This is a genomic window from Nocardia kruczakiae NBRC 101016 (assembly GCF_001612965.1).
Lineage (GTDB): Bacteria > Actinomycetota > Actinomycetes > Mycobacteriales > Mycobacteriaceae > Nocardia > Nocardia kruczakiae.
The window spans coordinates 1-111,770 of sequence record NZ_BDBL01000015.1; the positions used below are offsets into that span (position 1 = coordinate 1).

The following is a 111,770-nucleotide window of genomic DNA, read 5'->3' on the forward strand; positions in this document are numbered from 1 at the left end:
AAACCGCACCTGAAAACACAGGTGAAAGAACGCTGACGGAAGCGGCTGTGGGATCATCGAGTTCCCTTGCCAGAGCAGGGCATCGGGGGTAATTCTTCGAGGGTGACAGTCGATCGGGCGCAGACCTCCTCGCGCCGGCGCAACTGGGAACAACTGCCCTCGGCGACCCGGGCAGCGGTCGAAGCGGTGACGGGCCGGGTCGCGCGGGCCGATTCGGTGATCGCCGGTTTCAGCAGTCAACTCGCGACGGTGATCGAGACGGCCGATGGCCGGACCTTCATCAAGGGTGTGCCGCAACGAGATCCGGAGGTGTGGACCCAGCACCGCGAGGCCGCGCTGGCCCGTCACGTGACCCCGGTGGGCCCGCGGTTACGGTGGCAGATCGCGGCGGGCGGATGGGATCTGCTCGGATTCGAGTTCATCGCAGGACATTTCGCGGACTATCGCGTCGACTCCGACCTCGCCGCCACCGCGGCCGCGATGTCCGCGCTGAGCCGGCTGCACCCGCCCGCCGAGGTGGAACTCAAGGATGCCGAGGTCCGCTGGGGCGCCTATCTCGACGACGACGCCGACATCGCCGTGTTCGGCGGTGACGCCCTGCTGCACACGGACTGGAACTACAGCAACGTCATCATCGATCACGACGAGGCCCGGCTGGTGGACTGGCCGTGGGCGACCCGGGGTGCGGCGTGGATCGACCCCGGATGCTGGATCGTGTGGCTCATCTTCGCCGGCCACGATCCGGCCGCCGCCGAGTCGTGGGCGGCCCAGGTCCCGGCCTGGCATGCCGCATCGGGGCGCGACCTGCGCATCTTCTCCACCGCACTGGCCGCGGAATGGACCGCCACGGCCAACCGCAGCCCCAATGTGTGGACTCACGGCCTGCGCGACGCCGCCCGCCGGTGGGCCGCCCACCGCCTCGGGTGAGCGGCGCGGGCAGCCGGACTAGCGGCGGGCGCCGTTGGCCGAGGCGATCACGCCGTCGAGGTGACTCGCGGTGATCTGGCGCGCGGCGTTGGAGACCGCGGTGATCATCGCGCTGCCGAAGGGGCCGTGCCGATCGAACAGGGTCGCGGTGCCGGCGGCGATTCCGTTGCGGCTCAAGTGATTATCGGCCTCGAGTCCGATGTCGGCCCCCTCGGGCATCCGCACCAGGGCCAGCGTCAGATCGGTGTTGATGAAACCCACTCCCGCACTGGACCAGTTGGTCACCATACTGGTCTGCTCGGCGGCCATCGCGGCCACGACGAACGGCGAGGGCCGCTCCCCGTCGACCACGTTCACCGGATGCTGCCAGCTGCGTTTGCGACTGCCGTTCTCGTGTTCCGAGGGCACCCGCGACCAGTGTGCGGAATCGTCGCTGTGCCACAGCGGCGCGGTCGGCAGATCGGAGGGCGGCGCCACCTCGAGCGACGGCGGCATCGGCTGCTGGTCGCGGGTCCAGATTTCGCCCGGCGGTTGCTCGGACGGCTGCAGGAAGACCACCGAGGCGCGTGCCGCGGGTTCGCCGTCCTGGGTGACGACCGCGTCGGCGAGCCGGATGCGCTTGCCGTTGCGCACGCGGGTCGTCGAGACCGACAGCTCGTGCATGCGCGCCGGTTTGAACAGGTCCACGGTGAGCCGCACCGGCACGAACCCGTCGGTGGCGTGCTCGTTGTCGAGCGCGCGCGCCAGCAGCCCGCACAGCGCCGGCCCGACCACCTGATCGGCCGACCACTGACTGGCCGCCATCCGGTTCGGGGTGAAGCCCCGGCCGTCCACCGCGAAATATCCGTGCGAGCTGTCCACTGCGCGTGCCTGTCTCCTCGGGTCACCGCCCGCGAGTACCGCACCGGCCGCCGTCGGCGACAGCGCGCGTTCGCCGTCGGCGACTGATCTTGCTGGTCCAGGCAGATATAGCACGGCGACGAGAACCGGTTCCACGTCGGGGCCGCTGCGCGGGACACATGCGACACGCTCGGCAGCGTGTTCGATCATGGTCGGCGTGTCGATTTCCGGCGGCACTGCCACATTTTTTCGGCGACAGAACCAGCCGTCCGGTCCGTGTGGAAACAGTGCAGCAAGCCACCCGCCCGCCCGGGCCGCCGTACCGGTCGGGTTATCTCCCCCGCTATCGGAATCGGCGTCGGATTCCCGCCCGGACGGAGGTCGCCGGCGATGGTTCACAGCAACCCGTCAGCAGCCGAAAACCGCGCTCTGACCGGGGATTCGATGTTGCAGATGTGCTTGCATATGATCTCGCGGCCACCCTAGACTCGAGCTGCAAGGCAATGCAGGGGACTACCCGTGAGCCGCAGGGTGAACCGGAAGCCAATTTTCGCCGAAGGAAATCATGCGGCCTGGCGTCAGGGGCGTTCGTATGAACCAGCCAATGGGTCTCGGTCGGCTCGGAGTGATGGACAGGAACCGGACCGGGCATCACATCTATTCGCGGGAAACCGCAACATCTTTCGTCATCAGTGCGGTCGAGTCCACCGGCGCGGCCACACGCGATGATTTCGATATCGATCGCATCGTCACCACCGCGCACGCGTTGGTGAACGATTGGGATTTCGACGCGATGCAACCGGAAGCTTTCTGGCGCATCGCATCCAGCTTCATCAAACAATAGATCGGGACGGAAGTAGTAGCCGCCGACCTTCGGGTCGGCGGCTACTGCTGTCTTGGGCTACTACTGTCTTGACGGACCCGAATCACCCGGGCGAAGGCCTAGGCCGGGTCGGGCAGGTCGGCCGCGGCCTTCTTCATCATCTCCCGCGACCGCTCCGGCGGCTCGGCCTGCACACTGAGCCGATCCATGACCTGGCGGTAGAGCTCCAGATCCTGCTGACGATCCAGATACAGTGCGCTGGTGAGCTGTTCGAGATACACGATGTCGGGCAGTTCGGGTTCGGCGAAGCGCAGCATGGTGAACGAGCTGCCCGCCGCCGCGTGACCACCGGCCGCGTACGGCAGCACCTGGATGGTCACGTTCGGTTTCATCGAGACCGCGACCAGATGATCGAGCTGTGCGCGCAGCACCTGCTCACCGCCGATCGGCCGGTGCAGCACCGCTTCGTCGAGGACGGCCCACAGCGTCGGCGCTCCGGGCCGGTCCAGGATTTCCTGGCGCTTCTTGCGCAGTTCCACTCGGCGAGCGGCCTCGGCGTTCTCGTGTCCGAGCGCCACCACCGAGCGGGTGTACTCCTCGGTCTGCAGCAGACCGGGAACGAGCTGACCTTCGAAGGTACGAATCGACTTCGACGCGTGTTCCAGACCCAGATAGGTCTCGAACCATTGGGGCAGCAGATCGTTGTAGCTGTGCCACCATCCCGGCTGGTTCGCGCGGCTCACCAGATCCAGGAACATCTCACGCTCTTCGGCGTTCTCGACGCCGTAGAGCGTCAGCAGATCGCGAACGTCGCGTTCCTTGAAACCGGTGCGGCCCAATTCGAGTCGGCTGATCTTCGCGTGTGAACCACGGATGTGCTCGCCGGCCGCCTCACGCGTGATGCCGGCGCCTTCCCGCAGTTTGCGGAGCTGTCCGCCGACCGCGATCCGAAGCGCTGTCGGACCGCGTTCGGCGACAAGCGAATCCACACGGCCGATCCGGACGGGCTCTGCCATCATGAGGTCTACTCCGATGCTCGACGATCACCGGCAATGAGGGTACAACCATCGAGAGCAGCTGGTCGAACATCAGGAATCTCTGCCTCGTCGCGTACCGACACCGCGCCGACTGCAATGCTACCGCCGATCAGGCCAGATCGTCGAACTCTCCACTCTTCGCGCCGCGCAGGAACGCGTCGATCTCGGGGCGGGTGTAGACGAGCACCGCACCCTCGGGGTCACGCGAGTTGCGCACGGCAACCAGGCCATTGGACAAATCGGCCAATTCGACACAGTTCCCGCTCGGATTGCTGAACGTGCTCTTGCGCCACGCGGCGTCGGACAGGCGGCCGGCTGTGGTGGCAGTGGAATCGGTCATGACTGTCTCCAGGGTTCGTGGTGGCCGAGCTCGGCAGCAGAGGCCCACACTCGGCGATCCGGATTGAACGAGCTGATGCCTATCTTCAGCTCTTGCATATGTTCGAGCAAATGTACTTGCATCTGAAACCGACGCTTTGAACGATAGCACGGGGGTTGGCCCGGATCGAGCCCTGCGAAAAATCGCAAAAAACCAAGGGCGACAAGGCCTTTTCCATTGACTCGTCATCTTTCGAATCACCCTCCGGACGCCCGAGAACGGTGTCCGACCGGTCGGTTTCCGGCCCCGACCGGGGCGGATGGCACATTCCGCGCGGATCGGCCCACCGGATACGAACGTTTCGGTTACCGTCTCGCCCACCCGCCATCGGCAACCGCCGTACGGGACTCGAGCGTCGGAACCGGGAGCAGGAGGGAATCGGTGCCGCCAAAACAGCAGCAGCCGAGCCGGGAGCGTGAGATTCGGACCGATATTCCGCATACGGCGCGGATCTGGAACTACTGGATGGGGGGACAGCAGAATTACGAGGTCGACCGCCGGGTAGGCCGCGCGGCAACGGAACTCGATCCCGGTATCACCGCCCTGGCGGCCGAGAGCCGCCGCTTTCTCCGGCGCGCGGTCGGCCATCTGGCCGGCGACCTCGGGGTCAGGCAATTTCTCGACATCGGCGCGGGACTGCCCGCCACGGACAACACCCATGAGGTCGCGTGCGGGCGCAATCCGGCGGCGCGGGTCGTCTATGTGGACAACGATCCCCTGGTGCTGACCCACGGCCGGACACTGCTGACCGATCCACGGGCCGTCTATCTGGACGCGGATCTACGCGAACCGGATCTTTTGTTCGACCGTGTCGCAGACATTCTCGATCTCGACGAACCGGTGGCGGTCATGTTCATGGGCGTGCTGGGTCACTGCGAGCGCATCGGCGAACTCCGCGGCGTCGTCGCGGATTCGATGGCGCGGGTCTGCCGGGGCAGCTACCTCGCCTACTGGGACGGCACCACCGACAGCGCCGATTACGTCCGGATGTGCGCGAAGTACGAAAACGTCACGGACGTACCGTATTTCCCGCGCGACCACTGTGAGCTCCGCTCGATCTTCGCGGGGCTGGAGTTGCTCGCACCCGGTTTCGTCCCCCTGACCCGATGGCGCCGGCCGGTCCGCGAGCCCGTGCCGACCGTCCCGGTGTCGGCCTACGGCGCGGTGGCGCGCAAACCGTGATCACCCGTTGCGGCACAACGCTTCCGATCACCGACGAGTGTGCAGATGTACTTGCATTTGCTCCTTGCAGCGCCTTAAACTCGACCGCACGACATGGCCGGACCACGCCGGAGCAGGCAGGCCGGAAGCAGCGGGAGGCCGTGCCGAAACGTTCGCCTCCGCAATCTTTCGCCAACGGTCGAGGGCATCCCATGAACCAACTGCTCCAGCATTCCGGTACATGCGATCACGGCCTATCCGAGCACCGCACGCCCGGTGCCGATCAGGCCGGTGACTGCGCCACCGAACCCCGAGAACTCACCTATCGCCGCGCTCGCGCGATTCTCCACGCACACGATCGGCATCTGTCGTGCCGGCAGTGGATCGCCGCCGCGGCGTATCTGTCCGCCGGACTCGACGACGAGTAGTTCGTTCCACGCTCGGCGGGGACTCCGTCAAGGCGGCTGAACGCCTCGAAACCGGTCCCCGACACCGCGATTCCGCATCCCGGCTCGCATTCGCTTGTCATCAGGATGAATACGCGCCCTACGATGGTGGTACCCGCACCACACCATCTTGTGGAACGAGGGCATCATGATCCTTCTCGCGATGCACGACGTCATAGTGGCCCAGGTCGGCAATCCGACGCCCGAGACACCTCCGGCGGCGGACAAACTCCTGAAACTGGTGCGCTACTTCACCTGGTTCATGCTGCTGTCCGGGACCAGCGCGATCATCTTCGCGGGCGGCCGGTTCGCCTGGGAGAAGTGGAACGGCGGCCCGCTGCAGTCGCCGAAAATGGTGGCCGGTGCCCTCGTCGGTGGTCTGGTCGCGACCAGCGCCGGAACTCTGATGAATTCGATTCTGACGCAGTAGTTCCCGACATTTCGGACGATTCACCCGGAAACGACACACTCCGGACCGCCTCCGCGCACCGTCCCAGTAGGGTGAACGCGGACCACCGGCGGATCCGGTGCCGTCCCTCGGTCGAGAAAGGGAGGGCCCGTGGCCGGCAGGCGGACCGACACCCGGGACCGCATCCGGTCGGTCGCGATGGAACTGTTCTCCGCGCACGGCTACGAACACACCTCGATCCGGGAGATCGCCGATCGGCTCGCCATCACCAAAGCCGCGGTCTACTACCACTTCCGATCCAAGGAAGACATCGTCGTCAGCCTCGCCGACGATCTGCGCACGGGCATCGACGACCTCCTGGCCTGGGCCGAGGGCCAGCCGCCCGGACCGGAGACCGGCCGCGAAATCCTGCGCCGCTACGGCGCCGTGCTGCACCACACCGGTCGAGAGATGACGCGGTTCATGTACGAGAACCAGCCCGCGTTCCGCCGGCTCGGCGTGGGATCGGTACTGCGCTACCAGTTCCGCGCGGTCGCCGACGCGATGACCGCGCCCGGCCACGATCCCCTGGCGGTCTTCCATGCCCGCCAAGCTCTGCTGGCCATCTCGTGGAGCATCGGGATGATGGGCGACCTCGACCTGACCGATGAGCAATGTCGCCGGGCCGCAGAGGGTATCGCGCTGGCCATCTACGAACGGGCACAATGAGAGCCTGATGAAGGTCGGCCCGAGGACATCATGAATACACGCGTAACCCTGCTGGCGGCTGCGACACTCGCGGCGCCGCTGCTGATATGTGGGTGCTCCCACCAGAATTCGTCGCCGGTGAGCCAGGCCGCACATCCGGTTTCCATCGCCCATCAGGGCGCACCCGCGGTCGGTCCCGGTCCCTCCGGTACCTACACCGTCGCCGCGCAACCGGCACCGGGCACCTGCCATGTCGGCAAATCCGCTGACGGACAGCCACTTCCGGATCCGCACTGCACGCCGGGCGCGATCAATCCGAAGGTCACGCCGGAGACCGTCAAGTCGACGATCTGCGTGGGCGGATACACCCAGTCCATCCGTCCGCCGGCCGCCGTCACCGACCGGGAGAAGAAGGCCAACGCCGAATCCTACGGCTACACCGGCAATCTGCACGATGCCGAATACGACCACCTGATCTCACTGGAACTCGGCGGCGACCCGAACGATCCGCGCAATCTCTGGGTCGAACCGCCCTCGCCCAACCACAAGGCCGGGTCCGGGCCGAACAACCCCAAGGATTCGGTGGAGAACAAACTGCACTCGCTGATCTGCTCGGGCGCGGTCGGCCTGACGGACGCGCAGAACGCCATCGCGGGCGACTGGACCACCGCGCTGGCCGCGGTCGGCCACCCGGACGGAAAGTAGGTCAGCTCGCCGCGGCGGCCCGGCGGCGCGCCAGCCGGTTCACCACCGGGTATCCGGCGCACACCAGGACCGCCCACACCAGGCCGACCACGAGCGCGGTGCGGCCGCTGTCGGTCCAGAACAGCAACACCACGACCAGCCCGAGGAAGGCCAGCGCCAGCACCGAGCTGACGGGCGCCCCGGGCAGGCGGTAGTCGCTGGCCGGCAGCTCGCCGCGCCGCACGCGGACACGGTAGATCAGGTGGCAGACCAGGATCATGCCCCAGACGAAGATGATGCCGATGGTCGACACCGACGTGATGTAGTTGAACGCCTTGTCCGGTGAGACGAGGTTGACGATCACACCGATCACCATCATCGCCGCCGAGAGCACGATGCCCGCGAACGGCACCCGGCGGTTGCTCAGACCACCGAGCGCGGCCGGAGCCTCGCCGCGCAGCGAGAGACTGCGCACCATGCGCCCGGTGGAGTAGATACCGGAGTTGCACGACGACAGCGCCGCGGTCAGCAGCACGAAGTTGATGATCCCCGCGGCCCCCGGAATGCCGATCTGCTCGAACACCTCCACGAACGGGCTGCGCCCGGAGTGGAAGACCCGCCAGCTCGACACCGACATGATCACGATCAGCGCGCCGACGTAGAACAGCCCGATCCGCAGCGGCAGCGAGTTGATCGCCCGGCGCAGGGTGCGGCGCGGATCGGCGGCCTCGCCCGCGGTCACGCCGACGAGTTCGACGCCCACATAGGCGAAGAGCACGATCTGCAACGCCAGCAGCGCTTGACCGAATCCGTTCGGGAAGACACCGCCGTCGGCCCACAGGTTGGTCACCGTCGGATCGGGCGCGTGACCGAAACCGAAGATCAGCACGCCGATACCGATGACGATCATCGCGACGATCGCGGTCACCTTGATGGTGGAGAACCAGAATTCTCCCTCGCCGAACAGCTTCACCGAGATCAGGTTCGCGGCGAACAGCACGCCGAGCACGACGAGCGCGGTCACCCATTCCGGGATCGCGAACCAGTACTTGATGTATTTGCCGGCGACGGTGATCTCGGCCATGCAGGTCGCCACCCAGACCGCCCAGTAGGTCCAGCCGGTGACGAAGCCGGCGAAGCGACCGAGAAATTCGTGCGCGTATTCACCGAAGCTGCCCGACACCGGCCGGTAGGTGAGCAACTCCCCCAGCGCGCGCATGATCACGAAGATCGCCAGGCCGGCGGCGAGGTAGCACAGGATCAGCGCCGGGCCGGCCTGTTCGATGGCCCCACCGGATCCGTAGAACAGTCCCGTGCCGATGGCCCCGCCGATGGCGATCATCTGGATGGTTCGGGGGTTGAGGCCGCGCTGGTAGCCCTCTTCTTCACCCGCGGACGCGAGGGCGGGCGCGCCCGGCTCCTCGGGTTTCCGGTCGGTCGTCATATCGCAGCACCGTACCGGGTCGGGGCCGGTACGCGACCGGTGCAACCGTGCAGTGAACTAGTTCACAGTCCTTGTCACCGAATAGTTGTGAGCGCACAATCATTGTGTGCCTACAACTATTTCCGGGCTGACGCCACGCCACAAGACGATCGTGCTGGTCACCTGCTGTCTGAGCCTGCTGATCTCGTCGATGGACGCGACCATCGTCAATGTCGCGATTCCGACCATCCGCGGCGATATGAACGCGCCGCTGTCGCGGCTGCAGTGGATCGTCGACGTCTACACCCTCACCCTGGCGAGCCTGCTGATGCTGTCCGGCGCGACCGCCGACCGCTTCGGACGCAAGCGCATGTTCCGGATCGGGCTGAGCATCTTCGCCCTCGGCTCGCTGCTGTGCAGCCTCGCACCCGATATCGACATGCTGATCGGGGCACGTTTCATCCAGGCCATCGGCGGTTCGATGCTCAATCCGATCGCGATGTCGATCATCACCACGGTCTTCACCGGCCGCGTCGAACGGGCTCGTGCGGTGGGTGTCTGGGGCGCGGTCGTCGGTATCTCCACCGCGATCGGCCCGATGGTCGGCGGCGTGCTGATCGACGCGCTGGGCTGGCAGTCGGTGTTCTGGATCAATCTGCCGATCTGCGCCGTCGCGCTGGTGCTGACCACGATCTACGTCCCGGAATCGAAGTCGCGGACGGCACGCGGCATCGATCCGCTCGGCCAGGTGCTGGCGGTCGTGGTGATGTTCACGCTGGTTTTCGGGCTGATCGAACATCGCCCGGAGATCTTCGGCATCACGGCCGTGGCGCTGGCGGGATTCCTCTACGCCGAACGACGGCATCGCTCACCGTTCATCGATCTGCGGTTCTTCCGCAGCGTGCCGTTCGCGGCGGCCACCGTGACCGCGATCTGCGCGTTCGCCGGACTGGGTGCCTTCCTCTTCAGCGCTTCGCTGTATCTGCAAGGCGTACGGCATTATTCGGCTGTGCACACGGGACTTCTCTACCTGCCGATGGCGCTGGCGATGCTGATCTGCTCGCCGCTGTCGGGCCGGCTGGTCGGCCGCTTCGGCACCCGGCCCTCGCTGGTCACCGCCGGAATTCTGATGACGACGGCCGCCGCGCTGCTGACGACGCTGCGGCCCGATACCCCGATCTGGCAGTTGGTGGTGATGTTCGCGATCTTCGGCGCCGGTTTCGGCACGGTGAACCCGCCGATCACCACGGCGGCGGTCAGCGGGATGCCGATGGATCGGGCGGGCGCGGCCTCGGCGGTCGCCTCGACCAGTCGCCAGATCGGCGTCAGCGTCGGCGTCGCCCTGTGCGGGCTGCTGGCCGGCGCGGGATTGTGGTGGGTGGTGGCCGCCCTCGCGGCGGGCGTCGTGGTGCTCGGCATCGCCGCCAACACCGGATGGGCACTGCGCTCGCGCGACCGGATCGCTCCGCTGCTCGAACACAAGGAGCCCGTTCATGTCTGACGGCCCGCTCGCCCCGAGCCCGGACGAGGTCTGGCGCGTGCTGACCGACGTGGTCAAGGACACCCGCGACACCTGGAAGCGCGCGGTGGTGGATCGAACGGGTATGCCGTTCAGCAGGTTTCGAGTACTGCGACGGCTGGCGCCCGGCCCGCTGCCACTCAAGGAACTCGCCCGGGTGGCCACCATGGACGCGCCGGCCACTACCGTGGTGGTCAACGATCTCGAGGCCCGCGGTCTGGTTTCGCGCGACACCGCCGCGGACGATCGGCGGCGCAAGCTGGTGACGATCACCGATGCCGGGCGGGAGGTGCTCGCCCAGGCGATGGCCACTCCCGATCCGCCGCCGCCCGCCCTCACCGCGCTGTCGCCCGAGCAGTTGCGCACGCTGCACGATCTGTTGCGCCTGCTCTAGGCTCGGGTCGTGGCCGAAGAGACAACACCGGAGTGGGCGCCCGGCCTGTCGTCGGGTTTCGAACTGGGCACCGACGGCCCCCGGGTGATCATGGTCGGCATCGACGGATCGGATGCCTCCTGGCGCGCGACCGCCTATGCCGCGGGACTGGCCCGGCGCCAGAACTCCCTGCTGGCAATGGTTTACGTGCAGCCCTGGATGGCCATGGCCGGCGCCTACGGCGTCGACGTCCAGGGCGCGACCGCGGAGATGGCCGAGGATCTGGCCCGGGAGGTGCGCGAGCACGCGGAGAAGGTCAAGGACGTCTACCGCACCCGCTGGAAGTTCATCACCCGCCGCGGCGATCCGTTCACCGTGCTGGCCCAGGCCGCCGACGAATTGAAGGCCGACGGCGTCGTGGTCGGCGCGTCCGAGAAGGCCGGGCATCGAATTATCGGCTCGGTCGCGGTGCGTCTGGTGAAAGCGGGGCGCTGGCCGGTTACTGTCGTGCCCTGAGCTCCGTCGGCGTCCCGAGTGTGATTGGGACGCGGCATCGGGGGAACCCGCCGGAACGAGACCGTTGAGGAAAGGGTTTTCACTATGTTGATTCGCCGCCTTGCCCGGCCGCTACTGGCATCGGTGTTCGTCGTCGACGGAGTCGACACTCTGATGCATCCCGAGCCACGGGCGCAGGCCGCCACCACCCTGGTATCCCATGGGGAACAGCGTCTGCCGGATTCGGTATCGGCCAAACTGCCCTCCGATCCGGCGAAAATAGTGCGGATCAATGCCATCGTCCGAGTCGGCGCCGGAACCCTGCTGGCGCTGAACCGCGCGCCCCGGATCTCGTCGCTGGCGCTGGCGGTGACCGTCATCCCGGCCACCGTGACCGAGCAGGACTTCTGGAACGAATCGGATGCGCAGCAGCGCGCCGCCAAGCGTACGGCCTTCCTGAAGGACGTCGGCCTGCTCGGCGGCCTGCTCATCGCCGCCGCCGATACCGAGGGCAAGCCCTCGCTGGGCTGGCGGGGTCGCCGGGCCGCGCGCAAGGCCGCCGCCGCCCTCCCGTTCACCGCCACCACCGCCGACACGGTGCGCGATCGCCTGCAGCAGCAGGCCGTCCGGGGCCGGGAACTGGCCTCGGTGGCCGCCGACAAGGGCGCCGACCTGGCCTCGGTGGCGCAATCGCGGGGCGCAGAGCTGGCCTCGGTGGCCCAGTCTCGCGGCGGTGAACTCGCCGAGGCCGCTCGCGAGCACGGCACCGAATGGGCGGAACTGGCACGCAGCCGCGGCGCCGAATTGGCCGGCACCGCACTCGACCATCGCGGCGAATGGGCCGAGGTGGCCAAGCGGCGCGGCGCGGATCTGGCCGAAGCGGCACGCGAACACGGCGGTGAATGGGCCGGGCTGGCCAAGCGCAAGAGCGCCGAACTCGCCGACACCGCGGGTGATCACCGGGGCGAATGGGCCGAGCTCGCCAAGCACCGCGGCACCGAATGGGCCGAAGCCGCCCGCGAACACGGTGGCGAATGGGCCGAGGTGGCCAAGCAACGCGGGTCGATCTTCGCGCGCCAGGCCCGCAAGCGCGCCGAGAAGGCCGCCGAGGCCGCGCGCGAGCGTGCGGAGAAGGCCGCGGACACCGCCCGCGAACGTCTGGCCGAAGCCCGAAACGGCAAGTGACACCGGATTTCTCACCGGCGCCGGATCAGGCGCCGGTGAGAAACGCCGTCATTTCCGCGGCCACGGCCTCGGGTTGATCCAGCATCGACAGGACGTAGGCGTCCTCGATTTCCACCAGCCGGCCCGCGGGCAGGAGTTCGGCGAGGCGGCGCCCGTGGTCGCGTGGCATCGGCGCGGCCGCCGGGGACCACAGCACCAGGGCGCGGCCGGGAAAGTTCCGCAGGGCTTCGGTATCGGCGATCAGTTGCGCGGCCGGTGGCAGCACCCGGCCGTATTTGCGCACGTCGCGGCCGATGTCCGGATGACGCAGGGCGGGTTCGGTCCAGCCGCGCATCAGTTCGTCGGGTACCGGATAGCGCGCCATCTGCCCGTAGATCAGCGACGAGCGGCGCAACAGCCCGATCCGCAACTGGCGCAGGACGATCGGTAACGCACCCGGGACGCGCAGCGCGAGCACGGCCAGCTTTCCGGGCAGTCCGGGCGGGAAGTTGTCGAAGGCCTCACACGGGAGCACGATCAACTGCGCGACGCGTTTGTCCAGGCCGTAGGCGGTGAGGAACAGTCCGCCGCCCCAGTCCGAATGCACCAGGGTGACATCGCGAAGATCCAGCGCGTCGAGGAAGTCCGCGAGCACCACGTTCTGCCCGCGCATACTCAGGTCGGCGTCCGGCCGCATCGGTTCCGGATGTGCGCCGAGTGGCAGCACCGGCCGCACATAGCGAAAACCGCTGGGCAGCAACGGCATCACCCGATCCCACACCGTGTGGTCGATGAGCAGTCCATGCAGCAGCACGACCGGCGGCCCCTGCCCCTCCTCGACGTAGTGGATCGGCCCGGCGGGAACCTCGACGACCGGCATGCGCTGCCACCTCCGCATCGAAAACGTGCGGCCACGCCCGGAGAGACGTGTCCACCTGCTAGAACATTCGCTCTAGAGCGTGTGTTCTAGTATGGGAGCATGTCCGAGACCGTGTCAAGCCCGACCGCCGAGCGCATCGTCACCGCGACGGCGGAACTGATGCGCCGCCAGGGCTACGGCGCCACCAGCGTCAAACAGATCACCGCCGCCGCGCGGGCCCCGATCGGATCGCTGTATCACCATTTCCCGCAGGGCAAACAGCAGATCGCGGCCGCCGCGCTGCGCACCAGCGGCGCCGCCTACATCCAGCTGTTACCGCTGCTGATGGACCCGTATCCGGACCTGCGGGTGGCGGTGGTGGCCGCGTTCACCGCCGCCGCGGAACAGATCGAGCAGTCCGGCTGGATGAACATGTGCCCGGTCGGCACGGTCGCGGGCGAGATCGCCGACAGCGAACCGGCGTTGCGGGAGGTGACCGCCGAGGTGATGCAGTCGTGGATCGACCAGGGCAGCGCGTACTTCCGGACCCGCGGGCTGTCCGCGCCCGCGGCCCACACCTTCGTGATCGCGGTTTTGGGCGCCCTGGAGGGTGCGTTCATTCTCAGCCGCACCCTGCGCTCGACCGGCCCGATCGAATCGGCCGGGCTGGCGATGGCCGCCTATCTCGACACGCTCACCGAAACGCACTCCCCGGCAGCGATTTCCGAGGAATGAAGCAGGCGCTCAGCCCACGGTGAATTCGGCGGTGGTGCCGGTGAACGGGACGGTCGCCGCGCCGTCGCGGCGGTCGCCGCGGTATTCGATGCGATAGCGCCCCGGTTTCGCATCGGCGGGCACGGTCCAGTGGATGGCGACGCGCGAGGCCTCCGGCTGGCCGGGCGGGCGTGACCAGTGCAGTTCGGTGCACCAGTCGTTGTCGTCGAATACCGCGCGCCATTGCTCACCCTCGGCGCGCTGTACCTCGAAATAGCTTCCGCCGGTGTGGAAATCGTTGGCGGGGTGGGCGCCGCAGAACTCGGCCGTCACCGTATCGCCGTGTCCGTAGCCGGGTTTCGGCGCGGTGATCACCTCACCGAACGCACGTCCGGTCATCGGCGCATCGGCCGGTACCGGCGGCAGCAGATTCGGCTGTATGCCCGCCGTCCAGTCCAGCGGGGCCGGGCCGCGGCCGAGATCGACGCGCGCGGCCACGGCGCGGGCCAGACGATCGAATTCCTGCACATAGGCGGGCAGCGTCCAGCGACCGTACAGCGTTTCCCCGCCCTCGTACTGCTGAGAGGCGTACTCCTCCGGCGTGGTCACATAGCCGCAGTAGCCGTTCGAATAGCCTTGCAACAGAACGTTTTCCAGCGGCACGGACAGTGCGTGCGCCACCACCCGCCGGATGCGCAACCCCGAGACCACCGTGTATTCCGCCGGACCCGAGGCCAGCACCAGATCGCCGATGCGCAGAATCTGGATCGGCACCGTCAGCGGCACCCACGGGCGCGGCGGCAGCACACCCAGCGGCGCCACGATCAGTTTGGGCGCCTGCACATCTCGCATCCACTGCTCGATGGGGCCGTCCAGTCCGCCGAGCGCCGCGACGACCGGATCCGCATTGCCTTCCTGCAGGAACGACAGCTGGGTCTTCCAGTTGTCCTCCGAACTGGTCGCGGCGGCCGCGGCGCCCATCATGGGGGGCGCGGTGCGCGCCGGTTTGCCGTCGGGAGTGTAGGACCCGTCGATGGCGATGTCGGCCATGTTCAGATAGCGCAGTGCCGCATCGACTCCTCCGGTGCGCATCGGCCGCGCCGCATCGAAAGCCGCACGGCCCGCGCGGTATTGACGCTCGCCGATGAGAGAGCAGTTGAGCCGGTTGTCCTCGGTGGGCCCGGACGGATGCCACGGCGTGAGGCCGATGTTCGGCGTCATGTCGCCGGCGTTGGTCTGCGCGAACGCCGCCACGAAACCGGGCTTTCCGGCGCCCGGGCGCACACCCATCTCGTCGTGTTCCCAGCGATAGCTGGCATAGCCCTTGTTGTCGGCCGAGATCAGCGTATTGGCGTCGGTGAGCGAGGTTCCGTGCGTCGCGAACCAGGTGATCGCACCGATGTCGTTGCCGCCCTGCCGCAATCGCAGCACCGTCACCTGCGGATCGATCGCATTCGGGAAGGCGGCCTTGTCGTCCGGCGGGTTGAGGTCGAAGGCGACCCGGGAGCGGTTGGCCGAGGCGTCGTGCAGTTCGCCGTGGCCCAGCGACAGTGTGCCCGGGGCCAGATTCTCGTGCGCCGCGACCAGGGCCGCGACGATGCCGTCCACTTCGGCCTGATGGGAGTTGTTCTGAAAGCCGTATGCGGCAAGGGAGTACGCGTACTCGCGGGCGGTGCCGCCGCACGAATTGTGATTGTGGGTGGCGTTGAGGTTGACGTTGCGCTCGGTGTACAGCGCACCGAACCGCTGTGCCAGCCGCTGCATCACGGCCAGATGCACCGACTGGAACAGGCAGGCGATATCCGCGTTGACGAAGGCCACCCGCTCACCGCTGACCCGGTCGACCACGATGTAGGCGCGCGCCCAGGTGCGCATGAGCAGCCCGGTCGCGACCTGGTCGAGTTCGGAGTAGCCCATCATGCCCTGACCGGCGACCGCGCCCGTGACATCGGCGATGCCCGCGCCGACCAGATATCCCGCCTCGTCACCGGTGACCCGGATCGGTGCCGCCCCCGCGGAAGCGGTGGCCCCCATACCCGCGGCCACGGCCGCGGTCACGGTGCCGGCCAGCATCGATCGCCGGGTAAACGTCACTGATCGCTCCTTCGATTCCGGCCGCCACGCTGCGACCGCCTCGTCCAACCGTGCACCGGAGATTACTGGTCACTCGTCCAGTACGCTAGCCCCGATTTCGTGGCGTGCGGGTTACTCGATCGGGGCAGTCAGGGGAAGCGCGATCACCGAGGTGCCGACGTGCACGGTGAAGGCCCCGGGTTCGGTGTCCCAGCCCGCATCCGTCCAGTGCTGGAACGCCCGCTGCGGCAGCGGAATCCGCACGCGGCGCACCCCGCCCGGTTCGGCGGTCACGGTGGCGAAGGCCGCCAGCCACCGCACCGGCCGCTCGATCGCACTGTCCTCCCGCGACAGATAGACCTGCACGACCTGCTTCCCGATCCGCTCACCGATATTGGCCACGGTCACCTCGACATCGTGGCCGTCCACCGCGAGATCGCTCAGTTCCCATACGGTGTAGCCCAGTCCGTGGCCGAACGGGTACGCCGGCTGTACACCGGCACGCAGCCAGCCGCGGTAGCCGATGTGCACACCCTCGTCGTAGGTCAGGGTGCCGTCGGCGGCCGGGGTGGTGTCACGGACCGGCACGTCGGCGAGTTCCTTCGGCCAGGTGGTCGGCAGCCGGCCGCCGGGTTCGGCCGCGCCGGTCAGCACATCGGCCAGCGCGGCGCCGAATTCCTGACCGGGGAACCAGGACAGCAGCACCGCCGCCACCTCGTCACGCCACGGCATCTCCACGGGCGCACCGGAATTCACGACCACCACCGTGCGCGGGTTGACGGCGGCGACAGCGGCGACCAGGTCGTTCTGGCGGCCGGGCAGCGCCAGCGTGGTCCGGTCGCGGCCCTCGCTCTCCAGCTGTTCGGTGGTGCCGACGACCACCACGGCCACCTCGGCCCGGCGCGCGGCCTCGACCGCCGCGGCGAATTCCTCCTCGGGTGCGCGCTCCGGCCGCGCCACGACCAGGCCGACGCCGAGAATCATGCCCAGCCCCGCGGCCGCCGCCGCACCCGAACCGACCGTGATCCGGACGTCGACCTCCTGACCGGCGGCGAGTTCGCGCTCGACGAAGCGTTGCGGCGGATCCAGCAGTGCGGCAACGGGATCCGAGCCCTCGAAGGCGATCTCGGTGTCGATCGCGGGCGCGCCGTCGAGTTCCACCACGCAGTGACCGAGTGCCGCGACACCGAGCCGCCACTCACCCGCGACATCCGCGCGCAGCCGCGCGCGCAGTTCGATCGCCGACGCGGCGGCCGCGTGCGGATCACCGAACAGCACCAACCGGCCCGCCGTGCGGTGCTGGGTGTCGAGGACACGGTCGCCGTCGAGGTAGCGCAGGCACAGTCCCGGCGTCTCGGTGGCCGGGTCGGTGACCAGTTCCAGCGGAACGGGAATCAGGTCGTCGCCGGTGCGCACACCCGGTGTGTGGGTGACCGGCAGCACCGCCGACAGACCCTCGACCGGTGTGACGGTGTGGTCGGGGATCACGGTCGCACTGCCGCCGCCCATGTACCGCGGCTGCGCGGCGGCGGGCCCGAGCAGCGCCACCGAGGTCTGCGGTGGCAGCGGCAGCACACCGTCGTTGTGGACCAGCACCATCGCGGCCGCGGCGGCGCGGCGTACCAGATCGTGGGCCTGTTCGGCGGTGAAGTCCGGCACCGGCCGGGGTTCGTGCGGGGCCAACCCGCCGACGCGATCGGCCAAACGCAGGATGCGCCGGACCTTGTCGTCGATCGCGGACTTCGGCACGGTGCCGGCCGCGAGCGCGTCGGCGAGGGCCGAACCCCACAGCGGCGACGGGCCCGGCATGGCCAGGTCGGTGCCGCGCGCGGCGCCTTCGGTACTCCGCACGGCGGTCCAGTCCGAAACGACCACGCCGTCGAATCCCCAACTGCCCTTGAGAGGTTCGTCCAGCAGCGGTGATTCGGTCATGGTGGTGCCGTCGACGCTGTTGTAAGCGGCCATCACCATCCACGCGCCGGCCTGCACCGCGCGTTCGAACGGATACAGATACAGCTCGTGCAGGGCGCGCGCGGCGACGCGGACGTCGACGGTGAAGCGGTCGGTCTCGGAATCGTTGGCCACGAAGTGTTTCGGGCAGGCGGCGACGCCGTGTGCCTGCACCGCACGCACATACGCGGCCGCGATCTCCGCGGTGAGCATCGGATCTTCGGAGAAGCATTCGAAATGCCTTCCGCCGAGCGGTGATCGGTGCAGGTTCACGGTGGGCCCGAGGACGGCGTAGACGTTCTTCTGCCGGGCCTGCGCCGCGATCAGTGCCCCGATCTCGGCGAGCAGGTCGCGGTCCCAGGTGGCGGCCAGTGCGGTTCCGGACGGCAGGCTGATCGAGGGATCACGTTCGTCCCAGTTCTCGCCGCGCACACCCGACGGCCCGTCCGAGACCGGCATCTCCGCGAGGCCGATCGCGGAATCCCCCGCCATGCGGAACATTCCGGCGCCGGAGATGAGTCGTAGTTCGGCCGCCGGATCCAATTGTGTTGCCAGCTGCTCGATCCGGTCGTCCATCGGGTGCCCCGTTTCGTCTCGACTGCGCATCGGCCTCGACGCTACGGGATATCGGCGGGTCGGCGCCGTACCGGCCGCCGCGCGTCGGGGCTACCGCAGCCGCAACCGGACCATCGGTAGCGTGTCGACCGGCGCGCCGGTCGCTCGTTCGATCACGGCGCGCAGATTCTGCCAGGCCTTCGGATGCTCGCGCATGTAGTGCGCGAGCACCGCCGCCGATTCGGCCTCGGTCATCGCTGTCGCGGTCGCCGGCACCGCGCGGCGGGTCCCGACCCACAGGCGGACCTTCGATTCGGCCTGGATGTTGCGGTACCACTGGGCGCGGGTGCCGAAGCCGGACACGATGACGTACTCGCGCGGGTCCGGGCGGTCGACCACCTCCAGCACGACGTGCCGCTTCGCACCGCTCGTGCGGCCGATGTGTTCCATCATCAGCAGCCGTTGCCCGAAGACGAAGCCGAGACCCGCGCGGTACAGCCCGATGGGCGCGCGGACCAACGCCCGGGTGTGCAGCGCCCGCGCACCCAGCCCTGCGGCGAATTCGGTGAATGCCATGGTGGTCTCCTAGTCGAAGTTCGGTCGGGACCGCCCGTCATCGGGACCGGCCCGGACGCCCGCGATGCGCAGCAGCGGCGTCGCGAGGTCGAGCTCGCGCAGTCCCGGATCGATGAGCCGATGCAGCACCAGGCCGTCCAGCGCGGCCACCAGCACGACCGCGGTCGCCTCCGGATCGGAGACGGATCGGTCGGCGCGCAGCCGGGCGACGATCGTGGCGCGGAATTCGGCGAGGACGGCGGCCAGGCCGTCGCGCAGCCGTTCGTGCCGCGTGGCGGCGAGCAGCATCTCGCTGAACACGCGGGTGTCGGCGCCCGACTCGTCGTAACCGCCGATCAGCGACAGCAGGGCGGTGAGGCCGGCCGCGGGATCACCGAGTAGGTCCGCGGGGACGTCGCCGGCCAGCCGCCGCATCATTCGCAGCGCCGCGTCGATCAGCAGATCGTCCACCGAGCGGAAGTGATAGTGCACCAGCCCGGCCCGCACCCCGGCCCGTTCCGCGACGAGCCTGGTCGTCACCGCTCCCCAGCCGCGCTCGGCGATCAGCTCCGTCGCGGCGTCCATCAGCCGGGTCCGCGTCTCGCGGCCTTGTTCTTCCGCGGTGACCATCGCACCTCCTTGGACGTTCGCCTTGGGCGAATGACCAAACTGTAGCGCGGCATTGGCAGTGGTCACAAGAGGCCGTCGACTTGCCGGACGCCACGCTCGCGGAGTTGGTCCCGGGTAAGGACGGTGTGATAGGGAATTGTCGTGTCATGCACCCCTTCCGTTCATCCCGTCTACGCCGACGCGACGTCATGCCCGCGACGGTGACGGAGGCGGCCGTCGATCGCGCGCGAGCGGTCGACTACCGCCGGGACCTGGACGGATTGCGGGGACTGGCCATCGCGCTGGTGGTGGTGTTCCACATCTGGTTCGGCCGGGTGTCCGGTGGGGTGGACATCTTCCTGGTGCTGTCGGGCTATTTCTTCACCGGATCGCTGCTGCGCCGGGCCGGATCCGGGGAGGTCGGCATCGGCCTCACCCTGCGGCGTACCGCGCGCCGGCTGCTGCCCGCGCTCGTCACGGTGCTCGGTGCCGTCGTCGTGGCGACCGTCACGCTGCGGCCGTACACGCAGTGGGGTGATCTGGCCGGCCAGACCCTGGCCTCGCTGCTCTACTACCAGAACTGGCGGCTGGCGACGACCTGGTCGGACTATCTGGCCGCCGATCCCTCGGTGAGCCCGCTGCAACACCTGTGGTCGATGTCGGTGCAGGGGCAGTACTACATCGCGGCCCTGCTCGTGGTGGCCGCCACGGTATGGGTGTGCCGTCGGCTCGGGCGCGAGCGCGCGGTGCGGCCGACGCTGGCGGCGGTGATCGTCGTCGCCACACTCGCCTCGTTCCGCTACGCCGCGCAGGGGTCGGCGACCCATCAGGGCTGGAACTACTACGACAGCGCCGCCCGGGCGTGGGAACTGCTGGTCGGCGCCGGATTGGCACTGGCCGCCGCCTCGCTGCGCGTGCCGCGGGTCGTACGGGCGGTGCTGGCGGCCGCGGGCCTGCTGGTGGTCGCGGTGGGTGGCTGGATCACCGACGGTGCGAATCAGTTCCCGGGGCCGCCGGCGCTACTGCCGGTCGGTGCGGCCGTGGCGTTGATACTCGCCGGCGCCGGGGTCGGGCCCGAGCACCAGCCGCGGCTCACCCGGCTTCTGGCCTCGCCGCCGCTGGTCCGGCTCGGCGATCTGGCCTACTCGCTGTATCTGTGGCATTGGCCGTTGCTGATCTTCCTGCTCGCCGAACGCGGCGGCTCCCGCGCCGGGGTGACCGGCGGCGCGGCGGTGATCGCCGTCTCCCTGGTGCTGGCCTACCTCACCCATCGCTACATCGAGCAGCCGCTGCGCCTGCGTCCCCGGCAGGAGACGGACGCACCGATGTTCGGACCGCGATATCGCCGCACCGCCGGGGTCGCGCTGTCGGTGACCGCGGCGGTGGTCGCGTGTGCGGCGGTCACTTGGAGCGCGGTCGTGCAGACGCATCCGCCCCGTGCGGTGGGCGCCCTCGACCCGGTGCAGTATCCCGGCGCCGAGGCACTGGTCGGGGGCGCGTCGGTCCCGCAGGCGCGCATGCGGCCGACGCTGTACGAGGCGCCGGCCGAACTGCCCAGCCCGACCGTCGACGGATGTATCGCCGACTGGGATCACCGCGAGGTCGTCACCTGTACCTACGGGGCGGCCGACGCGCAGCACACGCTCGCGGTGGTCGGCAACTCCCATGCCGAGCACTGGATGCCGGCGCTGCAGCAGCTGGCGGCACAGCATAATTTCAAGATCGTGGTGCATCTGAAGATGGGCTGCCCGCTCACCCTCGATCAGAACGCGATGTACAAGGGCGAACCGAATCCCGATTGCCGCGACTGGTCGCACGAGGTGATCGATCTGCTGGGCAACGAGCGGCCCGAGTGGGTGTTCACCACCGGCACCCGTCCGGTCGACACGGGCGGCGACGAAACCCCGCCCGACTACCAGGATGTGTGGAAAGCTCTGTCCGACAAGGGCATCCGGGTGATCGCGGTTCGCGACACCCCGTGGCTGCGCCGCGACGGTGTGCGCTACCGCGCGATCGACTGCCTGGCCCGCCACGGCGATCGGATCAGCTGCGGCATGCACCGCGCCGATGCGCTCTCACCGGTCAACCCGGCCCTGGACGCCTCCGCCGCCTTCCCGAACGTCTTCCCGATCGACCTCACCGACGCGGTGTGCGAAGGCGATGTCTGCCCGGTGGAGGTCGGCAACATCCTCGTCTATCACGACGAACACCACTTCACCGCGAGCTACGCGCGTTCGCTGGCCCCCGAACTCGGCCGGCAGCTGAGCCCGCTGCTGGGTTGGTGGTGACCAGCGACGCCAGCGGCGGACGCTCGGCCGACGACACCGCAGTCGTCACCCGCCGCCACCCCGTCGCGCCGGGCCGGAACTGGGTCAGCCCCACCCCCGAATCGGCGATGTCGAGGCGCGCGAGCAGTGTCGCGATGATCTGGCGGCTCATCACGGCCAGTTCATGGGTCGGCCGATTGCGGTGGATGCGGACGCCCAGGTCGACCTCGCCGATCGCCGCGCGGCCGTAGCGGTGCAGGGTGTCGAGCACGATGCCGATCTCGACGCCGTAGCCGGGCGCGAACGGAATCTCGGTGAGCAGGGCGCGGGTGGCGGCGTATTCACCACCGAGCGGCTGCCGCACATCGGCCACCTCGGGGGCGAGCGCGGTCAGCAGCGGCCGGGCCACCAGCTGGGTCACCCGCCCGCCGCCGTCGGTGTCGCCGTGCGGATCGTCGCCCAGCGGGCGCCGGTAGAAGCCTTTCACCAGGTGAATGCCCGGATCCCGCAGCAACGGCGCCACCAGCGCGGGCACGAAGCCCGGGTCCGGATCGTGCAGGTCGGCATCGATGAACACGACGATGTCGCCGGTCGTCACCGCCAGCGACCGCCACAGCACCTCGCCCTTGCCCGTCCGCACCGGAACGCCGGGCAGCGCCTGCTCGCGGGTGTACACCGCGCTCGCACCGGCGGCGCGGGCGCGGGCGATGGTGTCGTCGGTCGAGCCGGAGTCGACGACGACCAGTTCGTCGACGAGTCCGCCGACCAGATCCCGGATCGAGCCGATCACGCCCGCGATGGTCTCGCGTTCGTTCAGGGCCGGGATCACGACCGAGACGGTCCGGTCGCCTTTGGCCCGGATCAGGTCGGTCGTGCCGACATCGTGTGCGGGACAGGCCGATTCGGCGGGCGCGGCATACGTCATCGCTATCTCCTCAGATACCCGGGTCCAGAATGTCGGTCGTCAGCTCGGGCCACAGCCGCGCCCACGTGTCGCGCGGCCCGGTGCACCGCCAGATGGTCACGTGGGCATCGATACCGGGGAACCCACGCGGATCGTCGAGCCGGACGAGAGGTTCGACGGTGGAAAACGTTCGGCGCAACCGTGTTTCGGCGGTGTCGGTGTCGACGTAGATGACCGTGGTGGTGCCGGGCGGCGGGCGGCCGAACTCGGCGAAACCGCGATCGGGACTGTAGACCGGCGGTAGTTCCCGCGGCCCGAAACGAGCCAGCGCCGCGGCCTGCCAATAGGTCCGGGTCAGTATCGCGGTAGGGGCGTGATCCGGACCGGCTCGCTCTGCGGCCAGCGACGCGCCCGCGACGAGAGCGTCCCAGCCGGTGGTGCCCGAACCCCGCATGCGCGTGGACAATTCGGCTCGCGTGGTCACCGCCCGTGGCGGGTCGCTCGATGGCCACAGCAGCACAACCGCGAGCGCGATGACGATCGACACCGTCGCGGCGGCGCAGGCCGTGACTCGAGACCATCGCGCGGGCAACCGCTCCACCAGGACGCAGGCACCCGCCGCGAACAGCACCGGCAGCAGCCCGGCAAGGTAGTAGGGACGCCCGCCCGTGAGGGCCACGAACACCACCATGACGCAGACGGCGACGGCCAGGAAGCGGTGATCGCGCAACCGGCGACCCGCGAATCCCCAAGCGGCACAGCCGATCAGCACCACACCCAGCACTCCCGCCATCGTCACCAGCTGCACCGGCAAGCCGGCCGTCCCGCCTGTCGCCGCCCGCTGTTCGTCGCGGATCACCGCGCCCATGGCCAGCTGCGGCCAGCCGTGGCGTTCCTGCCACAGCAGTGCCGGCGCCGCCGACACGGCCGCGATACCGGCGGCGGCCCACAGCGCGGGCCGGCGCACGATCTCCCGCGGCCCGCAGCAGGCGATGCCGACGGCGAATGCGCCCACGACCACCGGCAGCAGCAGTTTCACCTGTAGATCGATCGCCGCGACCACCCCCGCGATCAGCAGCAACCGGTCCGCGCGGGTGCGCACCCAGCGCGCCGACAGCCAGGCGAGAACGGCGACGGCCGTACTGTCGAGGGCGAAGGTCGACAGCGAGGCGGTCTGGGTGACCACATAGGGGCAGCAGGCATATCCGACCGCGGCCAGGGTCCACGCGGCGCGGCCGCCGCCGAACTCCCGCGCCAGCGCCGCGGTGACGACGATCGCCCCCACTCCGGCGAGGATGGCCGGCAGTCGCAGCACGGTCAGGGAGTCGGGCGCGACAGCCTGCGCGGCGCGCGCGAGCAGCGGAATCAGCGGTCCCTGATCGACGTATCCGGCGGCCGCGTGGTATCCGGCGGCGACGAAATACAACTCGTCGCCGAACCAGTCGTACCGCGCGGACCGGGCCACGAGCACCGCCGCCGCGAGGACCGCGACCACGCCGACCCACACCGCGCCGGAAGAGCTGTCGCGACGGGCGACGGCATCGGTGAAACCGTTTCCGGCCGAGGAGGTCTCGCTACGGCTCGGGGCGCGATCGGTCACAGTAATGCGGCATCGACCCGTTCGGTGCCGGTCAGCGCGATATCGCGGCACAGTTTCGTCAGCGTCGACAGATATTGCGCCACCGCCTCGTGCGCCCGCGGAGTATCCGGGAACACCATGCTCAGTTGGGTGATGTCGGGGAAGCGGTTGATCCACAGGTAGACCTCGCTGGAACTGGCCCGGTTGCCGTACAGCCCGCCGTTGATGCGGTCGAACATCTCCGCGCCCGCCATCCGCCGCACATCGACATAGGAGACCATCGGCGCCGAGAACCCGAGCCGGGTGCGGATGCGCGGATCGTCGGCGGCCAGTTCCAGCACCCGGTGCACGCACACCTGTGCCAGCTCCTTCGCCGCATCGGCCTGGGCCTGGGCGCGGCCCACCAGCGATGTGAACGTCTCGTCCGGGCGCACCGCCACCGCGACCGGCACCAGGCTGGTGTACCAGCCGATCGCGCCCTGCTCCCCCGGGGTCGCGCGGGTGTTGACCGGTGTGAACACGAAATATTTGTCCCTGCCGGTCAATTCGTGTTCGGTCAGCGCGATCGCGGCGAACACGCCACCGAGGAACTTCCCGCCGAAGTCCTGGCACACCTGCTCGAATCGCAGCGCCTCCGCCTCCTCGAACAGCGGCACGGTGATCTGTGCGCCGCGGGTGAATCCGCTCGCGCCCGGCGCCACGCCGAGGTCCATCGGGAACGACGGCACCGCGCCGTCGTGGCGGATCAGCAGCTCCAGCCAGCGCTGCACCGGCGCGGAGTCGGTGGTGAGCTTTTCGTTGTAGCTCAGTTCCCGTTCGCAGTAGGCGAGATGACCGTCGACCGGTTCGATGGGGACCTGGCCGCCGGACAGTTCGTTGCCGTAGAGCAGCAGCAGATCCACACACGACAGCGCTTGTCCCACACCGTCGGTGTGCAGGTGGTCCACGGCCGCGTAGACGGTGAAGGAGTCGCCGCGGTCGATGACGCCGAAACCGAAACAGTCCCAATCGAATACGTCGCGCGCACGGCGCTGCACATGGTCGCGGACGGCGTCGCTGTCGGTGATCTCGCCGTAGTCGCACGGCTCGAAATCGATATCGGCCGGGTCGGCGACGTGGCGCGCGATCCGCTCACCGGGTTCGCAGGAGAACCAGCTCCAGAACGTGTCGTGGCGGCGGGCGAACGCGGTGATCGTCCGGGTCATGGCGTCGCGGTCCAGGGGGCTGGGAAAGTCGAAGGCGATCATGCACAGCCGGGATGCGCGAGATCCGCTGTCGCGCTGGCGATATGCCGCGCGCAGATATTCGCGCTGCTGGTACGACGGGCCGACCGGATGTTCCGGGGCGGCCAGGACCGCCGCCCGCGACTGCGCAGTGGGTGCCCAGGCGATGAGTCTGCCGGGCTGCGGATGCCAATCGTCGAAGAAGCCGAAACCGACCATGGAAACCCTCGTTTCGTCCAGATGTGACGACCCGCCGGCGCCGGCCGCGCCGCCGAATCACGCGGACCGAGTCAACGGCACCCGCGCCCATCCGCCAACCGTCGCCGTGGAAGTTTGTGACCTTCCCCAGATCCGGTCGAGTCCGTTAGGCCGCCGGTCCCAACAGTCGGCGCAACACCTTGCGACCGTGACCTTCGCGGGCCTACCTTGACCGCCGTCCGGACCCGACGAAACGAGAGAGGTAGGCGGATGATTCGCCGCTCACTGCCCACCGCCCTGCTGGCGTCGGTGCTGACCGCGGCGCTGTGCGCGACACCCGCGGTGGCCGACGACCCGCCGCCCACCCCGGTGAGCGTCGCCGCGCTCACCGCCGCCGCCGAACCCGCCGCCGACGGCGCGCATTTGCTCGGTGTCGAACAGGAATCCGACGGCATGCTGGATCTGCGCGTGCACTCTGCGGCGATGAATCGCGAGATCGAGGTGAAAGTCCTTCGGGCGCCGGATGGTTCGGCCCCGGCGCCGGTGCTGTATCTGCTCAACGGCGCCAGCGGCGGTTCGGAGGCCAGCAGTTGGCCCGAACAGACCGATATCGTCGACTTCTTCCGTGGCAAACAGGTCACGGTGGTGACGCCGATGGGCGGCAACGGCAGCTATTTCGCCGATTGGCGCGCCGACGATCCCGTGCTCGGCCGGCAGAAGTGGTCGAGTTTCCTCACCGCGGAGCTGCCGCCGATCATCGATTCGGCCTTTCACGGCTCCGGCGCGAACGCGGTGGCCGGCATCTCCATGGCCGGCACCTCCGTGTTCCAGCTGGCCTTGGCCGCGCCCCAGCTGTACCGGGCGGTCGGCTCCTACAGCGGCTGCGCGCGCACCAGCGATCCGCTGGGGCAGGCGTTCGTCGACGGTGTGGTACTGCGGTGGCACGGTGATCCCCTGAATCTGTGGGGTGCGCCCGACGATCCGCTGTGGGCGGCCCATGATCCCTACGTCAACGCGGACCGGCTGCGTGGGCTGGCGATCTACGTCTCGACCGGCAACGGGATACCCGGTCCCTTCGACAATCCGGACGGGCCCGGAATCCACGGCAACACCCGCAAACTCATCGAACAGCTGGTCTACGGCGGCGTGCTCGAGGCCGCCACCCACAATTGCTCGATCGCGCTGCGGGACCGGCTGACGCAGTTGAACATTCCCGCCACCTTCGACCTGCGCGCGAACGGCACCCACTCCTGGGGCTACTGGCAGGAGGACCTGCACCGCTCCTGGCCGATGTTCGAACAGGCCCTGAACCGCTAACCCGCCGCGATTCTCCGTGCGGCGGAAACGGTTTCGCGCACGTACTCGGCGCGCTCGGCCGCGCCGACGGCAGCGCTGAGCGGGCCGATCTGGACCTCCATCGCCACCCGCTCACCGTCGAAGACCGGGACGGCGAGATAGCTGATCGGCAGGGCGCGATCGCTGTCGAGATCGGACCGGCTGTGCGCCGTGCCGCCGATCGTGGCCAGCAGCGCCAGGACCCGCTCCCGCAGCGCCTTGTCCGCGGGCCGGTCGGACAGATGATCGACCACCTCGGCGAGCACCCGCAGCGTCGGCAGACTGGCCGCGTCCAGGCCCCACGCGCAATATCCCAGGGCGCGAACGGTTTCCAGCACCTGCTCGAATTCTGCTCGACGCTCGGGCGGCGCCTGCTGCAACCACGCGCGCTGTGCCGGCAGCCCGGCGTGAGCCAGAACGGCCGCACCCGCCGGGGGGCGCAACGGTATCCGGGTGCCGGCCTCGATTCCGGCCGGGATCAGTCCGGGCCCGCCGGCCACCGCGACGAAGATCACCTCGCTGCCCGCGATGGAGGTGAGGGCGGCGCCGCAGCCCACCCGTTCGGCCAGCCGGCGCAGTTCGGCCTCCACCCGGTCGTGATCGCGCAGGCGATCCCGTAACCGTCCGCCCAGCACGAGCAACGCGGGACCGGGTTCGTAGCCGAGGTCGGGAAGCCGCCGCACCCAACCGGTTTCCTCCAGGGTGCCCAGGATCGCTCCCATGGTGGAGCGACTCAATCCCAGCGTGTCGGCGATTTCCGCCGAGGTCAGCGTGCCGTCGTGCGCGGCGAGCAGTTCCACCGCCGACACCACCCGCCGGGTCGGGGGCGAGCTTTCGGCCCGTCCGGTGTTGCCAGTCGGCACGGGGTCTCCTAACCTGTCGCGATACGAATAATTGAATCATTCGATACGAATAATCATATCGAGGAGTGCTTGTGCGACGTAAGGGCTTTACCGAGGGCGCGATCACCTCGATCGCTGCCGCCGCGGCGGCGATACTGACCATCGGCGCGGGAACCGCGAACGCCGCGTTCGGCCCACCCCCTCCGGTCGATCCGTATCTCGGGCCGGTCGGCACCGCCACCATGCACGGCGATGCGGAATCCTCCGACAGCACTCCGCTGCCGGGCGTCGGTACCGGCGCGGTGAACGCGCAGTTCCGCGAACTGGCCGCCGCGTGCCCGACCATTCTGCAGGGCGCCGACGGCATGCCGCAGGCGTTGTGCACCACCGTCACCGACCGTTCGCCCAAGATATTCCTGCTCGACCCGCACAGCGGTCAGCCGCTCACGTCGCTGTCACTGCCCAAGGGTGGTCTGCTCGGCGGGGTGTACGCCTATCTGGACAATGCCGATCGCATGGTCATGGTCGACGGTGACGACAATCTGGTGCGGGTCGCGCATACGAAGGAGGGCACCGGCTGGAAGCTGGCCATCGCCTCCTCGACTCCCCTCGCCGCCGCGGTGACCGGCCACTGCGGCGGGAACGTCTGCGACAGCGTCGCCTCGCTGATGCCCGATCGCGACGGCCGGGTGTGGTTTGCCACCGCCAACGGCGCGGTCGGTGCCGTCGATCCGAAAACCGGTGCCGCACAGTCGATCGCGCTGCCCGGGGAACACGTCGACAACAGCATCTCGACCGCACCGGAGGGCACCGCGGTCACCACCGATCACGCCACCTACCTGTTCACCGCGGACGCCTCGGGCGCTCCGCATCAGGTGTGGCGCCAGCCCTACGATCGCGGGCGGGCACGCAAACCGGGCCAGCTCAGCTGGGGCAGCGGGGCCAGCCCGACGTTCTTCGGCCCGCGCGACGGTACCGATTATCTGGCGATCACCGATAATGCGGTGCCGCAGGAGAATTTGCTCGTCTACGACACCCGCACCGGCCGAGCGGTCTGCTCGATGCCCGCGGTGGACGGCACCGAGAATTCCCCGATCGGCTCGGGTAACAGCGTCTTCGTGGCGAGCACCTACGGTTACCCGTATCCGGCGCTGCCGGACAACGCCGGTCCGAGTGAACCGGACAAAGCCGACTTTACCGGCGGAATGGTCCGCATCGATGTGAATGCGGACGGTAACGGCTGCACCCGGAAATGGACCAGCGATGTGAAATCCGCTGCGGTTCCCCGGCTTTCCTTGGCGGACGGCAAGATCTACACGGTCGCCCGTAAGAATCAGATCGCCGGCATCGATACCGGCAGCGCCGGAGCGGTGATCGACACCTATCACCTCGTCGCGATCGACGCGGAAACCGGCACGGAGAATTCCAGCCGATTGATCGGCACCAGCACCGTGCACGACACCCTGCAGATGGTCGGCACGATCGCGCCCGGCCGCGTGCAGTACCAGGGCACCACGACCGGGCTGTTCCGGATCACACCGAGCTGAACGACGTTTCGACTGCCACAGGGGCGAGACCGCTACCGGTCTCGCCCCTGTGATTTTTTCGGATCGCTCGAAGATTGCTACTGTCGCCGACGGATACGTACGATCTTCTACTAAATGCGTACGTACATAGTCGAATGGCCGCGACGATGTCCGGAAACCGCTCGGCCCATTCGGTTCTCACGTTAAATGCTTATTACGCAGCTGTATCCGCTTGGTTAGCAACATTTCTCAACCGTAAACGTTTTCGCGTCGTACCTTTACTCGGGTTCGGTACTCGTTAATCTCGGTTCGCGCGGTCCGGATAATCCGGATTTCGCACCGGCAGCGGATAATTCGGCAATTCTCCCCCTGGAATTCCCGATCGCTCGCCGCCTTATCCGATCGACCACGATGAGGATCCGATGAACAAGACCACCCGTTTGGTCTCCGGCGCGACCATAGCTCTGATGGTGACCGGTGCCGTAGCCACCACCGCCACCACTGCGAACGCCACCGGCACGCCCGCGGCCCCCGCCGCCGGCGCACCGATCGCCGCCGACCCGTTCACACTGACCACCGAAATCCTTCCGGGCGTGCGCTACACCAGCAATACGCAGGACGGCTCGGTGAACATTCAGACCGGACTGGGTTCGCTCACCACGGTGGGCACCCAGTTCCAGGTCAAGGACGGCAGCGGCGCCCTGGTCGCCGGTACCGCCCTGGCCACCTCGCCCAAGGCCGAACAGGCCGCCACCGCACCCGCCTCGCTGCCGGAGACCCAGCAGGCGGCCGCTCAGCAGCCGGCGCCCCAGCCGGCCGCCGTCGAACAACCGGTCACCTCCGCCCAGCCGATCTACACCCAGGACGAGTTCAACTCCGCCCTGAGCGTGGCCGCCACCCAATTCGGGCTGGCGACCGGTATCGGCAGCCTCGCCGGCGGCGCGGTGGGCGGCATCACCGGCTGCGTGCTCGGCGCGACGATCGGCTTCGCCCTGGTGCCGGAGTTCTTCCTCGGTAGCGGTGCGGCCGGCTGCCTGGTCGGCGCCGGACTCGGTGCCACCGTCGGACCGCTGATCGGCGCCGCCATCCTCGGCGTCCCGGTCGGTATCGCGAGCGCGGTGCAGATGTACAACACTCTCAACGCACCTGCTCCGGCCGCTTCCTGAAATCGGCTCTCCCACCCTGTGGCCCCGTCGTTGCGGCGGGGCCACAGCCGTTCCCGGGGGTTGGGAATGGGTACTATCCCGGTACGTAGTCGATGGTGGAGAGGTGCGATGGCACATCGTTTCGGGGATCTGGAGGCGGTGGTGATGGACCGCATCTGGTCCGCTCCCGACACCATCACCGTGCGGACCGTGTTCGAGGATCTGCTGCGCAGCCGGGAAATCGCCTACACCACGGTCATGACCACCATGGACAATCTGCACCGCAAGGGCTGGCTGGAACGCGAACGCGAGGGTAAGGCCTATCGCTACCGAGCGCGCCTGAGCCGCGAACAGTACAGCGCCCAGTTGATGCGCGAGGCGCTCGGCGGCGGCCGCTCCGATCTCGTGCTCGCCCACTTCGTCGAGCAGATCTCCGACGACGACACCGCCGCCCTGCGCAAGGTGTTGCGCCGCGCGAAATCCCGGAACGCCCACACCGAGCAGCCGGGCACCGAGGTCGCCGAGTGACCCTCGCGCTGTGCCTGCTGGGTTATTCGGCACTGGTCTGCGTTCTCGGCCCGCCGATCCTGACCCGGCTCACCGCGCACGGCCGCGTCCCCGCACTCGGGGTGCTGGCCTGGCTGACCGCGATCGCCGCCGTGCTCGGCGCGTGGGCGGCCGCGGCGATGGCGCTGGCCGTGCAGGTCGCCCACACCTGGGATCTGCCGATGGCCCACCTGTTCGACGATTGTGTGGTGGCCGTGCACGCGACCGCCGACGGCAGCCACGGTCCGGTCGCGCAGTTCGCGGCGTTGTTCTCGGCGCTCGCGCTGATCGGATTCGTCGCGGTGCGGGGGGTGCGGGTGATCGGTGCGGTGGTGCGCGCGGGACGCAGCAGCGCCCGGCACGCCCGCTCGGCATCACTCGTCGGACGGCGACTGGACGACGAGTCCGGTGCGGCCGCCGCGGTGGTCATCGATGCGCCGCAACGGGCGGCCTACTGTGTGGCGGGGCGACCCGGGACGGTCGTCGTGACCAGCGCCGCGGTGGCCGCGCTGGATCGGCCGCAGCTGGCGGCGGTACTCGCCCACGAGGACGCGCATCTGGCCGGGCGCCATCATCTGATCCGTGCTTCGACCCGGGCGCTGACCACCACCCTGCCGCGCATTCCGCTGTTCGCGGCCGCCGACGACCGCATCGCCCAACTGCTGGAAATGTGCGCCGACGACCGCGCCGCCGGGCGCCACAGCCGCACGGCCGTACTCACCGCGCTGCTCACGCTGTCCGGAGCGACCGGCGATGCCGAGATCCGCTCGCTGCTACCGGATACCGCGCTGGGCACCAGCACACTCGCCGTCGCCGACCGGGTGCACCGGCTGGTGCACGCCGACTCGCGTACGCGGCGGGCCCGCGGGATTCCGCTCGCGCTGTTCGCGGCTCTCGTCGCCGCGGTACCGGCGTCCGGATATCTGCTGGTGCACTTCGGGATGGCGGGCTGTCTGCCGTTCATCCATTGAGTCCCCGCTGAAACAGCGGCGGGACCGGTTCACTGCGAACCGGTCCCGCACGACTGTCATTCGCTCAGTTGTAGAAGGCGCCGAACGACGGGACGGAAATGGTGCCCAGCTGGTACTGGTACCCGTCCGGGTTGGCATCGGAAACGGGGACCGGCCACCGGTGCCACAGCGTCCCGTACACCGCGGCCACGACCATGCCCGCCCCCGGATCGAAGACCGGCGTGCGGATGGTGGTGTCCACCGGTACGTCGTTGTGTTCGAGCAGGGTTTGGGTGCCGCTGCGCCCGTTCGACAGGTTGTACCAGACGACCTGCAGATTCGCCCCGGCCTGATTCGGAGCGATGGTGCCCGGGCCGCCGAAGAAGCCGAGGCGGAAACCGTCGTAGTTCAACGCGATTCCGGACCCGTAGACGCCGGGGCCGGTGCCGCGCCCGATGTCGGATTGGGCGGGAATCTGGAACGGCTGGGCGGGCAGAGCCGCCTGTTGGACCGTCGGGCCCGCGGCGAGCAGCCGGTCGATTGCCTGTTCGGCCGCCGGATTCCCGGCCGCCGCCGCGCGCAGATGCGTGGTCGCCGCGGACCAGTCCACGGCAGCGGGTTCCGCCGCGACGGGACCGGCGAAGACCACGGACGCCGCCGCGGCTGCCGCCGCTGCCGCGCCGAGACGACGGGTGACACTCAGTCGACGCATAACCAGTTCTCCTCGAGTATTCCGGTACAGCTTGCTGAGAAATTGCGTTTATCCGGTCACCGTAGCTTTTTCGGCCCCGCATCCGCGGGTGCGGCGCGCTGCAAACGGGCGCCGAGTTCGCGGACATGGTCGGCGAGCTCGGGCGGGGAGTCGACGCGGAAGTCGTGGCCGAGCCGCAGCAGTCGCACGACGAGCCATTGCACGGTGTCGGCCTCGGTGCGCAGCCGGCAGGTGTGCTCGTCGACGTCCTCGATCCGGCCGAGCGCACCCGCGGTGGCGCGGACGGTGGCCGCCGGGGCGAACACGGTCACCTCCGCGCGGTACACCGGCGCCATCGAATACAACGAATCGCGAACGTAGGTGGCCGCGTCCTCGGCGGGCAATTCCCGTGCCTCGGTGCGCAAGCCGATCGGCTGCGGATTCTCGATGCGGTCGATCCGGAAGATCCGCCAATCGTCGCGCTCGCGGTCGAAGGCGACCAGATACCAGCGCTGCCCCGCGGCGACCAGGCGATGCGGGTCGACCAATCGCCGGGTCCGCGCACCGGAGTTCGAGACGTAACCGAAGCGCAGTTGTTCCCGCCCGCCGATCGCGGCCGCCAGCACCGTCAACACGGCGGTATCGACCGGCGAATCCGATTCGGCGGCAAGGGTTTCGGTGGCCGCGCTCACCGAACGCACGCGGGCCCGTAGCCGGGTCGGGAGTACCTGTTCGAGTTTGGCCAGCGCTCGCACCGCCGCCTCGTCCGCACCGGGTAATGCGTGTGCGGCGACGGTCCGCAGCCCGATCGCGGTCGACACCGCCTCGTGGTCGTCGAGCAGCAGCGGCGGCATCGCCGTCCCCGCGGCCAGCCGATAGCCGCCGTACACACCCATCGTCGCCTGCACCGGATAGTCGAGTTCGCGCAGCCGATCGATATCGCGGCGCACGGTCCGGGGACTGACGCCCAGCCGCTGCGAGAGCTCACTCCCCGACCATTCGCGCGGTGTCTGCAGCAGCGACAGGAGGGTGAGCAGGCGCTGCGTCGTATCGGTCACCGGCCCATTCTCGCGCAGAACTAGGACAGTTTCCGGCCGTTATACGCGTCGCACGCCGAGCGCGTGGTCGGCCACGTCGCCGATTCAGCGCTGGGGACAGCCGCCGGGCTGCGGCAGAATGCCTGGGGCGCAACCTGATCGGCAGGTCGCGGCACAGTGGAGGCTGGGAATGACCGAGGAAATCGTGGGCCGGCATGCCGAGGTCGAGGTGGACGGTTCACCGATGGCCGTCTATCTGGCGCGACCGGCGCGCGGCGGCCGGTTGCCGGTGGTGCTGGTCGGCGCCGAATTGTGGGGTCTGACAGCCGAAGTGCGGGAAGTGGTCGACCGGGTGGCCGCGCTGGGATATGTGGCGGTGGTCGCGAATCTGTATCACCGGTGCGGACCGGAGACCGCCGAGGGACTGGCCGAATCCGACGCGAACAGGGCGCGGGCCTTCGAATTGCTCGGCACGCTCACCCGCGAGGGCGTGGAGGCGGATCTGCGCGCGGCCGTGGCCTTCGCCCGTGAACAGGGTGAGGGCGGCGACACCACCGGCGCGCTCGGTTTCAGCCTCGGCGGGCACATCACCTACTTCGCCGCGACCAGGCTGGATCTGGACGCCGCGGCGATCTTCTACCCGGGTTGGCTGCCGGTCGCCGGTACCGCGTTGAGCATCCCGGATCCGCTGCTCGCCCACACCTCGTCGATCGCCGAACGCGGCACCCGGCTGCTGCTCCTGCTCGCCGAGCGCGACCATGTGATCGACGCCGAGCAGCGCGCGGCCATCGACGCCGCACTCGCGCAGGCGGGCGCGGATTACGAACTGGTCGTCTACCCCGGTGCGCAGCACGCCTATTTCTTCCCCGGACGTCCGGTGCACGACGCGGCGGCAGCGGCCGATTCCTGGCAGCGGGTGACCGAGCTGTTCGCCGCGACGCTGGGGTCGGTGACCGATGAATTTCCGGCGCCCGCCTCGTCCTAGGAGCATGCAGACAGAATCCCTCAGCACCCCCGAGGCCGATCTCACCTACGACGTCCGCGGTCCGCTGCCCACCGCCGACGGCCGGGCGCCGCTGCTCATGGTCGGCCAGCCGATGACGGCCGACGGTTTCGCCACTCTGGCCTCCTACTTCCCCGACCGCACCGTGATCACCTACGACCCGCGCGGGCTGGGGCGCAGCGTGCGCAAGGACGGGCGCACCGACAATTCGCCCGTGGTGCAGGCCGAGGATCTGCACGCGCTCATCGAGCACATCGGCGGCCCGGTGGAGATCTTCGCCAGCAGCGGCGGAGCCGTGACCGCCCTGGCCCTGGTGGCCGCCCACCCCGGCGATGTGACCACACTCGTCGCGCACGAACCGCCGATCCTGCCGGTGCTGCCCGATGCGGAAGCGGCCCGCCGCGCACAGATCGGCGTGCGGGATGTGTACGAGGCCAAGGGGTTCGGTGCCGGGATGGCGGCATTCATCGCGATGGCATCGTGGGAGGGCGAATTCACCGACGAGTTCTTCGCTCTGCCCACCCCCGACCCGTCGCAGTTCGGAATGCCCACCGAGGACGACGGCTCCCGCGACGATTCGCTGGTCTCGGACCGGTCCTGGGCGGTCAGCGGCTACCGGCCCGACGTCGCCGCACTGACGGCGGCCCCCACCCACATCCTCATCGCCGCCGGCGACGAGACGGGCAACGTACTGACCGGCCGCACCGCGGCAGCGACAGCCGCCCTCCTCGGCCAGCAGCCCACCGTATTCCCCAGCCATCACAGCGGTTTCGTCGGCGGCGACGCCGGCTACGCGGGGCAGCCGGAGGCATTCGCACAGCGATTGCGAGAGGTACTCGACGCCCACCGCTGATCCGGAAACCGTTCGCGGCGAGCGCTTTACGCCCCCGCGATCTCGCCGTGACGGTCCCCCGGCCACCGCCTGCAGTTCGAGCAATCGCCAACAGATGCGTGCTGATGTTGATTCGTGTTCCAGCAGTGTGCGCCGAGCGGCTGTCGTGAGCGCGGGGGCGCTGAGGGGGTCGAAGGGGCGGGTGACTTCGCATGAGACCGACATGGCCGCCGTATTCGACGGTAAGTCGCTACCGTGATCCGGGCCGTGGGTCAGCGAATCGCGCAATGTAACCGTGCGCGCGACGCCACGGGTCGTGCGCGAACTCGGTCCGGGTGCGGTGGTGGTGCCTGGCGCAGAACTCGTCGAGACCCATGAGGATAGGGCGCCGTTGATAGTCGGCGTGCGGCTCGACGGCGCGGGAGGCGAGCAGGAGTTCGCGCTCCGGTGTCCATCCGGAGTGATCGAAGGCCCACGCGCCATCCCAGGCGTACACATGGCTCGGGTTATCGGCGCCGCTGGGCCACAGTCCCATCGGGATCCACCCCCGGGTGTGGAGCTCCAGGAAGGCGTAGGCGAGAATGTGACACGCGCCGGCAGCGAAGAACGCCTGATCGTCGCGGTTCCACGACAGCTGCTGGTCGGCTCGCTCCAATGGGCTTCGCCGGAATACCGAGCACGGAACATACACGCCGCGAGCCTATTACGCTGCCACTGATTCTCGATGCTCCGGAAGAGTCGACTGTCGTCGAGCGCTGGTTCGACTACCATCGACACCGTGTTCCCCCTCGACGACATCGTCGCCGCCCACCACCCCCTGGAAGCGGGAAAACACATCAGCAAAATCGTGGTCACCATCTGACACCGACCGGGCCACCGCATCTCAACGCAACGGCGCCAGCCACGGAACGGCGTTGTGCGCAAAGCTCTGCTCGACCGGAATCAGCCCGGAATGATCGTCCAACGCCGTGATCGTGACGCCCACCAGACCTGCCTCATCGCCCTTGGACGCGACCGAGGAACCACACTTCGGACAGAACCCGCGGCAGATCCGCGGAAACGTCTCGAACCAGCTCGGCTCACCACCCGGACCGGTCCACGCGAATCCCTTCTCAGGGAAGGACACCCACGCCATCACCGGCGCCCCCGAGAGCCGCTGACAGTGCCCGCACGAGCACAGGTGCGGAAAGTCCGGGTCACCGGTCGCGGAGAACCGGATATTGCCGCACAGACAGCCGCCGTCCATATCGCTCCTTCACACGCCCGACACCATGCCGGTTCCGAAGAGAACATACGAGAGAGGTCCGACAGAACTGCCCTGGGCGCCAACGCGATCGGTCGACCGGGCGCCGCATCCGGACCGCACTGGTACGCCACTGCGCTGACATCGCCCAGCGGATAGGCGGAATGCTCGACAGGCTCGGGGAGTCAGGTCCACCCCACACCTAAACGAAGATATTCCTTGACACGAATATTCTTCACAGTGAATACTTAGCTCATGGAACAGATCTTCTCCGCCTTGGGCGACGGTTCGCGGTGGCGGATCGTCGAGCTGCTGGCCGAGCGGCCTCGCTCGGTGGGGGAGTTGGCGGAGGCGACCGGGTTGCGGCAGCCGCAGACGACCAAACATCTGCAGACATTGGCGCGGGCGGGGGTGGTGACGGTTTTTCCGCTGGGGCAGCGGCGGGTGTACGCCCTCGAGGCGGGGCCGTTGCGCGAGCTGGGGCGGCGGCTGTGCGAGGTGGCGAAGACGGCCGAGGCGCATGCCGGTGAGCGGGATATTGTTGCCCGGTACCGCGCGGCGATCGAGGCGGAAACCGCTGCGGCGCAACGGGATCGATGGGCCGACGGACGGACGTTCAACTTCGAGCGCAGACTGTCCGCGCCGCGTGACACCGTGTGGCGGCACTGGGTCGATCCGGATCTGCTGGCGGCCTGGTGGGCGCCGGCGCCGATGCGCATCACCGAATGCGTACTCGAACCCACACCCGGCGGGCGGGCCGTGCTGGACTATCGCGACCCCGAGGGGCAGCGGTATCGCTCGCAGGGGCGCGTGCTGGCAGCGGAGAAGAACGAGCACCTGATCTTCGAGCTGTCCGTCCTGGATGCCGCGGGCGCGGTGGCCTTCACCGGCCGCTACTCCCTCACCCTCACCGAGACCGCCGAGGGCACGAGGCTGCACTTGGCATCGACCATCACCGAAACCACCGTCGACGCGGTCGCCTTCATCGCCGGAATCGAAACCGGTTGGGCCGCAGTCCTCGACAACCTCGCCGACGCCGTCGGCGTATCCACGTCCACAGAATAAACGAAACAACGAAGGAGCCCCACGATGAGCGACACCCGCACAGTGACCGCCAACCTCAGCATCACCCTCGACGGCCGGTACCACGGCCCCGCCGGCCCGGGCGATATGGGCCCGATCGTGCGCTACGCGACCACCGAGGTCGCACGAGACCAGATGACCCGGATGCGGGAGAACGCCACGACGGCGGTGCTCGGCCGGCTCAACGCGCAGGGTTTCCTCGGCTTCTGGCCCTCGGTCGCTGCCGACGACTCCGCCGACCCCCGCGACCGCGGATATGCGAAGTGGCTGGTCGATGCGGAGAAGGTGGTGCTGTCCCGGACGCTGACCGACGCCCCTTGGGACCGCGCCCGCATCGTGAACGCCCCGGCCGCCGACGTGATCGCCGACCTGCGCAGCACCGGTACCGGCGACATCCTGGTCAACAGCAGCGCGAGCGTCATCAAGGATCTGCTCGCCGCCGATCTGCTCGACCGCCTCTACCTCATCGTCTGCCCCGAGATCGCCGGTGGCGGACCGCGTCTGTTCGACGACGGCCTGCCGGCGACGAAGTGGACGCTCTCCCATCAGGAAACGGGTGAGCTGGGCGAGATGGCCGTCGTCTACGACCGCGTGCGCTGACCGGGTCGCGCCCTCACGCACCGAGGGCGGCGGCGAACAGCGACCAGGAAGTGTGCAGGTCGTCCTGCCAGTAGCCCCAGGAATGGGTACCGGTCGGCCGGAAATCGAAGGTCGCGGGCACACCGAGTTGCTGCAGGCGGTCGTGCAACTGGTGGGTGCAGATATTCGTCACCCCCTCGAGGGCCGCCCCGAAGACCAGTTGATACGCGAGTTGTGTCGCGTCGCCGTGAGCGCCCTGGAAGGTGTCGAGCGGCCCCGGCAGCCCGGTGCCGGTGGAGACGTAGATCGCGGTGCCGCGCAAGCGATCCGCGTGCAGATAGGGGTCGTTGGCCGCCCACGCCGGATCCGTCGGCGGCCCCCACATGTTCACGGTGTTGCCCATCCGGTTTCCGACCACGGCGTCGACGATCAACTGGCCCTGCGGGTCGCTGGTGCGCACACATCCGGAGTACGAGCCGACCGCCTTGTACAAACCCGGTGCGGCCAGCGCCAGCTGAAAGACCGAGGTCCCCGCCATCGAAATTCCCGCGATCGCGTTCACCCCGGTGCCGCCGAAACCGGAGTCGATGATCGGCGGCAATTCCTTGGTCAGGAAGGTGCGCCACCGCTGCCGGCCCAGCACCGGGTCGTCGGCGCGCCAGTCGGTGAAGTAGCTACTGGCTCCACCGAACGGCACCACCACATTGACCTGCTTGTCGGCGAAGAATTCGGCGATATCGGTGCGATCGGACCAACTGCCGTCGCTGATGCCGCCGTTGGCGCCGTTGAGCAGATACAGCGTCGGCGCCGGCCGATCCGGGTCGGCGGCCCGAATCACTTGCACGCGAGTCACAGTGCGCATCGCCGCCGAATACACGCCGATATCGAGGATCCGGTCGTCGCGCCGACGGATATCGCTGATGTGCGACCCGTCCGGCGCGGTGACGGTCGCCGGATCGTCGGGATCGGCGCTCACGCGACCGTTCGTGGCGGTGATCGCCGCCGCCACGGTGATCACGGCCGCCAGCACGGCGACGGCACGGGCGATGCGCATTCTCGGCGGACGGCTGACCATCCTCGCACTCCGATCTCGACATGTGTTCGCGGCACGACTCCCCGACGGCCGACCACAGTCAACGACGCCGGCCCCCACCCCGGTAGCCGATACCGCGGAATTTGTGGCCACTACCAGACCGGACGCGCCCGCGCTGGCATACGGACCAAAACCGACGCGATGTGATTGTCGGGCAACACTGTACCGCCCTATCGTCGGCGTCAGCGGTTCCGTACCCAGGAAAGGCGGCGCGTGAATTCTGCTGGCTCACACGGCATCTGCCGCACCTCGGCTCGACTGGCCGCGGCGTTGTCGATGACGGCCGGGCTCGCCTGCGGATCAGCCGCCGCCCAGCCTCCTGCCGCCGCCCCGAATTCGCCTGCCACCGCCTCGGTTTCGGCCACACAGGCCATGACGAACGCCCGCCCCTCCCACGACGGTTCCGTCCTGACGACCGCGGCGCCCGGTTCGCCGCGAGCCCTCACGGTCACCGTCCACTCCGCGGCGATGAACAGTCCGATCCGCCTGGAGGTCCTTCCGGCGCCCGATCGCTCGCGCCCGGCCCCCACGGTGTACCTGCTGAACGGTATCGACGGCGGCGCCGACGGAAACTGGATCAACCGGACCGATATCGCGCAGTTCTTCGCCGACGAACAGGTGAACGTGGTGGTGGCGTTCGGCGGAGCCAGCAGTTACTTCACCGACTGGCGCGCCGACGATCCGGTCCTGGGCCGGCAGCGGTGGACGACATTCCTGACCGAGGAACTTCCGCCGATCATCGATTCCGGTTTCGGCGGGAACGGCACGAACGCGATCATCGGCATATCCATGGCCGGGACCTCGGTCTTTCAACTGGCGCTGGCCGCACCGGGCTTGTACCGGGCGATCGGGTCGTACTCGGGCTGCGCACGCACCAGCGATCCTGCCGGCCAGCTCATCGTCGACGCGGTCGTGGGTGGCGGTATGGGCAATACGGTGAACATGTGGGGCCCGCCGACGGACCCCGCATGGGCGGCCAACGATCCCTATCTGCACGCGGATCGCTTGCGCGGCACCGCGATCTACGTCTCCACCGGCACCGGACTCCCCGGCCCGCTCGACACCCTGGACGGTCCCGGAATCCGTTCCAGCCCGGCGAAATTGGCCGATCAGATCCTCGTCGGCGGAGCACTGGAAACCGGCGCGGTCCGCTGCACCCGCGAACTGCGCTCCCGGCTCACCGAACTCGCCATCCCCGCCACCTTCGACATGCGCCCCACCGGCACCCATTCCTGGGGCTACTGGCAGGAGGACCTGCACCGGAGCTGGCCGGTCTTCGCGCAGGCACTGGGACTGTGAGCCGACCCGGTTTCGGTACGGACCCACTCACCCAGTCCGGTCCGAGCAGGGCGCGCGGGCACTACGCTGCCAAGAATGGGCAGTTCCGCCGATTCGGACGCCGAGCGCGGCCCGCAGGGCGAACCGTCCGTCCCGGAGCCGATCGCGGCAGCCGAACGCGCGGCCTCCGAGTCGGCCGGTGCGCGGCACCCCCACGGGCGGCCGGGCCCGCGCTTCGACCGCAATTCTCCGTTCGTGATCGGTGTGACCGGCGGCCTCGGCGTACTCCTCGCGGTCGGCATCGTGCAGATGCTGGCGGCCGCGCGACAGGCCCTCGTGCTGGTGGGCGTCGCGCTGTTCCTGGCGATCGGCATCGAGCCCGTGGTCGCCTGGCTGCATCGGCACCGGCTGCCGCGCGGGGCGGCGGTGGCCGTCGTATTCGGTTGTGCCACACTGCTCGTCGCCGGATTCCTGGCCGCGGCCATCACACCGCTGATCATCCAGGGCGGCGATCTGGTCGACCACGCCACCGACCAGCTGCACAATCTCGAGAACCAGTACCCGCTGATCCGATCGTGGTCGCAGCGACTACACCTGGATCAGGAACTCCGACACGGGCTCACCGACAATCCCACGCTGCGGCACGGCCTGCTCGGCGCCGGTGAACGCGTCTTCGGCGCGCTGGCCAGCGCGTTGATCGTCGTGGTGCTGACCATCTACTTCTCGGCGAATTTCCCGCGGATCCGGCACAGCCTGTACCGGTTCTTCCCGCAGTCGCGCCGGCCCCGCGCCATCCTGCTCGGCGACGCCATCTTCGTCAAGGTCGGCGGCTACGTCCTGGGCAATCTGCTGATCTCGCTGATCACCGCGATCGCCACCTTCGTCTGGCTGACTGTGTTCTCGGTGCCGTACCCGCTGGTCCTCTCGGTGCTGGTGGCCCTGCTGGACCTGGTGCCGCTGATCGGCTCGACGGTCGCCGGGCTGATCATCACCGCTGTCGCGCTGACCGTTTCGCTGCCGGTCAGCATCGCCACGGCCGGATTCTTCCTCGCGATGCGGCTGCTCGAGGACTATCTGCTCGTCCCGCGCATCATGGACCGCACCGTCCGGGTGCCGGCGGTGGTCACGGTGGTGGCGATCATCCTGGGCGGCGCCCTGCTCGGCGTCCTCGGCGCGCTGTTGGCGATCCCGTGCGCCGCCGCGGTCCTGCTGATCGTGCAGGAGGTGGTGTACCCGCACCTGGACGGCACCACCGACCCGCCACCGGCCGGCCCCGACGCGTGACGTCCGGGTCAGGCGGGCCGGCGCGCCGGCGTCGACGCCTCACGGTCGGCGACACTGAGCCGCGCGATCAATGCCGAACGCAGATACCACAATCCGGTGGTGCGCGACGGGTCGAAGCCGGTCAGCTGGCCGATGCGGCGCAGCCGGTAATCGATGGTGTTCGGATGGATGCACAGCTGCCGCGCGGCGCGTTGCCGGTTGAGGTCGGTGTTGAAGAACACGTGCAGCGTCTCCAGCAGTTCGGGGTGGGCGTCCAGCGGCGCGAGGCGGGCATCGAGGATGTCGCGGCCGATCCCGGGACGGGTGAGCTGGTATTGCAGCGCGAATTCGGCGAAGCGATGGACCCCGGGCCCGCGTCCGAGCCGGCGCACCGTGTCGAGCAGATCGTGGGCCTGTTGTGCGGCGGCCGGGACATCGGCCGCGGCGGCGCCCACCACCGCGGCGGTCAGCGGCACCCCGGCCAGCTCCGACAGCTGCGCGACGAGATCGTCCAATTCGGTTTCGGTGCAGGCGGTTTCGGGGACGAGCACGGTGCCGCCGTCGACCGACAGCATGGCGAGCGGCTGGTTGCGCAGCAGTTTCGCCAGCGCGGCCTGCACCCGCCGCAGCTTGCGGCGCGCGACCACGTTCCGGTCCAGCCGCGGATGCGTCTCGTCGGGATGCGGCGGAATCCACAGCGCGAGAACGTGATACCGCTCGGCGATCCGGATCCCGCATTCGCGCGCCATCTTCGTGGTGGCGTGCCCGCCGAGCAGCGCCGAGGTGAGCGTGTGCACGGCGGTGTGATGCTCGACGGCGTCGGCGCGGCGTTCCTGGACATAGGCCTTGCTGACGGTCGCGGTGATCAGGTCCAGCAGTTCCAGCGCCGTGGTGGTGCCCTTGACGACGAGTTCGGCATCGCTGGCCTGGGCTCGGGCGAACAGCAGGTCCAGTCCGGCCTTGAATCCCTCGTGGACCGCGTGCACGACCACTTCGATCGGGATGCCGGCGCGACACCAGCGCGCGGCCGCGGCCCGCAGGCGATCGGTGCGTTCGGGGAGATCCCCGCCGTTGACCCGGCGGATCGACCATTCCACACAGATCCGCGCGACCGCCGACACGTCACCGGACATCACGTCGGCGGGCAGGGTGGTGAACGGCGCCACGGATCCGCCGAGGTGTAGGACCAGTTCCCGGGACATGGCCTGCGCATCCCGCATGGACAGCGAGGTGGCGCGGCCGGATATCGCGCGCTCAGCACCGACTGTGCTTGCTGTAGTCACTCTGACCTCCTTGTCACGGACCAGATCCGCAGCCTTCGCTAGATCTGCCGGATCGGTGATCGGGCGGTATCGACACCGCCCGATCACCGGCCGTAGGTGTTACCTGATGGAACGGTAATGCGAGCCTCCGCTCACCTTCTACTCCGTTTTGGACATATTCGACTCTGCGCGGCACGGCCTCTGACCTGGGAAAATCAGTGACAGCACGGAACGAACGGAATATTTGCCGACAAAATATGGGGAACCGCTCACTTTTTGCTCCGTACCCGCCGCCGCGCCTGCATCCGCGGCGCTTTCTCCGGCAGCGATGAGTTCGGCGCGCTCGCGCCGTCGGATCGTGCAACAGGGACTTCTCGATCCAGGAGACATCATGCGCACGATCACGGCCGGCTTGTTCATCGCTCTCGACGGCGTCGTCGAGAACCCGCAGGACTGGCACTTCCCCTACTACAACGACGAGATGGGCGCGGCGGTCGATGCCCAGCTCGGCACCGCCGACACCCTGCTGCTGGGGCGCAAGACCTACGACAGCTTCGCCGGCGCCTGGCCGGAACGTGAAGCCGCGGGCGGGCCGGATGCCGACTTCGCCCGCAAGCTGGGCGATGCCCGCAAGATCGTGGTGTCGCGCAGCGATCACACCTTCACCTGGCGCAATTCCGAAGTGCTGCAGGGTGATCTGATCGCCGGGGTGACGGCCTTGAAGCAGGAATCCGGCGGCGATATCGCCATCTCCGGCTCGGTGTCGGTGGTGCGCACACTGCTGAGCGCTGGGCTGCTCGACGAACTGCATCTGCTGGTGCATCCGATCGCGGTGCGGTCCGGCATGCGCCTGTTCGACGAGGCCGACGCCACCCTCCCGCTCACTCTGCTGCGCTCGACCGCCTTCCGCACCGGTGTCGTCCATCTCGTCTACGGACCCGGACACCACCTCGAGGGCGACTACGACCAGGCCAGGCAACACCTGGCCCACGACGAGGACTGATCGCGAGCCGGGTGACGTACACCGGTTGCGTCACCCGACGGGCGCGACGGCGCGGGCCGGCGAAATACCGTTTCGCCACCCGCTACCGAAAGGATCTTCCCATGGCCGACATCACCTACACCGCGGTCGCGACCTCCACCGCCGAGGGCCGCAACGGCGGTCGCGCGACCTCCGACGACGGCGCACTGGACATCACCCTGGCCGTGCCGAAGGCGCTCGGCGGCGCGGGCGGTGGCAGCAATCCCGAACAGCTGTTCGCCGCGGGCTGGGCCTCGTGCTTCGTCGGCGCGATCCGGCGGGTGGCGGCGGCGAAGAAGGTGACGCCGAAGGATCTGGCCGTGGTGGCCGAGGTGACCCTGCACCACGACACCGAGCGCGACGAGTTCCGGCTCAGCGCCGCACTGCATCTGGAAGCATCCGGGATCGATCAGCAGACCGCCGACGAACTCGTCGCGGGCGCTCATCTGATCTGCCCGTATTCCAAGGCCACCCGCGGCAATATCGAGGTCGAACTCGACGCCACCGTGGCCTGATCGGAAGACCGCCCGGCGCAATGACTTTCGCGCCGGGCGGTCCGTTCACGCGATCCGGGTCAGGCTCCGACCGCTTCGGCCGTGGCGGTGTGGTGCACCGGCACGAAGCTCAGCGCCGGCGGGCGGCGCAGCATCCGGGCGTAGGTGCGCACGGAGGCGGGCCAGGGATTGGTGATCGCACCGCTGTCGTGGGTGTACCAGCTCGGCACATCCGTCGACCACACCGTGGTCGCGAGCGCGCCGGCCAGCCATTCCCGATGCGCCGCCATCGCGTCGGCGCGCACCTCGATCGCCGCCGCGCCGATCTCGTCGCGCCAGCGCAGGCAGCGCATGATGTAGGCGATCTGATGTTCCTTCATCGTCGGATTGCTGCCCGCCGGGGTGAACGAGTTGGGCCCGGCGATGAGGAAGGCGTTGGGAAATCCCGGCACTGCCAAGCCCATGAAGGCATCCGCCCCCGAACGCCAACGATCCTGCAGGGACCGGCCGCCACGGCCACGTACCGTGATCGGGGCCAGGAATTCGGACGCGCGGAAACCCGTCGCGTAGACGATCACGTCGGCGTCGTAGCGTCCGCCGTCGGCGGTCAGGATGCCGTCGCGGGTGATGCGGGCGATCGCGGCGGTGGTCAGTTCCACGTTGTCGCGGCGCAGCGTGCGATAGAAGTGACTGTCGAAGACGATCCGTTTGGCGCCGATCGGGTAGTCCGGGGTGAGCCGGCCGCGCAGCACCGGATCGGCGATGCTCCGTCGAAGATACTGGCGCGCTGCCCATTCCGCAGGCCGGGCGGGCCAGCGGCGGTGCATCATCGGCGCCAGCAACGTGTCGGCGGCCTGTTGCAGACCCCAGCGGTAGGCACGCTGCGCACCGGGCAGCCGGAGCGCCGCACGCGTCGCCGGGCCGAATTCGGGAGCCGGCTTGGGCAGGATCCACTGCGGCGTGCGCTGGAATATCCGTACGGACGCGGCGGTGTCGGCGAGCGTCGACAGGCATTGCGCCGCACTGGATCCGGTGCCGATCAGGGCGATCCGCCGGCCGCGCAGATCCGCGGCGTGGTCCCAGTCGGCGGTGTGGAACGACGCGCCGCCGAATTCGTCGCGGCCCGGAATCTCCGGGATGTTCGGGCGATGCAATTGGCCGACAGCGAAGACCACGATATCGGCGGTGAATCGAATCCCGTTCGCGGTCCGCAGTTCCCAGCGCGCCTCCGACTCCGAGTATGTCGCCTCGGTGACGGCGGTGCCGGTGCGCAGGTGGGCGGATAGACCCTCGGTGGCGGCGACGGACCGTAGATATTCCAAGGTCCGGCGGCGGCCCGGAAAGCGGACGGCCGTATCGCGATACGGCGCGAACGAGAACGAATACAGGTGCGCCGGTACGTCACAGTTACATCCCGGATACGTGTTGTCTCGCCACACGCCACCCAATTCGGACGATTCTTCCAGGATGACGAAATCGTCCATCCCCGCGCGCCGCAGCGCCGTTCCCATGCCGATCCCCCCGAACCCGGACCCGACGACGACCACTGTGCTGTGCAAGCCCTCTACCACCTCCATGTGAGAAGAGATATCCAGTAACCGATCGGCAACCTTACGTCCTGAGGCAAGGAAAACCTAAAACCCCGCTCGCGCAGAACGAATGGAACGTGCCGGTTCGGCGCGGCGATATGGACACCTTTCCAGATTGGACGCTTGATTAGTGGTGAGAGACACCAGACTTCCATCACCGAAAGCGAGGGCGAGAGCATACGCCACCGCCCGTCGACGCCAGCAGTCGAGGCAATTCGGCACACTTTCAGCTAATTAGACAGGAGAGTCGCTGTCACACCAGAGCCCCCACGCCGCCTCTCCGAATACCTCTGCCGCGCAACAGGTACCGGCGAATCCGCTCCGTGCGCACAGCCACTCACCCGGGGGGGTCGCGAATATTTCGGTCCTGCAACATATTCCGACACGACAGCGGCAAGGAGGTCTATACTCGCGTAGTTCGCACCGACGAGATGCCGCGCGGTTCGGCGGCGCCCCACACCTACGGGAGCTCAGCACTTATGGCCATCGACGATCCGGCGCAGATCCGCACCGATATCCCGCACTCGGCGCGTATCTGGAATTTCTGGATGGGCGGCAAGGACAACTACGAGGTCGACCGCGCCGTCGGTGAGGCGAGCCTGCAGATCGATCCGGATATCGCGACCATGGCGGTGCAGTCGCGGCAATTCCTGATCCGGGCGGTGCGTCATCTGGCCGGCGAGGCCGGAATCCGGCAATTCCTCGATATCGGTACCGGTTTGCCGACGATGCAGAACACCCACGAGGTGGCGCAGGATGTCGCGCCCGACGCCAAGATCGTCTATGTCGACCACGACCCGCTGGTCCTCGCGCACGCCCGCGCACTGCTCACCAGCACCACTCCGGAGGGCGTGACCACCTACATCAACGCCGACTTCCACGAGCCGGAGAAGATCATCGCCGAGGCTGAGGCCATCCTGGATATGCAGGAGCCGGTGGCCGTCATGTTCATGGGCGTCCTCGGCCATGCCCGCAGCTACGAGGACATGCTGCGCATCGTGCGCACGGTGCTGGCGGCGGTCCCCTCCGGCAGCTACCTGGTGCTCTGGGACGGTACCGACGACAGTCAGCCGTATGTCGACCTGTGTGCGGAGTACGCGAAAACCGGTGGTACACCGTACTATCCGCGCACGCGTGCCGAGATCGCCGCCGCCTTCGACGGGCTCGAGCTCGTCGAGCCCGGCTTCACCTGCATCACGCAGTGGCTGCCCGACTCCCGCGAGGTCGGCCGCACCGCCGAGATCGCGGCCTACGGCGGCGTCGCCCGCAAACCCTGACGGCCGCTCATCGCGCCGCCACCGCGCGCGCCCGCTCGATGATGCGCAGGACCGCAACGGCATCGGCGGGGTCCACCGGCGGTTCAGCGCCGTCCAGGAGGGCGGCGGCGACCCCGGCGTAGAAGTCCGGATAGGCGCCGGGCTCGCTGGGGGTCAGGCGTAGTTCGCCCTCGGCGCCGAGCTGACCCCAGTCGACGGGATCGACACTCCCCCACGGCTGCCCGTCGCCGGGGCGACGGCCGGCCCGCAGTGCCGCCTCCTGCGGGTCCAGCCCGTAACAGACGTAACCGGCCTCGGAGCCGAGCACCCGAAACCGCGGACCCAGCTGGGGCGCAACGGCACTCATCCAGAGGTGCGATCGCACACCCGAGGCATGTGTGAGCGCCACGAAGGCATCGTCGTCGGCCCGCACGCCGGGGCGGCGGGCGTCGAGTTCGCTGTAGACGCCCTCGACCGGGCCGAACAGGTCGAGCGCCTGGTCGATCAGATGACTGCCGAGGTCGTAGAGGATGCCGGCGCCCTCGTCGGCGCCGCCGACCTCTCGCCACCCACCCTTGATATGCGGCCGCCAGCGCTCGAAGCGGGATTCGAAGCGGCGCACCTCGCCCAGGGCGCCGTCGGTCAGCAGCCGGCGCACCGTGCGAAAGTCGCTGTCCCAGCGCCGATTCTGGAATACCGTCAGCATGATGCCGGCCCGCCGGGCGGCCTCGATCATCGCCTCACCCTCGGCGGCGGTCAGGGCGAAGGGTTTGTCGACCACCACCGGCAGCCCGGCCTCCACGGCCCGCAGCGTCAGCGAGCTGTGCGTGCGGTTGGGGCTCGCGATCACCACCAGATCGATATCCGTTGCGGCGCCGAATAATTCGCCGGCCGTGGCGAATACCCGCACGCCGGGATGTTCCTCGCGCGCCTGGTCGGCCCGCTCCGGCGAGGAGGTCACCACCGCGGCCACGCGGAGCCGGGGGTCGGCGGCGATCAGCGGGGCGTGGAACACCGCCCCGGACAACCCGTATCCGATCACCGCCACATTCACCTGCGCCATCGCCGCTCCTCGGTTCGACCTCCACTCGTGCGGGCCGACCGTCACACCCGCGGGTGACCGGTGCCCGGCCCACATCCATCACAACACGCCCACGTACTCCCATGCGGCGACGACGGCCCCGACACTCCGGCTCAGCGCCGCTCGGCTCCGGCAGAGGATTCGACGGCGGATTCGGTGCCGGCCGATTCGGCCCCACCGGATTCGACGCCGGCCGACCCGGCACCGACCGATTCGGCACCACCCGACCCGCCACCAACCGAGCCGCCACCAACCGACCCGGCACCAACCGACCCGGCACCAGCCGACCCGGCACCAGCCGACCCGCCACCAGCCGACCCGGCAGCGGATCGCGCCCGGGAGGGTGCCCATACTCCAAGGATCGCCGCGACCACCAGAGTCACCACCCCGAGCACGAGTGTCGCCTGATTCAGGCCGTGCGCGAAGGCCGATTTCGCTTGTTCCGCAAGCGGATTCGCCTGCGGGCCGATACGTTCGGTCACGGCCAGCGCACCCGCGAGCGAGCCGGTGACAGGCCCGCGGATCGGTTCGGGAATCCGGTCGGCGATCTCGGCTATGCGGTGGCTGTAACCCGCCGCCAGCACACTGCCGGCGAGTGCGATGCCCAGCGCGGCGCCCATCTCGCGAGCGGCGTCGTTCACCGCGGCCGCCACACCCTGTTTGTCGGCCGGCGCGCCGTCCACGATCGCCGCGGTGGCCGGCGCCGCGGCCAGGCCGAGGCCGGTGCTCATGATCAGCAGCGGCCACAGCACATCCACGAAGGTGCTCACGGACGTCAACCGCGACAGGCACAGCAGGCCGACCCCGACGACGACCAGCCCGACCGTGGTGGGCAGCCGCAGCCCGAACCGCTGCGCCAGCCACGGCGCGATCACCGACAGCCCCACCATCGGCACGATCATCGGCGCCATCGCGACCGCCGACAGCAGCGGCGAATAACCCAGGATCAATTGGAAGAACTGCACGATCACCATGAACAACCCGAACGAGACCAGAAACTGCACCGCCACCGACAGTGTCCCGGTGCCGAAGCCGCGCCCGGCGAACAGCCGCACATCCAGCAGCGGCTGCTCGGCGCGCAGTTCGATCACGATGAAGGCCGCGCCGACCGCCAGCCCCGCGACGACCGCGCCCAGCACCATCGGATCGGTCCAGCCTCGCTGCGGAGCCTCGAGGGCCGCGATCACGATCAGGCCGACCGCGGCCGCGCCGCTCACCGCACCCCACGGATCGAACCGCGCGCGCTCGCCATCCTGCGATTCGGGGACCGTGCACGCCGCGACCGCCAGAATCGCGCCCGAGATCGCCATCGCGAGCGTGATCGACAGCCATGACCAGCGCCACAGCAGCACTCCGGAGCCCAGGATGCCGATGACCGCGCCGCCTCCGACCGTGCCCGCCCAGATCCCGACCGCGACATTGCGGCGATCCGGCTCGACCCCGGCGGTGAGCAACGACAGCGTCGACGGCATCACCAGTGCCGCGCCCACTCCGGCGATTGCTCGCGAGCCGATCAGCCATTCCGGGCCGTGGACCACCAGCGGGATCGCCGACGCGATCGCGAACACAGCCAGTCCGATGATCATGACGATGCGGCGGCCGTAGCGGTCGCCCAGGGCGCCGGCCGGCAGTACCAGACAGGCCAGCGCGAGCGTGTAACCGTCGATGATCCAGGTCAATTGGGACTGCGTGGCGCCGGTGGCCGAGGCGATCTGCGGCAGGGCGGTGTAGAGCGCCGCCATCGACGCGACGACCAGCGCGACGGCCAGGCAGGACACGACGATCACCCACCGGGTGCGCACGGGTACGAGCTCGGTCATGGTTGCGTTCATCGCGCCTCCCGAGAAACGATACTGTCAGTTTCGCTATGCTACTCGAAGTATCGTTTCTATCCCGTGCGGCCGCTGATCTTGCCGAGGAGGAATCCTGAGACCATGACATCGAGTGCCGCGATCGAATCCGAGGACGACCCGCGCAAGGCGCGCTCACGTCGCCGCCTGCTGGCCGCCGCGGCCGAATTGTTGCGCGACGGTGGATTGGACGCGGTCACCATCGATGCGGTGACGCGACGCTCGGGCGTCGCGCGCACCACGCTGTACCGGCATTTCGACACCGTGGCGCGGCTGCGTGCCGCAACGCTGGAAGAGCTGATGCCGCCGGTGGTCGAGATACCGGACGCGGGTCCGCTGCGGGAGCGGCTGATCGAACTGCTCACCCGGCAGGCCGCGGCGATCAACGACGTACCGCTGCATCTGACCACGCTGGCGTGGCTCGCGACCGGGGACGCGCAAGCGCACGGCGAGGGCGTGCGGTCCGGTTCGCTGCGCGCCCATCTCATCGACACCTACCGCCGCCCGTTCGACGAATTGTTCGACGACCCGCGGGCGCGCGCACTGCTCGGCGATCGGGATCTCACCGCGGTGCTGGCGCAGCTCGTCGGGCCGATAGTCTTCGTGCGGCTCACCGGTATCGGCCGCGCGGGGCGCGACGACTGCACCCGCATCGTCGACGATTTCCTCGCCGCGTGCGAGCGCCGCCACTGAAAGAGCCTGTGCGCGGGTCGCATTGACCGCGACCCGATTCCTCGCCTGCCCGATCGGCGCCCCCGGCACCCGCGTGGTTTCGCGTCAGTAGTAGACCGGCCCCGGCACTCCGCCGCCGGCCGCGACGGCATCGCCGGTGATCGCGATGCTGCGCGGCGAGGCCAGGAAGGTGACGACGTCGGCGACCTCGCCGGCATCGATCACCCGGCGGATCGAGTTGGTGACCAGACCGGCCTCCAATTCCTCGACGGTGGTGCCGGATTCGGCGGCCTGAGCCGCCAGCCGCTCGGTGAGCCGCTCGGTCCGGGTGAGGCCCGGGTGCACGACCGTGACGTTGACGCCGTGCGGGCCGAGTTCGTCCGCGAGATTCTTGGTCAGGGCCGAGACGCCGACGTTGCGCACCGTCTGGGCGATCGAATTCGCTTGCCGCGCACCGAGTCCGCTGATGTTGACGATCCGTCCCCAGCCCTGTGCGATCAGATGCGGCGCGACCGCGCGGGCGGTGCGCAGATATCCGAGCACCTTGATCTCGACCTCGCGGCGCACGATGTCGTCGCTGGTGGCGTTCAGATCCGCGGGCGCGCCGGCACTCCACGGCGTGGCCGCGGCATTGATCAGGATGTCGACCCCACCCAGCTCGGCCACGGTGCGCTCGACCAGTGCCCGCACCTGTTCGTCGTCGCCGGTGTCGGTGGGCACCGCGACGATCCGCCGCCCGCTCTCCTGGGCGAGTGCCTGCGCGGCCGCCGCGAGCGGTTCGGCGGATCGGGCGGCGAGCACCAGATCCACGCCCTCGGCCGCGAGTCCGCGCGCGACGGCCAGGCCTATTCCCTTACTGCCGCCCGTGACGATGGCCCGCTTACCGCTCAGCTGCAAATCCATGCCAGCGACGGTAACAACGCCCGCCGCGCGCGTCGCGGATCCGGATCGGGCTGAACCGAATCCGGTTCGGTCGTCCTCGTTCTCGGTCCCGGGCCCACTGAGTCGCAGCGCGACTGTGACGGTGAACTGATCGTGCAAACCCCGCCGTTTTTGGCGGTTTTCGCGCATTTCCGCCGAGGTTTGCACGAAAAATTCAGGGTGAGCGGACTGTGGGCCCGGGCGGTCACCGAAGCAGCCCACCGCAAGCATGTCACCGCGACGAGCGTTGCGACCCGCACTACCAATCCGGCTGGTAACCCCAACGCCACATGTCTGCGGGCTCCACTGTGACCAGGGCCGCGAATCCGCACACCGATCGCGGACTGCCGCCGACATGCGCCAGATCGTGAACGATCACCGCGACCGCATCGACCCGGCGCACAGCGGGAAGCAGATCAGGCACCGGCACGTCGGCAACCATCGCCGGCAGGCGATAACCCGCCTCGGTCGCGCGCCGGCGAATCGCGGCTTCTATCCGAGTTCGCCGATCGCCCGCCAGATCGGAGCGGACATATCCGATTGCCTTGGGCCACTTCGACTTGTCCGCCTCCGCGCTCATCCGAAGAACCGCGTTACGGGCGCAGATTCCGAATTGCGGTGGCCCGGTATCCATTCGGTCCACATCTGGTGGGCAACGCGATCCCAGACGGTGGCCCAGCGGCGGCCGTCTGTTCCCGTGCCGCCGCGAGATCGGTGCCCGGCGCGAACTCGATCACGTCGCCGGTGGCCGTATCGCGCGTCCGCCTGATCTCGATATGACGGTAATTCTTCATCGTCCACACCGCTTCCAGACCGTCCGCCTCGGTACACCTGGTCCTGTCGTCCATCACCGCCTACCTCTGGTTCCGCATGTCGGTGAGCAGCCCGTCCAGCACGCTCAGGAGCGTGCCGAGGTCCGGACCCGCCGCCACCGGCAGTTCGCTGCCGATCGGGTCGAGCCGGATACCGCGCGCCGCGGCACGCTCGCGCAGCGTGTGAACCGGAGGAACGATCTTCCCGGCCCGCACGAGGAACCCGAACGCGGCGGCTTTGCGGGGACACCGATGGGCGCTACACCCTTTGTGCTGCTGCATGATTCGCCGCGCGGCCGATTCGGTGAGCGGATGCGGCGGCCCGGCGTGCTCCGGTGCGATCGGACTGCGCGCCCACGTCTCAGGCGGGCACACCGTTTCCAGATCACACCAGTCGCACACCCGCGCCGGGCTGTGATCGAGGGTGCTCAAGTCGTAGACCACGACCGCGGCAGCGTCGATACCGAGGGCGATCGCCAGGCCGTAACCGACGGGATCCGGCCGATCCTCGGGTGGCCGCACGGTGTAGACGTAGTGATAACCCAGCCGCTCGGCATGGCGTTCGATCGCCAGCGCGTGCCGCGAGGTGTCCGCGCCGGACACGCCGGGTCGAACAAGCCCGATAGCTCTGGGGCGCTTATCATTTCGTCGACTTCCATCGGTGTCCGGCAGTGTGTCCGGCTGTTCGAGCATGGGAAATTTCGGCATGTTCGGGCTTCCGAAGACGGGGATGTGGTGGAGGTGCTTGCGGATTGCCGGGTCGGCCGCCCCACCGCTCGCACACATCGAGTACACCATTGCCCGAGCCCAAACTGCACTACTTGCATTACGATTCATGGCAACTCAAATCAGTGCAAATCAGCTGCAATGATCCAATGGCTTCTGTCAACGAGGTGGATGCATGCCCGCACAGACAACAACGCTGCCCCGACGCCTTCTCGCTCGCCGCCTGGTCGAGCTCCGCGAGACGGCGAAGCTGACTCGCGACAAAGCCGCTCAGCTTTCCGAGATCAGCACACATACGTTGTGGCGCTTGGAAACTGGCCAAGGCAGCCAGATCAAGAAGATGGTCATTCGGGCCTTGTGTGATGTGTACGAGGCAACCGAGGACGACCGGACCGCTTTGTTGTGGCTTGCTGAACAATCACGAAAGGACGGCTGGTGGCAGTCCTACCGTGACGAGATCGTGGACTACGTCGGCCTGTTCATCGGGCTCGAACAGTCGGCACGACGCATCACATCGTTTCAGTTGACGTTGCTGCCCGGAATGGTGCAGACAGCCGGATACCGGCGCGCGATCGCTCTCGCGTTCGATCCCACCGTCACCGAGGAGGAGATCGAACGACACGTCGAACTCCTGGCCAAACGACAACGACGCCTTGAAGATTCGGCCGACGCCTTCACTCTGGACGTGATGCTCAGCGAGGCGGCGCTGCGCCACCACATCGGCGGGCGAACCGTAATGGCGGACCAAGTACGCCATCTGATCGACCTCAGCAACCGCCCTAACGTATCCATCAGCCTCGTGCCTCTTACGTTCGGCGGTTACCTCGGGCTACAGGCCGGATCGTTCGTGCTGCTCGAATTCCCGCACCACCCGAACCCTGCGCTCACCGAGCCACCTGTCGCATATGTCGAGGGCTACACTGGCGCTTTGTACCTGGACAAGTCCGACGAGATCGAGCAGTACCATGCAGCGGTTTCAAGCATCCGAAACGCTGCATTGAGCGAGACGGAGTCCAGGGCGTTGCTGCAAGCGGTTTTAGAGGAGTACAGAGCGTGAGTGTCGACCTGTCCACTGCCCAGTGGTACAAGAGCCGGCGAAGCCACGGTAAAGATGCGTGCGTGGAGGTTGCGCACCTCAGCGACAGCACAGTAGGCGTACGCGACTCCAAAAACCCCACCGGCCCAGCACTCATCTTCACCCCCGCCGAATGGGACGCCTTCACCACCGGCATTCAGAACGGCAGGTTCCAGCGACCGGCGTAGCAGCGACCTGCGGGTTCGCGGGGAAAGTTGGGATCGGTAGGGGGCGCGCGCGGCGTCTACTCACCTCATGACATTTTCTCAACCTCCCGCGAACCAACCGCAGTCCGCCGGCTTGGACAAGAAGACCAGCGCGATCCTGTCGTACGCGCTGGGGTGGCTCACCGGAATCATCTTCCTCTTCGTGGGGAAGCACGATCCCGATGTGAAATTCCATGCCTCGCAATCGATCGTCTTCTTCGGGGCGGTCTCCGTGCTCAATATCGTGCTGAGTATCGTCGGCTCGCTCCTCGGGGCCCTGGGGATCATCTTCAGCCTCGTCGGCCTCGTCGTCGCGGTCTTCACGGTCGTCGTCTGGATCATGGCCATGGTCCGGGCGAACAACACCGGCGGCGTCCGCGCGGCGCTGCCCATCGTCGGAAAATTCACCGCCCCGTACGCCGACCGGCTGGCCAACTCGATCAACTAACGGCGTCTTCACATGGCGGCGGATACGACAGTCCGAAGACCAACGGCCCGAGACGATCTCGGGCCGTTGGCGTCCGCGCGCAACAGCCCGTGCACCCAAGCACGGGTCACGACGCACCGAGCGTCACTGCCGCGCGGCCACCACCTCGGACGCAACCTCGAGGAACTTCAGGTCGGTGACGGCAGGGACCAGGATGAACTCGTCGCAGCCGGCCTGCTCCGCGCCGTCGAGAATGCCGGCGAGCACCTCGGGACTCGACGCGCGCGCCGACGCGGCGACCATGTCGGCCAGGTCGGACCCGAGGAAGCCGAGGTAGCGAGCGGTGAAGGAGCGCAGCGCCTCGGACGCGTCGGGGACGCCCAAGGCGGTGAAGCAGCCGCTGACCTTGCGCGGGGTCGTCGTCCGACCGGCTTCGGCCCAGTACCGGTCGGCGCGATCGCCTACCTTGGCGATCTCCTCGGCGTCACCCGCGATGCTGAAGCCGGAGATGCCGTCGGCCCACCGCGCCGCCCGGCGCATCGCCTTCGGCCCCATCGCACCGGCGAGGATGATCGGCCCACCCGGCTGCACACACGCCGGCCCCACCGGGTCCGCACCCTCGAACGGGGGTTCGCCGGCGAGCAGTGATTTCAGCTCGGCGACCTTGTCGTCGAGCTGCTGGTGGCGTCGCTTGAAATCAGCGCCGAGAGCGCGGTAGTCGTGTTCGCGACCGCCGACACCGACGGCGACCTCGAGGCGGCCGTTCGCGAGCTGATCGAGGGTGCCGATCTGCTGGGCGACCATCGCCATCGGATGCTGCGGAAGCACCCAGAGATTCGCCAGGACCTGCACTCGCTCGGTGACCGCGGCGCAGGCGCCCAGCGTCGCGACCATCTCCGGATTCGAGAACGTCACCCGCTCACCGACGGAAACGCTCGAAAACGGGCCCGCGTCGATTCGCCGGGCCCAGTCGAGCGTCGTACCCGGCCCGTAGCCGGGAGCCATCTGCGGAAGTGCGACACCGATTTTCATGAGGCGACCCTCTCAGACCCACCCTGCCCCGGTCACGCGATCCCCCATTCCGGCAAATCACGCCCGCCGCCGCGGGCTCCTGCCGCAGCAGCGGATCCGGCCCGTCGAACGCAGTCTTGCATCCCTGAAAAGTTCGACGCGCTGGATGCGTCTTTTATCGAACAAATGTTCGAGACTGCGGTAGGCTCTCCCGCGTGAACACACATTCGACTGCGTTGGCACCGAATGCTCCGGCACGGGGATGGTCGGAACTGGCCGATGTCGACTTGCTGCGCACCCTCGTCGAAACCGAACGCCGGCGACGACGATTGGGTGCGGCCATGGTCGCGGCCGTTGCCGAGGCCGAGCGCCGCGGCCTCGCCGCCGACACCGGCTACCGCGATACAGCAGAGCTATTGAGCGATCTACTGCGGATCAGCGCTTCCGAGGCGCGTCGGCGAATCGAATACGCCGCCCCGCGAGCCCGCTCCCGCGCCAGAAAGGCGTGGCGGGCGATGGCAGCGGCAGGCTGAGCCGAGCCAGGGCGGCTAGGCTCCGGCCCGCACAACTCGCCCACGCGCCGCCGGTTCCAGGGTCGCCGGACCCAAACCGAGGTGATCGCGCAGCGTCGTCCCGGTGTAGTCGGTGCGGAACAGGCCGCGGCGCTGTAGTTCCGGCACCACCAGGTCGACGAAATCGTTGAAGGTGCCCGGCGCCTGCGCGGCGGACAGGATGTAACCGTCGGCCTCGCCGCCGTGGAACCCCTCCTCGATCTGATCGGCGATCTGTTCGGGCGTGCCGACGAACTGCGGCAGCAGCACCCCCTGCGCGTACAGCCGGCCGATATCGCGCAGCGTCAGGTTGTCGCGGACGCTGAGCCGGCGAGCCACATCGAACAAACCCTGCGTGCCCGGGACCACCACGTCTTCGATCGGTGCGTCGAGGTCGTAGCGCGAGAAGTCGTGGTCGGTGTGCACCGACAGCGTGATGAGCCCGGAGACCGGATCGGCGAGTTCGTTGTGGAAGGCCTGCTTCTCCCGGGCGATCGACTCGGTCTCCCCCACGAACGGCACGAACGACGGGAAGATCTTCAGGTCGTCCGGATTGCGGCCGAAGTCGGAGGCACGCGATTTCAGATCGTCGTAGTAGGCGCGCCGGCCCTCCGGAGTCGGGTCGATCTCGAAGACGGCCTCGGCCCAGCGCGCGGCGAAATCCTTACCGACAGAAGAGGATCCGGCCTGGATGATCACCGGCCGGCTCTGCGGCGAATGCGGCACGGTCAGCGGCCCGCGCGTCTTGAACCAGGTTCCGGCATGGTCGACCACGTGTACCTTGTCCGGGTCGGCGAAGACCCCGGACGCCTTGTCCCGCACGAGCGCATCGGGCTCCCAGCTGCCCCACAGGCGGTATGCCACCTCGAGGAATTCCTGCGCCCGGTCGTAGCGTTCGTCGTGGCCCAGATGGTTGTCGAGACCGAAGTTCTGCGCCTCCGCCTGATTGAGCGAGGTGACCACATTCCAGGCCGCGCGCCCACCCGAGAGGTGATCCAGTGTGCCGAAGATCCGCGCCACCTCGTACGGGTGAAAGTAGGTGGTGGACTTGGTGATCGCGAGCCCGATCCGGTCGGTCACATTCGCCAGCCCGGCCGCCACCAGCGCCGGATCGATCGTGGCCGAAGCCTGGGTGCCGCTGCGCAACGGCACCCGGATGTCGTCGCCGTAGCGCACCGGCGTCGCCAGCAGATCGGCGAAGAACAGGAAGTCGAATTTGCCGCGCTCCAGCGTCTGCGCCACCCGGCGGTAGTAGCCGGGCGCCAGATAATCGGTCTCCGAGCCGGGATGCCGCCACGCCGCATGCGAATGGGTGACATGGGACGCGATCAGGAATCCGGCCAGATGCAATGCGCGAGACATGAGCCCAGCTTCGGCCACGCGGGCGGCGCGGTCACCGGTTGCAATCAGCGTGATCCACGTTCACCGGCAGTCCGCTTCCGACCCCCGGACTGCCGTGACGGCGTCGCCGTCTGCGCCGGAACACGTGACCGTATTCACAGGGGACGGCCGCAGCGGTGGCCCGCTACCGTGGTCCGAGGGTGTGGCCCGCGAAACGACCGCGTACGAGCCGGAGGTGACGAATGACCAGCGGAACAGCAGCCGTCGAACTCGCGACGCTGACCGCGGCCGGGGATGTGCGGACGGCGGGAGATATCTTCCGTACCGCGATGGTCGGCCTGCCGCCGTTGCCGGACGGCGCCGACGGACTGGTGGAGCCGGGGCGCACGCTCGGGGCGCGGTTGGACGGGCAGTTGGTCGGGGCGGTCGACTCCTATACGAGTTGGCTGGTGGCGCCCGGCGGGCAGCGTCTTCCGCATGCGGCCGTCACGCACGTCGGTGTGCTGCCGACCCACACTCGCCGGGGTGTGGTGAGTGCCTTGGTGCGGCGTCAGCTGGCCGATATCGCCGAGCGCGGTGAGGTGGTCGCGAGTCTGCGCGCCACCCAGGGCGGCATCTACGAGCGGTTCGGGTACGGGGTGGCGAGTTCGTACGCGACGCTCGAGGTGGATCGACGGCAGGCCCGGTTGCGCGACACCGTCGACGCGGGCGGGCCGGTGCGATATCCCGATGCCGAGAACCGGTGGGAGACGCTCGCGAAAGTCTATGCGGCCGCAGATATTTCGTGGAACGGCGCGATCGACCGGCCGCCGTATTGGTGGCGGTTCCAGGAGTTGGTCGCCGGCAACGCCGGTTGGACGGTGGTGCACGGCGAGCCCGGTGCCGAGGACGGATTCCTGCGCTATCGCCCTTCGGACAGCGCGGGCTGGCCGCGCAATCCGCAGCGCACGGTCGTCGTCGACGACTGGGTGGCGACGACGCCCGCGGCCTATCGCGGACTGCTGGGACACCTGCTCACCCACGACATCGTGGACCGGATCGTGATCACCTTCGCACCGCTCGACAGTCCGCTGCGGCACCTGTTCACCGACGAGCGGGTGGTCTCCGTCGCCGGCGTGCACGACGAGACCTGGCTGCGGCTCGTGGACGTCGCGACGGCGCTGGAACGCCGAAGCTACCGCGAGGCACCGGCAGTGGTCCTCGCGGTGACCGACGACCTCCTGCCCGCCAACACCGGCTCCTACCGCATCGCCGCCGACGCCGTCACCCGCGTCGACGCGCCCGCCGATCTCACCACCGACGTGGCCGCTCTCGCCGCGGTGTACCTCGGCGGATCCACCTGGCGGCAGCTCGCCCTGGCCGGGCGGGTGCGCGAAAACCGCAGCGGCGCAATCGAAGACGCGGACAACCTGTTCACCACCACCTCGGCCCCTTTCGCCGGCACCTATTTCTGAACCCGGCGCGACGACCCACGTCAGCGCCGGGCCACCGGTGGGGACGAGGCGGTCGCGACGCGGCGGAGTCGACCGGATGCTCGACCCAGCGGCTGGATCGCTCCGCACCGCTGCCGCACCGGAAGCGCCGCAGCACGCTAACATAACGCTTGTACGGTTTAGCACCTCCGGCGATGGGACGCAGCCCATGTGGGATCCCGAGAAATACCGCAGTTTCGGCGACCATCGTTCGCGACCGTTCTTCGAACTCCTGGCGCGCATCGACGCCGAGAAACCGCGCCGGGTGGTCGACCTGGGGTGCGGGCCCGGACAGCTCACCGGTGTGCTGGCTCGGAGGTGGCCGCAGGCGCGGATCGACGCGTTCGATTCCTCACCCGAAATGGTCGCGGCAGCAAGAGAATCCGGTATCGACGCCGAAGTGCGCTCCGCCGAGGAGTGGCGGCCCGCACCCGATACCGATGTCGTGGTGACCAATGCGGTGCTGCAGTGGGTGCCGACGCACACCGCGCTGCTACCGCAGTGGGTCGCGGCCCTGCCGTCCGGGGCCTGGCTGGCGTTGCAGGTGCCGGGCAACTTCGACGCACCCTCCCATATCGCCATCCGCGAACTCGCCGCGCGTGCGGAATGGCGGCCGCGCCTGGAATCGAGCGGCATCCTGCAACCGCGCGACGTCCTCGATCCGAGCGGCTACGCGACGCTGCTCACGGCGGCCGGATGCACGGTCGACGCCTGGGAGACCACCTATCTGCAGCGGCTGACCGGCAACGATCCGGTCCTCGAATGGGTGACCGGAACCGCCCTGCGCCCAGTCCGAAGCGCGCTCGACGACGAAGCATGGGCGGAATTCACCGCCCAGCTCGCCCCGCTCCTGAGCGCCGCCTACCCGCAACGCGCGGACGGAACGACGTGGTTGCCGTTCCGGCGGATCTTCGCCGTGGCGCACAAGTCCGGCGACTAGGTTCTGTGTCGAAGTGAGGTGAGGGTGGCAATGGCTCCGCAATATAATCGGGGCCGACTCCGATTGACGTCGCGCCGCCCTGGTCGCCGCAGGAAAGCGGGTTGCATTCAGCGTCGGACGCGATAACGAATATGCGTAGCGGCAGGCGTATTGATCACCTCGACGATGTCGAGTTCGATTTCCGACGGCAACGTGTCGAACAAGCGACGTCCACGACCGAGCAACACGGGAATCACATGGACTTGCAGTTCGTCGAGCACCCCCGCTGCCAACGCCTCGCGCACAGTGTATGCGCCGCCGCGTATCTGCACATTCCGCTCCCCAGCAGCAGCTTTCGCCTGTGCCATCGCGCTTTCGATGCCGTCTTGCACATAGGTCACCAGCGGATAACCCCAGCGAGCGGCCGGTGCAGGCGGGCGATGGCTGGGTACGAAGATCGGTTGGCCGTTGTGATCGCCACCCCAGTGGTCCATCAGCTCCGCGGTCCGCCGGCCCGACAACACCGCACCCGCGGCGTTCCACTCCTCCTGGAATTGGACGAGCGGCCCGGACGCATCGGTGTCTGCGGCCCACAGATGCAATCGCTCACCGTCCTCACCGCCGAGGAAGTCATCGGAATCCGCGATATACCCGTCGAGCGACATCGACATATCAAGCACTGATACAGACATAGTTGACTCTTTCGCAGGTGTCGGGAGTGAGCTTCCTACCCGATCGGACGACGGCGGGCCGCGAAATTCATCGCTGACTCGCCACAGGTTCCTAGCGCCTCATCGAGCGCCTCTGCGACAACGCATCCCGCACCGAGCTCGTCGAGCTACACGGTGCCCGCCGTCGACCCGGCCCAGGACTTCGTCCGGCTCTACGGCGCCTAGGTTCTGTCTCGATGTACGTCGTGGCTATGCCTCGTCGAGCTGGAGGACCATGCTGCGGATGGTCGCATAGCGGCTGAGATGTTCGCGCACATCGGCGGCGCACTGCCGCCCGAGCTCGGATTCGAACGCCGCGACGAGGGCGGTCATGTCATCCCAATCCAGCATTCCCACGATGTAGTACGGCTCGCCGACTACGGGCTTCACGTCGCGGCTGACGGTGTAACGACGCAGGCCCGGCAGCTTGTTGGCGAGCGGGATATGTACATCCCAATAGTGGTGTTCGAATGCCTCGATGTCGGAAGGGGTTTCGTACATGACCAGGAATCGGGCCGCAGGCTTGGGCGGCGTCGGTGCGCTCATCGGTCGGTCTCCTCGGGTGCTGATGGTCCGGCCGCGTTGTTCGACCGGCTCCACAGTTCCGACGAACGACACCCCACCGGATCGACAGCTCGGCATCGAATTGTGAAACCGGTTTCCCACAGAGTGCGGGCGGTTCCAGCCTCGCCCCCTTACGCATCGATCAGGTCCGCTCCCCTATGGCTCAGTGCGAGACAGAACCCAGGTCGTGTCTCCCAGTGATTTGAGCTATTCGACGATGAGAGCCAGTGTGAATCCGGCGCGGTAGGTCAGGGCGAGCTTGTCGTAGCGAGTCGCGACTGCGCGCCGGTGTTCGGCCTTGTGGAATGCGCGCTCGGCCACGGTGCGTCGTTTGTATTCGACCTTGTCGATGGCGAGCTACGTCCTGGCCCAGGTGTACCGTATCGACAACGGAAAGCTCGTCGAGCATTGGGAGTATCCGGAGCCGGCCTTTTACCACGCGTGGCGATGAGGTCGACTCAGATCTGTTGGGCGGCGCTGCGATTCGCAGGGTCGGCAGACTCCGGACACCTGACCAAGCGCTACGCCCCTAGTGGAGAAGTATCCGGGCCCCCGACGTGAGCGAGGTGAAATGAAAATGTACCGGCGTCAGCGTTGGACGGCTGACGCGATACCGGATCAATCGGGGCGCACTGTCGTTGTGACAGGCGCTAATTCGGGTATCGGGTACGAGATCGCCGCTGCTCTTGCGCGTCGCGGAGCCCGCACGGTGCTCGCCGTGCGAGACATCGGCGCGGGAGCCGAAGCTGCCGCCAGAATCGCCGACTCTCAACTCGGCGCTACCGTCAGCGTGCAGCAGCTCGATCTCGCATCCATGCGATCTGTCAGATCCGCGGCCGCCGAACTGCGCGCAAGCTACCCCCGCATCGACCTGTTGATCAACAACGCGGGGCTGGTCGCGTTTACGAAGGGATCCACCGAGGAGGGCTTCGAACTCCACTTCGGCGTGTGTCACCTCGGACACTTCGCGCTGACAGGCTTGCTCTTGGATGTTCTGATGAACACACCCGGAGCCCGAATCGTGACCGTGAGCAGTTTCGGCCACCGCATGGCTGGTGACGGCATCGACTTCGCCGACCCACACTGGCAACGGCGTCCCTACAAGTGGGTACACGCCTACGGCCAGGCCAAGCTCGCCAACCTGCTCTTCACATACGAACTCCAACGTCGGCTGGCTGCGGCCTCAGGTACGAACGCCATCGCCGTGGCAGCGCACCCGGGCACGACGAAGACACACCTCGTCAGAGACGCCCCGATATCCATACGGCTGCAGAACAGACTGCTCGGCAGCTTGCGTCAAGGCGCTGCGATGGGAGCACTGCCGATATTGCGCGCCGCAACGGACCCCGCAGTTGCAGGCGGCCAATACTTCGGTCCCGGAGGACTGGGCGAACTACGAGGCCATCCCCGGATCGTCAGCTCGTCTGCCACCTCCCACAATGTCCTGCTTCAGCGCAGATTATGGGAGATGTCCGAGGACCTCACCGGTGTTCGGTATTCCGTATGACCACTACGTCAGGTAGCGGCGCACCGCGTCGACTGCGCGCCGGCCGCTCTCGGCGGCGGATTCCATGGTGGAGGGCAGTTCGGTGCGCGTCCAGTCACCGGCGAGGAACAGACCCCGCACCGGGGTGGTCTGGTCCAAGCGCAGGGATTCGAAGCCGGGGTGCGCCGAGAAGGTGGCCTGCGGTTGGTGAATCACCTTGGTGCGCAACACTGTCGCGGTGCGCGCCTCGGGGTAGTGGGTGCGCAGCGATTCGAGCGCGGCCGCGACGAACGCCTCCCCGGGCAGGTGCACCACTTCCCAGGACGCGCTGACCGCCAGCGAATAGCAGTAGCCGTCGCGGTGGTCGCCGTCGTGCATCCCGCTGGTGTCGAACACCCACTCGATGGTGGTGTCGCGCAGATTCTCGGCCAGCCGCACCATTCGCAGCGGACTGTCCAACCAGACGTAGACGCTCGAGATCGGCGCGGGCTCGATCTTGCGCGCGGGTGCGAAGAATTCGTTGCTGCCGAGCGCGCCGCGGTCCAGCAGGGTGGTCAGCGACCACGGCGGCAGCGTGAGAATCGCCGCGTCGCAGTCGATTCGCTGCCCGCCGGCGAGCCGCAGTCCGGTCAGCCGCTCCCCATCCGGACCGGTGTCGAGTTCCACATCGACCAGTTGCGTCCCGGTCACGATCCGCGCGCCGCGCTCCCGCAGATACCGCTCGGCGGGAGCGACGAACAGCTCGTGCAGGCTCACCCGCGGCCACACCGCGTCGCCCGCGCGGATATTGCCCGCCAGCGCCCGCCGTCCGATGAAATGCAACGCCTGCGCGAAGGTGAAAGCCGACACCCGGTCGGGTTTTTCGTTGAGCAGGCCGATCACCAGCTGGTCCAGACTCAGCCGCCGCAGTGAATGCGGTACATCGAGCTCCCAGAACCACCGGTCGACGGTCATCCGGTCCAGCTCCGGCGACGGATTCCACGCGGCGGCACCGATTCGCAGCCAACTGCGCAGCGCCGGCAGCCGATCGCGCAACGGGATCGGCGGCCAGGCCATCCACGCCAGGCCCGCGGTATTGCGGACCAGGGCCGGCAACCAGCGCGGTCCCCGTGTGGTGAGCAACCGGCCGGGGCCGGTGCGGATCGCGAACGGCGGTGCGTCCCAGCGCAATTGATCGGCGGTGCCGATGGTGTCGACATAGCGCAGCAGGGCGTCGTAGCAACCGGCGAACAGATGCTGACCGTTGTCGACCAATTCGTCGACCCCGGCGACGTCGAAGGAGAACGTCCGCCCGCCGAGTCGGCCCCGCTTCTCCACCAGGGTGATATCGAACCCCTGCTCGGCCAGCCACACCGCGGCAGACAGCCCCGCCAGGCCCCCGCCCACCACGGCGACATGCCGCGCACCCGAACGCGGGTTGACGAGAGACTGAGTATCTATTTCACTCATCCGCTCATGCTACGGGGAACCGGTAACGGACGTTGGGTTATCGAGCCACGCCCGGAACAAGCCCCTACCGCCCGCACCCCCGCACGCGGCGCAGCCGTAGCATCGAATGAGCTCCATCCATGTCTGATAGCCCCGACCGATCCGGAGGACATCATGACCACACCGGGCGATTTCACGTTCGAGGATGCGTACCAGGGCGACGCCGGCCCGTTCTCCGGCGCCAAACCGCCATGGAGTATCGGCGAGCCGCAGCCGGAGCTGAAAGTGCTTGCCGAACAAGGCAAATTCCACGGCGACGTCCTCGACGTCGGCTGCGGTGAGGCCGCGATCTCGCTGTATCTGGCCGAGCGCGGCTTCACGACGGTCGGGCTGGACTCCGCCCCGACCGCCATCGAGCTGGCCCGCGCCGAGGCCGAGCGGCGCGGACTGACCACCGCCACCTACGAGGTCGCCGACATCACCTCGTTCACCGGGTACGACGGACGCTTCGGCACCATCGTCGACAGCACGCTCTTCCACTCGATCCCGGCCGATCAGCGCGACGCGTATCAGCGAGCCATCGTTCGCGCCGCGGCCCCGGGTGCGTCCTACTTCGTGCTCGTCTTCGACCGTAAGGCGTTACCGGCCTCACCCGAGGGATTCGGCCCCAATCCGGTGACCGAAGACGAACTGCGCGAGCTGGTTTCGAAGTACTGGGTCATCGACGACATCCGCCCGGCCCGCATCCACGGCAACGATCTCCCTCGCGACGATCGATCACCGATCCATTTCGAGGACGTGCGCGACGAGCCCGGCGGGCGCAGCTCGGTTCCCGCCTGGTTGCTGCAGGCCCACCTGGCTCTGGGCTGACCGGCGTCGCGCGGTCCCGCCTCGCCGCCCCCCGCGCGGGGCGGGGTGATGTCCGCGCGACGAGGCCCGGCCTATCCGCCCTGGGGCACGAACTTCGGTTCGGTGAGGGCCTGGTAGTCCGGCAGCGGGGCCGCTTTGTCGAGGGAACCCTGCGATTTGGCCCAGTCGGCCAGGGTCGTCAGCGTGCCGGCGAGCTCGGAGCGCAGCTGGAGACGGAAGTCGAACTCGGGCAGGATTTTTCGGATGAGGTCGGCCGACAGCTGAGTCGAGGCGGCAACCGCGGCGATCGCCGGCTCGGCTCCGGACGTCAGCTGCGTTCCCGCGTCGCCCAGAGCCGCGAAGAAGGAGGTCAGCGCATCGGATTTGCGGGTGACGGCGCTGTCGGTGGCCAGGTACAAGCTGTGCTGGCTGTAGGTGCCGCCGACCAGCTCTACCGCGTCGCTGCCGAGCGCGTCGATCACCTGGGCCTGGTACGGCTGGAAGATCGCGACCGCGTCCACATTGCGCTGTCCGGCCGCGGTCACCATCGCCTGCGGTGCCACCTGCACCAGTTTCGCGCCGATATTGCTGTGCGACAGTGCGTTCGACGCGAAGTACGCCGCACTGGTACCCAGCGGCGTCCCGACGGATCGGCCGCCGAGATCCGCCAGCGAGGCGATTCCCGCGCTGCGCCGGGCGACGATGCGCGAACCCTCCCAGCGCGATCCGTCGCCGACGATGCGCAGTGCGGGCGAACGGGTCAGCGCCGCCGCGGCCGGGACATCCGCGGCGGTGGCGATATCGAGTTGGCCGGCGGCGAGCGCCTGCAGCGCCTCGACCCCGGTGGAGAAGTTGACGACCTTCACCTTCACCCCGTGCCGGTCGAAATATCCGCCCTGCTGCGCCACCGGTACCTGCGCCCAGGAGGGATCGACGACGAAGCCGACGGTGAGGGTGTGCGGATCGGAGTCGTCGGCGCCGGAGCACGCGGCCAGCGGGACGATCAGCGCGACGAACGCGAGGATTGTGATCAGGGCGCGGGACATCAGTGATTTCACGGGCTTCTCTTCATCTGCGGAGGGGTGGAAGGCATTGCGGTACAGGGGCTTCGGAAACGCGTCAGAGAACTGAGCGCACGATTCCGAGTTCGTGGTGCAGGTTGCGGCGCAGACCGCTGTACCCGGGCTGGTCGGCGAGCGTATCGGCGGGGCGCGGGCGGGGCAGCGGATTCGTGATCAGGTCGACGATCTGCCCGTCGCGCAACACCCCGATGGTGTCGGCCAGCCGGATGGCCTCGTCCACGTCGTGGGTGACGAAGACGACGGTGCGTTGCAGCCGGGTCCACACATCGATCAGCAGGTCCTGCATGTTGAGCCGGGTGAGTGCGTCGAGGGCGGCGAACGGTTCGTCCATCAGCATGATGTCCGGTTCACCGGCGAGCATGCGGGCGATGCCGACGCGCTGGCGCATACCGCCCGACAACCGGCTCGGCCGCAGTCCGCCGACATCAGGGGGCAGACCGACGAGATCGAGCAGTTCCGCGATGCGATCTCGTCGCTGCCGGACCGCGACTCCGTGTGCGCGCAAAGCGAATTCGATATTCGCCGCGACGCTCATCCACGGGAACAACACATCGCGCTGGAACGCCACACCTCGACGCGGATCGGGACCGGTTACCCGCTTCCCCGCGTCGGTGACCGTGCCGGAGGTGGGTGCCAGCAGGCCCGCGAGGCAGTGCAGCAGCGTGGATTTGCCGCTGCCGGAGGCGCCGACGAGGACGGTGAACGAGCCGTCGGGCACCGTCAGATCGATACCGCGCAGCGTGGGTCGCTCGGTATCCGGGAAGCGCACCACCAGTTCGTGTGCGGCGATCGCCATCTCAGTTCACCTCCTTCGCCCAGCGCACCACCGGAGCGGTCAGCGCTGCGATCGCCAGATCGCAGGCCGCGCCGAGGACGCCGAGCACGATCAGGCAGAAGATCAGCCGGTCGGCCTGGGAGAACAACTGCGCCTGATAGATCCGATAGCCGATTCCCGCTGTGGTTCCGGTCATTTCGGCGACGACGATCAGCACGAACGCCATGGCGGCGCCGACCCGGATCCCGCCCACCACGTCGGGCGTCGCCTCCGGTAGCACGATCCGGGTGAGCGTGTGGCATCGGCTCGCACCGAGACAGCGCGCGGCCTGCAGATAGTGCTCCGGCGTGCCGGCGAAGCCGGAGTGACTGTTGATCCATACCGGGACGAACACGCCCAACGCGATGACCAGCACCTTGCTGTTCTCGCCGAGCCCGAACCACAGAATGGCCAGCGGGACCAGGCCGATGGTCGGAATCGGTGAAAGCAGCCGCAGCACGGGCTGCAACACCGCGCGCCCTGTTCGGGTGGTCGAGGTGGCGATCGCGGCGAGCACGCCCACGGCCACGCCGACCACGAGACCGAGCAGTGCGCGCTGCAGACTCGCGGCGATATCGGGCAGTAGCAGACCGTCGCTCCACAGCGCCTGCCCCGCGCGCGCGATCTGCGACACGGTCGGAAACAGCTGGCGCGGAAAGCTTCCCGATGCGGCCACCAGCGACCACGCGAGTGCGGCCAGCACCAGCCCGGCCGCGGTGCCGCCGACGGTCCGCCAGTGCCGCGGCAGCCGTGCGAGACGGATGCGATCGCGGCGTGGCGATGCCGGGGCGGGTGGCCCGGCGGTGTCCGGTGTGGTTCGCAGACTCGATGTCATGGGTCGAACTTCCTCGCGTGGATGATCGGCGGCGCGGCCGGTGAGAACCGGACTAGACGCCCGGAGAAACAGTGCCGCGCAGGTCGACGGCGACCGGGGCGGATCGCGGCGCGCCGATCGGCACCCAGTCGAACGGAACCGCCTGCGCCCGATAGACCATCGGCGTCCTGCTGAGGCGGTCCACGCCGGGCACGCGCGGCTCCCGGACCTCCGGTTCGCCCGCGACGCCGAGCCCCTCGTAGGGCGAGACGTACTCCCAGACCACCTGGCCCTGTGGCGTCACCTGGAATATGCGCCCCTGCATACCCTCGGTGATCAATGTGTTGCCGTTGGGCAGCCGCTGCGCGTTGCTGACGAACGAGCTGAAGAAGGTCCACGACGGCAGACCGGAATCCTCGGCGGTGTACTGCCAGACGATCTGACGCGTCGACGGATCCACTTCCAGCACACGGGATCCCGCGTAGATACCCAGCGGCGCCGGCGGATAACCGGCCCCGCCCTGGTTGTCGAAGATCAGAATGTTTCCGGCGCCCGGCAGGCCGTCGGCGATGAGGTGCGGATTGTGCTGCCCCGAGATCTGATCCAGCGGCCGCGGCACCTTGTGCGCGTTGATCCGCTGATGTTGCGCTCCGGCCTCGGCGTCGAAGTACGGGCCCAGCCGCCACACAACGGCTTTCGTCGTCTTGTCGATCAGGGCGACGACATTGGCCTTGCGGCAGCTGATGAGGATGTTGTCCGGGTGGAAGACCGTGTGCGGGTCCGCGCGGTGCCAATGATTGGGGCCCAGCGTTTTCGCGCTGTTGATCTCCAGGTAGCCCCACGGATCGTCCGGATCGCGAAGTACCGTGGCCCGCAGCGCATCCCAGCCGGCCTCCGAAAACCCCAGCTCGCGCAGATGGTCACCGGCGCGCCACTCCCACACGATCGCCCCGTCGGGATCCACCTCGTAGAGTCCTTGATCGCCGACCGGATGGGGGCCCAGACCGGGCACGACCCGTGGGATGGTGACCAGCAGCAGCCGGTTGCCGTTCGGCAGCAACTCCCAATCGTGGTTCTGCCGGGCGGCGCCGCCGGGCGCCTCCCGCCCCCATTCCCATATCCTCTCCCCCGACCAGCTCAGTTGTCCCACAGTGCGATTGGCGTAGATGCCGCCGCGTGGGTCGTCGCCCGGCTCGAGTTGTACCCCGACGTCGCCGAGCCGGCCGTCGTTGAGGGCGGGGTCGAGAATGCGCGGCGGCACCCCGGCGAACGGCCACTCCCGATGCACGTCGCCGTGGAGATCGATGAGCCGGGTGACACCGTCGGCTCCGGTGAAGAGGATGTAACTGTCGTGCGCCGGCTCCGGGTCGTGGTAGGTGACGCCTGTGAGTCGTACGAAGGCCATGCAGTTCACTCCATCAGTCACAGGTTGAGCGAGCGTGTCGCCGATGTTACGAATCTAATCGATTTGCGCCGCAGATCAGCCGCCCGGAGACTGTAATGATCCGGATGATTTCAAGTCTGGCCGAGCGAGGGCGAACCGCTGAGAATGGAGCGAATGTGACTGTCAAACGCGCGACTCTCGCCGATGTGGCCCGCCGGGCCGGTACCTCCACCGCAGTGGTCAGTTACGTACTCAACGACGGCCCGCGGCCGGTCTCGGAGTCGACGCGTGCCCGGGTGGTGGCCGCGTTGGACGCGCTCAACTATCGACCGGATCGGGCCGCGCGAGCGCTGCGCCGGCCACGACGGTGGCGGCACCTCGGACTGCTCGTGCCCGATGTGCGGATGCCGCTGTTCGCCACTCTGGTCGGGCATATCGAGGCCGAGGCGCGACGACGCGACCATCTGACCCTGATCGGCAACACCGGTTACGACCCGGAGCGGGAGATCGAATTCGCCTCCGCCTTCACCGATTCCGGTATCGAGGGGCTCATCGTGGTGGGCGGTGCCAACGGCCGTGCCACCGCAGACCTGTGCCGAAACGCGCGCATCCCGATCGTGTGGGTCCACAACAATCGTGACGAGGTCGAGCCCGACGTCGTGGGCGCCGACCACATCCGGGCCGGCGCCTCGGCGACCCGGCATCTGACCGACATCCATCGGCGCGGTGATGTCGTGTTCGTCGGCGGCTTCACCGCCGGCGAGGTGGCGCACGGCGACCGCGAGACGGTCGCACAACGATACGAGGGATATCGGTCGGTCGTCGGCTCCGAGCGGGCGCGCCGGATCGCCACCGATCTCACCCCCGCCGGCGCCTATCACGCCGTCGGGCGCTATCTGGCCGACAACCCGGCCCCCGATGGGCTGGTCGTCGGCACCTACGCGCAGGCCGCCGCGGCCCTGCGCGCGGTCGCCGACGCGGGGTTGCTCGTCCCCCGGGACCTCTCCGTGGTGGGCTACGACACGGATACCGCCGACACCTATGCGGCGGTCACACTCACCGCCGTTCGGCAGCCGATCGACCTCATCGCACGGCTGGCGCTGTCCCGCGTCCTGGATTCGGACGAGACGCAGCCGCCCGGCCCGCCGGAACCGATCGTGACCCATCTGGCGATCGGCGAAACCTGCGGCTGCTCAACCCGATAGGGCCGGGCCCGGTCCGGGCCCGGCTCACACCATCGGTGCTCAGCGTTCGTCCGGGTAGCGACGATCGTCGAAGCGCCGCGGATCGGTACCCTCGGTGTCGATGCGCTCCTTGCGCACGGTGTCGCCGACGGTCTCCTGTTCCTCGACGTCGTCGACGGCCAGGCGCACCCGCTCGACCGGCACCGTCTCCTTGTCCACGGTCACCCGGTCACGGTGCAGGGTGACTTCCTGTTCCTCGTCGCCCAGAGAGGTCTGGCCGTACGCGCCGGCGTCGGTGACCGGTTCGCGTTCCACACGGACCTCTTCGTGGCTGGTGGGCACCGTCACGGTCTGATCCTCGGTGACGACGTACTTGCGCAGGCGCGCGGTGCCGACCTCCTCACGCTGCGTATCGACGTTCAAGCGTTCCTCGGAACGGATCAGGCCCTGGTCGCCGGTGGCGGCGTGGCGGCCGGACGGGGCGGCATCGGGACGCGCGGTCCCCTGCCCGTCGCGCATCGCACGGCCGTAGGCGTCCCAGCCGGAGTGGTTCGGGTCGACGTGATAGTGGCGGAACAGCTGTTCCTCGCCCTCGCGGCTGATGTGCCCGTCCTGTTCGACGGCGGGCGCGGATTTGACCATTTCCTTGTCCACATTCACCCGCAGCGCGTCGGACTGCGGATTGTGCTGCGCCCCGACCAGCGGGACCAGCGAATCGTGGCGGAACAGTCCCGTGGACACCGATGCCCAGGTCGGCGAACCGGTTTCGTTGTTGACGTAGATGTTCTTGACCTTGCCGATCTTGTCGTCGTGCGAGTCGTACACGGTGCTGTCCATCAGAGTGTCGAGCTGTCCGGTCATGGTTGCTCTCCTCTCGATCGGATGAGATGGATTCACGGGGAATACGCCGGCGTGGGCCGGCTGTCGCCCCCGGCAGCCCAGCATGTTCGGCTACACATCGGCAGGTACCCGGCAATCATTCAGCGAAACCCGCGGCACAGGCATGAACTTCGATTTCATCCGGATCTCCCGGGTCGTTCACGCGCCCGCAGCACCGCCGCGGCACACCGATCTGATCTGTGGCGCTTTCGGATCTGCGCGGCATAGCCGCCGATCACTCGTCAGCGACCGGGCGCAGGTGCCGGTGCGGGGGTATCGCCGCCCGGCAGGCCGGCACCCACTCCGCCGACGTCAGTGATCGTCCAGTTACCGGAACGCCGGAGAGTGACGGTGTAGCTCGCGGTCGCGGCGACTCCGTCGGGGGTCTGGCGGCTGCGGGAGTTCATGTCGACGAAGACCTGCACCACATATCGATCGTCGTCGCGCTGAGAAACCTTGGCCGCCAGAGGTTTCGCGGTGGAGGTGTACTGCATCTCGGTCAGCAGCGGCCCGACCACGTTCACCGCGGCGTCCATCTTCACCTTCAGCGCGTCGGTGACGCCGGTGTCGAGGGCTCTGCGCCAGGCCTCGATATCGGTGTGGTCGACCTTGGACACAGCGAGCGCATAGTGCGTCGCGAAATCCTCTGCACTGCTGTCGATCTGCTGCTGTCCACGCAGACTCGCCAGTTGCGCGCCGGAGTCGTCGCTCGCCCACAGCACACCGAAGGTGAGCGCGGCGACGGTGGCGAGCACACCGAGTCCGGTGGAGAGCACGGTTCGATCCGGCCGGCGCCGGAGGAGATGCGGATGGCGTGTTGCTTCCCCCTTCGGGGTGCGTTCCCGCGCCTTGCCGGATGGCGAATTCCGCTCGGCCGCAACCTTTTCGACCGGCGCACTCGCCTCGTCCCGTGATGCCGCTGTGTCGCCGGTCCGGTTCCGCGATGCCGAAGAATCACCCGCCCCGGCTTCGGCATCGCCGTCTTCTGCCGAGGGCCGCTGGGCGGTGATCTCGCCGGCCGCTTCGGCGCCGTCGTCGGGTCCGGTGGCATTCTTCTCCTCGGGCATTCGCTGTCCTCTTCTTCGACGGGGCGGTTCGGGCATACAACGAGTTCAGTGATCCGGTGCGACGAGCGCGATGCGCAGGCGGTCGCCGGGCAACGCGGTCAGCGCCTGCTGCAACAGCGCGCCCAGATCGACGGCTCCCAGCAGCGGACCCGCGGCCCGGGTGACCGGCCGCAGCGCGACGCCCACTGCCCCGAGTTCGGGCGCGAGGCGCTGCAGATACTCGACGAGTTGGTTCTCCTGGTCGTGCCACGACCCGAGAATCTCCTTGCCGCGCAACTGCCGTGAGCCCTGGAACAGGTATTCGTACGACACCCCCAGCGTCGCGCCGAACCCGTCGAGTTGTGGTGGCGCCGCGGTCAGGGCGGGTGCGATCCAGTCGGTGTCGTGCATCATCCACATCAGGTTCCGCAACGCCGTCTGCATCGAATCCTGATGGGCGAGCAGGGTTGTCAGCAGCAGGTCGGCGCCGCGGCCGATCTCCGGCAGCGCGGTGTCGAGCCCGGTCACCGCCTGAGCGAACGTGTCCACGACGCGGGCGGCCTGCTGAGGGTCGATCTGGCCGAGCAGATCCGAGGAGGCCGACAGCAGTTGCGCCACCGAGGCCGGTATCCGCACGGTGCCGGTCAGGTGCGCATCGTCGGCCAGCCAGGGCCCGTCCGTGCTCTGCGGCAGGAAGGAGAAGACGGGTTCGCCCATGGCCGAGAGGGTTTCGACTCGCATCGCGGCCGCCACCGGGATGCGGTAGTTCTCGTCGTAGGACAGCCGCAGCCGCACCCCGCCCGCGACCGCACCGACCTCGTCGACGCGACCGATGACGACCCCGCGACAAACCACGTCGGAGCCGGCGCGCAGGCCCCCGGCCTCGCTCATCTCGACCGTCGCATGCCGCATCCGCACCGCCGGATCCACACCGAGCACGCCGACGGCGAGATAGGTGCCGCCGAGCAGCATGACGGCGACCAGCGCGATGCCCGAGAGCCAGGCCGGAATCCGATTCATCGCAGTGCTCCGATCACTTGCAGCAGCACCACGGCATCCTTGGTCACATCGCCCTGTCCCTCGACGGTGACCTGCCGGATGTCGACGTTCGGGCCGAGCAGGAACGGAATCATCTTGTCGCGGGCCAGCGCGAGCGCATCGGCGCCGTTGCCGTCGAGTTCGGTGGCGTGCGCGGAGGGCTGCCGCAGCAGCGGGCCGAGGGTGGCGAGGAAGTCGTTGACGTGCGGCAGCCGCGGGATCAGCCAATCCAGGCCGGTGGTCAGGGTGTTGATATCGATGACGACATCGAGGACGGCGGTCATGAAGTGCGGGACACGTTCGAGCCGTCGGCGGGCGGTGTCGGAGAACATGAATCCGAGGCGCTCGCGCATATCGTGCAAGCGCTGGGACAGGTTCGCGGTGGCGGCGAGGGTGCGATCGAGTTCGGCGGTCCCGGCCGCGGCATCGCGGAGATCGGCGGCCACACCCGCGGCCAGGTCCCTCGTCTCCCCGGCACTGTCGGGCAGGACGCTGTCGAGCCGCGCGATGGCGTCCTGCAGGCGGGTGATGCTGCCGCCGTTGACGAAGGTGGCGATGCGCTGCAGCATCTCCTCGACCTGCGGTCCCGGGTCGGTATCGCGCAGCGGGATCGTGTCGCCGTCGCCGAGCAGTGGCCCGGCGCCGTACGCCGGGGGAAGCAGCGCCAGATAGATGTCGCCGAGTACCGTCGTCTGCCGCAGCTCGGCGCGCGTACCGCGCGGCAGCCGCACCGAGGAGCGGATCTCGACGTGGGCGACCGCGGCGCCGGCAGTCAGCTCGATCGAGCGCAGCGAACCGACCTCGGCGCCGTTGCTGCGTACCCGGGCACCCGCGGGCAGGCTCAGTACCGAGGAGAACTCGATGCTCAACCGGTAGGTGGGGCCGGTGACGCCGGTGCCCGGCATCACATAGTTGCTCGGATTGAATCCGCAAGCGGTCGAACATATTCCGGCGAGCACGAGCACTGCCGCCAGGACGGCGCGGATCGGGGGGATCATCGGGCCGCTCCGATCATCGAGAACAGCAGCTGCGGCAGCGATATCGGCCCGGCGCATCGTGCCGGATCGGCAATCGGCAGGCGTCCGCACAGCGCGGCCGCATCGACCGCCGGTGGCCGATAGCCGAACGACACCGCCCCCGCCGGGCCGTCGATCATGTCGCGCAGCATGGCGATCACGCCCGGGATGCGATCCAGCAGATCCTTCGACTGTTCGGTGCGCGTCCGAATCAAGGTGACAACCGGAACCGCGGAGTTCAGGGCGTCCATCAACATCGGAAAGTGTTGCGTGAACAACCGATCCAGCGGCCCTACCGCGTCGCCGAGCTTGCCCACCACCACCTTCGTCAGCTCCAGCAGATGTTCGATCAGTTCGAGCCCGGGCCCGAAGGTGGTGAGGGTGGTCCTGAGGTCGTCCCATTCGCCGGTGACGAAGGCACTCAGTTCGGCACTGGTGTCGATCAGCTGCCCGAGCTCGTTCATGAATGTGTCCGGCGCCGACATCAGTGTCGCCAGGTCGCGCAGGCCGGCGTCGAGAGTGGTTCCCAGACCGGCGGTTTCGCGGTCGGCGCCGGCCAGCATGGCCTGCAGCGGCGGTATGCCGGTGGCATCGGGTGTGGTGAGTTGACGCGCCAGTTTCGCGAACGAGTCCAGGGCGTCGGACGCGCTCAACGGCACGGTCGTGCGGTCCTGGGAAATACACTGCGCCGCAGCCAGTTCCGGTCCGGCGTGATAGGTGGCACCGACCAGTTCCACGCGACGGTCGGTGAGGATCGACGAATTGATCACGGCGGCACGAACTTCGGCGGGCAGGCGGCGCTCGTCGATGGTCATCTCCACGCGCACCCGGCCGCCGTCGGGTCGCACGGCACGGACCTTGCCGACGGCGATACCGCGAACGGTGACGGCCGCGTCGGTGTAGAGGCCGTAGGTGGTGTCGAAGTACGCGCACAGCGAGCGGCTCCGAGCGTTCTCGTGCTGCCGATACACCACGACGCCCGCCGCGGCGACGGCCACGGCGAGGACCGCGAGCGCCACCCGTAAACCGTTGCGCCGCATCTCAACACGCCTTCCCAGGTACCGGCAGGCACACATCCGGCGGTGCCACGGTCAGCCCGCTCTGGTCGAGCAGCGCCTTCCCGTCGGGGCCGGCGAGCCGCCCGAGTGCGCTGAGGGTGTCGGTGAGTTCGCCGGTCACCTGATCGGTCCAGGCCAGTAGTCGGCCGGCGTCGTCGCGGGTCTGCTCGAGCGGCGGCAGCAGCGGTTCGACCTTCGCGGCGTAGGGCCCGGCCAGGAAGTCGAACAGGGTGGCGACGATGGTCGCGGTGGCGTCGGCGAAGGTGCGCACCTTCTCGCGGACGGCGACGATCTGCGGGCCGAGCAGCGCATAGGCGTGCAACACCTCGGTGAGCATCGCCCGGTCGTTGCCCACCGCGGCCAGATATTCGTCGGAGATGCCCAGCAATTGTTCGATCTGCTGCTTCTGCGCGGCCAGCAGTTCGACCACCTTGCCCAGATCGGTGACCGAGCGGCGAATCGAATCCGGCGCGCCCGACAGCGCCGCGGCCGCCCCCGACATATCGGCACGCAGGGCGCCGAGGTCGACGCGCTCGGTGACCGAATGCGATTGCGCGACAATATCGGCGACCGCGAACGGCAGATGGGTGCGAGCGGCCGGAATGGCGCCGTGCAACGAGCCGGCGCCGGCAGGGGTCAACGCGATGTACAGTCCCCCGACCGGGGTCAGCATCCGCACGTCCGCGCCGGTCGCATCGCCGAGGCGCACCGAGGATTTCACCGAGAACTCGACCTCCACGTCGTCGTCACGCAGTCGCAGCGACAGCACCCGCCCCACCGGGATACCGGCGACCCGCACCCCTTCCCCACCGTGTAATCCCCCGGCCTCGGGCAGCAGCACCGTGTGCGTGACGTACCCGGGCGGGCGCAGGTAGAGCACGCCGAGCGTCGCCAGCACGACGGTGACCACCACGACGGTGAGCAGCGCCCACACCGTCTGCGTGCGCGGGGAGGCGTGTTCGGCGCCGAGCCGGATCCCCGGCGAGCGGGCAGCGGCGCCCGGGCGCGGATCGGCGGTGCGGAGGGCGATCATCGGTGGCTCCCGTTGCAGATCGTCAGCTGCCGTCCCGACAGCAGCACGCCCGCTGTGACCGGCAGCGGGAATGTTCCCGCGCTGCATCGGCTTTCGGCGGCCTCCTGCGGGATCAGGCGCACGAGTCCGTCCAGCAGTCCGGGCAGCAGCGAGAGGCTGTGCACGGCGGCGCGGGTGTCGGGTATCGACTCGTCGATGCGGCGGGTGAGGTCGTCGCCGTGGTCGCGGGCGCCGAGGAACAGCAGCGACATCGAATCCACCAGGCGCACCACCTCACTCAACTCGACCGACCCGGTGTCCATCAGCGAGAGGAATTCGCTCATCCGGCTCGCGATGGGCATGAAGATCGAATGGAACACCCCGAGCATGGCTTCCAGATTCTGCGAGCGCCCGCCGAGCTTGTCCGACAGCGATTGCAGATTGTCGATGATCGTGGTGAGCAACGCGGTGCGGTCTCCGGCATAGGACGCCAGCGTGGTGATATCGCGCAGGACGGGCGCGAGATCACCGTTGCTGCCGTCGATGACCGCCGCGAGCGTGCGCGCCAGCCGGTTGTACACCTCCGGATCGGCGTCGTGGAGCAGCGGCCGCAAACCGTTGAAGACCGTGGTGATGTCGAAGGAGTCGAGGGTGTCGATGACGATCTCGTCCGGACGCAGCGGCCGGCCGTCGCGGCCGCGGATCAGCTCCACATATCGCTGGCCGGTGAGGTTCTGGAATTTGATCGCCAGCCGGTCGGTCTCGCGCAGCCGGTAGTCGGTGCGCACGGTGAGGGTGACCAGTGCCCGGTTGTCCGGGGTGAGGTCGATACCGGTGATCTTGCCGATCTGCACCCCGCGCAGCCGCACATCGCCGTTGGCCTGCAAGCCGAATACATCGCCGAACCGGGCGCGGTAGGTGGCGGTGGCGCCGCCGACGGGCCGCTGGATCGCCTGCCCGATCAGCACCGCGAGCACGGCGACCACGGCCGCGAGGACGGCCAGTCGCAGCGCCGCCTGGCGCGGTGTCTTCATCGGCCCGCTCCCGCACTCTGCAGGGGTGTGCGGAACGCGGGGAAGTTCCGCAACAGGATCTCGGTGTCGAGGGTTACGCGGTCGCCGTCGCGGTGCCATGCCCCGCCGAGCCCGGTGATCAGCCGGTGGACCTGGGCGGCGTCCACGTCGCGCAGCCCGCGGTCGGCCGGAATCAGCAAGTCCAGCACCATATCCATCGAGTCGGAGAAGGGGCCGAGGGCACCGACGAGCCGACCGGCGAAGGAGAACACCAGATTCGACACCTCGGTGATGGTGTCGTTGGCCAAGCCCACCTGCCGGTCGTCGTCGAGGGCCCGCACCGAGGCCAGTGCGTCGAGCAGACCCAGCGCCGACGGCGTGAACGCGGCCACCCCCTCGGCCGTACCCGCCAGTTTCGGCAGCAGCTGCGAGACCGGAAGGTCCTGCGCGCGTTGGATCGCGCGCAAGGTCAGCAGCGCCGAGGCGACCAGCGGTGCGGTGCGCGCGGTCAGGCGCGCGGCGCCGTCGACGGAGACGGCCAATCGTCCGGTGACCACATCGACCAGGGCCCGTCCCGAATCGCGCAGAATCCGGGTGACCGTGTCGTTGTCCACTCGATCGCCCAGATCCACCACCGTGTCCGGGCCGATCGGCGCGCCGCCGGGTGCGGGTGTCAATTCCAGTGCGGTGGTGCCGAAGACGTTGGCCGAGACGAACCGCGCCTGCACGGTGGTCGACAGTTCACGCAGCCGCGCCGGGTCGACGCTCACCGTGAGCAGTTGCCGATCCGTTCCCCGCGGGTGCACCGCGGTGATCGAGCCGATCGACAGTCCGCGCATCCGCACCTGCGTACCCGTGGCGACGCCGTCACCGAGCACGCTCACCGCCAGGCCGAAGCGGACCTGACCGTGGCGGTCGGGTTGTGTTGCGCGCCAGGCGGTTACCGCGACCACTGCCGCGATCACCAGCACCACCAGACCACGGGCGCGCAATCCCCACGGTCCGGGTCCGCGTTCGGAATGAAGTCTGCCCACCGCCATCGTTCACCCCGAGAAATCGAAGCCGGTGTGCAGACCCCACATGACCACGGTCAGCCCCATGTCGCAGATCGTGATGAGCACGAGGCTGGCGCGGATCGCGCGGCCGGAGGCGATGCCGACGCCCTCCGGACCGCCGGTGGCGTAGAAACCCTGATAGGCGTGCACCAGGGTGACCACCGCGACGAAGACGACGACCTTGATCAGCGAATAGCCGAGATCTGTTGCGGAGACGAACATTCCGAAGTAGTGGTCGTAGGCGCCCGACGCCTGGCCGTGCACGACGGTGACGGTGAAGCGCGTGGTGAAGAATCCCAGCGCGAGCGCGATCAGATACGCCGGAACCACGGTGGCGATTCCGGCGACGAGCCGAGCCGACACGACGTACGGCACCGGGTCGATCGCCTGTGCCTCCAGCGCGTCGATCTCCTCGGAAATCCGCATCGCCCCGACCTCGGCGGTGATCCGGCAGCCGGCCTGAGCCGCGTATCCGACGGCCGCGATGAGCGGCGCCAGCTCCCGCGGATTCGCGAAGGCCGACATGGCGCCCGCCATCGGGCCGATGCCGAGGGTGTCGAGCAGGCTGGAGCCGATCAGCCCGATCATGCCGCCCGCCACCACGCCCATCACCGCGAGCACCGGCGCAACCCCACCGCCTACGATCACCGCGCGGCCGTTTCCCCAGGCCAGGTCGGTGAAGAGGGCGATCGTATGCCGGCGGTGCCGGCGCAGCGCATGCCCGATGCCGCGCGCGGCATTTCCACCGAAGCCGAGTTGGTGGCCTAGTTCCTCGAGCGGAACCCACACGCGCCCCGCGTGTCTCGTCCAGCGCAGCCCGTAGGGCCGATACGCCGCCGCAACACCGACCCGCGCGCTCGCCATCACAGCACCCTGGCCGGAACGAAGAGCAGGGTGATCTGCGTGATCGCGAGATTCACGACCAGGCAGGCCAGAATGCCCAGCACCACAGCGGCATTCACGGCATCGGCGACGCCTTTGGGTCCGCCTTGGGCCTCGAGGCCGCGGTCACAGGCGACCACCGCGACCAGATATCCGAAGATCGTCGCCTTGCCGAGACAGATCAGCAGATCGGTCACCGAGGCGAAACTGCCGAACGACAACCAGTACGAGCCCGGCGCGACGCCTTGTCCGACGGCGGCGACGACGAAGCTCGCCAGGATGCTCATCACGATGATCAGCACCGACAGCATCGGCGCGATCACCGCCATGGCCAGCAGCCGCGGCGCGACCAGCCGCTGATGTGGGTCGACGCCCATCGTCCGCATCGCGTCGATCTCCTCGCGGATCGTGCGCGAGGCGAGGTCGGAGGCGATCGCCGAACCGCCGGCGCCACCGACGAGCAAGGCCGCTGCCAGCGGGGCGATCTGCTGCATGACGCCCATCCCGCCGACCGCGCCGGCCATCGAACTCGCCCCCACGTCGGAGGCGACGCTGCCCACCTGAACCGCGACGACCACGCCCATCGGCAGTGAGATCAGGATGGCTGGCCAGATCGAGACCGAGACGAAGAACCAGCCCTGTACCAACGCTTCTCGCAGCGGGAACCGGCCTGTCGCCGCGTCGGTGAGCAGGACGGCGGTGGAGCGGGCGCCCAGCCGCACCACCCGGCCCAGCGACCGCAGACCGGTGGCGACGAACCGCCCGGGCGCGGCGCGCTGGATCGGTGCGTCGGGCAGCGCGCCGGATTCCGCCTCCGGCGCCGTGGGGTCGGTGAACGCACCCATATCTGCCTCCAGCCCGAGCAACACTGCCCGGTGGATAGAGAACCGATGATCACTTATGGTCCGGTCGGCGCTCCCACGACCGGAAAGACTGATAGAAGACTGCCCTAGGTCTATCAGTCATGGTGGCATATTCCGTTCGCGCCGCGGGGCGGAATTCGAAGTTTCCGACAAGAGATCGGAGGCCGCCCGAGCAGTGGAAGGACCCGGCGTTGAGAGACTTTCGGTTGCCATCTATCAAACCGGAGCGATCCATGTCACACTCATTGATAGTTACAGAGGCACATTTCTATCAACTCGACAGCGCTCTCGGCGCCGAGGGAGAGGGCCGGGAGATGACTACTCGAGAACGAGAACCGGTGACAACTTCTGCGGTGCGCCCGGTGGGGCCGGGATCGGCGACCTGGCGCTGGGGCGTCGACTGGCGCGCGGTCCTCGCGAGCCGGGCGATCCTGCTGCTGGAGGTCGCCCATCCGGTCGTCGGCGCAGGCGTCATGGACCATTCCGAATTCCTCAGCGACCGATGGTCCCGCATCACCCGCACACTGGCGTCGGTGCGACGTATCAACGGATTTCACGGATCCGAGGCCGCGGTCGCGGAAGGGCTGCGGTTGCGCGAGATCCACCGCGACATCACCGGAACCGATGCGCGGGGGCGGCGCTATCACGCATTGAACGCCGACGCCTATCTGTGGGTGCACGCCACCGGATACGCCGGCCCCGCGCAGGTGCGCGGCATCTTCGACGGCCGGATCGACGACGACCGCGAGGAGGCGCTGTTCCATGAGTGGCGCGACCTCGCCGGCGTCCTGCGCATTCCCGAACGCGTCGTTCCGCGCAGCCGGGCCGAGTTCTGGGAGCACTACCGGCACACGGTCACCGACGTCCTGGAACGCAACGACGCCACGGACCTGCTTCTCGAACTCGACCGCCACCCCATGCCGGTCCCGCCGAAACTCCATACGCCGCAGGTGGTCTGGAACGGATTCGCCGTGCCGCTGGCCGCCCTGTTGCGCCTCACCACCGCCGGCATGATGCCACCCGAGCTGCGGGAGCGGCTGGGCGTGGCGTGGACACCGGCCCGCGAGCGGCAGTTCGACCGCGCCGTCACCGCCGTGCGTGCGCTGGACCGGGTACTGCCCGAGGCGGTGCGCCATCCGGTCGCCCGCCGCACCGACGTCCTGCCCTGAATCCCCTGCCCCGTCGCCGACGCCGGAAAAGGTAGCTCCCATGTCCCAGCCGATGCCCGCCGATCCGGGCCCCGCCACGCTCGTCCCGCGCGCCCGCCACCGCGACACCGACGCGGTGGACACGGTGTTTCTCGCCGACGAGATCTCGGCGTGGCTGTCACCGGCCTACGGCGCCGCGAACGTCGTCATGCAACTGGCCAACGCCGGCGTCGCCTACGGCGTCATGGAGAGCACCGTGGACAGCGGCAATCTGCACAAACATCCGATCAAACGCGGCCGCACCACCATGACCTACATCGCGGTGGCCGTGGCCGGCAATGCCCAGGACCGCCGCATCTATCGCGAGGCGGTGAACGCGGCACACCGCCAGGTGCGGTCCAGGCCGCGAAGTCCGGTGTCCTACAACGCTTTCGATCCGCGGCTGCAACTGTGGGTCGCGGCCTGTATGGCGGCGGTGTTCGAGGACACGCGGCGGCTGCGCGGCGGGCGCACCCGCCACGACCCCGAAACCGTCCATCGAGCCGCGGCGGTGTTCGCGACGACCCTGCAGGTGCCGCCCGAGTTGTGGCCGGCCGACCGTGCGGCATTCGAGCGCTACCGCACCGAACAACTCGATCGGCTCGATTTCGACGACCGCATGCGCGAATTCCTCATCGGCATCGCGCGGCTCGATTTCCTGCCGGCGCCGGTGTCGGCGGTGCTCGGAAACTGGAATCTGTTCATGACTCTCGGCTATCTGCCGCCGCAGCTACGCCGCAAACTGGGCTTTCGCTGGACCGCCGCCGAACAGCGCCGCTTCGATCGCTGGCAGCGAGTGCTGCGCGGGTTCGACCGGCTCACCCCGCCCGTCGTGGTGCGCCTGGGCATGCGCGCCACGGTGTGGGATATGCGCCTGCGCTACATCACCGGCGCCACCGTCGTCTGACCGCATTCGTTCGAAGGAAAGATCATCGTGACATCTGAAAGCAGCGCGCCCGCACGCACTCTCGCTCCCGAACCGGAACTCACCGTCGACGGCGAAGCGGTCGAGCTCATCGCCCCGGACTCGCTGACCGCCGAGATGGTCGGCCACTGGACCTACCTGATCCTGGAGGCCGCCGCCTTCCTGATGCAGGGCATGCATCCGGTGATCGCCGAGGTCACCGATCGCTATTCCATCGCTCGCACCGATCCGGGCGGGCGCGCGATCCGCTCGGTGGATTCGGTGCTGCGCTGGACCTACGGCGGACTCGAGGCGGTCGAGGAGGGCCGGCGGCTGCGGTCGCTGCATCAGCCGCTGACCATGCGCAACGCCGACGGCAAACACATCAGTGCCTTGGATCCCGGTGCGTACCAATGGGTTATCGCCACCGCCTACATCACCACCCTCAACGCCGGACCGCTGTTGATCGGGCGGGAATTCACCGTTGCCGAACAGGAGGAGTTGCTGCGCGACAACCGCCGCCTCGCGCGCCTGCTGCGCGTCCCGATGAAGGGCTATCCCGCCAGCCGCGCCGAATTCGAGCGCTACTTCGACCGGATGATCGACACGACACTCGAGGCCCGCCCGGAAACGCTGGACAGTGTCGACCAGCTGCGCCACGGCAAGGGCCGGCCCGAGGCGATGGCACGGATCCCCGCGCCGGTGCGCCCGCTGGTCGAGTTCGCGCTGCGCCCGGCCATGCGGATGACGTACCTGGCGTTGATCGCCGCCATGGACCCGCGGATCCGGGCCATGCTCGACATCGAACCGACCCGCCGCGAACAGCGGCAGGTGCGGGTCGTCTTCACCGCGGTGCGGGTGGCCTACCGGATACTGCCGGACCGGCTGACCTACTTCCCCCTCGCCTACCACGCCCGCAAACACCATCAGTGCATCCAGGCCATGAAGCGCCGCGAGCTGAAGTCGGCGGCCTACCGGGTGCGCCCGAAGCAGCCGTTGCGGCCCGCTCCCGATCCGAAGTGAGGGCGATGACGGATTCCCGCCATCGCGCGCTGGCCGAAGATGTGCGCTGGTCCCGTAACCGGGCGCCCTGTGCACCGGACGGGCCCGATGACGGTGATACAAAGGGTGGACAACCCGCATCGCCGATCACAGGGAGTCCCGGTGACAGATCCCGCACGTCTCGCCGGCCTGATCCCCGGCGGGCTGGACACCCTGGATCCGACCGCCCGCAAGATCGTCACCGCCGCCCGAATGTGCTTCACCGACAACGGTTTCGCCGAGACCACCATGCAGCGCATCGCCGAGACCGCGGGGGTGGGCGTGGCCACCGTCTACCGCCGGTTCGGTCACAAACAGCATCTGGTCCGCCTGGCCATCCTGGACGAGGCGCTGCGCCTGACCACGCTGCTCGCCGAGGTGGCCGACCACGCCACCGGCCCGGAGGAGGCGACCACCGAGGTGTTCGCCGCCTTCGTGCACGAGGCGTCGGCGCCGAAACTGCTCACCCGCAGCATCCGCGAATCGCCGGCCGCCGGGGAACTCACCGACTTCCTCACCGACGACACCGCCATCGGCGTCTCCCGCACGCTCGTCACCAACCATCTGCGGCGCTGGCAGGACACCGGTCAACTGGCCGCCGACCTGGACCTCGCCATCGTCGGGGAAATGATCGCCCGGCTGATGATGTCACTGATCGAAACTCCGGCCTCCGTCATCCCGCTGCAGGACACCGCGAAGGCCCGCGACTTCGCCCGCACCTATCTGGTGCCACTACTACAGACCTGGCGCGTCGCGCCCGGCAGCTAACGGCCCGAACCGCCGCCGCGGCCCGCGCCGGCCCGCCCACGCTGTGCAACAACGTCGGCAGCGGAACCATTGCCCTGCAGTCGAATCTGCACCGCCCCTTCCTCGGCGTGCGCCTCACCACCGGCGAACACACCGACACCGAAGGTGCCTCGAGCGATACGCTGGGCGAATTGTTCTGCGGCACAACTCAACCGGAGAACGTGGCAGCACTACAGCAACTTGCCGGCCGCTGGAACCGGCGACTACTTCGACGGCACCACCGACTATCCGGCCGACGCCGCGGCGGTCGCCGAACTCCTCACCGGAACCTGACCGGAACTGGCGGTCCGCAGCGGCTCGAAACGGATTCCGCTCGGCCGCAACCGGTTCCGACGATGCACCGCACTATCACCTAGTCGAGCGTCCAAATTATTCTCACCTGCGAAAACATATGTGAGAACAAGACGGCCGTACGGCGTTAACGGTATGATCACAGTGGGTTTACGGTCTCGCCACAACGGCCTCGGTACTCTGAAACGGTCTACAGCGACGTATGATTCTCTGCTCATCGCACAGCAATTCATGCTACAAGGGGACGCTACGTGTCGAATCCTGTGTATGCCCGCGTTCTGGGCCCTTTGACCCTCGCCCTCGACAATCGCAATGCGACGCCGACCGCCCAGAAACAACGGCAATTGCTGGCCTTGTTGTTGATTCGGCATTCGACGGTGGTTCCGGTCACGACACTCATCGAAGAGCTGTGGAACGACGATCCGCCTCGCAGCGCGATAACGGTCGTGCAGACCTATGTCCTGGGAATCCGAAAGAAGATGGCGCAGTATCTGGAGGTCGATCAGGGCGAAATCGCGGACAGATATCTCCGCACCTGGAGCAAGGGTTATATGTTCGACGCCCAGGATTGTGTACTGGACGTGCGCGACTACCGCACGATGACCGATGCCGCCCGCTGCGCGTTGAATGCCGGTGACGATCTGCGCGCGGTGGATCTGTTCACCGCGGCCGAAGCGCTGTGGACCGGTCCGGCGCTGCTGGACGTCGAGTGCGGCCTGCCTTTGTCGGCCGAGTTGTCGCATCTGGAACAGGTGCGGCTGACCGACCTCGAGCTGCGCATCGAAGCCCAGCTGCGGCTGGGCCGCTACCGGGAGGTCTGCCCCGACCTGGCACGACTGACCGCGGAACAGCCCCTGCACGAACGACTGCAGGCGTACTACATGTACGCGCTGTGCCGTTCCGGCCGACGCCATCGCGCCCTCGAGTCCTACCATGAATTCGCCCGTTCCCTGCAGCGGGAGCTCGGCCTGGATCCGTGCGTCAAACTGCGCCGATTACACAACGACATCCTCAACGCCTCCGACGAATCGGTGACCCTGATGCTCGAACGCCGGCACGCCGGATATCTGATCGGCTGGCAGGCGGGCGCGCAACGCTCGGCCACGCCCGCCTGATCCGGCACGCTCATTCCGGGGCGGTACCCTCGAACATTTCCTCCACCAGAGCGGTGGTATGGGTACCGGCTCGGAATTTCGGCTGATCGAGGACGTCCAGCAGGAATTCGCGCGTGGTGCACAATCTTTCGCCGCGCACCCGGAATTCGGCCAGCGCCCGGTTCATCCGCGCTATCGCGGCATCGCGGTCGGGGGCCCACACGATCACCTTCGCGAGCAGTGAATCGTAGTCCGGCGGAACCGAATAACCCGCCCGGATATGGGTGTCGATTCGCGTGAACGGACCGCCGGGCGCGGTGAATTCGGAAATCCTCGCGGGCGTCGGCGCGAATCCGGCCGCCGGATTCTCGGCATTGATCCGGCATTCGATCGCGGCGCCCTTCGGCTGAATGCGGTCCTGTGTCCATGCCAGGGGTTCGCCGGCGGCGATCCGGATCTGCTCGGCGATCAGGTCGATACCGGTGACCATTTCGGTGACCGGATGTTCGACCTGAATTCGGCAATTCACTTCCATGAAGTAGTAGTTGCCGGCCGAGTCGAGCAGGAATTCGACGGTGCCCGCTCCGGTGTATCCGGCGGCGAGGACCCCGTCGACCGCGGACCGGCCGATCCGGGCGGCCAACCCGTCCGGTAGCCGCGGCGCAGGTGACTCCTCCACCAGTTTCTGGTGCCTGCGCTGCACCGAGCAGTCCCGTTCGCCGAGATGGACGCCCGCGCCGAAGCTGTCGCACAGCACCTGGACCTCCACGTGCCGGGCACCGTCGAGATACCTCTCGACATACACCCGGCTGTCGCCGAAGAGCATCCCGGCCGTGGCACGAGTGTCCCGGTAGGCCCGGGCGAAATCGGCGCCGTCGTGCACCACCGCCATCCCGCGCCCGCCGCCACCGGCGGCGGCCTTGATGATCACCGGGTACCCGATCCGGTCCGCGAGCGCCTGTGCCTCGTCGAAGTCGAGCGCGTCGAGACTGCCCGGAAGCAGCGGCAGTCCGGCTTTGGCCATCAGCGTGCGGGCCGACTGCTTGTCACCCAGCTCGGCCATGACGTCCGCGGGCGGTCCGATCAGCGTGACCCCGGCGGCCCGGCAGGCATCGGCGAAATCCGGTGACTCCGAAAGGAATCCGTAGCCCGGATGGATGGCGTCGGCGCCGGTGATCTCCGCGGCCGTCAAGACGGCGGCCGCGTCGAGATAGCTGCGTTTGGCCGCGGCCGGACCGATCCGCACGGCCTCGTCGGCGAATTCCACGACCGCCGAATCGTGGTCGGCCGCCGAATAGACCGCCACCGTGGGCACGCCCATCTCACGGCAGGTGCGGGCGACACGCAGCGCGATCTCACCGCGGTTGGCGATCAGGATCTTGTCGAACATCGCGCCTCCCTCACGCCGCCGTGCGGGCGGCCACCGGAACACCGAAGCGACGGAATCTGGCTCGCCGCTCGGCCGCCAACTCCTCGCCGCTGCGCCCGATCAAGGCCCGCAGCGTCTCGGCCAGGGCGGAGTGCAGCCGCTCGGCCGCCACCCGTGGCGCCGTGGCGCCGTCGTGGCCGGGCAGGACACCGTCGACGATGCCCAGCCGCAGCAGCTCGCGAGCGGTGAGGTGCAGTGCCGCAGCGGCTTCGGCCGAGGCGCTCGGATCGTTCCACACGATGGCCGCACACCCTTCGGGGCTGATCACCGAGTAGACCGAGTCGGCCAGCATCAGCACGCGATTGGCGACCGCGAGCGCCAGCGCGCCGCCGCTGCCGCCCTCGCCGATCACCACACTGATCACCGGAACGCGCAGGGCCGACATCAGGCGGATGTTCTCGGCGATGGCCACAGCCTGGCCCTGTTCCTCGGCGGTCGCTCCCGGATAGGCGCCGGGGGTGTCGACGAGCGTGACGACGGGCAGCCCGAGCTTTTCGGCCAGGCGCATGAGCCGGGCGGCCTTGCGATATCCCGGCGGCGTGGGCATGCCGAAGTTGCGTGCCATGAGCTCCTTGGGATCGTGCCCCTTCTGCTGGCCGATCACCATCACCGGCCGGTCGCCGAGCCAGGCCGGACCGCCGACGACGGCGGGACAGTCGGCACCGATGCGGTCGCCGCGCAGTTCGAGGAATCCGTCGAACGCGAGAGCCACATAGTCCAGGGCGGTGGGCCGGCTGATCTCACGCGCCCGGCGGACCTGGACCCAGGCCTCGGTCTCGGGCAGCGAATGCGGATCGGTGACGATCTCGGCCGCCGCACCCGGTTCGCCGGTGGGGTCGACCGGACCCGCGATGCGCAGCAGCGAACCCAGCGTCGCGCGCAGGCCCGAGCGGGGCACGATCATATCGATGAGGCCGTGTTCGAGCAGGAATTCCGCGGTCTGGAACCGCGGCGGCAGTTCCTGGCGGATCGTCTGCTCGATGACCCGGCGCCCGGCGAAGCCGAGCCGGGCGCCCGGTTCGGCGATCAGCACGTCGGTCAGCGTCGCGAACGACGCGGCGACACCGCCGTAGGTCGGATCGGTGATCAGGCTGACGGTGAGGATGCCCGCGCGATCGAGCTGCTCGAGCGCGGCGCTGGTCTTGGCCATCTGCATCAGCGACAGCGGCCCCTCCTGCATCCGGGCGCCGCCGGACGCGGTGACCAGAAGCAGCGGAATACGCTCGGCCAGAGCGTATTCCGCCGCCACGGTGATCATCTCACCGACCGCGGTACCCAGGCTGCCACCGAGGAAGCGGAAGTCCATCGCGACGATCACCACCGCGGCGCCCTCGATGCGTGCGGTCGCGCACACCACCGCATCCCGCAGCCCGGTGCGTGCCCGCGCACCGGACAGCCGGTCGGCATACGGCACGACATCGTGGAAGTTCAGCGGGTCGTCCTCGGTGCCGGCGATCGGCAGCGGCTCGAACCGGCCCTCGTCGGCCAGCTGGCGCAATCGCTGCTCGGCGGACAGCGTGGTGTGTCGGCCGCATTCACCGCAGACGCCCAGGTCGCGGTCGAAACGCTTGCGATACAGCGGAATCCGGCAGCCCGGGCACAGTACCCAGTCCGCGGTGTGGGAGCTTGGCGGCGTCTTCACGGGGTGTCTCCTGTGCTCGATCGGCCACGGTCAGCCGGACCGCAGCGTCCGGTGTGCTCAGGTTCGCCCCGCGCGCTCGAGGACAACTCGATCGCGGTGCTCGAGCGGGGCTAGAGCGGCCCGCTTCACCCTGATCGTGATCTCGGGGACTTTCGGGACTCTTCGGCGAGAAGGGACAACAGCTGTGTACGCCAATGCATTCGGAGGTTCGTTATGAACCGTCGCGTCGTCGTGACCGGGCTCGGGGTGCGTGCGCCCGGCGGCAACGGCAAGAACGAATTCTGGAAGTTGCTGTCGGACGGGCGCACCGCCACCCGCCGGATCAGCTTCTTCGACGCCTCCCCCTACCGGTCCCAGGTGGCGGGCGAGGCCGATTTCGACGCTGTCCGGGAAGGGTTGTCACCCAGGGAGATTCGGCGCATGGATCGCGCCGCCCAGTTCGCGGTGGTGTGTGCCCGCGAAGCGGTGGCCGACAGCGGACTCGCTGTGGACACGCTCGACCCGCAGCGCATCGGCGTCAGCCTCGGCAGTGCCGTGGCCGCGGCGACGAGCCTGGAACAGGAATATCTGGTGCTGTCGGACTCCGGCCGCGACTGGGTGGTCGACGAGAAGCACGTCTCGCCCTACATGTTCGACTACATGGTGCCGAGTGTGATGCCGGCCGAGGTGGCGTGGAGTGTGGGCGCCGAGGGCCCGGTGGCCATGGTGTCCAACGGGTGCACCTCCGGACTCGACTCGGTCGGGCACGCGGTGCAGTTGATCCGTGAGGGCTCCGCCGACGTGGTGCTGGCCGGCGCCGCCGATACCCCGATCACGCCGATCGTGGTGGCCTGCTTCGACGCGATCAAGGCGACCACGCCGCGCAACGACGACGCCGAGCACGCCTCGCGCCCGTTCGACAACTCGCGCAACGGTTTCGTCCTCGCCGAAGGGGCGGCGATGTTCGTGCTCGAGGACTACGACAGCGCCCGCCGCCGCGGCGCGCGCATCTACGCCGAGATCACCGGTTATGCGACGCGCTGCAACGCCTACCACATGACCGGCCTCAAGGCCGACGGGCGCGAGATGGCCGAGGCGATCCGGGTGGCTCTCGACGAATCGCGGGTCGATCCCACCGCCGTCGACTACGTCAACGCGCACGGGTCGGGCACCCGCCAGAACGACCGCCACGAAACCGCCGCGGTGAAGCGCAGTCTCGGCGAGCACGCCTACGGCACTCCCATGAGCTCGATCAAATCGATGGTGGGTCATTCACTGGGCGCCATCGGTTCGGTGGAGATCGCGGCCTGCCTGCTCGCGCTGCAGCACCAGGTGGTGCCGCCGACGGCGAATCTGCACGAGCCGGATCCGGAATGCGATCTCGACTACGTCCCGCTCACCGCCCGCGACCACCGCATCGACACCGTACTGAGCGTCGGCAGCGGCTTCGGCGGCTTCCAGAGCGCCATGGTGCTGCGCCGGCCGCAGGGGGTGCCGGCATGAGCGTCGTGACGGGAATGGGCGTGGTGGCGCCCAACGGGCTGGGCCTGGACCACTACTGGGATGCGGTGCTGGCCGGCCGCGGCGCGATCGCACCGCTGACCCGATTCGACACCACCGGATTCGGCGCCACGCTGGCCGGCCAGGTCGCCGAGTTCGACGCCGGCAAATACTTGCCGAGCCGGCTGCTGCCGCAGACCGACGTCTCCACGCGGATGGCACTGGTGGCCGCGCAGTGGGCTCTCGACGACGCGAAGGTCGACACCACCGCACTCACCGACTACGGCATGGGTGTGGTCACCGGAAACGCTTCCGGCGGTTTCGAATTCACCCACCGCGAATTCAACAAGCTGTGGTCGCGCGGCTCCGAGCACGTGAGCGTGTACGAATCGTTCGCCTGGTTCTACGCGGTGAACACCGGCCAGATCTCGATCCGCCACGGCATGCGCGGACCGAGCAGCGCCCTGGTCGCCGATCAGGCCGGTGGCCTCGACGCGGTCGGGCACGCCCGGCGCACCGTGCGGCGCGGCACTCCCCTGGTGGTCACCGGCGGCGTCGATTCGGCGCTCGACCCGTGGGGCTGGGTTTCCCATATCGCGGCCGGAACCGTCAGCACCGCAACCGATCCCGCACGCGCCTATCTTCCGTTCGACGCGCACGCGGCGGGTAACGTGCCCGGCGAGGGCGGGGCCATGCTGGTACTCGAGGACGCGGCGGCGGCCCAGGCACGCGGTGTGCCCGACTGTTACGGCGAAATCGCGGGGTACGCGCAGACTTTCGATCCGCCTCCGGGTTCGCCGCGCCCGCCGGGACTGCAGCGGGCGATCGAGCTGGCGCTCGCCGATGCCGGACTGCGCAGCGACGACATCGATGTGGTCTTCGCCGATGCCGCCGGCGTGCCCGAGGCCGACCGCGCCGAGGCGGCCGCCCTCGACGCCGTCTTCGGTCCCGGCGGGGTCCCGGTGACCGCCACGAAACCGCTCACCGGGCGGCTGTTCTCCGGTGCGGGCCCGCTCGACATCGTCACCTGCCTGCTGGCCATGCGCGACGCGGTGATCCCGCCGACCGTGGCCACCACCGAACTGGCCGAAGGATGCGGGATCGATCTGGTCCGCGGCGAACCGCGCTCGGCCGACCTCGGCGCCGGGCTCGTCCTCGCCCGCGGCCGATGGGGTTTCAACTCCGCAGTGGTCGTCCGCGCGCACCCGCGCTGACCCCGCACAGCAATCGCAGTATCCCTTCCGAATGCACTCAGGAGCACATCATGACCATCACCATCGACACCCTGCGCCGAATTCTCGTGGCCTGCGCCGGCGGCGACGAGGACGCCCCCGAACTCGCCGGTGACATCGCCGAGGTCGAGTTCGAGGAACTCGGCTACGACTCGCTGGCACTGATCGAAACCGCCTCGCGCATCCAGCGCGAGTTCGGGGTGACAGTGCCCGAGGAACAGCTCATCGACGTCAAGACCCCGCAGGAGCTGATCGACATCGTCAACCAGCAGCTGGCGGGTGTGGCATGACGATCCGCACGACGCACACCCGGGTCGTCGGGGCGCCCGCGGACGAGGTCTACGGGCTGGTCGCCGACGTCGGCCGCTGGCCGGTGATCTTCGAACCGTCCGTGCTGGTACGGCATCTGCACCGCGGGGCCGACGAGGAGCGGTTCCGGCTGTGGGCGACGGTGAACGGTCAGGTCACCGACTGGACCTCGCGCCGGACCCTGGATCCCGCCGGCCGGCGCATCACCTTCGAGCAGGAACGCAGCCGGGCGCCGATCGCCTCCATGGGCGGGCAGTGGAGTTTCGACGAAACCGGCCCGCGCACAACGACTGTCACCCTCGATCATCACTTCACCGTGGCCGACGGTGTGGATCCGGACGTGATCACCGGTGCGGTCGACCGCAACAGCGTCACCGAACTGGCCGCGCTGGCACGGATCGCCGAGCTGGGGCATCCGGTCGACGACATCATCGTCACCTTCGAGGACCGCGTGACGCTGGATGCGACGGCAGCCGAACTCTACGACTTCATCTACCACAGCGACCGCTGGCCCGACCACGTTCCACACGTCGGCCGGGTGGATCTCACCGAAGACACCGACGGCGTGCAGCTGATGGAGATGGACACCGTCACCGAGGGCGGTATCCCGCACACCACCCGCTCGATCCGGATCTGTGTCCCGTCCGAACGCATCGACTACAAACAGCAGCTGCCGCCCGCGATGCTGTTCGGGCACAGCGGCGCATGGGAATTCGCCGACGGCCCCGCCGGAGTGGTGGTCCTCGCCCGGCACACGGTGGCGATCAACCCTGCCGCCGCGCGCGAAATCCTCGGCCCCGGTACCGGACTCGCCGAGGCCCGCGCCTATCTCGGCGAAGCCCTGGGCACCAACAGCCGCAACACCCTGCTGTGCGCGGCGCAGTACATCGCGGCCCGCCGCGCCGAATCCGCGAAATCACCGTCATGACCACGACCGGAAGTCCGCAGCTCGCCGAGCCGGTGGTGCAGGAGGTGGCCGACGGTGTCTTCGCCTACACCCACGGCCACGGCGGCTGGTGCGTCAGCAACGCCGGTGTCGTCGCCGGGCCCGACGGCGCGCTGGTGATCGATACCCTCGCCACCGAGGACCGCACCCGCGCCCTGATCGAGCACGTCGATCGCGTCGCCGGCGGGCCGGCGCGCACCGTGGTCAACACCCATCACCACGGCGACCACAATTTCGGCAACCATCTGTTCGGGCCGGCCGCGGTCCTCGTCGGACACGATCGGATCCGCGCCGAGATGATCGAGACCGGGCTGGCTCTGACACAGCTGTGGCCGCAGGTCCGGTGGGGCGACGTGCGAGTCACGCCGCCCACCCTCACCTTCTCCGACCGGCTGACCCTGCACGTCGGCGAGCGGCGCGTGGAGCTGATCCATCTGGGTCCGGCGGCGCACACAACCAACGATGTGGTGGCGTGGCTGCCCGCGGAGAAGGTGCTGTTCGCCGGGGATCTGGTGATGTCGGGCGCGGCGCCGTTCTGCTTGTTCGGTTCGGTCGAGGGCACCCTCGCCGCGATCCGGACATTGTCCGAGCTCGGCGCGGAAACCGTTGTGGCAGGCCATGGCCCGGTCACCGGACCGGAGATCTTCGATCAGACGACCCGGTATCTGGAATGGATCGGCAGGTTGGCGCTCGACGGCCGGGCGTTGGGGCTGACTCCGCTCGGGATCGCCCTGGAGGCCGATCCCGGCGAGTTCGCGGATCTGGTGGATGCCGAGCGGGTGGTCGGCAATCTCCATCGCGCCTATGCCGAGGCGGACGGCGCGGCGCCGGGCGCGCCGCTGGATGTGCTCACCATCTTCGACGAGATGGTCGGCTACAACGACGGCCGGGTCCCGACGTGCCTGGCCTGAGCGAGCGCGGCGAGCGAGAGACAGTCACAGCCGAGACCGTCGATGTGTGTGTGGTCGGCGGCGGACCGGCGGGACTGGTCGCCGGTGTGCTGCTGGCCCGGTCCGGAGCGAAAGTCATTGTGCTGGAGAAACATCCGGACTTCCTGCGCGACTTCCGCGGCGACACGGTCCACCCGTCGACGCTGACGGTGATGGACGAACTCGGGCTCGCCGACGAATTTCTCCGGCTGCCGCATGTGCGGGCTCCGCGGCTGCCGATGGCGACCGCGCTGGGGCCGGTCGTGTTCGCCGACTTCGCCCGGCTGCCCGGCCGGTTTCCGTTCGTGGCGTTCATGCCGCAGTGGGACGTGCTGAACTTCCTCGCCGAAACCGGCCGCCGCTATCCGGGATTCCGTCTGCTGCAGCGGGCGGAGGTCACCGAACTGCTCGAGTCCGGCGGCGTCGTCGACGGCGTGCGCGCTGCCACCCCGGACGGTCGGGTGGAGGTGCGGGCCCGGCTCGTGATCGCCGCCGACGGACGGAATTCGTTGGTGCGCACCAGCGGTGCGCTGGCGGTGGCGGCGAGCCGGGCGCCGATGGACGTGTTGTGGTTCCGGGTGGGCAAACCCGAGGGCGAGAGCCTGCCGACCGTGCGCAGCGGCAAGGGTTTCTTCATCGTCTGCATCGATCGCGGCGACTATCTGCAGGTCGCCTACATGATCCCCAAGGGTGGTTTCGAGACGATCCGCGCTGCCGGCCTGCCCGGGTTCCGGGCGCAGCTCGCGGCGATCTATCCGGCACTGGCGCCGGGGCTCGAGACCGCGATCCGCGACTGGGACGATGTGAAACCGCTCGACGTGCGGGTGGACCGGCTGCGGCACTGGTGCCGGCCCGGCCTGCTGGCCATCGGCGACGCCGCGCACGCGATGTCGCCGGCGGGTGGCGTCGGAATCAATCTCGCGGTCCAGGACGCGGTCGCCGCCGCGCGGCTGCTGGCGCCGACACTGGCCGCGGGCGGTGTGCCGAGCCTCGCGCAGTTGCGCGCGGTGCAACGCCGCCGCGAATTCCCCATGCGGATAGTGCAATTCGCGCAGTTGCGTCTGCTCGCCGACCTGTATCCGAACGCGGGAGGACCCAGCACCGACAAGCCGTTGCTGGCCCGGCTGCTGCGTCGTTTCCCCGGACTCTCGCATGTGGTGGCACGGGTGATCGGCCTCGGGATCCGGCCCGAGCACGTCCCGCCCGCACACGGCGACCAGCTCGTTTCCAGTACCTGATTCCCCTACCCAGGAGGACCTGTCGTGTCGACCTATCTCCTCGTTCACGGCGCGTTTCACGGCGGCTGGGCCTGGCAGCGAGTGACCCCGCTGCTCACCGCGGCCGGCCACCGTGTCTTCGCGCCCTCCCTCGCCGGCATGGGCGAACGCGCCGACGAACTCACCCCCGACGTGGGACTCGACACCCACGTCGACGATCTCGCCGAGCTGATCCTCGCCGAGGATCTGCGGGAGCTGATCCTCGTGGGGCACAGCTACGCCGGAATTGTCGTCACCGCGCTCGCGGACCGGTTCCCGGACCGCATCGCCGAGCTGATCTACGTGGATACCTTCGTGCCGCGAGACGGCGAAGCCGTCGCCGACATCATGCCGGAGATGGTCGAGGCGTTCACCACCGCGGCCGCCGCCGTCGGGGACGGCTGGCGGGTGCCTCCGCCCACCGAGCCGATGGGCGACAGCGGCATCAACGGCGTCACCGAGGAACCCGACCTGAGCTGGGTGGCCTCGATGCTGACGGCCCAGTCGCTGAAGACTTTTCACCAGCCGCTGGCCCTGCGCAATCCGGACGATCTGGCGCTCGTTCCCGTCACCCACATCCACTGCAGCGAGGGCGGCGAGGCATTCAAGGCGATGCGCGCGGCGATGCCGCGGACTCTTCCTCCTGCCGACCTGCCCGCCGAACGGCTGAAGATTCTGCCGACCGGGCACGACTGCATGATCACCATGCCGCGTGAATTCGCCGAGCTGCTCCTGCAATCGGCGGCTCAGCGCTCGCCCGCGTCGTAGGCGGCGCGGGCCGCCAGCACCTGCGCCAGGTGCTCGTTCGACCACCGCGCGAGACCGTCGAACAACGGAGTCAGGGTGGCGGCCAGCGCGGTGGCCGCGTACTCGACGCGAGGGGGGACCTCGGGATGGTAGGTGCGCTGCACCAGACCGTCGCGTTCGAGCTGACGCAGCCGCTGGGTCAGCACCTTGGGCGTGACGCCCGGAATACGTTGCTGCACTTCGTTGAACCGCATCCGGCCGTCGTGGATCAGCACCCACAGCACCTGGGTGGACCAGCGGCCGAAGAACAAATCGACCACCGGTGAGATCGGGCACGGATCCGCGACAGCGGGCGGCGTGACGGGTGTCATGATCGCTCCTGGGCACTTTCCATTTGGTAACTACTATACTTTGGAAACTACTGTGTGACCAGAAGCCTTCACCGGCGCGAGAGGAGCACAGTGATGACTGCGACCGCACCCCACGGAGATCTGCGCCTGCCCCGGCGGCGGGGCGACCGCCCGCTCACCCGGCCACACAATCCGCATCAGCAGCTCACCCAGAATCCGGACGTCCGGCTCCAGGAAGCGCTGTGGACGCGCATGGTCGCACTCGACGGCGTGCTGGCCGCCCGCAGCGCGGTCTCGCTGCCCGACACCCGCGCCCTGCATCTGCGCCCCGAGCTCGCGCACGGACCCGAGGACGCCTTCCTGGCCGGCACCGAATTCGCGCATCTGCACGGGCACGCCGACGGCAGCCTGCATCTGCGCCTACCGGAATCCACTGCCGCCGAAGCGGTTTCGGCCGGCTGGGCCGAACAGCATCCGATGGCCCGCGCCGGCGTCCTGCCGGCGACACTGCTGATGGTCTACGGCCCCCGCGACGCCGATGAACTGGAACAGGTCTGGCAGCTGGTGCGCGCCGCCTACGACTACGCCCGCGGGAACGCTCGAGCATGATTCGAGCGTCGGCACGCATCGTGGGGGCCATGACTGCGACTGATCTCGTCGGCACCTGGGAACTGGTGTCCTACTACGACATCGACGACGCGGACGTGCGCAGCGAAGGGCCACTCGGCCCGGCGCCGCGCGGTCTGCTGATCTACACCGCACAGGGCTCGGTCTCGGTGAGCATGATGCGCACCGGCGACACCACCGCGGCGCCCCCGTTCATGGGCTACGCCGGAACCTGGCGCACCGCGGGAATGGCGGTGGTGCACGCCATCAGCGTGTGCTCGAATCCGGCCTGGGCCTGCACCGAGCAGGTACGACAGATGTCTCTCGACGGCGACGTGCTGACCCTGATCGGCGCCGCGCAGGTGGACGGGCGGACCCAGCGCCGCATCCTCACCTGGCGCAGGTCCGCCCGCCCGTGATCACTCCGGCGAGTACGAGAACAGAGGTTCGTCGAATTGCACGGAATCACCGTCCTGTTTGAGGATCGCGGTGACGACCCCGCCCGCCTCGGCCGTCACCGGGATCATCAGTTTCATCGCCTCGACGATGCCGACCTGACGCCCCGGCGACACCCGATCGCCGACCGCCACGAACGGCTCGGCACCGGGCTGCGGGCTCCGATAGAACACCCCCACACTGGGTGCGCGGATCACCGGATCGGCGACCGTCACCTCGGTCGCGACGTCGGTTGCGGGTGCCGGTGCGGCGCCGGCGCTCACCGCCGCCTCCCCCGGGCCCTGCGGCCACTGCGCCTCCACGGTCACCTCACCGACCTGGATCCGCAGCCCGCTCGGCTGTGCGGGAAAGCCCGCCAGCAGCCGCAGCGCACCCGACTGGATGGCGTCGAGTATCTGCAGGTAGTCATGCTGGGCGGAATCGAGTTCCGGTGTGGGCGTGACATTTTCGTCCATTGTCGTCATGACGGCGCTCCGCGGTCAGTAGTTGCCCAGGCCGCCACAGACATTCAATGCCTGTGCGGTCACGGCGGCGGCGGCCGGCGAGATCAGATAGTCGACCATCGCGGCCACCTCGTCGACCTGGACGTAGCGGCCGATCGGCACCCGGGCGCTCACCCGCGCGTGCACCTCGTCGGTATCGACACCCCACAGACCCGAATACACCTCCCGAACCCGTTCGGCCATCGGCGTTTCCACGAATCCGGGGCAGACCGCGTTGACCGTGATCCCGGTCTTGGCCAGCTCCAGCCCCAGCGCCTTGGTGAAGCCGACGACCCCGTGCTTGGAGGCCGAATACGGCGCGCCGTGGAGCACACCCTGCTTACCGCCGGTCGAGGCGATGTTGACGATCCGGCCGCTACCGCGCTCGAGCATGCCCCCGGCGGTGAGCGCGGCCTTGGTGGCGTAGAAGACGCTGTGCAGGTTCGTCTCGACGACGTCGAGCCACAGCTGGTCCTCGATCTGCGCGGTCACGCCGCCGCCGCTGCGACCGGCATTGTTGACCAGGATGTCGACCGGGCCGAACCGCCGGACCCCGGCATCGACGTACTCCCGGACCTGGGCGGCGTCGCGGACATCGCAGCCCACCCCGTCCACCGCGAATCCGTCGTCCTGCAACCGCTTGGCCGTATCGGCCACCCGCTGCTCGTCCCGGGCACAGATGAACACCGCAACACCCTGTGCCGCCAGGTTTTTCGTGATCTGCAAGCCCATTCCGCTGGTCGCTCCGCTGACCAGCGCCACGCGCTGACTGTCCGCCATATCTCCTCCATCGGTGCTGGATCCGGTTACGCCGGCCCGTCCGGCCACCAGCGTCGCGAAAGGCCCTATAAGACCGGTCAAACCGGCGCGGGCTCGACCGAATCTCGAGCGCCGTCGGCGACCGTGGAGCGCGATCGAGGTCCGCCCGGAACACCGGCGGCCACACCGTTTTCCGAGGAGCCGTCCATGACCACTGTCGCCAGCCGTGCCGAGTTGTACGCCGAGGTGCAGCAGTTCTACGCCGATCAGATGCAGCGCCTGGACAACCGCGACATCACCGGATACGCCGAAACCTTCACCGAGGACGCGGAATTCGAGCACACACCGGGCCGCCCGCCCGCGCGCACCCGCGCCGGGATCGTGTCGGATCTGGTGGAGTTCCACAAGCGTTTCGACAGCGATCCGATGCAGCGCCGGCACTGGTTCAACATGATCAACCTCTCCCCGCGCGACGACGGCAGCATCGGCGCCACGATGTACTGCCTGGTGGTCAAGATCCGGCCCGGCGCGGCGCCGGAGATCGCGCCGAGCTGTGTGGTCCACGACGTGCTCGTCCGCGTCGACGGTGAACTGCGCACCCTGTCCCGCCTGGTCACCCACGACTGACCGAAACCTTCACCCCCACAAGGAGTTACGCTGTGAGCACCGCTCAACCCACCACGCACCTGACCCTCGCGGCCGAAGCCCAGGACCTGTTGTTCCGCACGGCCCGCACCGCCAACACCTTCACCGACGAACCGGTGAGCGACGAGCAGATCCGCGAGATCTACGACCTGGTCAAATACGCGCCCACCTCGATGAATCAGCAGCCGCTGCGCATCGTGCTGGTTCGCGGCGCCGAGGCCCGCGCCGCCCTGGTCGAGCACATGCTCGACAACAACAAACCCAAAACCGAAAAGGCGCCACTGACCGCGATTCTGGCCGCCGACCTCAATTTCCACGATCACCTGCCGAAGGTCTTCCCGCACGCTCCCGACGCCAAGGACTACTTCGCCGACGACGACTACCGGGCCGAATCGGCGCGGTTCAACGCTCTGATCCAGGTCGGCTACTTCATCCTCGGCATCCGCGCCGCGGGCCTGGCCGCCGGCCCGATGAACGGGTTCGACGCCGCCGGTGTCGACAAGGAGTTCTTCCCCGAGGGCACCCACAGCGCGCTGGTCGTGGTCAATATCGGCAAGCCGGGCCCCGACGCCTGGTACCCGCGCTCACCGCGGCTGGAATACGACGAGGTCGTCACCACCGTCTGACCTCCGCCCGTCCGAAGCCCGATCGGAATGTCCGATCGGGCATTTCGCGGTTCAACGAAGGGACTTCGCCTCTCGGGCGCCGCCCCGCGCCTCGGCACGGAACACCGCGATCGATCGCCGCGAGCGCACCCGCGCCCGAGTCAGCGGGGACGGTCCGGTATGCGGGTGTGGACGGTCAGCAGCAGATGGTCGAGGGCGGTGAGCGTCTGCGGCTCCGCGTCCGGGAGGGTCGGCAGTTCGGCGATCAGCTGAGCGGCCAGGTCGCGGAGTTTGGTGTTGGTCTCCTGGGAGCGCCAGGACAGGATTTTGAACGCCTGCTCGGCATTGACCCGATACATCCGCATCAGCACACCCTTGGCCTGTTCGATCACCGCGCGATGCTCGATCACGTCGGGCAGAGCCACCGACAGCGTCTCGCGTTCGCTCTCGGCGAGGGTCTCGGTCAGGTCGATGTAGAAGCCGGCGGTGCCGGTGACGGATCCGGCCTCGTCGTAGAGACGGTCGGCGACCACCATCACGTTGTGCACAGCGCCCGCGGTGTCGATGAACCGGTGCCGGCTCGAGAACGATTCCCCCATGTCGACCGCGCGGGCGATACGCGCGGCCACATCGTCGCGGTCGTCGGGATGTTTGTGCGACAGCAGCAGCTCGGTGGTCGGCACCACGCTGCCGGGGCGGTAACCGTGCATCCGGTACACCTCTTCCGACCACTCCCAGCGCCGCGTCGCGAACCAGAACCGGAAGGATCCGACCCGCGGCACGCTGCCGGGATCAGCCGGTCCCGTATCTGCTGCCGGTTGACCGTGTTCGTTGTCCATGCCGTTGCGCCGCACGACACGATTATGGCCGGTGGAGACCCTCCCGGTAACGGAGTCCGGGACGGCAGTGCCGAAAACCGCGCGTCGTTTCGCGGGTGCGGCTCACATGAAGGGCCACAGGTCCGCGTCGCGGTGAGTGCACTGCGCCAAGCGGGGATCGTCGGCGGGACGCAACCACCGCACCGGCACCCGGATCGGTTCGATCGAGGGCAGGCATGCCACGTGGCCGGTGCGGTCCACGAGCGATCCCACGACGCGATAACCCTGTTTCGGTGCCAAGCCCAGAGCTGCGGCCTGGTCGTCGGTGAGCGTGACCTCGGTATGCGAGCGTTCGATGAGTCGCAGTCCCTCGACCGTCACCGGATCGGTGTCGTAGTCGACGTTGGAGGCCGTGAGCCGGAACCGCGCACCCGTCAACAGGCTCGCCACCCACATCGAGGTCCCCAGTCGCTCGCGATCGGGATAGCGGGCGACCGGCAATCGGTGCGGGACCAGCACTACATACGTATGCCCGACCTCCACGTCACGGGCGCGCATGGCATCCAGAATCGTCCTCGCGGCGTACCCGCGCAACGTTGCCGGTACAAGGTCACCGCCCGTGCGTCACGTCACAGAGCAGGACGGAAATAGCGCGCCGGGTATCGCGGTTGAACCCCCTGTCGGCGTCCGAACAGCCCCGGGCCGCACCCTTCAGTCGCTACGAGCGACCACTCGCCGAGAGGCGCTTGTGGGACGTCGACCGGATACGGACGCCGCCGGGAACGCCACCCGGCGGCGTTCTGCTGTCGGCCCACCGGTGTCAGCTCACCGAGCGCCCACACCTGCGCTGGGCAGATCGTCGTACACCGAGACCATCCGATCCAGCCCGGTGACCTGGATGACGCGCTTGGCCGCACCCGATGCGACGACGCGCAACCGGCGGGGAGTCACCGTGGTGGCCGCCGCGTGCAGCACGCTCAGCCCGGCCGATCCCAGGAAACCCACCCCGGACAGATCGATCACCGGCGCGGCCTGATCGGCGTCCTCGAATGCCTCACTCATCCGGTCCAGCACACTCTGCAGCTGGTCGGCCGTCATCGCGTCGACATCGCCGTGCGCCGATATGACGAGCGCGCCGCCGGACCGGTCGACCTCGACGCTCAAGCCGCTGTCATCCACCAAAACACTCATCTCCTCGTCACCGCGGTACGTCACACTCGTATACAACCCCCCTCGCGCGAGCCCAAACCTCTTTTTTCCCAGCGCTCGTCCATGGTCTGTGTGCTGTTCCGACCTCGGCGGCCGATTTTCGTGATATTCACGCGAGTGGAGCCGGACGGCCGAACACTCGCGGGCGGGCCGGTAGCTTGGCCTCGCCTCGCCGGTCCGGCGCGGTGACGGCATGCGCCAGGTCCGAACCGATGGAGGTTGAGCAGTGAGCGATCGGGTCCCCCACGGCCGCATCTCGCGCGGCGGCAAGATGGGCCGGCTCGCCGCGGGACAGGCGCTGCGCGGGGTCGGCACCCGGCTGTCGATGGTGGGTCGCACCGAAGAGGCGCGCCGGCGCTTGAGTGAACGCTCGGCGATGCAGGCCGCCCAGCAACTGGTCACCGTGCTCGGTGGCATGAAGGGCGCCGCGATGAAGCTCGGGCAGATGCTGTCGGTGCTCGACCTCGATCTGCTGCCGGAAGAACAACGCGAGATGTTCCGCACCAAACTCGCGCAACTGCGTGATCAGGCGCCGGCGTTCCCGTTCTCCGCCATGCGCACGGTGATCGAGAACGACCTCGGCCCGATGGCGCGCATCTTCGCCGACTTCGACGAGACCCCGATCGCCGCCGCCTCCATCGGACAGGTCTACCGCGCGCGGCTGCTCGACGGACGAGCGGTCGCGGTCAAGGTCAAATATCCCGGTGTCGACCGCGCGGTCGAAGCCGATATGCGCAATCTGATGATGATCAGCCGCCTCTGGAAGGCGATCCTGCCCAGCGCCGCCGACGAAGAGGTGCTCGCCGAGGTGGCCCGCAACATCGGCAGCGAACTCGACTATCCTCGCGAGGCTCGCACCCAGCACCACGTGGCGACCCGCTACCGCGGCCATCCCTATATCACCGTGCCCGACAGCATCGAATCCTGCTGCGGCCCCAATGTTCTGGTCACCGAACTGGTCGACGGCGAGCCGTTCGGGCATATGCGCGCCCTGCCCGACGCCGACCGCACCCGCCTCGGGGAGCTGATCTACCGCTTCTACATCACCTCCCTGTTCACCGACCACGAGTTCTGCGGCGACCCGCATCCGGGCAACATCATGCTCGCCTCCGACGGGCGGCTCGCCTTCGTCGACTTCGGCCTCTACACGGCGATGAGTCCCGCCGACGTCGAACTCGAACGCGACATCATCCGCGCCGCAGGCGAATACCGCGCCGAGGACATCTACCACTCGTGGGTCGCACAGGGCATCGTCGATCCCGACGCCGGAGTCACACCCGACGAATGCCTCGGCTACATCTGGGCCGCGACCGGCTGGCATCTGATCGACGAGGACATCACCGTCACACCCGAATTGGCCACCAGCGCAGTGGTACTCGCCGTCGACCCCCGCGCCGCCGAATTCAGCGGCATGCGCCACCAGCGCCTGCCACCCGAGCACGTCTTCTCCCGCCGCGCCGACCTGTTCACCTACGCCGTCCTCGGCCAACTGCACACCACCAACAATTGGCACCGCCTCGCCCGCGAATGGCTGTACCACGAACCGCCCGCCACCGATATCGGCGCCGACATCGCGCGCTGGCGGCTCACGGCACGATCGTCGTGATCGGCACCGCGCCGGGGAAGCCCCGGTCGCGCGCATACCAGCACAGGAAGCCGTCGCTGTCGGCGGACAGGTCGGTCACCCACCAGCGTTCCATTCCGTCGCACAGATCCATATAGGTGCAGCAGTCGCGCAACTCGGCGAACGAACCGCGTTGCCGCGCCGCGCAGACGAGTGCGGCGACGATCCTCCTGGCCGGAGGATGCCCGTAGACGACCCAGCCGTATCCGTCCTCGAGCGGTTGCAGCCGGACGCCGTAGAAGTGGCGGCCGAACAACCGGCCGACCGTGGGATCGATGGCGTAGCAGTGCAAGTCGCGCATGGGTACCTCCGGATTCGTCGTCGACACCGAACCGCCTCGGCCGCGCGGTCCGGGCATCGAGAGCCGAGATGCCCACCGGGTGGTGGTCGATCCACCCGGTGGGCACGGCCGCCGCGATGGGACGGCTGCGATGGGGAGTGTCGGCAACACCCACCGCGGTCCCGCGGCGGAGGATGCTCGCCGGTGCGCGGGGAGGTCCACGATTCCTCCCGCACACCGGCGAGCAAGTATCACGCGGTCAGAGTTTGCCGCCGCCACCCACCAGCCACGGGTTGAAGCTGCAGGTCAGCGCAGGAGTCTGGGCCGGGTCGAGGGCATGCAGGATGATCGAGAGCACCCGCGGCGAATACATCATCGTCAGGTGATCGGACACATCCTGCTCACATCCGTCCTGCAGGGTGATGTTGTCGACCGTCGCACCCGGGCCGGGCTTCAGGAACGTCAGGTCGTAGGGGTTGGTGATCTCGTCGTAGCGACTGCCGACCACCGTGTAGTCCACACCCGGCATCGTGTCGCCACCGGCGTTGAGCTGGTTCACGAAATCCGAGCCGATCGTCTGCTGGATGCCCGCGTGGCCGACGAAGATCTCCACCAGCCCGAGCACGTCGATGCCGAGATTGTTGATCATCCGTCCCAGCGCGCCGATACCGTCCAGTGAGGTGCCGTGGTTGGTGGCGCCGAAGGTCATCATGTGATGCACCTTGGCCGCACCACCGTCGAACTTCAGATACCACCGCGACATCGCGCCACCCTGGGAATGGCCCACCAGATTCACCTTCTGCGACCCGGTCGCCGCCAGTACACGATCCACGAACTGCGCCAACTGTTTCGACGAGTCCTGGATGTACCCGGTGCCGTTACGCCCCGGCAGCACCGACCCCAGGCCGCCACCCTGGATCAGATTCGACTTGCCGTAGTTGAAGGTGAACACGCAATAGCCGGCGTCGTGGATCGGCTGGCTGATGTAGGAGAAGTTGTCGTAGGCGTTCTCCCACGTGCCGTGCACCAGCACCACCGGCTCCGGATGCGCCGCGGTGGGCTTGCAGTTCCAGTCGTTGGTCCCCGGCGGCGCGACATCCGGATTCAGCAGGCCGTACCCGAAGGCGGCCAGGAACGAACTCTGCGCCGGACCGTAACCCACTGTGTCGCTGGAGGTTCCACCGGAGGAACCCGAACTCGAGCCCGAACCGCCGTAGCAGTCACCGGAGCCGTTGCCGGAGCCCGCGCCGCTGCCCGAGGTGCAGGCCGAACCGGTGCCGGAGCTCCCGCTGTCGGCGATCGCATGCGCGGACGGATTCTTCAGTCCGTGCGTGATCATCTCCGCGAGCTGCTGCTCCTGCTGCTGATCGCCGACGGGATCGGCGCCGGCGCCGACGCCCGTGAGCCCTACCGTGAGTGCGGCGGCCGCCGCGACAATGGCCGCACTCGTACAACTACGGCGAATACTTCTTTTCATGGTGTTCCTGACATCGTCGAATTCGCTGCCCGGAAAGTCGCCGATCGACGTTTCCGGAATTCGCGAGCAAACGCTACGGAGACAATCGACCGCGCGGCGTGCGTTGCGGCGATGTCTTCACGGGTTCACGAAACGATTCCGGGAGCGCCATGACTCCACACAGTCGGCTCTTTCACAACCGGCGGTATCGCGAGAGGCATATGCGGTGGCTTGCGGGAATTCGGCGATTACAGGTCTGGCGTGCATTCTTTTCCGCGCGGTCACTGGCGTGGTCCGACATCGGAGTGGGATTCGATCGCGCTTCGGACGGGCACGGATCAGGCGCGGCGCGGTCGGTCTCCTGATGCGGCGGGGGCACCAGGTCGGCACGGACAACGGCCCGTCGAGACGCCGGGACGACTCGGACGCCGGACGCCGTGCGGGGGGGACGCCGGAACGCGAGCTTCGCAGAAAAGTGAGCAGTCAGCCAGTTATGCACGCTCGACACTCTCGAATTCGCCCGGAGCCGAACCCTTTTCCCACTTCAAAGAAGTATCGGATACCAGCAGCGCAGTCTGCGAATCCGAGTAGAAGGTGAGCGAGAACTCGCATTAATCTTCGGTTCCTGGACCGGCGGCAACCTGCCGGCGGCCGGACACCACCCGCAGCCGTGACGAGGAGGTCACCCGTGACGATCCGATCAGCGCCGGAAACTCCGATCGCGCACGCCTCGAGCACCGGGCCCCTCACCGCCGGCGACGCCGACCGCTCGGCCGAGCGCCTCCTGTCGCATCTGCGCACGAAGATCCACCCCTTCACCGCACTGCCGCGCCCCCTGCTCGACGGCGACGTGAAAGCCATGATCCGCGTGTGCATGCGGTGGGCGAGCGAGCGTGGCACCGCGGCCGCCACCGCCGATCCCGCGGCGTTCCTGCAGGTCGCGGCCGCTCGATGGGCGCGCGCCGACCTGCCGATCGAGAAGGTGCTGCATGCGATGCACGTCGGATTCGGCGAAGCCCTGGAGGTCGTCGTCGCGCGCTCCGGCGAGCCGAGTTGCGACCGCCTCATCGCGTGGACGAGCGCGGCGGTGGAGCTGTCGGACCTGTGCACCGGCGCCATCAGCAGGGCGTACGTGCGCGAGTTGAAAGCGACCTCCGGCGACCATCACACCGCCGTCCACACCCTCACCTCGGCGCTGCTCGCCGGGCAGGCGAGCTCGAAAGTGGCTCGGGAATGCGGCATTCCGATCGCCGACGAGTACTACGTGCTCGCCGTCCACGTGGCCGCGCATCCGGACGAGAACCGTCCCGGTCTCGATCGGCACGTGGTCGCCGGGCGCAAATTGCGCCGCGTCCAATCGGCGCTGACCCGCCAATTCCAGGACCGCGCACTGGCGATGCTGTCGGTCGACGGCGGAACGATCCTGCTGCCCTCCGACGTCTGCGGCGAGCCCGAACTCGACCGCGCCGTCGAGGTGGTGGCCGACTACGCCGCGGTTCCGATCACCGCGGTCATGACCCGCTGCGCCACCGACGCCGTCCCCGCGGCGGCCCGACGAACTCACGAACTCCTCGACACCACCGAATCGATCGGAATCGGCCCCGGATTACACAAATTCGACGACCTCGCGCTGCAATATCAATTGACCCGCCCGGGAATCGGCCGCCGGATATTGGAAACGCGTATCGCTCCGCTCGACGATCACCCCGAACTTCTGCGAACACTGCATATCTTCTTCCACACCGATATGAATCGCCGGCGGACCGCACGGCAATTGAATATCCACCCGAACACCATCGATTACCGGCTCCGGCGGATCGGGCAATTGACCGGCTTCGACCCTTCCCGAAGCCAAGGTCTGTGGTATCTGCGCTCCGCACTCATCGCTCGCGGCGGCACCGCGTCGACGGCCCCATCGCCGTTCCCGGATCGGGCGGGACAGTCACGCCGGTCCGCCTGAGCCGCGACGCGCGGCTCAGGCGCCGTGGTCGATGCGAAGCGTCATCAGTTCGGGCCAGATCTGCGACCACGAACGAATCGGGTTGGCACACAACGACACCCGGATGCCATAGTTCACCCCTTGAAATCCACTCGGGTCGTCGAGACGAGACACCGGGACGACGGTCGTGAAGCGAGCCGGCAATTCCCGCTGCAGATCGACGCCGCCGACGTACAGGACCCGGGTCGCGGAATCCGGTGGCGGCCCGAAGTAGCCGTAACCCCGGCTCGCGCTGTACACCGGCGGAAGATTAGCGGACCCGAGCACCGCCAGCGCACTGGCCTGCCAGTAGTTCTGGGTCACGATCACCAGGCGGGCCCGCTCGGCCTCCGGCACGGTGTCGACAGCGCGGGAGACGGTGTCGACGAGTTGCGGCCACCCACGTAATCCGAAGAACTGCGCGCGAATCGCCATGTCGCCGTTGCGGATCGCGGGCCCGTGCAGCCAGGACCGCGGGAGCGGCAGTATGCACACCGCCGCCACCACGACCACCATTCCGGCGGCGCAGTAACCCGCGAGCGCCTTGCCGACCCGGCCCCGCAGTTCATCACCGACGAGATGGACCGCGGCTGTGGCGAAGAAGAGCGCGAACCCGTCGCCCAGGTAGTACGGACGAAGTCCGGTCACCAGTACCGCCGCCAACGGCAACAGCCCCAAGGGCAGGAGGAACCGCACCCACCGCAGGTCCGGCGCCCGGAAGGCCGCCCGGATACCGATCAGCAGCAGGATCCCGCCCGGCCCCGTGGTCAGCACGAGTTCACGCACCGCGGAGGCGAATCGCCCGTCGACCATCGTCGTCTGCTCCCCCTCGATCGCCGCCCCCATGGCGAGCTGCGGCCATCCGTGGCGCGCCTGCCACACCAGCGCCGGCACCATGGACACCGCGACGATCGCCACGCCGATCCAGAGCGCGGGCCGACGCAACACCTGCCGCGGCCCCCACACCAGCACCCCCAGCCCGAGCAACGCCCAGACCGCCAGGATCAGCCATTTGACCTGGAAATCGACAGCGGAGGCGAGCGCGGCCACGATCAGCAACGCATCCCGGCGCGTACGCACCCACCGGATCACCAGCCAGCAGACGAGCGTCGTCAACGCGGCGTCATAGGCGAAGGTGCTCAGCGCCGCCGACTGCTGCACCGCGAACGGCGTGCACGTGTAACCGAGCGCCGCCGTCACCTGCGCGGCCCGTCCCCCACCCAGTTCCCGAGCGATCACCGCCGCGAGCACAACCGTCGCAGCCGTCAACACCACTACCGGCAGTCGCAACACCACCGCCGACCCGGGGGCCACCAGATCCGACAGATAGGCCTGCAATGGCACCAACGGCCCCTGATCGGCATAACTCCACGACAACCGCCGCCCCGCCGGCACCATGTACAACTCGTCGCCCCACAACGGATACCGCCCCAGCCGCGCGGTCGACAGCACGAGCAGGCCGCCGACGAGGATGGTCAGTTCACGTAATGCGAACGGGGGGAGGTTTTCCGAGGTGTGGGAACCGGTGGCATCAATGGCGGCGCTCACGGGCGACCCTCCGACAGTGCAGACACGACGGGCGCACATTCGCCGCCCGATGAGATAAATCCTATGGCCGACAACGGCTTTCGGCGCAGCGGCTACGGTTCGTCACAAAGCCGCACGTTACCGTTGGTGAACCATTCCGAAGTCCCGCACCACTCGTAGATTGCTCGACCTCTGGCCACCTGCCGTCAGCCCCGGACGAGGCGCTCCGACCGTGGTTCAGCTTCTACTGTCGATTCCATGAGCATCGGGATCCAGGATGCCGTGTGCGAGTTTCGCCAGCCCCGCGGCAATCTGCTCGGAGCCGAGCCCGCGCTCGCGCTGGTGCCGGTACACCTCGGCGGCGAGCGGTGCGAGCAGCGCGTCCACGAGTGAATCAGGTTCGGCCACACCGGCTTCGGTGAGCAGCGCGCGTACGTGCATCGCCCAGAATTGATAGGCCCCGGTGCGGAACCGCGCGCCACCGGTCTCCGCGCCGAGGACCAGATGGGCGTGGGTGTCCAGCAATTCGACCATCGCAGCGTAGAAGGCGGCCAGCCGTTCGCCGGGCGGTGCGCCCGGCCCGAGCGGCGGTTCGCCGCGCAGCAACTGCTCCTGCAGTGCCCGCTCATGCTCGTCGAGCAGGGCGACGGCGATGGATCTCACGTCCGGATAGCGCCGGTACAGCGTCCCCCGCCCGACCCCGGCGGCCTTGGCGATGTCGTCCATGGTGACCGTGCGCGGGTCATGCTCGGCGAACAGCGCCGCCGCGGCGGCCAGCACCTTGGCCCGGTTACGAGCGGCGTCGGCGCGCTCGGCGGGCGCGGACGGGTCGTTGAGCAGTGGGAGGCCGGAGCTGTCCATGCAGCTCACTGTAGCCCCCGAGGATTCAACTGGACAATCTGTCCAGTTAGGTTCTAGCATCGGAGCAGTAAACGGACATGCTGTCCAGTTGATCGGAGACTGACCAAATGACCACCCTGCTGCACCTCGACGCCAGCGCCCGCCGCACCTCGATCAGCCGCGAACTGGGCGCCGCCTTCGCCGCCGCCTGGCGTGCCGAACATCCCGACGCCACCTACACCCACCGCGATCTGGCCGCCGATCCGATCCCGTTCATCGACGAGGGCTGGACCGAACTGTGCGACCACGTGCTGGCCCACGGCGCCACCGACCTCGACCGCCTGGGCGAGCTGGTGGATTCCCCCGCCCAGCAGCGTGCCTGGGAGATCGTCGAGCCGCTGCTGGCCGAACTCCGAGCCGCCGATGTCGTGCTGATCGGCACGCCGATGTACAACTACTCGATCCCGGCCGGCCTCAAGGCGTGGCTGGATCAGATCACCTTCCCGCGAATGTCACTGGCCCCCACCCGATTCGTGGTCGTCACCGCGCGCGGCGGCGCGTACTCGCCGGGCACACCGAAGGCGATCTACGACTATCAGGAGCGCTATCTCCGCGACTTCTTCGCCGGCCATTTCGCCGTCGAGGACACGGTTTTCGTCAATGCCGAACTGGTGAACTCGCGCCAGGACCCGGCGCTCGCCCACCTACGCGACAAGCACGACGCCTCCTACGCCGCCGCGCTCGACACCGCCCGCACCCTGGGTAAGGAGTACTGAAATGAACTGGCTCGTCCTGGGTTTGGCCGGTGCGGTCGAGATCGCGTGGTCCCAGTCCATCAAGCCGACTCAGAATTTCACCAAGCCGCTACCCACCCTGCTGTGCTTCGTACTCGCGGCGATCGCGGTGTACCTGCTGTCCCATGCCATGCAGTCACTGCCGGTGGGCACCGCCTACGCCATCTTCACCGGCATCGGCGCGGCCGGCGCGATCGCCCTCGGGATCGTCGTACAGAAGGACCCGGTGAGCGCGGGCCGGATGCTGGCGCTGTCCATGATCATCGGCGGCATCATCCTGGCGCGGATCACCAATCCCGATGGCGAGAAGGCGTCGACTGGCACTACTTCTACTGCGACGGGCTCTTCCGGCACGGCAACCGCTTCCACGACCGGGAGCGGTGCGACCACGACCACATGGGGCTACCACCGCCGGCACCATTGAGTCGATCGCAGGCCCCGGCCGGGCCACTCTCACGGTCGACACCAGCGAGACCGCCCCGGCGACAGTCCACCGATGCTTGACCCTCTCGTGGCGTGAGGCGGCACAGTGGCAGTTATGGAAGCCATCGAACACACCGTCGGCGCGGTTGCGCAGTCGACCGGTATATCGGTTCGGACCCTGCACCACTACGACGAGGTCGGTCTGCTACGGCCCAGCGGCCGCACCTCGTCGGGATACCGGCTCTACAGCGAGGACGATGTTGCGACGCTGCAGCGGATTCTGTTCTACCGCGAACTGGGTTTCGGCCTCGAGGACATCTCGGGCATGCTGAACAGTTCCGGCCTCTCCGACGAGGACCACCTGCGTCGCCAGCACGAACTTCTGAGCGAGCGGATCTCCCGACACCAGGCGATGATCGCACTGATCGATCGGGAGGTGGACGCCCGCAAGGCGGGCATCGGC

The 111,770-nt window shown here is 68.4% G+C and carries 115 protein-coding genes (1 of these 115 running past the window's edge); 59 read left to right on the top strand and 56 right to left on the bottom strand.

From position 1 onward, the window contains the following. The first annotated feature begins 102 nt into the window (after window positions 1–102). A complete protein-coding gene (locus NK1_RS12340; protein ID WP_063008678.1) occupies window positions 103–927 on the top strand; it encodes a hypothetical protein in 825 nt (274 codons plus the stop codon). Between the two features lie 18 nt (window positions 928–945). Here the strand turns inward: NK1_RS12340 and NK1_RS12345 are convergent, their stop codons facing one another. Further along, complete coding sequence (locus tag NK1_RS12345) at window positions 946–1,788, bottom strand: acyl-CoA thioesterase domain-containing protein (RefSeq protein WP_063905987.1); 843 nt, start codon at window positions 1,786–1,788, stop codon at window positions 946–948. Window positions 1,789–2,332: 544 nt separating this feature from the next. Between NK1_RS12345 and NK1_RS12350 the strand changes: the two genes are divergently transcribed. Next, window positions 2,333–2,611, top strand: coding sequence for a hypothetical protein (locus tag NK1_RS12350; protein ID WP_232329526.1), 279 nt, complete (start codon window positions 2,333–2,335; stop codon window positions 2,609–2,611). 98 nt (window positions 2,612–2,709) lie between these two features. Here NK1_RS12350 and NK1_RS12355 read toward each other — a convergent pair whose 3' ends face one another. Both NK1_RS12355 and NK1_RS12360 read right to left on the bottom strand, forming a co-directional pair. Beyond that, window positions 2,710–3,609, bottom strand: coding sequence for a Sco1979 family transcriptional regulator (locus tag NK1_RS12355; protein WP_039782299.1), 900 nt, complete (start codon window positions 3,607–3,609; stop codon window positions 2,710–2,712). Window positions 3,610–3,736: 127 nt separating this feature from the next. After that, window positions 3,737–3,967: a DUF397 domain-containing protein gene (locus NK1_RS12360; protein WP_063008679.1), complete on the bottom strand. Its 231-nt coding sequence runs from the start codon at window positions 3,965–3,967 to the stop codon at window positions 3,737–3,739. 420 nt (window positions 3,968–4,387) lie between these two features. Between NK1_RS12360 and NK1_RS12365 the strand changes: the two genes are divergently transcribed. The 5 genes from NK1_RS12365 (at window position 4,388) to NK1_RS12385 (ending at window position 7,414) form a co-directional block, all read left to right on the top strand. Next, window positions 4,388–5,188: an SAM-dependent methyltransferase gene (locus NK1_RS12365; protein ID WP_063008680.1), complete on the top strand. Its 801-nt coding sequence runs from the start codon at window positions 4,388–4,390 to the stop codon at window positions 5,186–5,188. 191 nt (window positions 5,189–5,379) lie between these two features. Further along, window positions 5,380–5,595 (top strand): hypothetical protein, encoded by a 216-nt coding sequence (locus NK1_RS12370; RefSeq protein ID WP_157104235.1) that lies wholly within the window; start codon window positions 5,380–5,382, stop codon window positions 5,593–5,595. Window positions 5,596–5,761: 166 nt separating this feature from the next. After that, window positions 5,762–6,043, top strand: a complete 282-nt coding sequence (locus tag NK1_RS12375) for a hypothetical protein (RefSeq protein ID WP_039782303.1) — start codon at window positions 5,762–5,764, stop codon at window positions 6,041–6,043. Between the two features lie 129 nt (window positions 6,044–6,172). Next, window positions 6,173–6,730 (top strand): TetR/AcrR family transcriptional regulator, encoded by a 558-nt coding sequence (locus NK1_RS12380; protein ID WP_084460813.1) that lies wholly within the window; start codon window positions 6,173–6,175, stop codon window positions 6,728–6,730. A gap of 30 nt (window positions 6,731–6,760) precedes the next feature. Further along, window positions 6,761–7,414, top strand: coding sequence for a hypothetical protein (locus tag NK1_RS12385; RefSeq protein WP_063008681.1), 654 nt, complete (start codon window positions 6,761–6,763; stop codon window positions 7,412–7,414). 1 nt (window position 7,415) lies between these two features. Here NK1_RS12385 and NK1_RS12390 read toward each other — a convergent pair whose 3' ends face one another. Further along, window positions 7,416–8,837: an amino acid permease gene (locus tag NK1_RS12390; protein ID WP_063008682.1), complete on the bottom strand. Its 1,422-nt coding sequence runs from the start codon at window positions 8,835–8,837 to the stop codon at window positions 7,416–7,418. Window positions 8,838–8,943: 106 nt separating this feature from the next. Between NK1_RS12390 and NK1_RS12395 the strand changes: the two genes are divergently transcribed. The 4 genes from NK1_RS12395 to NK1_RS12410 all read left to right on the top strand — a co-directional run bounded on the left by NK1_RS12395 (window position 8,944) and on the right by NK1_RS12410 (window position 12,388). Continuing rightward, a complete protein-coding gene (locus tag NK1_RS12395) occupies window positions 8,944–10,317 on the top strand; it encodes an MFS transporter (protein WP_063008683.1) in 1,374 nt (457 codons plus the stop codon). Then, the gene (locus NK1_RS12400) at window positions 10,310–10,729 is read left to right on the top strand and encodes a MarR family winged helix-turn-helix transcriptional regulator (RefSeq protein WP_063008684.1); all 420 of its coding nucleotides are present in this window, start codon (window positions 10,310–10,312) and stop codon (window positions 10,727–10,729) included. The genes NK1_RS12395 and NK1_RS12400 overlap by 8 nt, the downstream gene beginning before the upstream one ends. A gap of 9 nt (window positions 10,730–10,738) precedes the next feature. After that, complete coding sequence (locus NK1_RS12405; protein ID WP_245660460.1) at window positions 10,739–11,224, top strand: universal stress protein; 486 nt, start codon at window positions 10,739–10,741, stop codon at window positions 11,222–11,224. Window positions 11,225–11,308: 84 nt separating this feature from the next. Beyond that, window positions 11,309–12,388, top strand: a complete 1,080-nt coding sequence (locus NK1_RS12410) for a DoxX family protein (RefSeq protein ID WP_063008685.1) — start codon at window positions 11,309–11,311, stop codon at window positions 12,386–12,388. 25 nt (window positions 12,389–12,413) lie between these two features. Here the strand turns inward: NK1_RS12410 and NK1_RS12415 are convergent, their stop codons facing one another. Then, window positions 12,414–13,247: an alpha/beta fold hydrolase gene (locus tag NK1_RS12415; protein ID WP_063008686.1), complete on the bottom strand. Its 834-nt coding sequence runs from the start codon at window positions 13,245–13,247 to the stop codon at window positions 12,414–12,416. A gap of 99 nt (window positions 13,248–13,346) precedes the next feature. Between NK1_RS12415 and NK1_RS12420 the strand changes: the two genes are divergently transcribed. Further along, the gene (locus NK1_RS12420) at window positions 13,347–13,961 is read left to right on the top strand and encodes a TetR/AcrR family transcriptional regulator (RefSeq protein ID WP_063008687.1); all 615 of its coding nucleotides are present in this window, start codon (window positions 13,347–13,349) and stop codon (window positions 13,959–13,961) included. A gap of 9 nt (window positions 13,962–13,970) precedes the next feature. Here the strand turns inward: NK1_RS12420 and NK1_RS12425 are convergent, their stop codons facing one another. From NK1_RS12425 to NK1_RS12440, 4 genes are all read right to left on the bottom strand, one after another. After that, complete coding sequence (locus NK1_RS12425; RefSeq protein WP_157104236.1) at window positions 13,971–16,034, bottom strand: neutral/alkaline ceramidase; 2,064 nt, start codon at window positions 16,032–16,034, stop codon at window positions 13,971–13,973. Window positions 16,035–16,145: 111 nt separating this feature from the next. Then, window positions 16,146–18,569, bottom strand: a complete 2,424-nt coding sequence (locus NK1_RS12430) for a beta-glucosidase (protein ID WP_245660461.1) — start codon at window positions 18,567–18,569, stop codon at window positions 16,146–16,148. 60 nt (window positions 18,570–18,629) lie between these two features. Continuing rightward, window positions 18,630–19,094: a nitroreductase family deazaflavin-dependent oxidoreductase gene (locus tag NK1_RS12435; protein ID WP_063008690.1), complete on the bottom strand. Its 465-nt coding sequence runs from the start codon at window positions 19,092–19,094 to the stop codon at window positions 18,630–18,632. A gap of 9 nt (window positions 19,095–19,103) precedes the next feature. Further along, the gene (locus NK1_RS12440) at window positions 19,104–19,703 is read right to left on the bottom strand and encodes a TetR/AcrR family transcriptional regulator (RefSeq protein WP_063008691.1); all 600 of its coding nucleotides are present in this window, start codon (window positions 19,701–19,703) and stop codon (window positions 19,104–19,106) included. 188 nt (window positions 19,704–19,891) lie between these two features. On the opposite strand from NK1_RS12440, the gene NK1_RS12445 reads away from it, so the two are divergent. Beyond that, a complete protein-coding gene (locus NK1_RS12445; protein WP_063008692.1) occupies window positions 19,892–21,970 on the top strand; it encodes an acyltransferase family protein in 2,079 nt (692 codons plus the stop codon). On the opposite strand, the gene NK1_RS12450 is transcribed toward NK1_RS12445, so the two are convergent. From NK1_RS12450 to NK1_RS12460, 3 genes are read right to left on the bottom strand one after another with little or no spacing between them, the layout of a single operon-like run. Beyond that, a complete protein-coding gene (locus tag NK1_RS12450; protein ID WP_063008693.1) occupies window positions 21,897–22,874 on the bottom strand; it encodes a glucosyl-3-phosphoglycerate synthase in 978 nt (325 codons plus the stop codon). The two genes, NK1_RS12445 and NK1_RS12450, sit on opposite strands and share 74 nt — an antisense overlap. A gap of 10 nt (window positions 22,875–22,884) precedes the next feature. Next, the gene (locus tag NK1_RS34985) at window positions 22,885–24,453 is read right to left on the bottom strand and encodes an ArnT family glycosyltransferase (RefSeq protein ID WP_063008694.1); all 1,569 of its coding nucleotides are present in this window, start codon (window positions 24,451–24,453) and stop codon (window positions 22,885–22,887) included. After that, window positions 24,450–25,874: a condensation domain-containing protein gene (locus NK1_RS12460; protein ID WP_063008695.1), complete on the bottom strand. Its 1,425-nt coding sequence runs from the start codon at window positions 25,872–25,874 to the stop codon at window positions 24,450–24,452. Before NK1_RS12460 ends, NK1_RS34985 begins: the two co-directional genes overlap by 4 nt. A 249-nt stretch (window positions 25,875–26,123) precedes the next feature. On the opposite strand from NK1_RS12460, the gene NK1_RS12465 reads away from it, so the two are divergent. Then, window positions 26,124–27,170, top strand: coding sequence for an alpha/beta hydrolase (locus NK1_RS12465; protein ID WP_063008696.1), 1,047 nt, complete (start codon window positions 26,124–26,126; stop codon window positions 27,168–27,170). Here the strand turns inward: NK1_RS12465 and NK1_RS12470 are convergent. Further along, entirely contained in the window at window positions 27,167–28,051 is an 885-nt protein-coding gene (locus tag NK1_RS12470; RefSeq protein WP_063008697.1) for an IclR family transcriptional regulator, read from the bottom strand. The genes NK1_RS12465 and NK1_RS12470 overlap by 4 nt on opposite strands. Before the next feature lie 71 nt (window positions 28,052–28,122). Here NK1_RS12470 and NK1_RS12475 point away from each other — a divergent pair, with 71 nt between their 5' ends. The 4 genes from NK1_RS12475 (at window position 28,123) to NK1_RS12490 (ending at window position 32,218) form a co-directional block, all read left to right on the top strand. Beyond that, on the top strand, window positions 28,123–29,577 hold the full coding sequence (locus tag NK1_RS12475) for a hypothetical protein (protein WP_063008698.1): 1,455 nt from the start codon (window positions 28,123–28,125) through the stop codon (window positions 29,575–29,577). 401 nt (window positions 29,578–29,978) lie between these two features. Then, entirely contained in the window at window positions 29,979–30,722 is a 744-nt protein-coding gene (locus NK1_RS12480) for a DUF8020 domain-containing protein (protein ID WP_063008699.1), read from the top strand. A gap of 108 nt (window positions 30,723–30,830) precedes the next feature. After that, complete coding sequence (locus NK1_RS12485) at window positions 30,831–31,229, top strand: BlaI/MecI/CopY family transcriptional regulator (RefSeq protein ID WP_063008700.1); 399 nt, start codon at window positions 30,831–30,833, stop codon at window positions 31,227–31,229. Then, window positions 31,226–32,218, top strand: a complete 993-nt coding sequence (locus NK1_RS12490; RefSeq protein WP_063008701.1) for a M56 family metallopeptidase — start codon at window positions 31,226–31,228, stop codon at window positions 32,216–32,218. The genes NK1_RS12485 and NK1_RS12490 overlap by 4 nt, the downstream gene beginning before the upstream one ends. A gap of 64 nt (window positions 32,219–32,282) precedes the next feature. Here NK1_RS12490 and NK1_RS12495 read toward each other — a convergent pair whose 3' ends face one another. Together NK1_RS12495 and NK1_RS12500 are read right to left on the bottom strand one after the other, a co-directional pair. After that, complete coding sequence (locus NK1_RS12495) at window positions 32,283–32,909, bottom strand: hypothetical protein (protein WP_063008702.1); 627 nt, start codon at window positions 32,907–32,909, stop codon at window positions 32,283–32,285. 56 nt (window positions 32,910–32,965) lie between these two features. Beyond that, entirely contained in the window at window positions 32,966–33,946 is a 981-nt protein-coding gene (locus NK1_RS12500; protein ID WP_063008703.1) for a helix-turn-helix transcriptional regulator, read from the bottom strand. A 169-nt stretch (window positions 33,947–34,115) separates the two neighbouring features. Here NK1_RS12500 and NK1_RS12505 point away from each other — a divergent pair, with 169 nt between their 5' ends. Together NK1_RS12505 and NK1_RS12510 are read left to right on the top strand one after the other, a co-directional pair. Continuing rightward, entirely contained in the window at window positions 34,116–34,910 is a 795-nt protein-coding gene (locus NK1_RS12505) for a dienelactone hydrolase family protein (RefSeq protein ID WP_063008704.1), read from the top strand. A 4-nt stretch (window positions 34,911–34,914) separates the two neighbouring features. Beyond that, window positions 34,915–35,781 carry an alpha/beta fold hydrolase gene (locus tag NK1_RS12510; RefSeq protein WP_063008705.1) on the top strand — a complete coding sequence of 289 codons (867 nt, stop codon included), beginning with the start codon at window positions 34,915–34,917 and terminating at the stop codon, window positions 35,779–35,781. Window positions 35,782–36,010: 229 nt separating this feature from the next. Here the strand turns inward: NK1_RS12510 and NK1_RS12515 are convergent, their stop codons facing one another. Continuing rightward, window positions 36,011–36,451 carry a hypothetical protein gene (locus NK1_RS12515; RefSeq protein ID WP_063905982.1) on the bottom strand — a complete coding sequence of 147 codons (441 nt, stop codon included), beginning with the start codon at window positions 36,449–36,451 and terminating at the stop codon, window positions 36,011–36,013. 33 nt (window positions 36,452–36,484) lie between these two features. Between NK1_RS12515 and NK1_RS34480 the strand changes: the two genes are divergently transcribed. Beyond that, a complete protein-coding gene (locus tag NK1_RS34480) occupies window positions 36,485–36,622 on the top strand; it encodes a zinc-binding dehydrogenase (protein ID WP_157104237.1) in 138 nt (45 codons plus the stop codon). Window positions 36,623–36,643: 21 nt separating this feature from the next. Here NK1_RS34480 and NK1_RS12520 read toward each other — a convergent pair whose 3' ends face one another. Then, a complete protein-coding gene (locus tag NK1_RS12520; protein WP_063008707.1) occupies window positions 36,644–37,006 on the bottom strand; it encodes a GFA family protein in 363 nt (120 codons plus the stop codon). 252 nt (window positions 37,007–37,258) lie between these two features. On the opposite strand from NK1_RS12520, the gene NK1_RS12525 reads away from it, so the two are divergent. After that, complete coding sequence (locus NK1_RS12525; RefSeq protein WP_063008708.1) at window positions 37,259–38,068, top strand: metalloregulator ArsR/SmtB family transcription factor; 810 nt, start codon at window positions 37,259–37,261, stop codon at window positions 38,066–38,068. 24 nt (window positions 38,069–38,092) lie between these two features. Beyond that, on the top strand, window positions 38,093–38,686 hold the full coding sequence (locus NK1_RS12530; RefSeq protein ID WP_063008709.1) for a dihydrofolate reductase family protein: 594 nt from the start codon (window positions 38,093–38,095) through the stop codon (window positions 38,684–38,686). A 13-nt stretch (window positions 38,687–38,699) separates the two neighbouring features. Here NK1_RS12530 and NK1_RS12535 read toward each other — a convergent pair whose 3' ends face one another. Then, a complete protein-coding gene (locus NK1_RS12535; RefSeq protein WP_063008710.1) occupies window positions 38,700–39,740 on the bottom strand; it encodes an alpha/beta hydrolase in 1,041 nt (346 codons plus the stop codon). A 294-nt stretch (window positions 39,741–40,034) separates the two neighbouring features. Between NK1_RS12535 and NK1_RS12540 the strand changes: the two genes are divergently transcribed. Then, window positions 40,035–41,057 (top strand): alpha/beta hydrolase, encoded by a 1,023-nt coding sequence (locus NK1_RS12540; protein WP_063008711.1) that lies wholly within the window; start codon window positions 40,035–40,037, stop codon window positions 41,055–41,057. Window positions 41,058–41,132: 75 nt separating this feature from the next. Next, the gene (locus NK1_RS12545; protein ID WP_063008712.1) at window positions 41,133–42,320 is read left to right on the top strand and encodes an AI-2E family transporter; all 1,188 of its coding nucleotides are present in this window, start codon (window positions 41,133–41,135) and stop codon (window positions 42,318–42,320) included. An 8-nt stretch (window positions 42,321–42,328) separates the two neighbouring features. On the opposite strand, the gene NK1_RS12550 is transcribed toward NK1_RS12545, so the two are convergent. Further along, the gene (locus NK1_RS12550; RefSeq protein WP_063008815.1) at window positions 42,329–43,582 is read right to left on the bottom strand and encodes a PucR family transcriptional regulator; all 1,254 of its coding nucleotides are present in this window, start codon (window positions 43,580–43,582) and stop codon (window positions 42,329–42,331) included. 370 nt (window positions 43,583–43,952) lie between these two features. Between NK1_RS12550 and NK1_RS12555 the strand changes: the two genes are divergently transcribed. Continuing rightward, on the top strand, window positions 43,953–44,564 hold the full coding sequence (locus NK1_RS12555; RefSeq protein ID WP_063008713.1) for a dihydrofolate reductase family protein: 612 nt from the start codon (window positions 43,953–43,955) through the stop codon (window positions 44,562–44,564). 101 nt (window positions 44,565–44,665) lie between these two features. Next, window positions 44,666–45,097, top strand: coding sequence for an organic hydroperoxide resistance protein (locus NK1_RS12560; RefSeq protein WP_063008714.1), 432 nt, complete (start codon window positions 44,666–44,668; stop codon window positions 45,095–45,097). Between the two features lie 59 nt (window positions 45,098–45,156). On the opposite strand, the gene NK1_RS12565 is transcribed toward NK1_RS12560, so the two are convergent. Then, the gene (locus tag NK1_RS12565; RefSeq protein WP_063008715.1) at window positions 45,157–46,653 is read right to left on the bottom strand and encodes a flavin-containing monooxygenase; all 1,497 of its coding nucleotides are present in this window, start codon (window positions 46,651–46,653) and stop codon (window positions 45,157–45,159) included. 491 nt (window positions 46,654–47,144) lie between these two features. Between NK1_RS12565 and NK1_RS12570 the strand changes: the two genes are divergently transcribed. Continuing rightward, the gene (locus tag NK1_RS12570) at window positions 47,145–47,942 is read left to right on the top strand and encodes an SAM-dependent methyltransferase (RefSeq protein ID WP_063008716.1); all 798 of its coding nucleotides are present in this window, start codon (window positions 47,145–47,147) and stop codon (window positions 47,940–47,942) included. A gap of 7 nt (window positions 47,943–47,949) precedes the next feature. Here NK1_RS12570 and NK1_RS12575 read toward each other — a convergent pair whose 3' ends face one another. Continuing rightward, window positions 47,950–48,984, bottom strand: coding sequence for a Gfo/Idh/MocA family protein (locus NK1_RS12575; protein ID WP_063008717.1), 1,035 nt, complete (start codon window positions 48,982–48,984; stop codon window positions 47,950–47,952). Window positions 48,985–49,115: 131 nt separating this feature from the next. Next, complete coding sequence (locus tag NK1_RS12580; RefSeq protein WP_084460816.1) at window positions 49,116–50,834, bottom strand: MFS transporter; 1,719 nt, start codon at window positions 50,832–50,834, stop codon at window positions 49,116–49,118. Window positions 50,835–50,936: 102 nt separating this feature from the next. On the opposite strand from NK1_RS12580, the gene NK1_RS12585 reads away from it, so the two are divergent. Further along, window positions 50,937–51,545: a TetR/AcrR family transcriptional regulator gene (locus tag NK1_RS12585; RefSeq protein WP_063008718.1), complete on the top strand. Its 609-nt coding sequence runs from the start codon at window positions 50,937–50,939 to the stop codon at window positions 51,543–51,545. A gap of 84 nt (window positions 51,546–51,629) precedes the next feature. Here the strand turns inward: NK1_RS12585 and NK1_RS12590 are convergent, their stop codons facing one another. The 3 genes from NK1_RS12590 to NK1_RS12605 form a co-directional block, all read right to left on the bottom strand. After that, window positions 51,630–52,427, bottom strand: a complete 798-nt coding sequence (locus tag NK1_RS12590; protein WP_063008816.1) for an SDR family NAD(P)-dependent oxidoreductase — start codon at window positions 52,425–52,427, stop codon at window positions 51,630–51,632. A gap of 277 nt (window positions 52,428–52,704) precedes the next feature. After that, window positions 52,705–53,025: a hypothetical protein gene (locus NK1_RS12595; RefSeq protein ID WP_063008719.1), complete on the bottom strand. Its 321-nt coding sequence runs from the start codon at window positions 53,023–53,025 to the stop codon at window positions 52,705–52,707. 274 nt (window positions 53,026–53,299) lie between these two features. After that, complete coding sequence (locus tag NK1_RS12605) at window positions 53,300–53,860, bottom strand: hypothetical protein (protein WP_063008721.1); 561 nt, start codon at window positions 53,858–53,860, stop codon at window positions 53,300–53,302. A 298-nt stretch (window positions 53,861–54,158) separates the two neighbouring features. On the opposite strand from NK1_RS12605, the gene NK1_RS12610 reads away from it, so the two are divergent. The 3 genes from NK1_RS12610 (at window position 54,159) to NK1_RS12615 (ending at window position 55,712) form a co-directional block, all read left to right on the top strand. Continuing rightward, a complete protein-coding gene (locus NK1_RS12610; protein ID WP_063008722.1) occupies window positions 54,159–55,040 on the top strand; it encodes a helix-turn-helix domain-containing protein in 882 nt (293 codons plus the stop codon). Next, window positions 55,037–55,246 (top strand): DUF397 domain-containing protein, encoded by a 210-nt coding sequence (locus NK1_RS33685; protein ID WP_084460817.1) that lies wholly within the window; start codon window positions 55,037–55,039, stop codon window positions 55,244–55,246. The genes NK1_RS12610 and NK1_RS33685 overlap by 4 nt, the downstream gene beginning before the upstream one ends. Before the next feature lie 67 nt (window positions 55,247–55,313). Beyond that, window positions 55,314–55,712, top strand: a complete 399-nt coding sequence (locus NK1_RS12615; RefSeq protein ID WP_063008723.1) for a DUF4870 domain-containing protein — start codon at window positions 55,314–55,316, stop codon at window positions 55,710–55,712. A gap of 123 nt (window positions 55,713–55,835) precedes the next feature. Here NK1_RS12615 and NK1_RS12620 read toward each other — a convergent pair whose 3' ends face one another. Beyond that, a complete protein-coding gene (locus NK1_RS12620) occupies window positions 55,836–56,723 on the bottom strand; it encodes an LLM class flavin-dependent oxidoreductase (protein WP_063008724.1) in 888 nt (295 codons plus the stop codon). Between the two features lie 194 nt (window positions 56,724–56,917). On the opposite strand from NK1_RS12620, the gene NK1_RS12625 reads away from it, so the two are divergent. After that, the gene (locus NK1_RS12625; protein ID WP_063002454.1) at window positions 56,918–57,235 is read left to right on the top strand and encodes a DUF222 domain-containing protein; all 318 of its coding nucleotides are present in this window, start codon (window positions 56,918–56,920) and stop codon (window positions 57,233–57,235) included. Window positions 57,236–57,250: 15 nt separating this feature from the next. Here NK1_RS12625 and NK1_RS12630 read toward each other — a convergent pair whose 3' ends face one another. Continuing rightward, window positions 57,251–58,615 (bottom strand): LLM class flavin-dependent oxidoreductase, encoded by a 1,365-nt coding sequence (locus tag NK1_RS12630; protein ID WP_063008725.1) that lies wholly within the window; start codon window positions 58,613–58,615, stop codon window positions 57,251–57,253. Window positions 58,616–58,836: 221 nt separating this feature from the next. Here NK1_RS12630 and NK1_RS12635 point away from each other — a divergent pair, with 221 nt between their 5' ends. Continuing rightward, on the top strand, window positions 58,837–60,048 hold the full coding sequence (locus tag NK1_RS12635) for a GNAT family N-acetyltransferase (protein ID WP_063008726.1): 1,212 nt from the start codon (window positions 58,837–58,839) through the stop codon (window positions 60,046–60,048). Between the two features lie 187 nt (window positions 60,049–60,235). Continuing rightward, window positions 60,236–61,006: a trans-aconitate 2-methyltransferase gene (locus NK1_RS12640; protein ID WP_063008727.1), complete on the top strand. Its 771-nt coding sequence runs from the start codon at window positions 60,236–60,238 to the stop codon at window positions 61,004–61,006. A 107-nt stretch (window positions 61,007–61,113) separates the two neighbouring features. On the opposite strand, the gene NK1_RS12645 is transcribed toward NK1_RS12640, so the two are convergent. Then, window positions 61,114–61,677, bottom strand: a complete 564-nt coding sequence (locus NK1_RS12645) for a dihydrofolate reductase family protein (RefSeq protein ID WP_063008728.1) — start codon at window positions 61,675–61,677, stop codon at window positions 61,114–61,116. A gap of 228 nt (window positions 61,678–61,905) precedes the next feature. Beyond that, window positions 61,906–62,241 (bottom strand): EthD family reductase, encoded by a 336-nt coding sequence (locus NK1_RS12650; protein ID WP_063905989.1) that lies wholly within the window; start codon window positions 62,239–62,241, stop codon window positions 61,906–61,908. Between the two features lie 589 nt (window positions 62,242–62,830). On the opposite strand from NK1_RS12650, the gene NK1_RS12660 reads away from it, so the two are divergent. Next, a complete protein-coding gene (locus NK1_RS12660; RefSeq protein WP_063008729.1) occupies window positions 62,831–63,766 on the top strand; it encodes an oxidoreductase in 936 nt (311 codons plus the stop codon). 3 nt (window positions 63,767–63,769) lie between these two features. On the opposite strand, the gene hpnE is transcribed toward NK1_RS12660, so the two are convergent. Continuing rightward, window positions 63,770–65,194 carry a hydroxysqualene dehydroxylase HpnE gene (gene hpnE / locus NK1_RS12665; protein WP_084460819.1) on the bottom strand — a complete coding sequence of 475 codons (1,425 nt, stop codon included), beginning with the start codon at window positions 65,192–65,194 and terminating at the stop codon, window positions 63,770–63,772. A 153-nt stretch (window positions 65,195–65,347) separates the two neighbouring features. On the opposite strand from hpnE, the gene NK1_RS12670 reads away from it, so the two are divergent. Beyond that, window positions 65,348–66,043, top strand: a complete 696-nt coding sequence (locus NK1_RS12670; RefSeq protein WP_063008731.1) for a class I SAM-dependent methyltransferase — start codon at window positions 65,348–65,350, stop codon at window positions 66,041–66,043. Between the two features lie 71 nt (window positions 66,044–66,114). Here NK1_RS12670 and NK1_RS12675 read toward each other — a convergent pair whose 3' ends face one another. The 4 genes from NK1_RS12675 to NK1_RS12690 form a co-directional block, all read right to left on the bottom strand. Continuing rightward, a complete protein-coding gene (locus tag NK1_RS12675; protein WP_063008732.1) occupies window positions 66,115–67,080 on the bottom strand; it encodes an ABC transporter substrate-binding protein in 966 nt (321 codons plus the stop codon). Window positions 67,081–67,141: 61 nt separating this feature from the next. After that, window positions 67,142–67,900, bottom strand: coding sequence for an ABC transporter ATP-binding protein (locus NK1_RS12680; protein ID WP_063008733.1), 759 nt, complete (start codon window positions 67,898–67,900; stop codon window positions 67,142–67,144). Between the two features lies 1 nt (window position 67,901). After that, a complete protein-coding gene (locus tag NK1_RS12685; protein WP_063008734.1) occupies window positions 67,902–68,753 on the bottom strand; it encodes an ABC transporter permease in 852 nt (283 codons plus the stop codon). A 52-nt stretch (window positions 68,754–68,805) separates the two neighbouring features. Beyond that, window positions 68,806–70,137 (bottom strand): aryl-sulfate sulfotransferase, encoded by a 1,332-nt coding sequence (locus NK1_RS12690; protein ID WP_063008818.1) that lies wholly within the window; start codon window positions 70,135–70,137, stop codon window positions 68,806–68,808. A 155-nt stretch (window positions 70,138–70,292) separates the two neighbouring features. Between NK1_RS12690 and NK1_RS12695 the strand changes: the two genes are divergently transcribed. Next, on the top strand, window positions 70,293–71,321 hold the full coding sequence (locus tag NK1_RS12695; RefSeq protein ID WP_245660463.1) for a LacI family DNA-binding transcriptional regulator: 1,029 nt from the start codon (window positions 70,293–70,295) through the stop codon (window positions 71,319–71,321). A gap of 39 nt (window positions 71,322–71,360) precedes the next feature. On the opposite strand, the gene NK1_RS12700 is transcribed toward NK1_RS12695, so the two are convergent. From NK1_RS12700 to NK1_RS12745, 10 genes are all read right to left on the bottom strand, one after another. Beyond that, the gene (locus tag NK1_RS12700) at window positions 71,361–72,161 is read right to left on the bottom strand and encodes a DUF2382 domain-containing protein (RefSeq protein WP_063008735.1); all 801 of its coding nucleotides are present in this window, start codon (window positions 72,159–72,161) and stop codon (window positions 71,361–71,363) included. A gap of 260 nt (window positions 72,162–72,421) precedes the next feature. Then, the gene (locus NK1_RS12705; protein WP_063008736.1) at window positions 72,422–73,246 is read right to left on the bottom strand and encodes a hypothetical protein; all 825 of its coding nucleotides are present in this window, start codon (window positions 73,244–73,246) and stop codon (window positions 72,422–72,424) included. Window positions 73,247–73,291: 45 nt separating this feature from the next. After that, a complete protein-coding gene (locus tag NK1_RS12710; protein WP_063008737.1) occupies window positions 73,292–74,245 on the bottom strand; it encodes an MlaD family protein in 954 nt (317 codons plus the stop codon). Beyond that, the gene (locus tag NK1_RS12715; protein WP_063008738.1) at window positions 74,242–75,261 is read right to left on the bottom strand and encodes an MlaD family protein; all 1,020 of its coding nucleotides are present in this window, start codon (window positions 75,259–75,261) and stop codon (window positions 74,242–74,244) included. The genes NK1_RS12710 and NK1_RS12715 overlap by 4 nt, the downstream gene beginning before the upstream one ends. Beyond that, window positions 75,258–76,319, bottom strand: coding sequence for an MlaD family protein (locus NK1_RS12720; protein WP_063008739.1), 1,062 nt, complete (start codon window positions 76,317–76,319; stop codon window positions 75,258–75,260). The genes NK1_RS12715 and NK1_RS12720 overlap by 4 nt, the downstream gene beginning before the upstream one ends. 1 nt (window position 76,320) lies before the next feature. Then, window positions 76,321–77,370: an MlaD family protein gene (locus NK1_RS12725; protein WP_063008740.1), complete on the bottom strand. Its 1,050-nt coding sequence runs from the start codon at window positions 77,368–77,370 to the stop codon at window positions 76,321–76,323. Beyond that, window positions 77,367–78,383 (bottom strand): MlaD family protein, encoded by a 1,017-nt coding sequence (locus NK1_RS12730; protein WP_063008741.1) that lies wholly within the window; start codon window positions 78,381–78,383, stop codon window positions 77,367–77,369. The genes NK1_RS12725 and NK1_RS12730 overlap by 4 nt, the downstream gene beginning before the upstream one ends. After that, window positions 78,380–79,402, bottom strand: coding sequence for an MlaD family protein (locus NK1_RS12735; RefSeq protein WP_063008742.1), 1,023 nt, complete (start codon window positions 79,400–79,402; stop codon window positions 78,380–78,382). Before NK1_RS12735 ends, NK1_RS12730 begins: the two co-directional genes overlap by 4 nt. 3 nt (window positions 79,403–79,405) lie before the next feature. Beyond that, window positions 79,406–80,281: an ABC transporter permease gene (locus tag NK1_RS12740; protein ID WP_063008743.1), complete on the bottom strand. Its 876-nt coding sequence runs from the start codon at window positions 80,279–80,281 to the stop codon at window positions 79,406–79,408. Continuing rightward, window positions 80,281–81,144 carry an MlaE family ABC transporter permease gene (locus NK1_RS12745; RefSeq protein ID WP_084460835.1) on the bottom strand — a complete coding sequence of 288 codons (864 nt, stop codon included), beginning with the start codon at window positions 81,142–81,144 and terminating at the stop codon, window positions 80,281–80,283. The genes NK1_RS12740 and NK1_RS12745 overlap by 1 nt, the downstream gene beginning before the upstream one ends. A 356-nt stretch (window positions 81,145–81,500) precedes the next feature. Here NK1_RS12745 and NK1_RS12750 point away from each other — a divergent pair, with 356 nt between their 5' ends. The 5 genes from NK1_RS12750 to NK1_RS12770 all read left to right on the top strand — a co-directional run bounded on the left by NK1_RS12750 (window position 81,501) and on the right by NK1_RS12770 (window position 86,507). Beyond that, window positions 81,501–82,331, top strand: coding sequence for an oxygenase MpaB family protein (locus NK1_RS12750; RefSeq protein ID WP_167354257.1), 831 nt, complete (start codon window positions 81,501–81,503; stop codon window positions 82,329–82,331). Window positions 82,332–82,371: 40 nt separating this feature from the next. Then, on the top strand, window positions 82,372–83,256 hold the full coding sequence (locus NK1_RS12755) for an oxygenase MpaB family protein (protein WP_063008745.1): 885 nt from the start codon (window positions 82,372–82,374) through the stop codon (window positions 83,254–83,256). A 27-nt stretch (window positions 83,257–83,283) separates the two neighbouring features. Beyond that, window positions 83,284–84,276: an oxygenase MpaB family protein gene (locus NK1_RS12760; protein WP_063008746.1), complete on the top strand. Its 993-nt coding sequence runs from the start codon at window positions 83,284–83,286 to the stop codon at window positions 84,274–84,276. Window positions 84,277–84,417: 141 nt separating this feature from the next. Next, window positions 84,418–85,062, top strand: a complete 645-nt coding sequence (locus tag NK1_RS12765; RefSeq protein ID WP_063008747.1) for a TetR/AcrR family transcriptional regulator — start codon at window positions 84,418–84,420, stop codon at window positions 85,060–85,062. Window positions 85,063–85,643: 581 nt separating this feature from the next. Beyond that, window positions 85,644–86,507, top strand: coding sequence for an AfsR/SARP family transcriptional regulator (locus NK1_RS12770; protein WP_084460822.1), 864 nt, complete (start codon window positions 85,644–85,646; stop codon window positions 86,505–86,507). A gap of 10 nt (window positions 86,508–86,517) precedes the next feature. Here the strand turns inward: NK1_RS12770 and NK1_RS12775 are convergent, their stop codons facing one another. After that, window positions 86,518–87,876: an acetyl-CoA carboxylase biotin carboxylase subunit gene (locus tag NK1_RS12775; RefSeq protein WP_063008821.1), complete on the bottom strand. Its 1,359-nt coding sequence runs from the start codon at window positions 87,874–87,876 to the stop codon at window positions 86,518–86,520. Window positions 87,877–87,886: 10 nt separating this feature from the next. Further along, window positions 87,887–89,557 (bottom strand): acetyl-CoA carboxylase, carboxyltransferase subunit beta, encoded by a 1,671-nt coding sequence (gene accD / locus NK1_RS12780; RefSeq protein WP_218023113.1) that lies wholly within the window; start codon window positions 89,555–89,557, stop codon window positions 87,887–87,889. A gap of 213 nt (window positions 89,558–89,770) precedes the next feature. On the opposite strand from accD, the gene NK1_RS12785 reads away from it, so the two are divergent. The 7 genes from NK1_RS12785 to NK1_RS12815 are packed head-to-tail and all read left to right on the top strand — an operon-like array spanning window position 89,771 to window position 96,476. After that, the gene (locus NK1_RS12785) at window positions 89,771–91,039 is read left to right on the top strand and encodes a beta-ketoacyl-[acyl-carrier-protein] synthase family protein (RefSeq protein WP_063008750.1); all 1,269 of its coding nucleotides are present in this window, start codon (window positions 89,771–89,773) and stop codon (window positions 91,037–91,039) included. Continuing rightward, complete coding sequence (locus NK1_RS12790) at window positions 91,036–92,250, top strand: ketosynthase chain-length factor (protein WP_063008751.1); 1,215 nt, start codon at window positions 91,036–91,038, stop codon at window positions 92,248–92,250. The genes NK1_RS12785 and NK1_RS12790 overlap by 4 nt, the downstream gene beginning before the upstream one ends. A gap of 50 nt (window positions 92,251–92,300) precedes the next feature. Next, window positions 92,301–92,558 (top strand): acyl carrier protein, encoded by a 258-nt coding sequence (locus tag NK1_RS12795; RefSeq protein WP_030515841.1) that lies wholly within the window; start codon window positions 92,301–92,303, stop codon window positions 92,556–92,558. Beyond that, window positions 92,555–93,505: an aromatase/cyclase gene (locus tag NK1_RS12800; protein ID WP_063008752.1), complete on the top strand. Its 951-nt coding sequence runs from the start codon at window positions 92,555–92,557 to the stop codon at window positions 93,503–93,505. The genes NK1_RS12795 and NK1_RS12800 overlap by 4 nt, the downstream gene beginning before the upstream one ends. Then, on the top strand, window positions 93,502–94,434 hold the full coding sequence (locus tag NK1_RS35685; RefSeq protein WP_063008753.1) for an MBL fold metallo-hydrolase: 933 nt from the start codon (window positions 93,502–93,504) through the stop codon (window positions 94,432–94,434). The genes NK1_RS12800 and NK1_RS35685 overlap by 4 nt, the downstream gene beginning before the upstream one ends. After that, window positions 94,422–95,690, top strand: a complete 1,269-nt coding sequence (locus tag NK1_RS12810) for an FAD-dependent oxidoreductase (protein WP_245660464.1) — start codon at window positions 94,422–94,424, stop codon at window positions 95,688–95,690. Before NK1_RS35685 ends, NK1_RS12810 begins: the two co-directional genes overlap by 13 nt. Before the next feature lie 24 nt (window positions 95,691–95,714). Beyond that, the gene (locus NK1_RS12815; RefSeq protein WP_063008754.1) at window positions 95,715–96,476 is read left to right on the top strand and encodes an alpha/beta fold hydrolase; all 762 of its coding nucleotides are present in this window, start codon (window positions 95,715–95,717) and stop codon (window positions 96,474–96,476) included. On the opposite strand, the gene NK1_RS12820 is transcribed toward NK1_RS12815, so the two are convergent. After that, entirely contained in the window at window positions 96,455–96,826 is a 372-nt protein-coding gene (locus NK1_RS12820; RefSeq protein ID WP_063008755.1) for a winged helix-turn-helix transcriptional regulator, read from the bottom strand. The two genes, NK1_RS12815 and NK1_RS12820, sit on opposite strands and share 22 nt — an antisense overlap. A gap of 93 nt (window positions 96,827–96,919) precedes the next feature. Between NK1_RS12820 and NK1_RS12825 the strand changes: the two genes are divergently transcribed. After that, on the top strand, window positions 96,920–97,414 hold the full coding sequence (locus tag NK1_RS12825) for a luciferase domain-containing protein (RefSeq protein ID WP_063008756.1): 495 nt from the start codon (window positions 96,920–96,922) through the stop codon (window positions 97,412–97,414). Window positions 97,415–97,443: 29 nt separating this feature from the next. Continuing rightward, entirely contained in the window at window positions 97,444–97,830 is a 387-nt protein-coding gene (locus NK1_RS12830) for a lipocalin-like domain-containing protein (RefSeq protein ID WP_084460823.1), read from the top strand. Here NK1_RS12830 and NK1_RS12835 read toward each other — a convergent pair whose 3' ends face one another. Together NK1_RS12835 and NK1_RS12840 are read right to left on the bottom strand one after the other, a co-directional pair. After that, the gene (locus NK1_RS12835; RefSeq protein ID WP_218023114.1) at window positions 97,831–98,331 is read right to left on the bottom strand and encodes an acetyl-CoA carboxylase biotin carboxyl carrier protein; all 501 of its coding nucleotides are present in this window, start codon (window positions 98,329–98,331) and stop codon (window positions 97,831–97,833) included. It abuts the gene before it with no gap. Between the two features lie 15 nt (window positions 98,332–98,346). After that, window positions 98,347–99,129, bottom strand: a complete 783-nt coding sequence (locus NK1_RS12840) for an SDR family NAD(P)-dependent oxidoreductase (RefSeq protein WP_063008759.1) — start codon at window positions 99,127–99,129, stop codon at window positions 98,347–98,349. A gap of 186 nt (window positions 99,130–99,315) precedes the next feature. Between NK1_RS12840 and NK1_RS12845 the strand changes: the two genes are divergently transcribed. Together NK1_RS12845 and NK1_RS12850 are read left to right on the top strand one after the other, a co-directional pair. After that, on the top strand, window positions 99,316–99,735 hold the full coding sequence (locus NK1_RS12845; protein ID WP_063008823.1) for a nuclear transport factor 2 family protein: 420 nt from the start codon (window positions 99,316–99,318) through the stop codon (window positions 99,733–99,735). Between the two features lie 32 nt (window positions 99,736–99,767). Then, window positions 99,768–100,379 carry a malonic semialdehyde reductase gene (locus NK1_RS12850; protein WP_063008760.1) on the top strand — a complete coding sequence of 204 codons (612 nt, stop codon included), beginning with the start codon at window positions 99,768–99,770 and terminating at the stop codon, window positions 100,377–100,379. Window positions 100,380–100,519: 140 nt separating this feature from the next. Here the strand turns inward: NK1_RS12850 and NK1_RS12855 are convergent, their stop codons facing one another. From NK1_RS12855 to NK1_RS34990, 3 genes are all read right to left on the bottom strand, one after another. Continuing rightward, the gene (locus tag NK1_RS12855; protein WP_063008824.1) at window positions 100,520–101,197 is read right to left on the bottom strand and encodes a PAS and ANTAR domain-containing protein; all 678 of its coding nucleotides are present in this window, start codon (window positions 101,195–101,197) and stop codon (window positions 100,520–100,522) included. A 102-nt stretch (window positions 101,198–101,299) separates the two neighbouring features. After that, window positions 101,300–101,734: a hypothetical protein gene (locus NK1_RS12860; RefSeq protein ID WP_063008761.1), complete on the bottom strand. Its 435-nt coding sequence runs from the start codon at window positions 101,732–101,734 to the stop codon at window positions 101,300–101,302. 267 nt (window positions 101,735–102,001) lie between these two features. Continuing rightward, window positions 102,002–102,367, bottom strand: a complete 366-nt coding sequence (locus tag NK1_RS34990) for an STAS domain-containing protein (protein ID WP_063905991.1) — start codon at window positions 102,365–102,367, stop codon at window positions 102,002–102,004. A gap of 244 nt (window positions 102,368–102,611) precedes the next feature. Here NK1_RS34990 and NK1_RS12870 point away from each other — a divergent pair, with 244 nt between their 5' ends. Next, the gene (locus NK1_RS12870) at window positions 102,612–103,991 is read left to right on the top strand and encodes an ABC1 kinase family protein (protein WP_063008763.1); all 1,380 of its coding nucleotides are present in this window, start codon (window positions 102,612–102,614) and stop codon (window positions 103,989–103,991) included. Here the strand turns inward: NK1_RS12870 and NK1_RS12875 are convergent. Beyond that, the gene (locus tag NK1_RS12875) at window positions 103,972–104,310 is read right to left on the bottom strand and encodes a hypothetical protein (RefSeq protein WP_157104239.1); all 339 of its coding nucleotides are present in this window, start codon (window positions 104,308–104,310) and stop codon (window positions 103,972–103,974) included. The genes NK1_RS12870 and NK1_RS12875 overlap by 20 nt on opposite strands. A gap of 238 nt (window positions 104,311–104,548) precedes the next feature. Continuing rightward, window positions 104,549–105,766, bottom strand: coding sequence for an esterase/lipase family protein (locus NK1_RS12880; protein WP_063008765.1), 1,218 nt, complete (start codon window positions 105,764–105,766; stop codon window positions 104,549–104,551). A 667-nt stretch (window positions 105,767–106,433) separates the two neighbouring features. On the opposite strand from NK1_RS12880, the gene NK1_RS12885 reads away from it, so the two are divergent. Continuing rightward, window positions 106,434–107,705, top strand: a complete 1,272-nt coding sequence (locus NK1_RS12885) for a PucR family transcriptional regulator (protein WP_245660466.1) — start codon at window positions 106,434–106,436, stop codon at window positions 107,703–107,705. A gap of 15 nt (window positions 107,706–107,720) precedes the next feature. On the opposite strand, the gene NK1_RS12890 is transcribed toward NK1_RS12885, so the two are convergent. Both NK1_RS12890 and NK1_RS12895 read right to left on the bottom strand, forming a co-directional pair. Then, on the bottom strand, window positions 107,721–109,271 hold the full coding sequence (locus NK1_RS12890) for an ArnT family glycosyltransferase (RefSeq protein WP_063008767.1): 1,551 nt from the start codon (window positions 109,269–109,271) through the stop codon (window positions 107,721–107,723). Between the two features lie 216 nt (window positions 109,272–109,487). After that, the gene (locus NK1_RS12895) at window positions 109,488–110,111 is read right to left on the bottom strand and encodes a TetR/AcrR family transcriptional regulator (RefSeq protein ID WP_063008768.1); all 624 of its coding nucleotides are present in this window, start codon (window positions 110,109–110,111) and stop codon (window positions 109,488–109,490) included. 107 nt (window positions 110,112–110,218) lie between these two features. Between NK1_RS12895 and NK1_RS12900 the strand changes: the two genes are divergently transcribed. From NK1_RS12900 to NK1_RS12910, 3 genes are all read left to right on the top strand, one after another. Next, window positions 110,219–110,866, top strand: coding sequence for an FMN-dependent NADH-azoreductase (locus tag NK1_RS12900; RefSeq protein WP_063008769.1), 648 nt, complete (start codon window positions 110,219–110,221; stop codon window positions 110,864–110,866). Window position 110,867: 1 nt separating this feature from the next. Beyond that, a complete protein-coding gene (locus NK1_RS12905; RefSeq protein WP_084460825.1) occupies window positions 110,868–111,308 on the top strand; it encodes a DMT family transporter in 441 nt (146 codons plus the stop codon). Window positions 111,309–111,422: 114 nt separating this feature from the next. Continuing rightward, on the top strand, window positions 111,423–111,770 hold the start of the coding sequence (locus NK1_RS12910) for a MerR family transcriptional regulator (protein WP_063008770.1). It continues 435 nt past the right edge of the window; the window shows 348 of its 783 coding nt (coding positions 1–348); it begins with the start codon at window positions 111,423–111,425; its stop codon lies off the right edge, out of view.

Excerpts from the sequence above, each read along its gene's own strand:
- NK1_RS12350 (WP_232329526.1), top strand. The coding sequence starts at position 2,333 with ATGCGGCCTGGCGTCAGGGGCGTTCGTATGAACCAGCCAATGGGTCTC.
- NK1_RS12510 (WP_063008705.1), top strand. The coding sequence starts at position 34,915 with ATGCAGACAGAATCCCTCAGCACCCCCGAGGCCGATCTCACCTACGAC.
- NK1_RS12825 (WP_063008756.1), top strand. The coding sequence starts at position 96,920 with ATGACTGCGACCGCACCCCACGGAGATCTGCGCCTGCCCCGGCGGCGG.
- NK1_RS12635 (WP_063008726.1), top strand. The coding sequence starts at position 58,837 with ATGACCAGCGGAACAGCAGCCGTCGAACTCGCGACGCTGACCGCGGCC.
- NK1_RS12790 (WP_063008751.1), top strand. The coding sequence starts at position 91,036 with ATGAGCGTCGTGACGGGAATGGGCGTGGTGGCGCCCAACGGGCTGGGC.
- NK1_RS12895 (WP_063008768.1), bottom strand. The coding sequence starts at position 110,111 with ATGGACAGCTCCGGCCTCCCACTGCTCAACGACCCGTCCGCGCCCGCC.
- NK1_RS12530 (WP_063008709.1), top strand. The coding sequence starts at position 38,093 with ATGAGCGACACCCGCACAGTGACCGCCAACCTCAGCATCACCCTCGAC.
- NK1_RS12670 (WP_063008731.1), top strand. The coding sequence starts at position 65,348 with ATGACCACACCGGGCGATTTCACGTTCGAGGATGCGTACCAGGGCGAC.
- NK1_RS12800 (WP_063008752.1), top strand. The coding sequence starts at position 92,555 with ATGACGATCCGCACGACGCACACCCGGGTCGTCGGGGCGCCCGCGGAC.
- NK1_RS12650 (WP_063905989.1), bottom strand. The coding sequence starts at position 62,241 with ATGAGCGCACCGACGCCGCCCAAGCCTGCGGCCCGATTCCTGGTCATG.
- NK1_RS12445 (WP_063008692.1), top strand. The coding sequence starts at position 19,892 with ATGCCCGCGACGGTGACGGAGGCGGCCGTCGATCGCGCGCGAGCGGTC.
- NK1_RS12610 (WP_063008722.1), top strand. The coding sequence starts at position 54,159 with ATGCCCGCACAGACAACAACGCTGCCCCGACGCCTTCTCGCTCGCCGC.
- NK1_RS12840 (WP_063008759.1), bottom strand. The coding sequence starts at position 99,129 with ATGGCGGACAGTCAGCGCGTGGCGCTGGTCAGCGGAGCGACCAGCGGA.
- NK1_RS12585 (WP_063008718.1), top strand. The coding sequence starts at position 50,937 with ATGACATCGAGTGCCGCGATCGAATCCGAGGACGACCCGCGCAAGGCG.
- hpnE (WP_084460819.1), bottom strand. The coding sequence starts at position 65,194 with ATGAGTGAAATAGATACTCAGTCTCTCGTCAACCCGCGTTCGGGTGCG.
- NK1_RS12415 (WP_063008686.1), bottom strand. The coding sequence starts at position 13,247 with ATGCCGGTCGTCGAGGTTCCCGCCGGGCCGATCCACTACGTCGAGGAG.
- NK1_RS12615 (WP_063008723.1), top strand. The coding sequence starts at position 55,314 with ATGACATTTTCTCAACCTCCCGCGAACCAACCGCAGTCCGCCGGCTTG.
- NK1_RS12390 (WP_063008682.1), bottom strand. The coding sequence starts at position 8,837 with ATGACGACCGACCGGAAACCCGAGGAGCCGGGCGCGCCCGCCCTCGCG.
- NK1_RS12590 (WP_063008816.1), bottom strand. The coding sequence starts at position 52,427 with ATGGATTTGCAGCTGAGCGGTAAGCGGGCCATCGTCACGGGCGGCAGT.
- NK1_RS12860 (WP_063008761.1), bottom strand. The coding sequence starts at position 101,734 with ATGCGCGCCCGTGACGTGGAGGTCGGGCATACGTATGTAGTGCTGGTC.
- NK1_RS12555 (WP_063008713.1), top strand. The coding sequence starts at position 43,953 with ATGCGCACGATCACGGCCGGCTTGTTCATCGCTCTCGACGGCGTCGTC.
- NK1_RS12400 (WP_063008684.1), top strand. The coding sequence starts at position 10,310 with ATGTCTGACGGCCCGCTCGCCCCGAGCCCGGACGAGGTCTGGCGCGTG.
- NK1_RS12785 (WP_063008750.1), top strand. The coding sequence starts at position 89,771 with ATGAACCGTCGCGTCGTCGTGACCGGGCTCGGGGTGCGTGCGCCCGGC.
- NK1_RS12640 (WP_063008727.1), top strand. The coding sequence starts at position 60,236 with ATGTGGGATCCCGAGAAATACCGCAGTTTCGGCGACCATCGTTCGCGA.
- NK1_RS12680 (WP_063008733.1), bottom strand. The coding sequence starts at position 67,900 with ATGGCGATCGCCGCACACGAACTGGTGGTGCGCTTCCCGGATACCGAG.
- NK1_RS12905 (WP_084460825.1), top strand. The coding sequence starts at position 110,868 with ATGAACTGGCTCGTCCTGGGTTTGGCCGGTGCGGTCGAGATCGCGTGG.
- NK1_RS12685 (WP_063008734.1), bottom strand. The coding sequence starts at position 68,753 with ATGACATCGAGTCTGCGAACCACACCGGACACCGCCGGGCCACCCGCC.
- NK1_RS12730 (WP_063008741.1), bottom strand. The coding sequence starts at position 78,383 with ATGAAGACACCGCGCCAGGCGGCGCTGCGACTGGCCGTCCTCGCGGCC.
- NK1_RS12410 (WP_063008685.1), top strand. The coding sequence starts at position 11,309 with ATGTTGATTCGCCGCCTTGCCCGGCCGCTACTGGCATCGGTGTTCGTC.
- NK1_RS12540 (WP_063008711.1), top strand. The coding sequence starts at position 40,035 with ATGACGGCCGGGCTCGCCTGCGGATCAGCCGCCGCCCAGCCTCCTGCC.
- NK1_RS12485 (WP_063008700.1), top strand. The coding sequence starts at position 30,831 with ATGGCACATCGTTTCGGGGATCTGGAGGCGGTGGTGATGGACCGCATC.
- NK1_RS12830 (WP_084460823.1), top strand. The coding sequence starts at position 97,444 with ATGACTGCGACTGATCTCGTCGGCACCTGGGAACTGGTGTCCTACTAC.
- NK1_RS12375 (WP_039782303.1), top strand. The coding sequence starts at position 5,762 with ATGATCCTTCTCGCGATGCACGACGTCATAGTGGCCCAGGTCGGCAAT.
- NK1_RS12875 (WP_157104239.1), bottom strand. The coding sequence starts at position 104,310 with ATGCGCGACTTGCACTGCTACGCCATCGATCCCACGGTCGGCCGGTTG.
- NK1_RS12660 (WP_063008729.1), top strand. The coding sequence starts at position 62,831 with ATGAAAATGTACCGGCGTCAGCGTTGGACGGCTGACGCGATACCGGAT.
- NK1_RS12700 (WP_063008735.1), bottom strand. The coding sequence starts at position 72,161 with ATGACCGGACAGCTCGACACTCTGATGGACAGCACCGTGTACGACTCG.
- NK1_RS12580 (WP_084460816.1), bottom strand. The coding sequence starts at position 50,834 with ATGAACGCAACCATGACCGAGCTCGTACCCGTGCGCACCCGGTGGGTG.
- NK1_RS12525 (WP_063008708.1), top strand. The coding sequence starts at position 37,259 with ATGGAACAGATCTTCTCCGCCTTGGGCGACGGTTCGCGGTGGCGGATC.
- NK1_RS12845 (WP_063008823.1), top strand. The coding sequence starts at position 99,316 with ATGACCACTGTCGCCAGCCGTGCCGAGTTGTACGCCGAGGTGCAGCAG.
- NK1_RS12505 (WP_063008704.1), top strand. The coding sequence starts at position 34,116 with ATGACCGAGGAAATCGTGGGCCGGCATGCCGAGGTCGAGGTGGACGGT.
- NK1_RS12545 (WP_063008712.1), top strand. The coding sequence starts at position 41,133 with ATGGGCAGTTCCGCCGATTCGGACGCCGAGCGCGGCCCGCAGGGCGAA.
- NK1_RS12705 (WP_063008736.1), bottom strand. The coding sequence starts at position 73,246 with ATGCCCGAGGAGAAGAATGCCACCGGACCCGACGACGGCGCCGAAGCG.
- NK1_RS12755 (WP_063008745.1), top strand. The coding sequence starts at position 82,372 with ATGTCCCAGCCGATGCCCGCCGATCCGGGCCCCGCCACGCTCGTCCCG.
- NK1_RS12440 (WP_063008691.1), bottom strand. The coding sequence starts at position 19,703 with ATGGTCACCGCGGAAGAACAAGGCCGCGAGACGCGGACCCGGCTGATG.
- NK1_RS12645 (WP_063008728.1), bottom strand. The coding sequence starts at position 61,677 with ATGTCTGTATCAGTGCTTGATATGTCGATGTCGCTCGACGGGTATATC.
- NK1_RS12560 (WP_063008714.1), top strand. The coding sequence starts at position 44,666 with ATGGCCGACATCACCTACACCGCGGTCGCGACCTCCACCGCCGAGGGC.
- NK1_RS12735 (WP_063008742.1), bottom strand. The coding sequence starts at position 79,402 with ATGGCGGTGGGCAGACTTCATTCCGAACGCGGACCCGGACCGTGGGGA.
- NK1_RS12775 (WP_063008821.1), bottom strand. The coding sequence starts at position 87,876 with ATGTTCGACAAGATCCTGATCGCCAACCGCGGTGAGATCGCGCTGCGT.
- NK1_RS12575 (WP_063008717.1), bottom strand. The coding sequence starts at position 48,984 with ATGGCGCAGGTGAATGTGGCGGTGATCGGATACGGGTTGTCCGGGGCG.
- NK1_RS12355 (WP_039782299.1), bottom strand. The coding sequence starts at position 3,609 with ATGATGGCAGAGCCCGTCCGGATCGGCCGTGTGGATTCGCTTGTCGCC.
- NK1_RS12725 (WP_063008740.1), bottom strand. The coding sequence starts at position 77,370 with ATGATCGCCCTCCGCACCGCCGATCCGCGCCCGGGCGCCGCTGCCCGC.
- NK1_RS12855 (WP_063008824.1), bottom strand. The coding sequence starts at position 101,197 with ATGGACAACGAACACGGTCAACCGGCAGCAGATACGGGACCGGCTGAT.
- NK1_RS12620 (WP_063008724.1), bottom strand. The coding sequence starts at position 56,723 with ATGAAAATCGGTGTCGCACTTCCGCAGATGGCTCCCGGCTACGGGCCG.
- NK1_RS12420 (WP_063008687.1), top strand. The coding sequence starts at position 13,347 with ATGTCCGAGACCGTGTCAAGCCCGACCGCCGAGCGCATCGTCACCGCG.
- NK1_RS12630 (WP_063008725.1), bottom strand. The coding sequence starts at position 58,615 with ATGTCTCGCGCATTGCATCTGGCCGGATTCCTGATCGCGTCCCATGTC.
- NK1_RS12370 (WP_157104235.1), top strand. The coding sequence starts at position 5,380 with ATGAACCAACTGCTCCAGCATTCCGGTACATGCGATCACGGCCTATCC.
- NK1_RS12740 (WP_063008743.1), bottom strand. The coding sequence starts at position 80,281 with ATGGCGAGCGCGCGGGTCGGTGTTGCGGCGGCGTATCGGCCCTACGGG.
- NK1_RS12690 (WP_063008818.1), bottom strand. The coding sequence starts at position 70,137 with ATGGCCTTCGTACGACTCACAGGCGTCACCTACCACGACCCGGAGCCG.
- NK1_RS12385 (WP_063008681.1), top strand. The coding sequence starts at position 6,761 with ATGAATACACGCGTAACCCTGCTGGCGGCTGCGACACTCGCGGCGCCG.
- NK1_RS12745 (WP_084460835.1), bottom strand. The coding sequence starts at position 81,144 with ATGGGTGCGTTCACCGACCCCACGGCGCCGGAGGCGGAATCCGGCGCG.
- NK1_RS12835 (WP_218023114.1), bottom strand. The coding sequence starts at position 98,331 with ATGACGACAATGGACGAAAATGTCACGCCCACACCGGAACTCGATTCC.
- NK1_RS12595 (WP_063008719.1), bottom strand. The coding sequence starts at position 53,025 with ATGAGCGCGGAGGCGGACAAGTCGAAGTGGCCCAAGGCAATCGGATAT.
- NK1_RS12535 (WP_063008710.1), bottom strand. The coding sequence starts at position 39,740 with ATGGTCAGCCGTCCGCCGAGAATGCGCATCGCCCGTGCCGTCGCCGTG.
- NK1_RS12900 (WP_063008769.1), top strand. The coding sequence starts at position 110,219 with ATGACCACCCTGCTGCACCTCGACGCCAGCGCCCGCCGCACCTCGATC.
- NK1_RS12715 (WP_063008738.1), bottom strand. The coding sequence starts at position 75,261 with ATGATCCCCCCGATCCGCGCCGTCCTGGCGGCAGTGCTCGTGCTCGCC.
- NK1_RS12460 (WP_063008695.1), bottom strand. The coding sequence starts at position 25,874 with ATGGTCGGTTTCGGCTTCTTCGACGATTGGCATCCGCAGCCCGGCAGA.
- NK1_RS12360 (WP_063008679.1), bottom strand. The coding sequence starts at position 3,967 with ATGACCGATTCCACTGCCACCACAGCCGGCCGCCTGTCCGACGCCGCG.
- NK1_RS12570 (WP_063008716.1), top strand. The coding sequence starts at position 47,145 with ATGGCCATCGACGATCCGGCGCAGATCCGCACCGATATCCCGCACTCG.
- NK1_RS35685 (WP_063008753.1), top strand. The coding sequence starts at position 93,502 with ATGACCACGACCGGAAGTCCGCAGCTCGCCGAGCCGGTGGTGCAGGAG.
- NK1_RS12495 (WP_063008702.1), bottom strand. The coding sequence starts at position 32,909 with ATGCGTCGACTGAGTGTCACCCGTCGTCTCGGCGCGGCAGCGGCGGCA.
- NK1_RS12435 (WP_063008690.1), bottom strand. The coding sequence starts at position 19,094 with ATGGCATTCACCGAATTCGCCGCAGGGCTGGGTGCGCGGGCGCTGCAC.
- NK1_RS34990 (WP_063905991.1), bottom strand. The coding sequence starts at position 102,367 with ATGAGTGTTTTGGTGGATGACAGCGGCTTGAGCGTCGAGGTCGACCGG.
- NK1_RS12565 (WP_063008715.1), bottom strand. The coding sequence starts at position 46,653 with ATGGAGGTGGTAGAGGGCTTGCACAGCACAGTGGTCGTCGTCGGGTCC.
- NK1_RS34480 (WP_157104237.1), top strand. The coding sequence starts at position 36,485 with ATGCTCCGGAAGAGTCGACTGTCGTCGAGCGCTGGTTCGACTACCATC.
- NK1_RS12480 (WP_063008699.1), top strand. The coding sequence starts at position 29,979 with ATGAACAAGACCACCCGTTTGGTCTCCGGCGCGACCATAGCTCTGATG.
- NK1_RS12465 (WP_063008696.1), top strand. The coding sequence starts at position 26,124 with ATGATTCGCCGCTCACTGCCCACCGCCCTGCTGGCGTCGGTGCTGACC.
- NK1_RS12520 (WP_063008707.1), bottom strand. The coding sequence starts at position 37,006 with ATGGACGGCGGCTGTCTGTGCGGCAATATCCGGTTCTCCGCGACCGGT.
- NK1_RS12430 (WP_245660461.1), bottom strand. The coding sequence starts at position 18,569 with ATGCGCAGTCGAGACGAAACGGGGCACCCGATGGACGACCGGATCGAG.
- NK1_RS12450 (WP_063008693.1), bottom strand. The coding sequence starts at position 22,874 with ATGACGTATGCCGCGCCCGCCGAATCGGCCTGTCCCGCACACGATGTC.
- NK1_RS12880 (WP_063008765.1), bottom strand. The coding sequence starts at position 105,766 with ATGAAAAGAAGTATTCGCCGTAGTTGTACGAGTGCGGCCATTGTCGCG.
- NK1_RS12820 (WP_063008755.1), bottom strand. The coding sequence starts at position 96,826 with ATGACACCCGTCACGCCGCCCGCTGTCGCGGATCCGTGCCCGATCTCA.
- NK1_RS12795 (WP_030515841.1), top strand. The coding sequence starts at position 92,301 with ATGACCATCACCATCGACACCCTGCGCCGAATTCTCGTGGCCTGCGCC.
- NK1_RS12710 (WP_063008737.1), bottom strand. The coding sequence starts at position 74,245 with ATGAATCGGATTCCGGCCTGGCTCTCGGGCATCGCGCTGGTCGCCGTC.
- NK1_RS12720 (WP_063008739.1), bottom strand. The coding sequence starts at position 76,319 with ATGCGGCGCAACGGTTTACGGGTGGCGCTCGCGGTCCTCGCCGTGGCC.